We start from the raw sequence: 115,343 nt of genomic DNA, 5'->3' as shown, positions 1-115,343 counted from the left end.
GAACTCGGATCCAAAAGCAATATTTAATCCCTGTAATACTTTAAATTGTTTAGAAGCATTAAACCCTGTCGTATTTTGTAGAAGAGAATGCCCCCCTGCGTTAAAACTTGTTGGTGATTTTATTCCTAACGTAGCATTGATTGTGTTATCGATCTGATAGGTAAATCTATTGCTTCCAAATGCGTTGTAAAAATCTATATCCCAATCTGCAACTTTGAATTTTAATCCATTGTCAAACGTGAAATCTGTAATAGAGGTGTTTTCTATAGGATTAAAGCCGTTTGGATACACATCGGGGATGTTTCCATCAGCCTTTGCAGATCTTGTCCACGCGTATGCGTTGGTCTTTCGGTAAGAAAATCCCTGACGGGAATAGAAGTTTAGTCCGTCAGATAGTGGTAACTCTATATTTCCGAAGAAATAAATATTTTGAGATTTTGCGTCTCCAAATTTTTCTCTTGGAGATGAATATCTCTCCGGATTTGCATTTCGTATGGTGCGATCTTTATTAATAAATTCAGCAGTAAAGTTTCCAAAACCTCCTTTGTTCCCAATTTTTGTTCCCAGATTTCCGCTAAAATCAAGGGTTGTACCATCAATTTTATCATCGGATACTACATCATTACTTCCGGGACTTTTAAAAAGATTCATCCCATAAAAAGCGTTCCCTTCAAAACCTTTATCACGGTCATTAAGGATGACATTGATCACCCCGGCAATGGCATCTGAACCATATTGTGCCGAAGCGCCGTCACGAAGGACTTCAATTCTTTTGATGGCACCAATGGGGATGGTATTCATATCAGATCCTGTATTTCCCCTTCCTTTGGTTCCGAAAAGGTTGATTAACGACGATTGATGGTATCTTTTTCCATTGAGTAATAGCAAGGTTTGATCAGGGCCTAAGCCTCTCAATGTGGCCGGATCTACCGCATCAGCGCCATCTGATCCGGATTGTTTATTGGAATTAAAAGAAGGTGCCGCAAACTGCAGCAGCTGGTTGACTTCTACCTGCCCTGTTGCCTGGCTTACCTGCTTAATGTCAATGACGTCTATAGGAACAGGTGTATTAATGACCGTTCTTTTTTTATTCCGGCTTCCCGTAATGGCAACTTCCTCTATTTTTGACTCCTTGGCAATAGTATCTTGTATTTGCTGAGCATAGGATAATGAAGAAGCACTAAGAAAAATGACGCTGATGTATTTTATTTTCATATTTGAGACTTTGGTTGATGATTGTCTCAAAATTATTAATTTTTATTTTTAAATCAGTATTAAAATTAATTATTTGTTATGGATATTTTAAATTTATTACATTCTGTATTGCTTTTAGAAAAAAAATAACTTTTTATGTATTTTTAATGAATATTTTTAATATTAAAAGCATTTTATTATTCTATTCAAACCTTCTTCCAGGATTTCCTGTGAAGTAGAGAAACAAATTCTAATGTGTCCTTCTGCTCCTTTTCCGAACCATCTTTCTGATCCCGGTACGATGGCTACTTTACCATGATCAAGAACATGTTGGGTAAAATCATCGCTAGACATTCCGTTTTTAATCCTGGGAAATAATACAAAGGTAGCTTCCGGAAGATTAGGATTCAGGACTTCAGACTGGCTTAACAGGTTAAAAGCAAGATCCCTGTTATGCTGTAGATGCGTTAAAAATTCTCTGTACCATGGTTTTGCTCTTTCCAGGGCTACACTTGCTGCAATCTGTGATAATGTGGAAACCCCCTCTATCGTTGAGTTGAAATTCGATTTTTCTACAAAATCTTCAAAAATTTCCTGATCATTGCATAAAACAGCACCAATTCTAAGCCCTGCAATACCAAACGACTTCGAAAATCCATATACCGTAAAACTTTTTTTCTTTGCTTCCTCTGAAACAGATGAATAGGTGTGAAAATCCTTATTATCATAGACGATATCACTCCATATCTCATCACTCATCACCCATAAGTTATGAGAAGAAGCAATCTCAGAAATCTTTTTAAGCGTTTCTTTAGAATATACCTTTCCTAATGGATTGTGCGGATTACATATGCTGATAAGTTTCGTCTTTGGATTAATCAGTGAAACCATTTTTTCAAAATCAATAGCTCCGGTTACGGTATCTACAGGGCATAATACAACCTTTCCTCCAGCTGTTTCCACGGATTTTTTAAATAGAAAATCTACAGGATCCAAAATAATAGCTTCTTCTCCCGGCTTCAGAACATAGGAGGCTATCAAAAACATTCCCTGTGCTGCACTGTTCACAGCAAGTACATTTTCAGGGATGAAATTTCCAAATTTCTCTGTATTGAAATGTTCAGCTACATTCTTTTTAAACTCGGGAAGGCCGGAAAAAGGACCATAGCTCAGATAGCCATCTTTGATATATTCAATGATGCCTTGTTCAATTTCAGGAGCTGTTCTAAAGTCAGGATCCGCTGCTGTCAAAGGGATAATTCCATCTTCCAGGGTTGCCCACCTTCCGTTGTAGGCTTTTCTTTTCAGAGCTTCAAAATTGATATCGTTATTGGTGAACATATTTTTATTTATAAGAGATTGGTAAAATATTTTTTGAATGTTGGTCCAGCGGAAGCAAAAACTGATTAAGTAAAGCCCTGCCGTTGGCAATATGGACTTCAATTTCCGGCTTTCGTTCTGCTTCATATTTTCGGAAAGCTTCACTCATATCCTTTTCTTCGGCTAAGTATTTAGTCAGGGTGAATGCATCCTTTAGTGCTGAGGTAACTCCCTGGCTTGTAAAAGGGATCAGCGGATGTGCTGCATCTCCGATAAAGACTATATTGTCCTTATAAAAAGGGGTAAGTTCCTCCAGTTCGTATACCTGCCACAAATGAACATTTTTATAGCTGGATTCTTTGATAATGGACAAAACTAAAGGGCTCCAGTCTTTAAAAAGTTCAGTCATATATTTTTTAAGACTGCCTGTGGAACACTCTTCACTGATCTTGTACTTTTCACTGTCAAATTGCGAATACCAAAGAACGGAGTCTTTGGAAAGCTTTAGAATTCCGAATGTCAGCCCGCCCTCTTCGAGATGGAATTTCATAAAGTTATTTTCAATACAGGCTGCTATTTTTTCATTTTGAATGATATTGACAATCTCATTTTCCCTTACAGGTCTCAATTTCTCATCCTTAAAAATATTTTTTCTGATTCGGCTTCTGGAGCCATCACTAATAACAGCAATATCAGAATCAATAAAGGTTTCGTCAGGAAGTTTTAGTTTTCCCTTTTCATTATAAGTTAACGTTTTTTCGTATGTTATTTTGTCGGGAGAAATATTTTGAGTTAAAATATTGATTAATGCCTGCCTTGAAATAACAAAAACATCATTAAGATCTCTTTCGGCAAGGATCTTTCCTTTGTGAGAATATTGTATGTATTTTTTTAGAAAATTTCCATGGTTAAAAAGTAGCTGGGGGTCAATAATCTGGGAAAGATGTTCAATTCCCTCTTGTGGGATAAGGAACCCGTGACCTGCTAAATCTTCTTTTTTCCTTCTTTCATAAATATGGTAATCAATATTGTGCTTTTCTAAGTAATTCGCCATGCTTAAGCCGGAAATACCAGCGCCCACGACAGCAATTTTCTTCATTTCGGAATAACGGATTTTTCAGTTGGTGTTTAATTACTTTTTGCAATCTATTTTTTAGATTGGTGCAAATGTAAATCAAAAACATTCATGATTTGAAAAAAATAAAGTAATTTAATTTTGAATTTCAGAAAAATTAAATGAAAAGCATAGCATTTTTTATGTTTTAAGTTGAACATTTTCATCCGTTTATATGAAAAATGAAAAATTATCCATACAACAGAAAAAACCGGAATAAATTCCGGTTTTATTTTTATGCTTTTTCAAGGTGAACTGTAAAATGTCTTAAAATTTCCGGTTCCCAGGTGATCTTATATCCTTTTGCTATTTCTTCGCGCCTCTCATATACATTTTTGACTGCTGCAGCAATATAATCCATATGATTGTTGGTGTACGTCCTTCTGGGGATGGCTAAGCGCACCAACTCCAGTTTAGGATAGCGGTTTTCCCGTGTCTCAGGATCTCTGTCTGCCAATAAAGTACCGATTTCTACAGTTCTGATTCCTGCTTCTTTATAAATTTCAAGTCCTAGCGTCTGAGCCGGATATTCAGCACGGGAAACATTAGGAAGGAAATTTAACGAATCAATGAATACAGCGTGCCCACCAATAGGTTTCTGAACCGGTATTCCATATTCTATCAGCTTATTACCAAGATATTCGACCTGAGAAATTCTGCTTTCAAGATAAGCGAATTCAGTGGCTTCATCCAGCCCTACAGCCAATGCAGCCATGTCTCTTCCTGCCATTCCTCCATAAGTAATAAAGCCTTCAAAGATAATGGTGAAGCTTGAAGCCTTTCTGAAAAGTTCTTCATTATTCAAGGCGATGAATCCTCCGATGTTTACCAGTCCGTCTTTTTTGGAGCTCATGGTCATTCCGTCACCGTAAGAATAAATTTCTTTGCAGATCTCTTTAATACTTCTGTTTTCCTGGCCTTTTTCTCTTTTTTTTATAAAATATGCATTCTCTGCAAACCTCGCTGAATCAAAGAATACAGGGATTCCATATTGGTCAGAAAGTTTTTTTACCGCCTTCATATTCTCTAAAGAAACAGGCTGGCCACCGGAAGAATTACAGGTAATAGTAATCAGACAGAAAGGGATATTTTCTTTAGGGTGGCTTTTATAGACTTCTTCCAGTTTTTCAAGATTGATATTCCCTTTAAAAGGATGAAGGTCATTGATGTCAAAAGCTTCGTCAATGGTACAGTCGACAGCATGTGCTTTTCTGATTTCTATATGCCCTTTCGTAGTGTCAAAATGAGAGTTTCCCGGAACTACATCTCCTTCTTTTACCAACACTGAAAAGAGAACATTTTCAGCAGCTCTTCCCTGATGTGTTGGAAGTAAATATTTAAAACCAGTAATTTTTTCAACTGTATGCTGCAGTTGTTCAAAAGAGCGGGATCCGGCATAGCTTTCATCTCCGGTCATCAGGGCTCCCCATTGTCTGTCTGACATCGCTCCGGTTCCGGAATCTGTCAAAAGATCAATAAAAACCTGCGAAGATTTTAAGTTAAAAAGATTATAATTTGCTTCTTTAAGCCATTGTTCTCTTTCTTCTCTGGTGGATTGGCGGATTTCCTCCACCATTTTAATGCGGAAAGGTTCCGCGTAAGGTAAATTCATGTGTTAAAGTATGTTTTTAAATTGTTTGTAAAGAAAATTGCTTTGAAAATAATTTCAAATCATCAATATATATGTAAAGAGAGAGCGGGGAATTACTCAGGGGCTTTAAATATATTTTCATCGGAGTGGAAACCGGCTACACCGCCACTTACTGCAAACTTCATGGCAGAAGCTGCATTCATTCCTACTACAGGTTTGATGTTTTTTTCTTCAGTAACAATTACCCAGCCCGAAATAGCATACGAGTGGGGAAGATATACTGCAACATAGTTATGCTTATCAACGTCCGACATTTCTTTTTGGGTTAAAAAGCCAATCCTCCATATTTCAGGATTTTCATTGGTTTTCACCCATACAGGATCGTTGAATTTTTTCTTGTCACCTACAAATGAAGACATGACATCTTTTGTAGGGGTATAAATGTGTTTTACTCCCGGAGTTTTCTCCAGTAAACTATCCATGGTATCAAAAAAGAATCTTCCTACCACGAATTTATTTCCTAAATAGCCCAGAATAGCGGTAAATAATATAATTGAAACGAAAACAAGCCCGGGGATCTGTTTTGCAAGAGACGGAATGAGATTGTCAATAGCACTGACAATATACCAGATCACAAAAATAGTAAGCCCGATAGGACCTATAATAACTAACCCCTGAAAAAAGTTCTTCAGAAAAAGGTTAGCAATATTTTCAAAGCTAGGTTTCTTCAATGTATCGTCTTTACTCTGTTATTTTTTAATTTTACCCATGGATGGTTTCTTTATTTCCATAGGATTTAATGATATCAGCTTCATATTCCAGCCATTCTTCCCAGCGTCTGTTTACGGTTTCCGGATCTCCAAGCTGTCTTGCAAAACCAATAAATGAAGTATAATGGTTGGCTTCGGATATCATAAGTTCTCTATAGAAAACTTTAAGTTCTTCATCTTTAATATTTTCTGTGAGTACTTTAAATCTTTCACAACTTCTGGCCTCAATCATTGCTGCAAAAAGCAGTTTATCTATAATGAGTTCGTCTCTGGATCCCTGAACGATAAATTTTGCTAATTGGTTGACATAATCATCCTTTCTGGCTCTCCCAAAAGTATAGCCTCTTTTTTTGATGATTTCATGAACCTGGTTAAAATGATCCAGCTCTTCCTGGGCAATAGCCAGAAGTTCTGTAACCATTTCGGGATATTCCGGAAGCATTGTAATCAGCGTAATGGCGTTGGTAGCTGCTTTTTGCTCACACCACGCATGATCTGTCAAAATTTCTTCAATGTTTCCTTCCGCAATATTTGCCCACCTTGGATCGGTAGGAAGTTTCAACTTAAACATGTTATAAATTTTTGTAAAATTAAAACAAATTGAGGGAAGAATGATTATTTTTATTTCAAATTTACCTCTAAAATGCTAAGATGCGGTCTTTCTCCTTAAGAATTCCAAAATATTCCACCCTGTAGTATCTACTTTTTTTAAACCTGCAGAAATAATGAATGCCAATATGATATTCGTAACGTAAATAAGCAGCATCAGTGACCACCAAGGCATGTTTTCCTGTAAAGGAACCACGAGAAAATAGACCAGGGATGAGCTGATACCCTGTGCAAAATAGAAGAAGATTGCATTTTTACCAATGTAGGTAACGAAATTTTCTTTTGTAATTTTTAATCTGTTATAAAGAACAAATAAGGTGACAAGAGAAAATAATGTCCAGATGATATAGGGTATTTTTGGGGGGAATTTGTTTTTATTTATTTTGTAAAAAATCTCACCTCCATAATACCAGAACATCCATAATAAGCTTCCTGCAACAAGAATATACAATACAGGAATAAGTTTTCCCGGAATTTTTTTTCCACGCATTCTGTTACCTATTAAAAATACAGAGAGATAAAATGCTACATAGCCAACCTGGCCCGTAGGATAATATTCAGGAAAAATATTGAATAATAAGGTTAAGGAAATACAAATTCCTATCAACCAATTGATATGCTTTGGAAAAAATCTCAAAATTAAGACGCCAAAAACAGTCAGGATAAAATAAACCTTCAGATACCAGAAGCTCCCTATTACTACGGGGAAAGTATCAGCATTCGTATATTGGTGGAGGTACCAGTTTCCAAGATTTTGCCACTGCGGTGTTGTGGAAATATTGGTAGTGGCATATTTCGAACCGAATGTGGAATAAAAATTTTGAAGCCATTCCAAGGAAAAGAAAATGAGTCCGAAGACTTTAAAGAAATAATCTATAAAGAAAAGGAATGTTACAAAAATCATATACGTGATCTGCAGTTTCAATAGCCTGTAAAGAGTTTTTTCAATGTTGGCTCCTGAAGTAACACCACTCAGAGCGTAAAAAAGGGCTACATCAAAGACAAGAGAAAATACCCGCACCTCTGCCGGAATGTAAAATTGCCCGGACCAGAAAGCGGTATGGATAAATATAATAGAGAGGGTAGCCAGTCCTTTGGCAAAATCAATATAGAGGTCTCTGTTCATTGTTGTAGGATGTGGAATCAAAAGTAAATAAACTTACGCTATTTTTCAAGTGAATAAAAAAGAAGACGTAGCACAGCTAGAGGATGTGGGTTGAGAATCGTTTAAACGAAAACCCTTCTCATATAGGAGTACAGGAAATTTCATGAAAAAGGCCGTTTTCACGAGTTGTGAGACGGCCTCCTTTCTTAATATACTAAAAGTGAATGTTTGTGTTATTTGAGATTTTTAAACTCTTCAGCAGAAATTTCTCCGGTCTGAATTTTTTTCAGTTCATCAATATATTGACTCATGTATGCGTCAATTTCAGGATTAACTGTGTTTTTAGCCATTTTGTACGTGCCATTTAAAACGCCTTGATAATAATAGAAGAAGTTATAGTCAAAATTAGCGGCATTAAGATCGTATTGTCCTAAAAGGAATCCTAAACGTACAGCAGATCTTCTTTGGGCTGGTGTTCCGTGATGCCCCGGACTATTGGTCTGATAGTCACCTATGCTTTGTGCGAACTCATAGGCTGATGCAATTTCTGTAAAATTGGTTTTGTTGTAGCCATTGGGTCTTCTTAAATAATAGCCGGCAAAACCGTCTGCTTCCAATTCGTTTGGTCTTGCGGTGTTTTCACTGACAGAAGGAAGTCCAAAGATGTACTGAAGCTGGTGGCCGTACTCATGTGCAAGAATCATGGCATTAACAATATCTCCGCCTTTTGATTTTGCATCATAATAGATTGCATAGCCATAATAAATTTTCCCTGTAGAATAAGAAATGGCATTGTACGTTGAATTGTAATTGGATGGATCGTCCACAAACCTTAGAGTAGGATTGCTTCTTCCCCAAAGACTGGCAATTTTAGTCATCTGGGCATTCATGAAGTTGGTGTCGGTAGAGTTTTGTAATGATGTTTTCAATACTGCAGTGGAGTTCCAGTTGTTGTCTACATAATAACAAATCTTTTCAAGATCACCCGGCTGATCAATTTTTGCACTTGAAGCCTGTTCCGGTACTACCGTTTCTTCCATTTTGTCATCGCTGCATGATGTCAATGAAAATGCAGCAATAAATCCTGCTAATAAGCAGAAATTAAGGTTTTTTTTCATAAAAATATTAGTTTGGTAAAACGAAGATATAAAATTATCTTTTACATATGAATACTTTATTGTAAAAAATTATTCAAAACATAGTGAATAGGCTATTTGTAAAAAAAACATTGTTTTGATTGTAAGGGGTTTAGAATTTTATTTGTATATTTGCACCTCGAAATAACTAAAAATTTTATAAACAATGTTTGCAATTGTAGAAATAGCAGGGCTTCAATATAAAGTTGAGCAAGACCAGAAGTTGTTTGTAAACCGTTTAAAAGGAGATAAAGGAGGAAAAGTATCTTTCGATAAAGTTCTTCTTACTGTAAACGGAGCAATCACTGTAGGCGCCCCAGCTGTAAACGGAATCACTGTAGAAGCAGAGATCCTAGACCACGTAAAAGCTGATAAAGTAATCGTTTTCAAAAAGAAAAGAAGAAAAGGTTACAAAGTGAAAAACGGTCACAGACAATCTTTAACTCAAATCGTAATCACTGGTATTACTGGTTTTGAAGCAGGAGCAAAAAAAGCTGCTAAAAAAGAAACTGTGAAAGGAGAAGTTCTTTCTGACAACGCAACTGTTAACTTTGGTGAAGATCACGAGCTGAACTATCACTTGAAGAAAAACAACTTGTCTCAGTCTAAAGAGAACAGAGAAACTTTAATTACTTTAGGAAAAGCAGTTAAAGTTGAATTAGAAAAGAATATTCTTACTCATGAAGAAGTAGATGCTGCTATCATTAAGAATATCGATCAATTTAAAGCACTTAATAAATAATCCAATAATAAAATGGCACACAAGAAAGGAGTCGGTAGTTCCAAGAACGGTAGAGAGTCTCACTCTAAAAGATTAGGTGTGAAGATTTTCGGAGGACAAGCAGCTATTGCCGGAAATATTATTGTTAGACAAAGAGGTACTCAGCACCACCCAGGTGATAACGTGGGAATCGGTAAAGATCACACTTTGTTTGCACTAATAGATGGTAAAGTAGTTTTCAGAAAGAAAGCAAACAACAGATCTTTTGTATCTGTAGAAGCAAACGCATAATAACTTAAGCGTTTTATAAAAAATTAAGCCTCAGCATTCATTTGCTGAGGTTTTTTTGTTTTGTTGCATCCTGGGAAATAGGGCCAGGGCAATATTTTTTCTGGGGGAGTAAAAATATTTTGATTAATATTCTATTGCTTGTGAAATATTTATATATTTGTTAAATGTCATACAATAAGTTAATTGCGGAAGCCGAAAAGCATATAGAGTAGGCAAAAAATAAAACTAATTAACATGAAAAATCTAAGAAAATTAACAAAAAAGAGTCTTAAAGCAATTAATGGTGGAGCCGGGTCATGCCCTCAGGCACCTATCAGATCTTGCGACGTATGGTGTGGGTTATCTCCACTGGAGAAATTTCGTTGTATATTCTATGTAGAACAGTCTTGTTCATGTAATTAATACCATAACCATCAGTATACATTCAAATGAAAAATCTAAGAAAACTGACAAAGAAGAATTTGAAAGTAATTCAGGGAGGTACAGAAAAATGCCCGCCTATCACAAGTTCTTGCAGTGTATGGTGCGGATGGAGTGCATGGCAGAAAATACACTGTCTCACCAATACTTATGAAGAGCCTTGTGTGTGCTAGCTGGCTGACCATATAAATGATTTAACCATTAATGCATTGAAATGAAGAATCTGAAAAAATTAACTAAAAAGAGTTTAAAGGAAATAAGTGGAGAAGTCGCGGCAACGTGCCCTTCTATGTTTCAATCATGTTTTGAGTGGTGCAGATGGAACTCATGGCAGCAGTCAAACTGTATGCTTTCTGAGCCATGCACCTTGTCGGAATGTTTTGACTAGTTAATATGAATAGATGCATTAGATGTTTTATACAAAGTCTTCTATGCACGATGAATGTTAGATAAAATTGAAAAAATAATCCGCAGCTTCGGAGAAGCTGCGGATTATTTGTATCGTATTAAAATCCAAATTGAAATCCTGCTTTAATATCAAATTTTGAGATATCCGGTCTGTCCAGATAATTTCCTCGCCAGTTGAAATCAACTCTAAAAATTCTAAGGTTTCCAATTCCAATATTTTCAATTCCAAATCCATACTCATAATAGATATGTTCATTGGGAGCAGAATATTTGAATCCTTCTACGTTGATCGCTTTAGATTCATCACTTAATGATCCGTACGCTCCTCTGATAAAAGCAACTTCTCTAAATTTTAATTTCTTGATCAATGGGATGTAAGAAAGTATTTTTCCGTTAAAATGATGCTCAAGGTTAAGGGTAACATAAGCGTCGGCTACGAATTCATAGTAATTAAGCTGTGAAAAAGTGTTGGGAACCAATCCATAGGAAAGGTTAGCCGGGATTATATTCTGCAATGCCAGCGGAACGGTATTAAAGTTTTTTCCGGCCTCAAGATTGACAATCGTTTTACCTATAGTTCCGATAAGGAATGGCTTGGAAAGCATAAACTGAAGCTTATCGTAATTAAAATCAGCATTGAAAAGGCCCTCGATTCCCCTTGTGTAGCGTAAAACGATGGTTGGGGCAAGGTTTCTTGCCTGGTATCGGTCTATTCCTGTCTGGGAAAATTTAGCTCCCGGTTTTGCTATTATACTGAAGGTAACATGAGAGTCATTGACTGTTTTTCTTAAGTTTCCGTCTTTGTAATACATTAGATTAAAGAGCTCCAGGTTAGCAGATTTAATACTTTGCATTACCCCATCAACTCTGAATTGTATGTTTTTCCAGGGTTCAATGGCTGCAAATACTCTGGTTTGATTTACAGAGCTTAAAGAATTATTTTCACCTCTTGCAAAGAATGTAGAGGTGGATTGCGGACCGGTTGTCAGGCCGTCTCCACTGGTCAGCTGTCCTCCCAGCTGAGCAATATCCCTGCTGGTTCCTGCTCCTATCATAAACCGGTTAAGTTTATTGAACATATACCTGGCGTCAACACCATATTTTACTTGTTGATCTTTAAATCCATATGCTGTATAAAACTGTACTCTCCACGTATCGTTTAATCCGAAATAAGATCTTGCACCCAGTCTTATTCTGTCTCCTTCTACTTTATTTCTTCCGTATATCGAAAAAATAGGACCGATATCTACCCCTTTAAAGGCATTGTAATGACGGGAGCCCAGGGTTTCAAATAATTTAACCATTCGGTTGAATTTTGGAGTCTGCTGAAGTTGATCAAGCATGTTGTAAACCCCTTGTTCAGATTTGGATAATGTGTCAGGCCTGGCTTTCGTCCAATAGGCATCATCTTTTTTGACAAACTCGTCTTCGTATTCTTCTTCTTTTCTCTTGAATACAGCTGGGTCCAGAGGTTTATTGAATTCGTAATTTGAATAATCTACAGATCTTTTAGCAATAATACTTTTAGATCCTTTCTTTTTTGAAAAAGGACTTATTTCGAATTCTGTAACCAGCTTTTTAGGTAGGAATGTGTTTTCATCAGGATTGTCATATTCCAGCTGGGTGGAAACACTATTGACAAAATTGACGTTTATTTTTTGTGTTGATTTTAAAGTAGCTCCTATAACAGCATAGGTATCTGTGTCTATATAAAGATTCCCCTGGAAAGCCAGGATGTCCTTTCTTTTAGGCTGGTACCTTATATGGAAAGCTTTCTCCCCGCGGATAGCAATAGTATCTACAAGGCTGTAATCATAGGTACTGAAACCGTCTGATCCTACAGGGCTTTGAAATCCTATATCGAAATAATTAAGTGTATTATCGTAGATATTGATTTCACGGTAAAGGTTCTTTGCTGAAACGGTGATGACCTGATTATCCTGAAACCCTGAAGTCTTTTGAGCAACGAGTGTTCTTTTAGAGTCTTTTTCGGGTTTATTCTTACCATAGTTTTCATAAACAGCTTCATTTAGAAAGATGGGAAGTCCTAATCTGCCACTTGCTGTAGAATCAGCATAATCAAAGATAAAATCCAGCTTATTGAAGATTTTTTTCTTCATAAATGTACTGTCCAGATTATTAAGGTCGAATTGGGTCTTCTCATATTCCTTATATGAATACGTATCAAACTTTTCTAGCCCATTATTTCTTTTACGTGCCCAGACTTTCTGCATAATAGCATACGCAGGATTTTCTTTTTTGCTTTTGTATTTGGTTTTCCCGGTATTGATAACAATTTCCTGAATACTGCTCACCTTTGCCTGTGATAGCTGTACAAAAATATTTTCAGCGGTGGCAGGAGTCACCTCCAGGGTTTGGGAAGTATAATTTTTTCTGGAAAATTTTAATGTAATGATGATAATACTATCAGACTGAATAACGAAGCTTCCGGAAGTCGTGGTAAGCGCCGGAGTTTTATTGTCATTGATAAAGATATCAACTTGATTAAGCTCTTTGTTATTTTTTTCATCAACAATTCTTCCGCTTACTCTATTTTGAGCCAACGAAAAGCTGGTAAAAAGCAGGAAAAAAAATAAAAAATTGTGTTTAGGGTTATTGTTTAACATCATTCGTTTCTTCAAGCAATTATCACAAACAAAAAGTATGCAGTTTATTCAAAAAATAGAAAAAAAATAGAAAAAATTATTATTCCCTATAAGTTCGCAAATGTAACGAAAATAATACTACAAATTATTAAAAATCAGATACGAATTTTAAGTGCTTAAAATGTGATGAATCAGGAGATTAAATATAAGATGAAAAGTCACAGTTTTTACGACTTATACTAAGGTGAAAATGGTGTATTGGAGCCCTCTGTAATTGTTAAAATAGCCACCCTAAAGCTAAGTTTTCTTTGCTTAAAATAAAAAAAGACCTACATTTCTGTAAGTCTTTTTGCTCCTCCTGCTGGGCTCGAACCAGCGACCCTCTGATTAACAGTCAGATGCTCTAACCAACTGAGCTAAGGAGGAATTTTCCTTATTTTTAAGTGATGCAAATATAAGAGGAATATTAATATCAGTCAAGTTTTATCCCCAATTATCGATGGTTTTACACTAAATATGTTGAATTTCAGTAAGAAATATTTCACTTATTTTTAATATCATCTTAGATATCTTCGAATAAATGCCTGAAATATCTCTCAGGATGCTCCAAAAAATTCCTTGTCAACTGATAGTGTTCTGTTTCTTTGTACGGGATACGCTGAATTTTGTTATCTATTAAATAGATTTCAGCATTCGGGTAGCTCATCAGAATGGGAGAGTGGCTTGAAATAATAAACTGGGCTTTTCCCGCTTTCTCCAATTTGTGGATGATGGATAACAAAGAAAGCTGCCTTTGGGGCGACAGGGCAGACTCAGGTTCGTCAAGGATATAAATTCCTTTTTGGAAATGATTATGAAATAATGATAGGAAGGCCTCGCCATGTGATTGCTGGTGCAGGGATTTGCCTCCATAAGCGTCCAGAACCCTGCTGTCTTCTTTAGCTACTTCATCAATATAGGTGGCAAAGTTGAAGAAGCTTTCAGCTCTCATGAAGAACCCCTGTGATGTTTTAGTACTCCAGGAGAGAACAAGGTGTTCAGATAATCCCGATTCTGTTTTATGGAAGTTATAATGATGGTTTCGGTTTCCTCCGGCCACATTGAAATCACAGTTTTCCGCAATAGCCTCCAGTAGGGTCGATTTACCGATTCCGTTTTCCCCAACGAAAAAAGTAACATTGCTTTTAAGCCTTAGATCCAAACCTTTACTCAAAAAAGGAAGGTTGAAGGGGAAATCTTTCGGGTGGTTATCTTTTAAATAGATACGGGATAAGTAGGGCATTGTTTATATAGTTACATAATATTAATGTCTGGTAAGCAAAATATATGCAAATAAAAAAAGACTTACATTTTTTGGGATTTTATGTAAATGTAAATAAAAATCTTTACCAAAGTTGATAAAGATTAATTGATGATTGGCTTTAGCTGGCTGCGGTAGAACCAATCATTATAAATAGTTTATATTATTGTTTAGTAAATTTATAACTTTTGTTTTTGTTCGATCGATTATTTACCAGACCAATCATTACTGTTATATCCATTTATTCCCCCAAATTCAATCTTTTCTATTTTCATATTCGCAAAAAACTGTGTAAAAATGCTAGTCCATACTCCATTATATTCCTGTACCATATTTTTTATTTGAGAAGGGATTTCGCTTTCAAAAGTTATCCAAACCACAGGATTTGAAATTTATTATCTAATGCTGGTTTATCCATACTACTATCACAAAAATACAATGCTAGCATGTAATATTTTATACCAGTATCTGTTTTGCTGTCATATGATAAATTTACAACGTCTATTCCTTTTTGTGATAATTCATTATAGAAGTTTGAAAAATTATGTCCGTAGAATTGCGTTTTATTAGAGGCAATTGCATTCAATTTAGGGACAACCCCATTATAAAATGAGATATAATCATTTACGGATTGAGACTTATAGTTATGTATAAAAAATATGCTTATTATAAACAAGCTTTTTAAAAATATAGATTTCATATTAAGAACTTTTAAATTTATTATGGACATTTGTGTGATCAGGTGTAAGGATTAAGCAAAATATATGTAAATAAAAAAAGACCTACATTTCTGTAAGTCTTTTTTGGCTCCTCCTGCTGGGCTCGAACCAGCGACCCTCTGATTAACAGTCAGATGCTCTAACCAACTGAGCTAAGGAGGAATGTCCTTGTTTTTAAGTGGTGCAAATATAGGACGAATATTTATACCCTGCAAATATTTTTAATGATTTTCTCGAAAAAATTATAAACCTCCGGTAAGCATTTTAAAAATATCACTTCCGAATATCAGTACCATTAATCCCAACAGGAAGATAACTCCCACCATTTGAGCATTTTCCAATACTTTTTGTGGTACAGGTTTTCCTACAATGATCTCATATAAGGTAAATAAAACGTGACCTCCGTCAAGTCCTGGAATTGGAATAAGGTTAAGGAACGCCAACCATACAGAGAACATTGCTGTAAAGCCCCAGAACGCTGACCAGTCAATGGAAACATGTCCTGCAGCATCTTTATTTACAGGCATGTTTTTTACAATAGCGATAGGTCCGCCCACTTTTTTATAACCTTTAATCTTTTTATTGAAGATTAATTTGAACTGCTTGATCTGATACGTTAAACTCTCAATAGTAAGTGTGAATCCCCTTTTGATTGATCCAAAGAAGTTATAGTCGTTATGAACGGAATATTTTTGAATTTCTTTAAACGCTAAAATTCCAATTGTTCCTTCTTTAGATACCGGGATTTTTAAATCTTCAACCTGATTATTTCTCAATACTTTAAAGTCTGTCACTTTTCCTGCATTAGGAACTACCAAAGGTTTTACTTCATCGTAATAATTAAGAGGTTTTCCATTTACAGAAAGTATTTTATCTCCAATTCTTAATCCTGCATCCAGAGTAGATTTTGTTACAATGGTATCTACAACAGGAGACATTCTTGGTGTTAAGAATGCTTTAGGTTCAGGATCTTGAAATGCAAAAGCCTTTCCGTCGTCATTTGTTGGGAAAGTAACCTCTTTTCCATCTCTTAAAACAGTGATCTCATCACTTAATAAAACATCAAGTGCTAATTTTTTGAAATCTTTCTGAACATTTCCGTCTACTTTTAAGATCTTATCTCCATCCTGAAAGCCCATTTTTTTTGCAGCTTCCGTATAATGAAGAGGAGTTGTGATTTTATCAGCTTCAAAGATGTTTTCTCCATTTTTTCCAACCAATGCTGAAAATATGATCCATGCAAGGAAAAAGTTGACAGTAACCCCACCAAGCATGATGATCAGTCTCTGCCAAGCCGGTTTAGCTCTGAATTCCCAGGATTCCGGATCCTTTTTTAGCTGTGCGGTATCCATGCTTTCATCTACCATTCCGGCAATTTTCACATACCCTCCGAATGGAAGCCATCCGATTCCGTATTTAGTTTGCTCAGGATGTTTTCTCCAGTCGCTGTCCGGAAGTTTTGATATATCGATAGGAACTTCTTCCTTCTTTCCATTCACCTCTGTTACTTCAGTATCCGGCAGGTTTTTTGAGAAGAATTTATACTTCCATTGACCATTGATTTTCTTCATTGAGAAAATTGAAAAGTAAGGATCAAAAAACAGGAAGAATTTTTCGGCTCTTGTTTTAAACCATATGGCCGGTAAGAAGTGCCCAAGCTCATGAAGAACTACCAGTATAGAGATACTCAGAATGAACTGAAAGAGTTTGATTGCTATTTCCATTAATAAATTTTAGATTTTAATTTGCAAAGGTAACAATTATCAAAACTATGCCAAATAAAAAAGCCTCCCGAAACGAGAAGCTTTGTCATATTTAAAGACGATTGGTTATAAATTGAACGAAACTCCAAGACTTCCATTATTACCGACCTCTGCAAAAACGCCGATTTTTTCTGTGAAAAAGTAACGTGCTCCAATATGAGCTCCTATTCCAAAGTCTTTTCCAAGCACTCCAAGGTCAACTCCCGGGTAGATATCCCATTTGGAAGGAAGGTTCAATGCTTCCTGTAAGTGGAAATTCAGTCTTCCGAAAACAAAAACACGGTTGTCCTTATCGTTATCTTTGTAATTGTCAAAGTAACCATTGATACCGGCTCCCAATGATATCATTTTGTTAAGTCCATAATCATAGGTTCCGGTAATACCTGTTCCGTATCCCCAGGCACTTAAACCCAACTGAATTTTCTGGTCTCCTTTTCCTGTCCATGCCTGTGCATTGGCAGCCACTCCAAAAAAGAGTACCATCACCATAAAAACCAATTTCTTCATAAATTTCTAATTTTTAATGATTTTAATAAAAATTATCACCATCAAAAATGAAACCGAAAACCATTAATCTTGTAAAAACACAAGACTTTATGAATTATTAAGAAATTCAATATTTTGATAGAAAGTTTTAAAAGAGTAACTATTCAGGGTAAAGAATAGAGGATATAACTCTTCTTTATCTGTTTGTAAATATAAAAGCTGTATTTTTATAAATCGGATTGAAAATAATTTAAAAGTAATTAAAGATGAAAGTGACAGGGCTTAATTCAGATATCATCTGGAAAGATAAAAGCGGAAATTTTAAAGCAATAGAAAAAGAACTTCAAAATCAGGAAGCTGATCTCTTTCTTTTGCCCGAAATGTTTTCAACAGGTTTTTGTATGGATGCTTCTGAAGTTTCAGACAGGAATGAAGAATCTCTGGAATTTTTAAAAAAAATCTCAAAAGAAAAGAATACGGCTTTCAGTGGAAGTGCTCCGGTAGAGCAGGATGGGCACTTTTATAACAGGATGTACTTTGTACAGCCGGATGGAGAGACTGTCTTTTATAATAAAAGACATTTATTTTCCTTTTCAGGAGAAGATAAAGTGTATACTCCAGGAAAAGAGCGGGTTATTGTCAGTTATAAAGGAGTCAGGTTTCTGCTTCAGGTGTGTTATGATCTGCGTTTTCCTGTTTTTGCAAGAAACAATAACGATTATGATGCGATCTTATATGTAGCTAATTGGCCGGAAAAAAGGGTAGGAGCCTGGGAGCATCTTTTAAAAGCAAGAGCTATTGAAAACCTGTCTTTTGTTTTTGGGTTAAACAGGATAGGAACGGATGGCAATAATCTCTTTTATCAGGAAAGTTCTCATTGTTTTTTTGCCGATGGAAAAGAAATTTCCCATAAAAACGGGAATAGGGTATCTGCGGAACTGGATATGAATGAATTGGAAGATTTTAGAAAGCATTTCCAGTTTTTAAATGACCGGGATGATTTTTCCATTCAATTATAAGAAATTGCTGAGATTGAAGCTGAGTTTTTAAGCAATAAGGCCCAGCCTCAATCTCAGCCTTAGTTAAATATATTGCTGGAGAAGGGTAGTCAATGTATTGACATCATGTACCCCACTTTCTTTCCATAAAAGCTCTCCATTTTTGAAGATGGCTAATGTAGGTACACCCCGAACTCCGTACTGAGACGCAATAGCCGGATATTGATCTACATCTATTTTTATAATTCTGGCCCCTTCACCAATGTTTTCTTTTACACTGTTCAGCACCGAAGACTGTACCTTACAAGGCTGGCACCAGGTTGCGAAAAAATCAATAAGTACCGGTCTTTCGGAGTTTATAATTTCCTGAAATTTTTGTGACATAGTTTTTAGCTTATTCAAATTATTTGTTGTCAGTTTCGTTCTGGATTGCTTTTACATTTTTCCAGGATGTTCCATCGTAAGCTTCTACGCCATTTTTCTTTAAAATTTCCATGGCCTGGTCTGCCTGAATTCCTTTGTTACAGAATACCACTACTTTTTTGCCTTTTAAGGCTTCAATATTATTCTGAATATCAGCCAGAGGAATATTGATGGCATTTTTAGCGGTTCCTGCAGTATATTGTTCCGGAATCCTTACATCTACCAATGTTACGTCCGAACTGTTTACCACTTCTTTAATATTAGCCTTTGGAGCTTCTGCTATACTGGCTGTTTTGCATGAGCTTAATAGAAAAGCAGAAGCGAAAATAAGCCCCCAGAATTTAATCTTCATGAATTTATAATGTTTTGGATTGACATACAAAATCCGTTGTAGGAAATTTTTCTGTCTTTTTGATTCCGTTAAAGCCTCCTTCAATTTCTGTGAAATTTCTAATCCCGTGAGAATTAAGAATGCTGGCTGCAATCATGCTTCTGTATCCACCTGCACAGTGAAGGAAAAAATGTTTTGAATCATCAATACCGCTAGCCCACTCACTGATGCTGTCTAATGGTTTGTTATAAGCATTGTCAATATGTTCAGCCGAGTATTCACTCAGTTTTCTGACATCAATAACGGTGGCATCTTCTGTAAACTGATCAGCAAATTCAGCAGGGGTAATTCTTTTGATCTCATCTGTTTCCCTGCCTGCATTTTTCCAGGCTTCAAAACCTCCTTTTAAATAGCCTACAACATTGTCAAAACCTACTCTGCTTAATCTGGTAATCACTTCTTCTTCCATTTCTGCATCTGTTACCAATAACAGAGGATGTTTTACATCCACAATAAGAGTTCCTACCCAAGGGGCAAAATCACCTTTTATTCCAATATTGATAGCGTTTGGAATAAATCCTTTATGGAATTCTGCAGCACTTCTGGTATCTAAAATTAAAGCACCGGTTTCTTCTGCAAAAGCTTCGAAATCTTCTGCGGAAACAGGCGTTAAACCTTTGTCCATCACAACGTCCAGACTTTCATATCCGCCTTTATTCATGGCTACATTCATTCCGAAATATTTTGGAGGAGTGGTTAATCCGTCCAGAACTTCTCTGATAAAAGATTCTTTGTCAGGCTGGTTCAGTGCATAATTGGTTTTTTTCTGATTCCCCAGAATATCTACCGTTTCCTTTTGCATGTTTTTTCCACAGGCAGAGCCGGCACCGTGTGCAGGATAAACAGTGATGCTGTCATCCAGTGGCATGATTTTGTTTTGAAGGCTGTCGTATAAAATACCGGCAAGATCTTCCTGAGTTAAGTTGGTTGCCTTTTGGGCAAGATCTGGTCTTCCCACATCACCTAAAAATAAGGTGTCTCCAGTGAAAATTGCAGTTTCAGTACCATTTTCGTCAATCAAAAGATAGGTGCTGCTTTCCATGGTGTGCCCAGGGGTATGCAGTACTTTTATTTTTATTTTTCCGATTTCAAAAATTTGGTTGTCTTCCGCAATGATAGCTTTAAATTCAGGAGCGGCAGTTGGCCCATAAATGATTGGAGCGCCCGTCTTTTCACTTAAGTCTAAATGACCTGAAACAAAATCAGCGTGAAAGTGGGTTTCAAAGATATATTTTAAGGTGACATTGTCTTTTTCCAGTCGATCCAGATAAGGTTTTACCTCTCTTAGCGGATCTATAATGGCAGCTTCATTTTCTGACACAATATAATAGGCACCCTGAGCCAGACAGCCCGTATATATTTGTTCAATTTTCATTGGGTATTTTTTTAATGAGTTAAAGATACAAAGTATTAGATGAATTGTAAACGAAATGTTAAATCTGAGTCATAGTTTCTTTCAATACAACAGCTCAATAAATACGTAGATCCCTTTCTTTTCAACAAAAATAATGCCTTAGAGAATGTTAATTTTTAAATGCTGTTTTTTATCATGTTCTTATAATGAAACTTAAGATATAAGCTGTTTAAACTTTTTTACTAAACTACAAATCGAAGATTCGGCTTAGTCAAAAACCACAAAACTTTTGTGTAATTTTTATACACAAAGTATATAACTTAAATAGCTTAAGTGTTTAAAAATCTTTTATGACTTTTATGGTTAAGTTTAAACGGACTTGTTATCTATTCCAGCTTATAATATATCTTGTATAAAATTCCATTGGTGTCTTCCTGCAAAGGATCTTCTTTACATACATCTGGTATTCTTTTTAAAAAGAGTAAGACGGGTATTAATTTGTAGAAAGTAAAAACAAAAATTAATGGTATAATATTTTCTTAATGATTAAATATTTTATAAAAACTTTTATATTTATAAGTTTAAAAAAAGATCAGATGGCAGACAAAACACAATTTATAGAAGAATTAAATGCTAGATATACTCCAAAAGGGGATCATATTATACTGGGAAAGGGAATGTTGGATGGAGAAGTTGTTCCTGAAGTTAATGTAACAATTCCCTTAAAAACGATCAACCGTCATGGTCTTATTGCCGGAGCTACAGGAACCGGTAAAACAAAAACACTGCAGGTTTTTGCAGAACAGCTTTCTCATGCAGGAATACCCTCACTGGTTTTAGATATTAAAGGAGACTTTTCAGGAATTGCTGAAGCAGGCCAGATGAATGCTATTATTGAAGAGAGATATGCTAAAACCAAACTGCCTTATACTCCACAAGCATTTCCGGTAGAGCTCATGAGTATTTCCGGAGGCAAAGGAGTAAAGCTAAGAGCCACCGTTACAGAATTCGGACCGGTTCTCTTAAGTAAAATACTGCAATTGAACGATACTCAGCAGAGCATCATGTCTATTGTTTTTAAATATTGTGATGATAAAGGTCTTCCATTAATTGACCTGAATGATTTAAAGAAAGTACTGCAATATGTGACGGATAATGCTCAGGGAAAAGCAGAGCTTGCAGCCAATTACGGATCAATAGCATCGGCGTCTTTAGGTACTATTCTCAGATCTATTGTGGCTTTGGAACAACAGGGAGCTTCCGGTTTTTTTGGTGAATTAAGCTTTGATGTTCAGGATTTACTGGCAACAAGAGACGGAAAAGGAGTGGTAAACATTTTAAGAGTAGCTGAGATTCAGAGTAAGCCGCAATTGTTTTCCACATTTATGCTTTCGCTTTTTGCAGAAATATATATGACATTTCCTGAAGAAGGGGACAGTGGAAAACCAAAATTAGTGCTGTTTATTGATGAAGCCCACCTTATATTTGATGAAGCATCAAAAGCTCTTTTATCACAGATTGAAACAATGGTGAAGCTGATCCGTTCAAAAGGGGTTGGTATTTATTTTATTACGCAGATTCCAGGAGATGTCCCTGAAAATATATTGTCACAGCTGGGGCTGAAAATACAGCATGCACTTAGAGGCTTTACCGCAAAAGATAAAAAAGAAATTACTAAGGCTGTTGAAAATTATCCCACTACGGAGTTTTATAATGCTTCAAGTCTGATTCAGAATTTAGGAATTGGGGAAGCATTTGTAACAGCTTTGGACGAAAAAGGGATTCCTACTCCATTAGTGCATACCTACCTTATTTCTCCGGAATCAAGGATGGACGTTCTGAGCGATGCTGAAATTTCTGAGCTCACTGCGAAATCTGCTTTAGTAGCTAAGTATGAAGAGGCTGTAGATAGAGAATCAGCCTACGAAATGCTGACAAACAGAATGGAACAGGCTGCCCAGAATCCTACACCCAATCAAAGAACAAAACCTGTAAAAGAAGAGCCGGGTATGTTTGAGCAGGTATTACAGAGTAAAGCAGGAAGAACTTTTACCTCTACCTTAATGAGAGAAGGGGCAAAAGCTATTCTGGGAATGTTTGGCCTCGGTGGCAGAAGAAGATAGATGAAAAGAAAGAGGACCTGCTACATTTTTGATATATTTTTCGTTACTTTAGCAGGTTATCTTGATGGGTGAAGAAAATATCAGGACCACGGGATTATTAATTTAAATTAAAAATATCAGTTAACGGGAAATTAAATGTATTCGATTATAGATATAGAAAGTAATGGTGCAGGTTATAGAAATGAATGCATTATAGATATTGCCATCTACAGGTATGATGGTCAGAAAATTACGGACCAGTTTATATCTCTTGTAAACCCCGAAAGTGATATTACTCCTTTTGTGCAGAAGCTGACCAGCATTACCCCAAAGATGGTTAAAACGGCACCGAAATTTCATGAAATAGCCAAAAGAGTCATTGAGATAACCCAAAATACCACCTTGGTAGGTCACAATATTGATTTCGATTACCGGATGCTGCGCCAATCTTTCAAAAGACTTGGGTACGATTTTAAAACCAATACATTAGATACTATACCGCTCGCTAAAAAACTCATTCCGGATGAGGTAAGTTACTCGTTAGGGAAACTGGTGAAATCATTAGGAATTCCTTTGACGAATCATCACAGAGCTGAGGGCGATGCCAGAGCAACGCTGGAATTGTTCAAGCTGTTGGTGTCAAAAGATATTGAAAATGAAATTATTCAGAAGCAGCATGAGGAATCTAATGCGCAAACATATATCAATAAGATCAAAGAGCTGACTCAGGATCTGCCGAATGAAAAAGGATTTGTTTATTTTCAGAATGAAGCCGGAAAGATTATTTTTTCAGATTATGTTCAGGATATCAATAAATTTTCAAAAAAAGTTTTCAATTCAAAATCAAAAAAATGGGAACAGGTTCAGAAAAATGTCAGCCAGATTAATTTTGAGCTTACCGGCACAGATGTTATTGCAAAGCTCATTCTGAATTCTAAAAATGTTAAGAAGAAGGAGGTTCTGCCTTTCGGACTTTATTTCAGAAATAATAAATATGTTGTTGAAAAAAACAACCTCAATAAAACAGAAAAGCCAATTTTGAAATTCAGGTCTTTCACCCAGGGAACAAAAGCCGTTCAGTTTCTCGGAGCATTACCGGAATATAAAGACGCTGCCGTATTGAAACAAAAAATAGACTTCCGAAAAAGGAATGAGCTCTGGCTTGGATCAGGAAGGAAACTGGGCGAAAAGTTATTTTTAATTATTGAAAACGGAAAGGTGATATCATACGGTTTTTATGAACTTTTTACACAGATACAAACCCTGAGTAAGCTTGCTAAATTGAAAATTGATCTTCCTTTACCTGCGGGTGATTTGAATAACGAATTACAGCTGGCACTGCTTCGTGGTGATTTTGAAACATTGCCGTTACCGAAATAATAGAAAAATTTGCACTTTACAGATTTTATCAAGAAAAAGAGCTTTTCAAATCAATTTTCATAAAATAAAAAATAAATAGTATTTTTGCAAAAAATAAAAATAAGCAATGCAAAATTTTAAACAAATAAAAACTGGAAAAAAGGGAGCCGTAAAGTTCTCTAAGGTTTGGAATATTTAAAAGACTTGTCTTGCATAAAAATAAGTAATGTGGCAGGCTCTTTTTCGAAGAATCTGCCTTTTTTTATGTTAAAAATGAAATTATGAATTCAAAAGAATTATTAAAGATTGCCAATGAGTTTGGCACACCCGTGTATGTTTACGATGCTGAATCCATCAAAGTTCAATACGAAAAACTTACATCTTCTTTTTTAAAACACACTAAGTTCTTCTATGCAGCGAAGGCGTTGACAAACATCAATATCCTTAAGTATGTCAAGAAGCTGGGTGCTTCTTTGGATTGTGTATCTATTAATGAAGTTAAACTTGGACTAAAGGCAGGATTTACGAAAGATAAAATACTGTTTACTCCAAATTGTGTTGACTTAGCTGAAATAGAGGAAGCAATGACTTTTGGAGTTCATATTAACATTGATAACATCTCTATTCTAGAGCAGTTTGGTAATAAATATGGAAATTCTTACCCTGTTTTTGTGAGAATTAATCCACATATTTTTGCCGGCGGAAACTATAAAATTTCTACAGGACATATCGACAGTAAGTTCGGAATCTCAATTCACCAGCTTCGTCACATCGAAAGAGTAATGAAGAGTACAAACGTTAATGTGGAAGGGCTTCACATGCATACCGGAAGTGAAATTAAAGATCCGGAAGTTTTCCTTCAGGCTTTAGATATTATGCTTGAGCTTTCTGAGCATTTCCCTAACCTGAAATATCTTGATATGGGAAGTGGTTTCAAAATTCCTTACCAGGATAGCGAAGAAGAAACGGACGTTAAAACATTAGGTAAAAAAGTAGAAAGAGTTTTAGCTGAATTTGCTAAAACATCAGGAAGAAAGTTTGAACTTTGGTTCGAACCAGGGAAATTTTTAGTAGGAAAAAGTGGCTATCTTTTAGTGAAAGCCAATGTAATCAAGCAGACAACAGCTACTGTTTTTGTAGGGGTGAACTCTGGGTTTAACCATTTGATCCGCCCGATGTTCTACGACTCTTACCACTTCATTGAAAACCTGTCTAATCCAAAAGGAGCAGAAAGAATTTATACTGTAGTAGGAAATATCTGCGAAACGGATACATTCGCATGGGACAGAAAACTGAATGAGGTGAGAGAAGGCGATATCCTTGCTTTCCATAATGCCGGAGCTTACGGTTTTGAAATGAGTTCTAACTTCAATTCAAGATTAAAACCTGCTGAGGTTTTATTCCTTGATGGAAAAGCGCATTTGATCCGTAAAAGAGATGAATTCGAAGATTTATTGAGAAATCAGATTGAAGTAGTTATTTAAATCAAAAATATAATGTATAAACGGCTGTCCTTTGGATGGCCGTTTTTTATTTTCAATACTGTAGTCATTCAGGTTTAAAAATCTTTTGGTTAATCGCAAAGTTGCATTTTGTAGGGACGGGTTTATTATTAAATTACCATTTTTTAACATTGAAACCACGGGAAGGTTTCATTTTAATTAGTTAAATTTGATAGGGATACAGATTTTTCAAGGCTGTATTTTATCTTAAAATAACACCAAACCTATTAATTATGGCTAAAAATATAGCAGAGCAGATTGTTGAAATGCTCGAAAATGCCAATGTGAAAAGAATTTATGCAGTAACCGGAGATAGTCTCAACCATCTGAATGTGGCCGTAAAAAAAAGCAGTATTCAATGGATTCATGTGAGACATGAAGAAGTGGGAGCCTATGCCGCCGCCGCTGAGGCTGAGCTGGATGGCCTTGCTGTATGTGCAGGAAGTTGTGGTCCGGGACATGTTCACCTGATCAATGGGGTGTATGAGGCACACCGTTCTCATGTTCCGATGTTGGTTATTGCTTCTACTATCCCCAGTGAGGAAATGGGGATGGAATATTTCCAGGAAACGAATACAATAAAGCTGTTTGATGACTGCAGCTACTACAATCAGATGATTACAAGACCCGAACAGGTGCAAAGAACACTGCAGACTGCTATTCAACATGCCATCTCTAAAAAAGGAGTAGCAGTGATCGGTCTTCCTGGAGATGTTTCTGAGCTGGATGCAGAGGAAGCAGCTACTTCCGCCCAGATATTTAAAACAAATCCTGTTATCAGACCATCGGATGACGAGATGAAACACCTGGCGGAACTTGTGAATGATAATAAAAAAGTTGTTCTCTACTGTGGAATAGGAGCAGGTGCAGCCAATGCTGAAGTGGTGGAATTGTCAAAATTGTTAAAAGCTCCGGTGGGATATTCATTCCGGGGGAAAATGGCTATTCAGCCCAATAATCCTAATGAAGTGGGCCTTACAGGACTATTAGGATATCCGTCAGCTTACCATGCAATGCATGAAGCAGATCTCGTTATCCTTTTGGGAACAGATTTTCCTTACCAAAAGTTTATGCCGGTCAAAAATAAAATCATACAGATTGATGAAAGCCCGGAAAGGCTTGGAAGGAGAGCTAAGCTGGAACTTGGACTGACAGGAGATGTGAAAGAAACAATTAAAGCTTTACTTCCAATGTTGAAAGAAAAAACAGATGATCATTTTCTCAATGAACAGCTGGCATTCTACGAAAAAGTAAAAGAAAACCAGCTCACGTATGTCAAAGATTTTGGAAAAAAAGATGCTATCCAGCCGGAGTATGTGGCACATACCCTGGATCAGCTTGCCAAAAAGGATGCTATTTTTACGGTAGATACAGGAATGTGCTGCGTTTGGGGAGCAAGATTTATTACCGGAACGGGAGAGCGGAAGATGCTCGGTTCTTTTAACCATGGATCAATGGCCAATGCAATGCCAATGGCTATTGGAGCTTCTTTAGCTCATCCTGAAAAACAGGTGATTGCAATGTGTGGAGATGGAGGCTTGTCGATGCTTCTAGGAGATATGGCAACCATTTTTCAGTATAAACTTCCCATAAAGTTGATTGTTTTTAATAACAGAACATTAGGAATGGTGAAGCTGGAAATGGAAGTAGGAGGCATGCCGGATAATGAGACTGATATGATTAATCCGGATTTTGCTATGGTAGCTCAGGCGATGGGATATCCCGGGAAAAATGTTCATGATCCCGAAGAGGTTGAAAATGCGATTAAGGAGTGTTTAGACTATAACGGACCTTACCTTCTCAATATATTCACTAATCCTAACGCTCTGGCCCTTCCCCCAAAAATTGAATTTGATCAGGTTATAGGCATGACAAAATCAATGGCTCAGCTGATGCTGGGCGGTAAAATGGAGGAAGCTTTTGAAACGGTAAAGTCCAATTATAAGCATATCAAAGGATTGCTGTAAGCTGAAATTGCATGGTGATTCCTTAAACTCAACGTAAAACTTCACACTGATTGTGTGAAGTTTTTCTTTTTTATAAGGAAGGTAAATATTTACCTTTGTTTATTATTATACATATAAACTATGAAAACGATATTTTTACTTCTGGCTCTTTGTGCTGCAAATTTTTCATTTGCCCAGGACCTTGAAGACAGAGACGATTCTTTTATCACGGAGAACAATAAAAATATTTTAAAAATAGATATTAGAGAGCCTTTTATGCAGGTTGCCGTTAAATGCAATGATTTTAAACCTGCTGCTTATGAAGGAGGAGCGGCTGCATACAAAGAGATCCTGAGAAAATATATGTATACCTATCTGAATTCGGATTTCTATACCCTGACAGGAGACTTTACATTTACATTAACGATTGATGAAAAAGGAAAAGTGACTGACATTGTGGGTTCTCCTAAAGTGCTTCATAGCGAAGTTTTCTTTGATGATATGCAGTATGTGGTGAGAAGGATAAAGAAAAACTGGGTACCTGCCACCTGCAATGGTCAGCCTGTAAAATCTGAAATGAAACTAAGAATGAGCTTGACTTCTTTATCTGTAGACCTATAAATATGAAAAAATATATTATAATCCTGTTCCTTCTTTTCAGCTTTTTGGGGTATTCTCAAGAATCAAGACCACAGAATGAAAGGGTAACCAGTTCGCAGAATGCTAAATTTCCCGGCGGAGATGCTGCTTTTACTCAGGAGTTTTTAAAAATGATTCATGCTTATATCGATTTAAAGAAGTGCCGTAAATGGACAATTCGTTTTTTGTTTTTGATGTGAATACGAATGGGAAGGTTGAAAATCTTGATGTTTTGCCCAAAGTAAAAAATAGCGAAATGTTTATTGACGATATGCAGTTTGCCATCAAAAGAGTAAAAAAGAAATGGAAGCCGGCCATTAAAGATGGAATACCGGTGATTTCTAAAAAAATAATTAAAATCAACTTTACTTCAGATCATTTTGACCATGGAGATTAGAAAATTATTTCTTGGTAGATTTTAAAAAAGGATTAAATGCTTGAAATTTAATAATTTGATGGTGATTTTATTTCTTAAATCTAAGTTTTAAAAAGCTATAATACTTCAGTAGAATCTCCTGACATTCTGTCACAATATTTTGTATCTTTGCAAACTTATCTGTTTGTGATTTAAGTTTTCAGGACGTGTGCCTTGAAATTTAAATTCCGAACCTTAAACTGATTATTGTGCAAGAAAAATATATAGACGAAACAAAGCAAGGGGAAGCTTTTGCAGTGGCTGAAAAACCTGAAAATTCTAAAAAATTATTTTTAGAAAGCTACGGGTGTCAGATGAATTTTTCTGATTCTGAGATTGTTGCTTCTATTCTTAATGAGCAGGGATACAATACAACAATGAAGGTGGAAGAAGCGGATCTTATTCTTCTGAATACATGTTCTATCCGTGAAAAAGCAGAACAGACTGTAAGAATGCGTCTCTCTCAGTTCAAAAATCTTAAGAAGGAAAAACCCAATATGACGGTAGGAGTTCTCGGATGTATGGCTGAAAGGTTAAAAACCAAATTTTTGGAAGAAGAACAACTGGTTGATCTTGTTGTGGGACCTGATGCTTACAGAGATCTTCCCAATCTTTTGAAAGAAACAGATGATGGAAGAGATGCCATCAATGTTATACTTTCCAAGGAAGAAACCTATGCTGATATTAATCCTGTCCGTTTGGGTGGTAATGGTGTAACCGCTTATGTAACAATTACCAGAGGTTGTGATAATATGTGTACATTCTGTGTAGTTCCGTTCACAAGAGGACGAGAAAGAAGCCGTGATCCACACTCTATTATTGAAGAATGTAAAGAACTTAGCAATAGTGGTTATAAAGAAATTACCCTTCTGGGTCAAAATGTAGACTCCTATCTATGGTATGGAGGAGGTCCTAAAAAAGATTTTGCTAAAGCTTCTGAGATGCAGAAAGCAACAGCTATTAATTTTGGACAGTTACTTGATTTGGTGGCGAAAGCGGTGCCTGAAATGAGAATCAGATTCTCTACTTCAAATCCTCAGGATATGAGTTTGGATGTATTCCACATGATGGCTAAACATGATAATATCTGTAGATATGTACACCTTCCGGTACAGAGCGGAAGTAACAATATGCTTAAGGCCATGAACAGACAGCATACCCGTGAGGAGTATTTGGAGCTGATCAGAAAGGCTAAAGAAATTGTTCCTGATGTTTCATTTTCACAGGATATGATCGTTGGATTTTGTGATGAGACTGAAGAAGATCATCAGGATACTTTAAGCCTGATGAAAGAAGTAGAGTATGACTACGGCTATATGTTTGCGTATTCAGAAAGACCGGGAACCCCTGCTCACAAGAAGATGGAAGACAATATTCCGGCTGATGTGAAACAAAGACGTTTGGCTGAGGTTATTGCACTTCAGGGAGAGCTTTCCAGAAAAAGAATGATCTCTTATGTTGGAAAAGTACATCAGATTTTAATTGAAGGAATTTCCAGGAAAAATAAAAACCAATGGAAGGGCAGAAACTCTCAGAATGCCGTTTGTGTCTTCGATAAGCTTGAAGGACAGAAAATAGGAGACATTGTGGACGTTTTTGTGTATGATAATACGCAAGGCACACTTTTAGGGAGAATTGCTGAATAATTTGAAGTTTTGGTAAAAGCAATCTGTTTTCTAGCCTTGTTTTCCTGTATTCTGATATCGTGTCAGGCAGAGAAAAAGGTGAGTAAATACCCCAATACGGTTGGAGATATTGAATATGACAGGAAATTAGATGCCGCAGATCTTAAGAAATGCGGAACAGGAAAAGATAAACCTTTCAGTTTTCAGTATTACCACGGCGCAAAAGGCTTTGATTACAAAGGAGAAAAGATGGCCATTGTAGAAAAACTGAAAAAAGAAAATATTTATTCTGAAAATAAGAGTAACGGTTTTATTACCGTCAGATTTTTAGTAAATTGTGAAGGAAACACAGGGCTGTTCAGGCTGCAGCATATGAGCCCGGATCTGAAAGATACAGTTCTGGATATAAAATTGGAAAATAAGCTGTTACAGTTTACCCAATCATTAGATGGATGGATTCCAAAGGAAATCAATGGTTCTAAAGTAGACTATTATCAGTATTTAACCTATAAAATTGAAAATGGAAAAGTTTCAGAGGTATTACCTTAGCTTTTTATTACTTATAGTGTATACCAATACTATTGCACAGGTTAACTGTAATGCAATAGAGGGAGAGGACTGTAAAAAAGCTTGTGAGTTATACAATCTGGCTTCCGATTTTCAAGGGTACAGAGCATCTCAGGAAGGCTTTGATAAAGCGATTGAGTTGTGTCCGGATTTTGCCAATGCCTATATGGAGAAGGCCGTTCCTTATCTAAAAAATGGAGATTTTGTAACGTGGAAGGTATTAATTGATAAGGCGGTTGCTTTAGATCCTAAAATGCATTTAGGATACAGAGGCTGGTGCAAATTTCAGTTTTTAAGAGACTATAGTGGTGCTATTCTGGATTTAGAAACACTAAAAAATTATTATCCTGAAGATTTGGGAAGATCTCTAAACGGAGATTATAATCTGAGCATAGTAAAGGCTATGTCTTACAGTGCTTTAGGACAGAAAGAGAAGGCTGCCGGAATTATTGAAAGACAGCTGGCCACCAGAGGGTATGTAAAGGGAATGTTTGACCATTACCAGCTGGGTGTAATCTATTTTGAACTGGGGAAGCATGATAAAGCCCTGGAAAATTTTGAAAAACAAAGCAAAGAATACGACTTTGCAGAGAATATATACTTTAAAAGTAAAGTTTCGAAAATAAGAAACAAAGATTATTTGGATTTAAAAACGTTGGCATTGCAAACGTATGATGAAGGAAAGACTATGAAAGATGTCTATACCCATCATTTTAACAAAGTCTACAGAAAGCAGATTGAAGAGCTGTAGATAACATTAAATCAATAATCAAACATTTACTTATGAGCAACGAGTTACAAAACATAAAAAACCGCTTTGGAATTATCGGAAATTTTCCGGCACTTAACCGGGCTTTAGAAAAGTCTATCCAGGTAGCACCTACGGATATTTCCGTTTTGGTGATTGGAGAAAGTGGGGTAGGAAAAGAATTTATTCCAAAAATCATCCATTCAGAATCCAGGCGAAAACATCAGCCTTATATTGTAGTTAACTGTGGAGCTATTCCTGAAGGAACTATAGACTCTGAATTATTCGGACACGAAAAAGGTGCTTTTACAGGGGCTACAGCCACCAGAAAAGGATATTTTGAAGTAGCCGACGGCGGTACAATATTTTTGGATGAGGTGGGAGAGCTTCCGCTGCAAACCCAAGTTCGCCTTTTAAGGGTACTGGAAAGCGGTGAGTTTATGAAAGTAGGTTCTTCACAGGTTCAGAAGACCAACGTAAGGATTGTAGCGGCTACTAACGTTAATATGATGAAGGCTATTCATGACGGAAGATTTCGTGAGGATTTATATTACCGTCTGAATACCGTTCAGATAGATATGCCTCCTTTAAGAGAACGGAAAGGAGATATTCATTTGTTATTCAGGAAGTTTGCAATAGATTTTGCAGAGAAGTACAGAATGCCTGAACTTGAATTGGAACCCAGTGCTGTTCATTATATTGAAAACTATGCTTTCCCGGGAAATATCCGCCAGTTAAGAAATCTGGTTGAGCAGATGACTGTGGTGGAAAGAAATAGAAGTATCACTGCAGAGAAGCTTGCAGAATATATCCCAATGGAAACCCATCTTCCAATGGTGGTCAATAATCAGAATACACCCAAGCAAAATGACTTTGGAAGTGAGAGGGAAATTATGTACAAAATTCTCTTTGATATGCGGAATGATATCAATGATTTAAAATCCCTAACTTCGGAATTGATAAAGAACAGAGGGACGGCTGACTTGAGTAATCAGGAGAAAAATCTGATCAACAGGATTTATACTCCGGAAAGCCAGTCACAGGTAACTCAGGGGTCTTTATTGTATTTTGAAAATAATAACGATACTCAGGCTGTTCAGAACCCAACGATTATATCGTCGCAGGATGACAGCTATGAAGATATTGAAGACATTGAGGTGGAGGAAAATAAGCCGGAATCCCTTTCCCTTCAAAACAATGAAAAGGATTTGATTGTCAAGGCTTTGGAGAAGCATAAGGGACGCAGAAACAGAGCGGCAGATGAATTGGGGATTTCACAGAGAACTTTGTATAGAAAAATAAAACAGTATAATCTGGAAGACTAATCCTGCATAAAGGAATTGGATTCTATGAAATAAAATAAAAAATGAATATTAAGATTAAAAATATTAGTCTGAAGAGACCAATATTAGTTGGGGTACTTTTCGTTTTGCTGGGAGTTCTAAACTCATGTTACAGCTTTACAGGGTCATCCCTGACAGATGAAAAGACAGTTCAGATCAATGAGTTTCCCAATAATGCGGCACTTGTAAATCCTACATTATCCCAACAGTTTTCTACTGATATTCAAAACAGATTTCTGCAGAGAACAACATTGAAAGGGACTAAAGAAAATCCTGATATTCTGATAGAAGGAGAAATTTCAGATTACAGCATTTCTCCTACTACCATCAGTTCCAATACCCAGACAAATCCTTCTGGTGGAGTGATACAGCAGGCTCAAAACAGACTTGTAATAACAGTGAAAGTACATTATGAAAATAAAGTACACCCTGATTCCAGTTTTGACAGAACCTATACGGATGAAGCTGCTTTTAACAGCAATTTATCACAGAGTGAGATCGAAGCTTCTCAGGTGAAAATTGTTACAGAAAGAATAATTAATAAGATATTTAACGACATTGTAGCGAATTGGTAAGATGAATCCAAGAGTTTTAGAATTAATAAAAAATCCGAAAAATATTCAGTCAGAAGATCTTCATCTTTTGAAAGAAGAGATTCACGCTTTTCCCTATATTCAAAATATTAGGGCACTCCACTTATATGGGGTACATCTCTATGATAAAGAAAGTTATCAGAGGGAACTTTCCATAACGGCGGCTTATACTACAGATAAAAAAATTCTTTATCAGCTGATCAATGGAGTGATTCAGCAAAGCCCTAAACCTGGAATTACAGAAGAAAAGCAGACTTCTGAAAACGCTCAGAAACCAGCCCGGTATTCTTTTAATAAGGAAAAAATCTTTCCTATCAAAAGAGAGCCGTCTTCTGAAAAAGAAGTGGAGCAGGAAGAAGGCATTTCGTGTATGTTGCAGACCTCGCAAGGAGTTGAGCCTATTTATGTTAACGGTGAACGTAACAGAATTCTTTTTGAAGGAGAAGAAAACTTTCTTGATGAAGTATATACTGAAAAGATTGATCTTGAATCTACATTAGAGTCAGGTACGCTGGTTACTCAGAAGCCCGTATCTCAAACTGTGGCAGAAGATATAAAAGAGGAAGAAAAAGAAGAAAATGTAGGAGAAAATTTCACGCCGGAAACCATTATTACTGAAGATGAGATTTCTTCAGAACCCGAAGAAGAAGTTCAGAAAGAAGAGGAAGTAAGCTTCCATGAAGTAGAAGCTATATTGCCGGAAATTACCGTTGAAGAAGAGACTGTTCAGGAGCATGAAGAGGGTGAAGAAAATGTAGGAGAAAATTTCACACCGGAAACCATTATTACTGAAGATGAAATTTCTTCAGAACCTGAAGAGGAAGAAGTTCAGAAAGAAGAGGAAGTAAGCTTCCATGAAGTAGAAACTATATTGCCGGGAGTTACCGTTGAAGAAGAGATTATTCAGGAGCATGAAGAGGAACAAGAAAATGTAGAAGAAAATAATAATGCGGTTTCTAATAATGAAGGGATTTCTGATGAACCTGAGGCTGAAATTAGTTTCCATGGAACAGATTCATTTATGCCGGATGTCAAAATTCAGATAAATGAAGAAGAAATAAAAGAAAACACAGCAATTTCCCAACCTAATGTAAACAAGCATGAAGACGAAATGAGACGTCTGATTGAAGAGGTTGAGAAAAGAATGAAAGAAGCTAAATCTGCTTCACAAGAGGAAAAAGAAGAGCCGGAAGTAGTTGCTGATCATGAAATAAGCTTTGCAGAAACTCAAAATTTCCATTTCTGGTCTACGGAGAAAGAAGAAGAACCTGCCAAAGATGAGGAAGTACTGTCAGCTTCAGGAGAAGAAAAACAAGAAACTCCTGAACCGGTAGAAGAACCTCATATAGAAGTTACACAGGAAGAAAAGAAAACTCCTGAAATCCGGTCTGCATGGAAGCCAATGAGTCTTGAAACCAATATGCCGGATTCCTTACTCACTAAACCTGCAAAAGTTTCTGAACCTGAAATAGAAGTGTTCTTACAGGGTGAAACTCCTGAAATTCCTACAGAAATGGAAGTGAAAAAGGAGAATATCACAGCCGCTGAAGAGCCTGAAAATATAATAGAAGAGTCTGCTGCAGAAGAAGTACAGATTGTAGAAGAAGTTCCTGAACTGCCGGAAAATGAATCTGAACATACTCAGGAAAATGCTCAAAAAGGGGCAAAAGAAGAAGCTCCGGTGATGAATGTATCATTCTTTGGAACGGATATTTCGAGCCTGAGAGTTGCAGAAGGAAAGAAAGAAGCTAATGAAGATTCAATGAAAGAAGAAACAATGCAGGAAGTTCCGTTACAAAAAACAGTTCAGCCTGTTGTAGACAGCAATGTTCCTGGTTTTATCAATACATGGCAGAGCTGGCTGAAAATCGACAGACCGGAAGAGGCTGAAAAAGAAAAGCCTGAAAAGAAGATAAAAGTTATTGATAACTTTATTGAAAATAACCCTAAGATCAGTCAGTTAAAAGAAGAAAGTTCTTATGTTGTTAAAGAGAAAAATGACGATATCTCCCATTTGATGACAGAAACATTGGCTAACCTTTATTTTGAACAGAAGCTATATACTAAAGCAATAAAAGCATTCGAAATATTAATCAAGAAAAATCCTGATAAAAAAGAATATTTTGAATCTAAAATCAAGGAAATAAAAGATTTTAGAAGTAAAAACTAAAAAAAATGTGCTGTCTCCCGGACAGCACATTTTTTATAAGGTATCATGAGTCTCTTTACGGCCCCGTAACTTCCTCCAGGCTTTCCGTCCGAAGACAACTACCAGAATAATAAGTAAGACAGCTAAAATAGCTGCTACAACTGGCATAGCCATTGCAAGAATAGACATTACACCTGCTCCTGCAGTCTCAGTAGTTCCCACTATGGGATTTCCCAGACCTCCTGTTGTTGCTGTAGAGGCTGCACGTAGTCCCGCAAAACCGGAACTTATCGTTGCGGCTGTTCCCCCTCCTGCAATAAGAGCCAATGCCCACTGAGGGAAGGTTTCCAGGCCTGCAAACTGGCTGGCAAATAATACTGATCCGGCTACCGCAGCCATTGGAACAGAAACCGTATCCAGTAAATGATCTATAAAAGGAATATAATAGGCCAGGATCTCCGCGATGGTAGCAATACCGGTGGTAATGAGTGCCGGCAGGCCGGAAAGCCATTCAAAATTTTCACTCATAGGGATCCAATGGAAGTAAGAAGCCAGGCTTACAAAAAACATGGGAAGGAAGACCCGGAATCCTGTGGCGGCAGCCAATCCAATGCCGATAAATGCGCTGAGAATGTAAGAAAAATAGGGAACATGGTCTAACATATTAATTTTCAGATTTATTGTTTCCCTTAAAAGTACAAAAAGTATCCCAGTGATGAAAACTTAAATTCAAAGGTATACAGGTCAAGATGCCCGAAGTATGGTGTCAAAAAAGGAAGAATATAAAAAAATAAAAATCTGCTTACCCTATACACCTGAAAGCTAAAAATAGCATGTACAGATTTTATTGAATAAGCAGATATTTGTATTGTATATATTGCCGTTATGGCTTTTTTTGTGCTTCGCAGAGCTTGATAAACTGGGCCTCTACATCCTGGTATTTTTGAGGCATTTCCGAAGAAACCCAAAACAGCATAGCAAGGGTTTTTTCTCCGAATGCCGTCTCGAATAACCCCTTGTTCAGACGGTAGCATTCTCTCAGAAGCCTTTTCAAACGGTTTCTGTGGACCGCTTTTTTAAAATATCTTTTAGAAACAGAAACCCCGAACTTGACGCTTTCTACCGGAAGATTAGGCTTATCTTTTAAAATGATTATTCTTAGATTTCCACAAGTTCTCCATTTACCTTTTTCGAAAAGTAAAGCGATCTCTATATTCTTTTTGAGTTTTTCAGCTCTGGGGTAGGTAAAATTTTGCATTAATCTTGTTTCAATAAATAATTGATGACCTCAGAGGCTGCATACAGGCCGAAAATTGCCGGAATATAGCTTATAGTGCCATAGAAAGATCTTTTGTAATTAGCTCCATCGGTCATCTTAAGGCTTTCCTCATTTTGAAGTTCGTTGGAAAAAACACATCTAAATCCTTTATTAATTTTTTCTTTTTTAAGCCTCTTTCTTATTTGTCTGGCCAGGAAACAGTTTTGTGTTTTACTGATATCTCTTACCATAACCTTGCTGGGATCGGTCTTTCCACCGGCTCCCATAGAGCTTACAAGTTTTATTTTTTTTCTTTTAGCGGCCCGGATCAGGCATAATTTAGGGGTCACACTGTCAATACAGTCCAGGATATAATTAAATTTACCTGAATCAAGCACTTCATCCATTCTTTCAGGATTCAGAAACTCATTGATTTTAATTAATTTTATCTCGGGATTGATGTCCAGAAGTCTTTCTGCAACTACTTCTACCTTATGTTTTCCAATGGTAGAATGCAAAGCCGGAAGCTGCCTGTTGATGTTTGTGATGTCTACGGTGTCGCCGTCTACAATCGTCATGCTTCCTACTCCCGCTCTTGCAAGAAATTCTGCAGCAAAAGAGCCAACTCCTCCCAGCCCTACAACCAGGACATTTGCTTTAGTCAGCTTTTCCAATCCTTCATCTTTAACTAAAAGCTCAGTTCTCTCGAGCCAGTATTTATCCATTTTTTATAGTGTGTAAATTTTCTAAAATTTGTTCATTGACTTGTTCCAAAGAAATCCCCTTTATTTCTGAAACTTTCTGATATAATTCTTCAATATCAAAATCTTCATTGTCAGTTTCTAAAAAGAATTTATCTGATGGTGTGTTCCTTAAAACATGTTGCAAAGATAAATTATACAAAACAGCTTTTCCAAAACTCAGATAAAAATTATGAGCCAGCAGATCTTCCGCAATTTTTTGTTTTTTGTTAAAACCATGAATAATCATAGCTTGTTCAGCCTTTTTTGTAAAAGAAATTACCTCATAAAACTTTCTGACACAGTGAATAATAATAGGCTTTTTTATCTCATTGGCTATTTGGATCTGTTTCAAAAAAACATCCTCCTGAATTTTCTGGTTAATCATCACCAAAGAATCTAAACCACATTCCCCAATAGCAAAACAATTTTGTGATACCGTATTTCTAACCAGCTTAAGCTGTTCTTCAATATGGTTAACATCAATGTCTTTAGGGTGAATTCCTATTGAATAAAGGGAATCTGACGGAATTTCTCCAATATTTACATTGTAAATTCCATATCTGATGTTTTTTTTATGGTGATGAAAATCAAAAAATTCCATCCTCAAAAATACGACTATTTAGAATTAATATAAAATTATTAAACAAACGTTTACAAATGTGTTAAAAATTTCTTAACTTTACTCAAAGTGCACTTCATGAAGAAAAAATTTACAGAAAAACAGATTCACATTTTAGATATTGCTGAAGAATTAATAGCAAAAAAAGGATACGAAGGAACTTCTGTAAGAGATATCTGTTCAAAAGCAAATATCAACGTAGCAATGATCTCCTATTATTTTGGATCTAAAGAAAAGATGATGTCTTATCTCTACCAATATAGAGTGCTGAAGACCAGAGAGAATTTTTCTGAATTTGCTGATACGATCAAAGAAGGAAAACCTGAAATGCAGATGAGAGAAATGATCAAATACATTGTATCACAGCTTTTCAAATACAATTATTTTCATGGTTTTGTTACCCAGGAACTTCGTCATACCGAAAACCTGAAAGATGAGCTGCTTGATTTCTACCAGCTGTTTGTAAGGAAACTGGATGAAGTCATAAAAAAAGGGGTGGCATCAGGCGTTTTTACTTTTACCCCAAAACCCGAAGATATTCTTACCATGATTATAGGATCCACTCTATTTGTGATCCGAAATAAAAACTTCTACGAACTGTATGTCCCAAGTAAAAATGATGAAACCTATGCAAAAGAAGCCGAAAAGAAAGTAAGAATGAATCTTTTATTGAGCGTTTTTGCAATTTTGGGATACGCTGCAGACTAAAATTACGTTAAATATTCATAAAAAAAAATCTATTGACAAAAAAGTTATATTTTTGCAAATTAGTAAATCGGCTGTCTAATCCGAAAACTGTTGAATTTTTATATGAAAAAATATATTTTAGGGCTGTTTGCTGTAGCAGTGGTTGCTTCATGTGCAAGCCGTCAGGAAAAAGCAATGAAGAGTGCTGACAAAGATTTTATCTTAAAAGCAGCGAATGACAACTTTGCTAAGAAAAAGTGGAAAAATGCACTGGCTCTTTATGACAGACTTACCAATCTGGTAGCAGGAACAGATGATTTTCCCAACGTAGGTTTCAATACAGCCTATGCAAACTATTACGATAAAAGTTATAAACTGGCGGGGCATCAATTTAAAAACTTTGCGGTCAACTTTCCAAAAGATCCCAGAGCAGAAGAAGCGGCTTATATGTCAGCATTATGCTATTATGAAGGATCAATGGATTATAACCTTGACCAGTCCAGTACAGAACTGGCAATTAACGAACTTCAGGATTTCCTTACCAACTATCCAAATTCTGAAAGATCTAAAAATATCAGCCAGCTTATTGATGAGCTGACTTATAAATTAGAGTTCAAAGCCTATGAAAATGCAAGACAGTATTTCAAAATGGGGCAGTATAAAGCCGCTACCGTAGCTCTTGAAAACGTGTTGGAAGATTTTCCAAGTACAAAACTCCGTCCGAAGATTTATGATTATATCATGAAATCCCGTTATGAGCTAGCCGCAAAATCTGTTTATGAGCTTAAAGATGAACGTATTGAAAGTGCATTAACCTACACAAAGGTGGTAGAAAAAGAATTGCCTAATACGGAATACTCTAAAACGGCAATAGATCTACGTGCTAAATTGGAAAAAGAAAAGAAAGATTTCGCTGTTGTTAAAAAACAGGTAGAAGCTAGAGTTGCCACTTTGAATGCAAAACAAAAGAAAGAGGAAGCAAAACTGACTGAAAAAAATAAAACTGATCAACAAATCAAGGATCAAATCAGTAATGAAAAGAAAGCAATGCAGATCCAGAGGGATAGTGCGGCACTTAATACCCCTCCTCCAGCGGCGACTTTCAAAATTAAAAGATAATTCGTAAATTTGCCGTCTTATAAATAAAATAATTTTCTCAAAATGAGTGTAAAAGATACAAAAGCCGAAGTAAATACTATTACTTACGACAAAGATAAGATTGAAGATAAAGTAGGTTCAATCTACGAAGCTATTGTTATCATGGGAAAGAGAGCAGAGCAAATCAATGCGGAGATCCGTACGGAACTTCACAATAAATTAGACGAATTTGCCGTTCACAATTCTACATTAGAAGAAGTTTTCGAAAACAGAGAGCAGATTGAAATCTCTAAACATTACGAAAAACTTCCAAAGCCAACTTCAATCGCTATTGAAGAATGGCTAAATGAAGATATTTATTTCAGAAAAACAGAAGAAAGAAAATAATCATCTGTATTTTTATAGACAAAGGTCATAAAGGAACTGAGTTCTTTTATGACCTTTGTTGTTTTAAACCCTGATTGTGGGAAAAAATAAGTATTTTAGTATTTCAAAAAAATTAGAACTAAATGAGTGTTTCCGGTAAAAAGATACTTATCGCAGTTTCCGGAGGGATTGCTGCCTACAAAATTCATTTTCTGATAAGGGATTTTGTAAAGAAAGGTGCCGAAGTACAGGTTATTATGACTCCCGATGCTGAACATTTTGTAACGAAGTTAAGCTTGTCTACATTATCGAAAAAGCCTGTTTATTCAGACTTTTATGGAGATAACGGAAGCTGGAACAGCCACGTGGAGTTAGCACTTTGGGCAGATGTAATGCTGGTGACACCTTGTACAGCCAACACACTGTCTAAAATGGTTCATGGGATGTGTGATAATCTGGTTATTGCTACCTATATGTCTGCAAAATGTCCTGTATTTATTGCTCCTGCGATGGATTTGGATATGTATGTTCACCCATCTACAAAGAAAAACATAGAACTTGCAGAAAGTTTTGGGCATACAATAATTCCTGCAGAAAACGGAGAATTGGCAAGTGGACTTATTGGACAGGGAAGAATGGCAGAGCCTGAAACCATTTTTAATGCAGTTGAAAATTATTTTAACACTGAAGCTAAGGAAAAAAGTCTTGAAGGAAAAACGGTATTGATTACTGCAGGTCCAACATATGAGGCCATTGACCCGGTGAGATTTATAGGAAACCATTCTTCAGGGAAAATGGGATTCGCTTTAGCTGAAGAAGCGTCAAAGAGAGGAGCAAAAGTAATTTTAATTTCAGGACCTAGTGCCCAGGTGATTCATGATAAAAATGTGGAACTTCACAAAGTAACTTCTGCTAAAGAAATGCTGGCTAAAGTATTTGAGTTTTATGATACAATAGACATCGGAATTGCCAGTGCTGCCGTAGCAGACTATGCCCCTAAAGAAGTGGCTAAAGAAAAAATCAAGAAGAATGATGAAAATCTGACAATTGAGCTGGTGAAAAATCCTGATATCTTAAAAACAATGGGCGAAAAGAAAACCCATCAGTTTTTGGTAGGGTTTGCCCTCGAAACACAGAATGAAGAAGAGAATGCCAAAGGAAAACTTGAAAAGAAAAATCTTGATATGATTGTTTTAAATTCTCTGCGCGATGAAGGTGCAGGCTTTAAAAACGATACCAATAAAATTAAAATATTTACCAAAACGGAAAAGACAGAATTTAACCTTAAATCGAAAGATGAAGTAGCCAAAGATATTCTCAACTTTGTGGAAGCTCAGCTTTTAAAATAATTTTAATAAATTTCCGTTCTCAATTTTTAACAGACAATGAAAAAAATTATAAGCTTATTTTTTCTGCTTTTTATATACAGCATCAGCTTTTCCCAAGAATTGCTGGCAACCGTACAGGTAAACTCCCAACAATTGGGGGGAAGTAACCAGCAAGCTTATAAGGCTTTGGAAAAAAGCCTCAAAGACTTTATCAATAATACCAGCTGGACAGGAAAAAAACTGCAGAATTTTGAAAAAATAAAATGTGGTTTCTCTATTGTTATCTCTGAAAGAACAGATAACAGATTTAAAGGAGCTATAGTAGTACAGGCTGTACGTCCTGTTTATAGCTCAAATTATGAATCTCCTTTAATAAACCTTCAGGATCAAAGATTTGCATTCGAATATATTGAAAATGAAAATCTTATATTTAATGAAAGACAGTTTTCCGGGAAGAACCTTACCGATGTAATCAGTTTTTATATTTATCTGATCTTAGGATATGATGCCGACAGCTTCCAGTCTATGGGTGGTTCACAATGGTTTTCAAAAGCCCAGCAGATCGCCCAGAATTCGCAGAACAGGAATTATGAAGGATGGAATACCGTCAATGAGCCAAGAAGCCGCACGATACTGGTTAATGAAATTTTGAATCCTAACTGGAGTCAATTACGCTCGGTAATTTATACCTATCACAGGGCGGGATTAGATAATCTCTTCAATCAGGATCAGGGAGGAGCCAAAAAAGTGATTTTTGATGCCCTGATGCAGCTGAAAATGTACGAAAACTCATTTCAGCAATCATACTTCTTCAATACTTTCATGGATAATAAAAGTGACGAGATCTTCAATATTTTTAATTCAGGAAATAATGGTCCCGTCAATATTAATGATCTGAAGCAGACCATGATTATTATTTCTCCAAAAAATATTGATAATAAGTGGAATAAGTGGAAATAAAAGAATTCAAACATTCAGCTATTGAATACTGAACACTAAAATTCTATATTTGCATTACTTAAAGTAACCAGCCCTCATCCATGCTTTCGAGAATTTACATTAAAAACTTTGCCCTGATTGATACCCTTGAAGTGTCATTGAAAAACGGTTTGCAGGTAATAACCGGTGAAACGGGAGCTGGTAAATCTATTATTCTGGGTGCACTCAGACTTATTCTGGGTGAAAGGGCAGATGTAAAGTCAGTTTCGAATACAGAGGAAAAAAGTGTCGTAGAAACCGAATTTGCACTGAATAATCAGTTTAAAAAATTCTTTATAGAAAATGACCTTGATTATGAACTTCAGACGATCATAAGAAGGGAAATTCTACCTTCGGGAAAATCACGGGCATTCATTAATGATGTTCCGGTCACCCTGGATGTGCTTAAAGAGTTTTCATCACAGCTGATTGATATTCATTCTCAATTTGAAACTTCCAATCTTTTTACTTCAGAATATCAGTTTAAAATAATTGACGGACTTTCTGAAAACAAGCAGATCATTGAAGAATATCAACAGGTATTTTCAGATTTCCAAAGTTTGAAACTGCAGCTTAAAAAGCTTCATACACAGCTTTCCGAAACCAATAAAGAAAGTGATTATAAAGACTTTCTGCTTAATGAACTGGAAGAGCTGAAGCTGGATGAAGTAGATTACGAAGAGATGCAGAATCAGCTTGCCATTCAGGAAAATGCAGGAATGATTTCTGAAAACCTAGGTCAGATCTTATCGAGATTCCACCAGGAAGAAATCGGGATTTTATCTTTCTTTAATGAAGCAAAGAATAAACTGTCTAGGATTTCTGAGATTTCAACCAGCTTTGCTGAACTGGACCAACGGTTGGAAACTTCTTTTGTAGAAATAAAAGATATCATTTCCGAGCTTGAAAACGAAGCCGAAAATGTAGAAATTAATCCGGAGAACTTATTACTTCTTACAGAGCTTAATAATAAAATCAATGCCTTACTCTTAAAGCATAATGTATCAGACGTAAATGAGCTGATAGCAGTGAGGAATGAACTGGCGGGCGATCAGAAAGGCGCTTCAGAATTGGAAGCACAAATTATTGAAACAGAAGGAAATATTTCTGATAAAGAAAAAATACTCCAGGCTCTTTCTGAGAAACTTTCAAAAAACAGAAAAAAGAATGTGCCTGTTTTTGTAAAAAAAGCAGAAACCCTTCTTAAAAAATTAGGTCTTGAAAAAGCAAAAGTAGATATAGAGCTTCTGGATATTCCTGAATTTAATGCATTCGGAAAAGAAAATATCCAGCTTTTATTTCAGGCGAACTCAGGATTTCCGTTACGACCTATTCAAACTGCTATTTCTGGTGGCGAAAGGTCAAGGGTTATGCTTGCTGTAAAGAAAATTATTGCAGAAAGTGATGACCTTCCGACTCTTATTCTGGACGAAATAGATACGGGTGTTTCAGGGAAAGTAGCTGAAGAAATCGGAAACCTTATGAGAGAAATGTCTAAAGACATGCAGCTTATCGTTATTTCTCACCTGGCACAGGTAGCGGCAAAAGGAAATGATAACTATAAGGTGGTAAAACAGGATGTTTCCGGAAGAACCCAATCTACAATTATTCCTTTAACAGAGGATCAAAAGCTAACCGAAATTGCCCAGCTGCTTTCCGGAAGTAAGATTACAGAAGCAGCTTTGGCACAGGCTAAAGAATTGATCGGTTAAAACTTTAACAGACTTGTAGATCAGCATTCTGTTACGTACCTTAATTCAAAAAAATAACATGAGTTTAGAATCGCAAAATGTTACGGATTACCCTAACACAAATACCATATTCATAGTTTGGAAGCTTAATGATGTTCCACAGCTGAAAGAGGTTTTCCAGGAGCTATGCGCGTTGGTTTTAAATCTTAATAATTCTGTTTTCAACAGATTTCCGGACAGCAGGGCCAGTTGTGTGATGGGAATTGGTTGTGAAGCGTGGAAAAAGCTGAGCCTTCCGACACCTATGCCGAAAGAACTTGTGGACTTTGAAGAGATTAAAGGACTGAAACATACTGCCGTTTCTACTCCCGGAGATTTACATTTTCACTTAAGAGCAGACAATCAAAGTGTTATTTTTGACATGGGTATTGAGATATCCAAATTATTAAGTTCTGTGGCGGAAAGTATTCTGGAAGTTCATGGATTTAAATATTGGGATGCAAGGTCTATTCTTGGTTTTGTAGACGGAACAGAAAATCCACACGGAGAAGATCGTGATTATTTTGCGAAAATTGGAAATGAAGATTCCCAATATCAGGGAGGAAGCTATCTCTTTGTTCAGAAATATCTTCATAATATGGATGCCTGGAAAAGCCTTTCTACAGAAGACCAGGAAAAGGTAATCGGGAGGTCAAAAGATAAGGATATTGAAATGTCTGATGAAGTGAAACCGTCAAATTCCCATATTGCGTTAGCAAATATAGAAGGGGAAAATGGCGAGGAACTTAAAATTGTAAGAGACAATATGCCTTTCGGAAATCCTTCTAAAAATGAATTCGGAACCTATTTCATTTCCTATGCAAGTACTTTTAGCACCACGAAAAAGATGCTTACAAATATGTTTATTGGCGATCCTCCGGGAAATTATGACCGGATTTTAGATTTCAGTACCGCGGTAACAGGAACTCTTTTCTTCATTCCAACCAGAAATATGCTTGACGAATTCTCAGGATAATATAAATAAAAAAGGCTGTTTCAATAATGAAGCAGCCTTTTTATCAATTACTTACAGAGATGATATCAGAGGATAATCTCAATCACACATTCCAATAGGAAGTTGGCACATGACAGTCTGGGAGCAGGGATAATCTGTTTGTGCTACGCAGCATGCAGAATATCCGTTATAATAGGCAGGATATTTAAATTTCCCCTGGCAGTTTAAAGCTGAATTTCCACCTAATACTTCCCTTAAGCTTTGTCTCTTTAATTTCGTTAAGTTTTTCATGGATTTTGTTTGAAATTATATCACTAATTTATGAAAAAATAATATACGAATCTGAATTTAATAAAAAATTGTTAGTCAGTATTTTGCATTACCAAAAAAGCCCGGAAATTCCCAGGGCTTTACTGATGTATATTCTGTTTTTAACATTATTTCAGGCTTCCCACCATGTCTTCAGGTTTTACCCATTCGTCAAATTGTTCGGCAGTTAACAAGCCCAGATTCACCGCTTCTTCTTTTAAAGTGGTCCCATTTTTATGGGCTGTTTTTGCAATTTTTGCGGCATTTTCATAACCAATATGAGTATTAAGAGCGGTTACAAGCATTAAAGATTTGTCAACAAGCTCTTTAATTCTCTCGTGATTAGGCTCAATGCCAACCGCACAGTGATCATTAAATGAAATACATGCATCGGCAATCAATTGGGCAGATTGTAAGAAATTGTAAGCCATAACAGGTTTAAAAACATTAAGCTCATAATTTCCCTGAGTTCCTGCAAAAGAAATCGTAGTATCATTTCCTAAAACCTGAGCACAAACCATAGTTAAGGCCTCATTTTGAGTAGGATTTACTTTTCCCGGCATGATAGATGATCCCGGTTCGTTTTCAGGGATATGGATTTCACCAATTCCAGATCTTGGTCCGGAAGCCAGTAACCTGATGTCCTGTGCAATTTTGAATAATGAGACAGCAAGCTGTTTTAAAGCACCATGACTTTCAACAATAGCATCATGAGCAGCAAGGGCTTCAAATTTATTTTCAGCAGTAATAAAAGGCAGGTTGGTAAACTTTGCAATATGCTCGGCTACTTTTACATCATAGCCGTTTGGCGTATTCAATCCGGTTCCTACTGCTGTTCCGCCAAGTGCAAGTTCAGAAAGGTGAGGCAGGGTATTTTTTAAAGCTCTTAATCCAAATTCCAACTGAGCAACATATCCTGAAAATTCCTGCCCAAGAGTAAGGGGAGTAGCATCCATCAGGTGAGTTCTTCCGATTTTTACAACATCCTTGAATGCTTTGGATTTTTCAGATAATGTATTTTTTAATTTTTCTACAGCAGGAATCGTTATTTCCACTACTTTTTTATACGCAGCAATATGCATCGCTGTAGGATAGGTATCATTGGATGATTGAGATTTGTTGACATCGTCATTTGGGTGAATTTCAGATTTTTCTCCTAAAGTACCCCCATTATTGACATGTGCCCTGTTGGAAACAACTTCATTGACATTCATGTTTGACTGGGTTCCTGAGCCGGTCTGCCAAATAACCAGTGGAAACTGATCATTGAGCTTGCCCTCCAGAATTTCATCACAGACTTTAGCAATCATATCTCTTTTTTCAGCGGGAAGAACTCCCAAATCGCTATTGGCGTACGCTGCTGCTTTTTTCAAATAGGCAAATGCCTCAATGATTTCATGTGGCATTGAGCCCTCAGGACCTATTTTAAAATTATTTCTGGAACGCTCTGTCTGTGCTCCCCAAAGTTTATCTGAAGGTACCTGCACTTCGCCCATGGTGTCTTTTTCTATTCTGTAATTCATTGTGATTGAAATTTTTATAAAGTTACTGATAACACCAGAATTTTGCAATTTATAATCATTATAAATATCAATTTTAATGACTGATTTTACTCATATTTTTTACGGTAGCCGTATTTTTGCGCAAACAAAAAATTGAATGGAATTTAGATATCAGGATCCGTATCCAATTCAGAAAGATGATACGGTGTATAAAAAGCTTACATCAGATTATGTAAAAGTTGAAAAATTAGGAGACAGAGAAATCTTAACTGTAGATCCTAAAGGGTTGGAATTACTTGCTGAGGAAGCTATGGCGGATGTTTCTTTTATGTTGCGTTCTTCTCACTTAGAGAGTCTTAGAAGAATTATTGATGATCCTGAAGCTACGGACAATGACCGATTTGTTGCTTATAACTTGCTACAGAACGCTGCAGTAGCTGCTGAGGGAGCTCTTCCTTCTTGTCAGGATACAGGAACAGCAATTGTAATGGGTAAAAAAGGAGAAAATGTATACACAGGAGTAGACGACGGTGAGTTTTTAAGCCGTGGAATTTTCAATACCTACCAAAAAAGAAACTTAAGATATTCTCAGGTAGTCCCTTTAACCATGTTTGACGAGAAAAATTCAGGATCAAACCTTCCGGCACAGATTGATATCTATGCTAAAAAAGGAGATTATTATGAGTTCTTGTTTTTAACAAAAGGAGGAGGTTCTGCCAATAAAACATTCCTGTACCAAAAAACAAAATCTTTACTGAACGAAAAATCTCTTGAAGAATTTATCAAAGAGAAAATTTCAGATCTTGGAACGGCAGCCTGCCCTCCGTATCACCTTGCTTTAGTCATTGGAGGAACTTCTGCAGAAGCAAACCTTGCCGCTGTAAAGAAAGCTTCCGCTAAATATTATGATCACCTTCCGACAGAAGGAAATGAAGCAGGACAGGCTTTCAGAGATCTTGAATGGGAGGCTAAAGTTCAGAAAATATGTCAGGAAAGTGCTATTGGAGCACAGTTTGGAGGGAAATATCTTACCCATGACGTACGAGTGATCAGACTTCCAAGACACGCTGCTTCATGTCCGGTAGGAATGGGAGTTTCCTGTTCTGCAGATAGAAACATCAAAGGAAAAATTACAAAAGAAGGAATTTTCCTTGAGCAACTGGAACAGGATCCAAAAAGATTCTTACCAGCTACACCTCCTCATTTGGAAGAAGCCGTGGAAGTTGATTTGAATAAGCCTATGCAGGATATTTTAGCTGATCTTTCAAAATATCCAATCAAAACAAGACTAAAATTAAATGGTACTCTTATCGTAGCAAGAGATATTGCTCATGCTAAGATCAAGGAACTGATAGATAGTGGAAAACCAATGCCAGAGTATTTCAAAAACCACCCGATTTATTATGCCGGGCCTGCAAAGACTCCGGAAGGAATGGCATCAGGAAGTTTCGGACCTACTACCGCAGGAAGAATGGATGTGTATGTTGACGAGTTTCAGAGCCATGGCGGAAGTATGATTATGCTGGCTAAAGGAAACAGAAGTAAAGATGTTGCAGATGCATGTAATAAATATGGAGGGTTCTATCTTGGATCTATCGGAGGGCCTGCAGCTATCCTTGCAAAGGATAATATTGTATCTGTAGATGTCGTGGATTTCCCTGAATTGGGGATGGAAGCCGTAAGAAAAATTGAAGTAAAAGACTTCCCTGCATTCATTATTACAGATGATAAAGGAAATGATTTCTTCGCAAATCTTGCCACTAGTTAGTTTAAAATTAAAATAAATTATAAAATAGAGCCTATATCTTTTGTGTAAAAAAGAAAAAAGCTCTATTTTTGCCTAAAATCTAAAGAGAATGATAACTATTTTATCAGCATTTTGGCCGTTCTACCAGTTCCTATGGACTGTATTCTTTATTACTATGTTCTTAGTAGGGTTCTGGTGTATTTTTATGTTCTTCGGATTGGTCATTCCAATGTGGCTTACTGAAGGTTTGAAAGAATACTTTGGAAAAGTAAAGGCTTTCGATCCTGAAGATATCAGAAGAAAGAATATTTATGAGCAGGAAGGTGTAGAGGTTCTTTACAACCAGCCTAAGGGTAACGGACCTTTCATTCACGATCACGGACATCATCATTAATTGATTGTCATTGCTTTTTCACCTTAATTCTGAAAAAGTAATATCAAAGCAAAACAACATATATAAACCGCTTAATTTTTTAGGCGGTTTTTCTATTTGTTATTTCTCAGATTTTCAGGAGCAACACCAAATTTCTTTTTAAAGGCGCGTGTAAAATTCTGTACATATTCATACCCGCATTCAATAGCGATTTCTTTGATCATCACATCACTGTTGGTAATCAGTTTTTTTGCCTTTAGCATTCTTAGTTCAGAAATATAATGGGAAATGGTCATATGATACTGGGTTTTGAATTCCTGCCGGATTATATTCTGATTAATCCCGAGTAGTTTTCCTATTTCTTCAGCCTTTATATTGCTGTGGTAATTTTCATCCAGGTATTTTTTGATCATTTCCGGAGTCCCCGGTTTTGATGGTCCCCTGTTTTTTTCATGGAACTGCTCAAATACAAGAATAAGAAGCTTAATAATCTTTGCCTCGATAAACAACTTCTGAATAACACCTTTCTTTGAAGAATCTATGATTTCTTTAAGAATCATATGCATTTCAACGGTCATGCTGGGAAGTGTTTCTTTACGCAGATAGATAAAGTTATTCGCGATCATATTTTCCAGTATATCCGTGCTTTCCTGGCTGGATTGAGGATTAATAAGGTTGACAATATACTGATAGTCAATCCGGATCAGTAAATATTTGAGTGCTTCCTGACTGTCACAGCGTAATTCAGCTTTATTTTCTTCAGAAGAATAATAAAGGATGTATTGATTTTTTCTAAAAACCATTGGAAGGAGGCAGACAGATTTTTCAAGATAAATGTCTGACCCCAACAGGAAGAGCAGGGTAAAGCTCGATCCAGCTTCCAGTATTGAAGTTCTTGAATATCGTTCGGAACAAAATTCTATGCTAATATTATCTGAGGCAAATAATATCTTTTCTCCATTTAAATAACTCATAATCAGCATTGTTTTTAATAATATCCATATATAACTCCTATACCGGATAACTAAAAGTTGGGAAATGATAACTCTGAATTAAACGGGAAAGCTACTTTTGTGCAAAATTAATTAAATTTAGAATAATTAAAAATAATATTGATTATGTTTGAAAATCTATATTTTGCGATGAGAAAAATAAATGTGGGAATGATGCTGATATTCATTGCTTTGAATAGTTTATATGCACAGGGAAATCCACAAAACTGTACCAATACAGATCCTGGAAATAATCCTGGAGATGTAGGATGTGTGAAATTTACATACCGTGGCCAAACAGTTTCTTATACTACGGTAAGAGGAAATGATGGAAAAATATGGCTGCAGCAGAATCTGGGAAGCTCTAAGGTAGCCTCTTCTCTGGATGATGAAGCTTCATATGGTGATCTTTTTCAATGGGGAAGATGGGATGACGGACATCAGGAAAGAAATTCTGCCACCATTTCTGCTCCAACCCCTAACAGACCGGATGGTTTAGCAGGAGTGAGCTCGTATATCATAGGAACACCCGCGTGGTGGTCCACTCTTGAGCCTACTGATGAATGGACCGCAAAGAACATAGATGGGCTAGGAAAGACAGTGGGCGTAGACCCCTGCAAGGCAATAGGCGCCGATTGGAGAATGCCAACACAGGCAGATTGGGCGAGTATTGTTAGCCTTGAAAGTGTTACGGCTCCAGCAAGTGCTTACGACAGTCATCTGAAATTGCCTGCAGGAGGATATCGCAGTTCTTCAGACGCTAGTTTTACTTTTGTAGGAAAGAGAGGGTATTTCTGGAGTTCGGATATATCCGGACTTGGAGGGAAATATCTGTACGTAGGGACCATAAGTGCGAATGCTTCAGCAGGGGCACCCAGAGGGCAGGGAGCATCAGTAAGATGTATTAAACCTACCTCGGCACTTGCTACTTCGGAGGTAAGACTCAATCATAACAACATAGGGGTTTATCCCAATCCAACAAAAGGAATTCTGACCATTAAAGCAACTTCCACGATTGAAAGTATAAACATAACAAATACGGTAGGGCAAAAAATAGATGCCCGGTTTTCAGATGATCAGATGAATATGACAGGACTTCCGGACGGTTTATATATCGTAGAAATAAAATTAAAAAACGGCCAGACCGTTTCTAAAAAGATTATTAAAGGATAAGCAGTCTGCTTGTAGAATCATTGTATTTCTTTTGCTTAAAATAGTTCACTTTAATTACAATTACTTTTATTAGGGAGGCTTATGAAATTTTTCATAAGCCTTTTTTATTTATCATGTATGAATAGTAAAAACGGCTTTTGCATATTGAAAAAAATAGTCTACTTTTGCAGTAGATTTATCAAGAAAGGTGGAGGGATTTGGCCCAAAGAAACCTTAGCAACCTACACAATTCCAACAGTGTAAAGGTGCTAATTCCAACCCGATGGGGGAGATAATTGAAGTCAATATTCTTATATGAATTCCATTTCTTGAAGTCTTGTGTGTCTGAGGATTGATTCTCGGAATGTATAATAATTTTTGCAGGAACAAAAGATGAAAAAAGTAAGCATAGCTGTATTATTGCTTGGTGCCATTGGGATCGCTGCCCAGGAACAGGAAGAAAAAGGAAAACAAATTGAAGATATTATCATCGTAGGCAACCGAAATGTTAAAAGGACAAAACTAGAGACGCCGGTTCCTGTAGATGTTATTAATATCGATAAAATACAGAAAGCATCCCCACAAATAACGGTTCAGGATTTATTGAACTATGTCATTCCCTCATTTAATTCCGTAAGACAGTCTGCTTCTGACGGAACCGAACATATTGATCCAGTGGCATTGAGAGGAATGGGCCCGGATCAGGTCTTAGTATTGGTTAATGGGAAAAGAAGACATACCACTTCTTTGGTCAACTATCAGAATACAGTTGGAAATGGTTCTGTGGGAACAGATTTGAGTACAATTCCTGTTATTGCTATTGAAAAAATTGAAGTATTAAGAGATGGAGCAGCGGCACAGTATGGTTCTGATGCCATTGCGGGAGTAATCAATATTATTCTCAAAAAGAATGCAGGCGCATCAGCAAGTATTACCTACGGATTAAGCGGAAGGAATGATGGGGACACCTACCAGGCAGGAGTTAATTACGGGGCATCATTAGGAAAAAAAGAAGGTTACGTCAATCTTTCGTTACAGCTAAGCCACAGAGGAAAAACAACAAGGACTCAAAATCATGATTTAGATATTTTCGGAAATAATTTTGCGTATCCTTTCGCTGATGATCCTGAGGCCGCAAGAGCTGCAGATGATGAGGAAATTAAAAAAAGAGGTTTAACCCGTGACGATTTCAACTTTCAGATCGGAGATGCACAGATCAAGCAGGCGCAGCTGTTTTTTAATTCAGAATATCCTTTTAATGACAATTTTAAACTTTATTCCTTTGGAGGCTTCAGTATTAAAGAGGGAAAAGGATATGGTTTCAGAAGGCTTCCCAGTGAAAAGTTTAATGTTGTTTCATCCATTTATCCCAATGGATTTCAGGCGGAGCTTGGATCTCAGGTATATGATATCTCTTATGCCGTCGGAGCAAAATATAATGTAAACAACTGGCTTTTTGATGTAAGCAATACATTTGGAAACAATACGTTCAATTATAATGTAAGCAATACGAATAATGCTTCTTTAGGAGCAAAATCGCCGACCCGATTTTATGCCGGAGCACACAGTTTTCTGCAAAATACCCTTAATCTTGACGTTTCTAAAAATATAAACCGGATTAATATAGCATTTGGAGGTGAATTCAGATTTGAACAATATCAGATCAAATCCGGAGATCCTGCATCTTATACTCAGTATGATGTTAACGGAAATGTAGCTGGTACGGGATCAACAGTGATCGGAGCAGGAGGATCGCAATCATTCATTGGCTTTTCACCGGATAATACTTTAAAAAAAGACAGGCATTCTACAGCGGTATATGCTGATATATCTTATGATTTGGATAAAAAGCTGAATATTAATGCAGCAGCAAGGTTTGAAAACTATTCTGATTTTGGAAATACCCTGAATGGAAAACTAGCCGTACGGTATGAGTTTATAAAAAATTATGCTGTAAGAGCAGCAGTAGGAACAGGTTTCAGAGCTCCTTCCCTACAGCAGCAGTATTTCAATAATTCTTATGCAGATATTTCAACTTCAGGATCTACGATTGTAACCAAAGGGATTTTTAATAATGACAGTAAAGCTGCACAGGTGCTTGGATTTGATAAGCTAAAACAGGAAACCTCTGTCAATGGAAGCGTTGGATTTACTTTAAAGCCGGTGAAAGGCCTATTCATTACTTTAGACGGATACTTCATTAAAGTGAAAGACAGGATTGTCATTACAAGTAATATTACAGATTCCAGGTTATCAGACCCTGATGTAGTAGGCGTGGGAAAAGAGGTCGAAAGCGGAAGATTTTTTGCTAATGCTATTGATACCGAAACCAAAGGAGTGGATCTGGTTATTTCCTATGACTGGAAGTTGGAAGGCGGAAACCTTAATATAAACCTTGCCGGAAATTATACAGAAACAAAAATTACAGATTTTCATTTTCCTCAAAACTTAGAAACTCCTCAGAATGAATTTTTTGGACCCGATCAGATCAATATTATTGAAACTTTATCACCCAAAACAAAGGCCTCATTAGGATTGAATTATGGAATTGGAAAGTTTAATTTTCTCGTAAGAAATACCTATTTTGGTAAAGTAATAAGGGACGGATATCCTTTTGGAAGCGTTCAGGAATTTTCGCCGAAGGTGATTACAGATGTCAGTGTAGGATATGATATTACAAAAAATATCAACTTTACCGTAGGTGCTAATAATGTCTTTGATGTATTCCCTGATCGTCAGATTTATGAAAATTCATATTATGGAGTATTTAAGTATGCTCCTGTACAAATGGGAACTTTGGGTAGCTATTTCTTCGGAAGGCTTAATTTTAATTTTTAATCATCAATGAATACTCCTTCACATCAGATCGGCTGGAAAACAGCTGCAGCTATTGTGGTTTCCAATATGATAGGAACCGGAATTTTTACAACACTGGGATTTCAATTGTCTGATATTACAAATACCTACAGCATTTTTCTGCTATGGAGTATTGGTGGAATTCTGGCATTATTCGGGGCTTTTTGCTATGCCGAATTAGGATCTCATTTTAAAGGAAATGGGGGTGATTTCATCTATCTCAAAGAAACCTATCATCCGTTATTCGGATACCTTATCAGCTGGATATCTTTGATTATTGGTTTCTCTTCCCCGGTGGCTTTAGCGGCGTTAGCCATGTCAAAATATCTCTCAGTATTTCAATACACGTTTGGAAATGGTTTTGCCATCGCAGTGATTTTTATCGTAGCGGCTGCCTTATCCTTTAGTTTAAAAGCTTCAAGTAGATTTCATAATTTTTTCACGTTAATCAAAATCACTTTTATTATCGTTTTGGTTATTTTGGGTGTAGGACTTTCAGAATCTGCCCAAATGGGAAATAGTCTTAACTTCAGTGACAGCTGGCAGAATGAAATCATGCTTCCTGCTTTTGCTACTTCTCTGGTTTTTGTTACCTATTCATATACCGGTTGGAATTCAGCATCTTATATTGCCGGAGAAATCAAGGATGTACAGAAAAACCTTCCCAAATCTCTGATTATAGGAACTGTTTTTGTGACAGTAAGCTATATTTTAGTCAACTACATTATGCTGAAGCACGCTTCAGTGGATCAGTTGGCAGGAAAAGAGGATGTAATGGGTGAAGCTGCGGTTAATATGCTGGGCTCTGCTTTTGGAAAAATAGTGAATATCTTTATTGCCTTACAACTGATTGCAACCATTAGTGGCTATTTATGGGTAGGTTCGAGGCTTACTCAGGCTTTTGCGAAGGATACTTATCTGTGGAAGCCTCTTTCAGCAGGCAATAAAAAAGGAATCCCGGTAAGAGCTGTTTTTGCTCATGCTGTTATTGCTTCGGTAATTATTTTAACAGGAAGTTTTAAAGAGATTTTCGTTTATACAGCATTCATTCTTCAGTTATTTGCCAGTCTGGCTATTTCTACAGTATATTTTCTTAAAAAAGAAGACCAGAAAATATTTAAATCCAATGCTTTTTATATTTTCCCCACTGTTTTTTTACTGTTCAGTATTTATATCCTTTATTTTACTTTGATTCACAATCCTAAGGAAAGTTGTATTGGGTTGGGAATTGTAGCAGTAGGAATTACATTGTACTTAATCGATAGAAAACTTTCTAAAAGGAGTAAGCCGGAAACTGATGATTCCAAAAGTGAATAAGTGAATTTGTAAATTGACCTTCTGATATTGTACTCTATTGTTCAAAAATTTATGCTGATTTGTAATTTTAATTTTGAATTAATAATCCTTATCTTTGCACCCACAAAAATTCTATAATGTCTAAATCATTAATTCCAAAATTAGAAGCTATAAAACAGAGATATAATGAGGTTGCAGACCTTATTATACAGCCTGATGTCATTTCAGACCAAAAAAGATATTCTTCTTTGAACAAAGAATATAGTGATTTGGGTAAAATTGTAAAGGTTTATGATCAGTACAAAGGAGCCTTGGATGCTATTGAAGAATCTGATGAGATCATTGCTGATGGTTCGGATAGAGATTTGGTAGATCTTGCAAAAGAAGAAAAATTAGAAGCCCAGGCTAAGATTCCCGGTTTGGAGGAAGAGCTGAAAGTATTGCTTATTCCTAAAGATCCTGCAGATGATAAAAACATTATTGTAGAATTACGTGCCGGAACCGGAGGTGATGAAGCAGCTATTTTTGTGGAAGATATCTACAGAATGTACTCCATGTACTTTAAAACAAAAGGATGGAGACATGAAGTGACAGATTCTAATGAAGCTGCAAAAGGCTACAAAGAACTGATCATGAAGGTGGAAGGTGAAGGTGTTTACGGAATTATGAAATTCGAATCAGGAGTTCACCGTGTACAGCGTGTACCGGAAACAGAATCTCAGGGAAGAGTTCATACCTCTGCCATTACCATTGCTGTTTTACCTGAAGCTGAAGAAGTGGATGTAGAGATTAACCCGGCTGATATTGAAATGCAGACTTCACGTTCAGGAGGTGCCGGAGGTCAGAACGTTAACAAGGTTGAAACTAAAGTTCAGCTTACACACAAGCCTTCAGGTCTTGTAGTGGTTTGTCAGCAGGCCCGTTCTCAGCTCGCTAACCGTGAATTGGCAATGGAAATGCTTCGTGCCAAATTATATGATATCAAATTGCAGGAAGTTCAGGGAGATATTGCCGCTCAGAGAAAAACAATGGTTTCTACAGGAGACCGTTCTGCAAAAATCAAAACATACAATTACCCCCAGGGAAGAGTAACGGATCATAGAATCAATAAATCTATGTATAATCTTGATGCCTATATGAATGGAGATATTGCAGAAATGATAGATGCTGTAATCATGGCGGAAAATGCAGAAAAGATGAAAGGAGAAGAAGAAAATTATTAAAATATTTAAAAATAAAAGTAAAGCCTCCGATTTTTTGGAGGCTTTGTTTTTTCCAAATCAACAACATATCATAAAATCGAACTATGAAAAACTACAAAATTATTTTATTTGTATTACTTACCATGCTGGGTAACTACGCTACAGCTCAGACAGAAGTAAAAAAGCCGGCAGAAGCTTTTGAATTATTTTTTGGCGCTTTTGTAAATAACGACGATGCTTCAATTGGTAAGCTTAATGATTATTTAAGACCTACGGTAGAAGGGCAGGATGCTTATCAGGTTAACTTTAAAGAAACCTCTGAAGAAATGATTAAGACGACTGCAGAAAACTTCCTGACAGCTTTCCCTAAAACAGTAGCCTCAACCTGTAAAAAAGAAGCTGAAGATTACTTTAGAGTGATGTTTGACAACTTCAGAAAAGGAAAACTTACCGTTAAAAATGTGAAAGTGGTTGCTAATGAATATATTAAAGACCAAAAGATTGCTCAGGTAAGCTATAATGTAAGCTTTAAAGTTCCTTCAAAATTAGCACCGGAGCCTGCAGAAAATCCACAGAAAGTAAAAGCGGAAGATTTGAAAAAATATCTGGTTCAGGCTGTTCAGGATTTTAAAAATGCAGATAAAACAGTAAGCATTGATCAGGAGTTTAGTTTATATGAGCTTAAAGAAAACAATAAAATATATTACTGGAACGGTAGTCCGGATGAGATTGTTACCAATCTGACTGATTTCTATTTTGACAGTTTCGGATCAAAAGAATAATGATCAAGAATGTATTGAAGAGTAAAAGGCCCTGTTTTTTCGGGGCTTTTTTTATTTCGCCTACTTTACGTATTTTTGAGAAAACCGTTCACTATGAATTTTAAACCTTTATTATTAACTGCTGGAGTTCTGTTTTCAGCATCTTTTTATTCTCAAAAAATGAATTATCCTAAAGCATCAAAGGGAAGCCAGACTGATACCTATTTTGGGAGTGCTGTAGCTGATCCTTTCAGAGATTTGGAAAATGATTCGGCACCTACCAAAAAATGGGTGGATGAAGAAGTAGCTTACAGTCAGAATTATCTTTCAAAAATTCCATTCAGAGATAAAATTAAAGATCAACTGAGAGAGATCTGGAATTATGAAAAAATTTCAGCCCCTTTCAAAGAAGGAGATTATACATATTATTCTAAGAATGATGGTTTACAGGCACAGTCTGTTTTGTACAGAACAAATAATAAAACCAAAGCAACAGAAGTATTTTTAGATCCTAATAAATTTTCAGAAAAAGGAACAACTTCACTTTCTAACTTGTCATTCAACAAAAAAGGAAACCTTGCAGCCTATTCTATCTCTGAAGGAGGAAGTGACTGGAACAAGATTATTATCATTGATGCGGTCACTAAAAAGCAGATTGATGACACCCTTCTGGATGTGAAATTCAGTGGTATTTCGTGGCAGGGAGACGAAGGTTTCTATTATTCAAGCTATGATAAACCAAAAGAAGGAACGGTGCTTTCTGGGATGACGGATAAACATAAGGTATATTTTCATAAATTGGGAACCAGGCAGTCTGAAGATAAGCTGATTTTCGGTGGCGAGAAAACCCCAAGAAGATACCTGGGAGCAAGTGTTTCTGAAGATCAGAGATTTCTGATTATTTCTGCAGCCAACGCAACCAATGGAAATGAGTTGTACATCAAAGATGTAAAGAATGGAGGAGACTTTGTACAGATTACAAAAGGATTTGATATTAATGCCAGTATTGTAGATACGCAAGGTGACGATCTTTTTATATTCACGGATAAAGATGCTCCGAATATGCGTCTTGTGAAAACCTCAATTAAAAACCCGGCTCCTGAAACATGGAAAGATGTGATTCCACAGACAGAAAATGTATTGGGGATTACCCAGGGAGGAGGATACTTCTTTGCTACGTATATGATTGATGCCATTGATCAGGTAAAACAATTTGATAAGACAGGAAAATTAATCAGGGAAATAGCACTTCCCGGAAAAGGTAATATTTCCGGTTTTGGAGGAAAAGAAAAGGAAAAAGAGGTATATTATTCATTCAGTAATTATATCACACCGGGAACCACTTATAAATTTAATGTAGATTCCGGTAAATCTGACGTATACCAGAAGCCGAAAGTGAAGTTTAATCCTGAGGATTATGTCTCGGAACAGGTATTCTATACTTCTAAAGATGGTACAAAGGTTCCTATGATGATTAATTATAAAAAAGGAACTAAGCTTGATGGTAAAAACCCTACTATTCTATATTCTTATGGAGGTTTCAACATCAGTTTACAACCTTCTTTCTCTGTAGTGAATGCCATCTGGATGGAAAATGGCGGTATTTATGCCGTTCCGAATATCCGCGGTGGGGGTGAATATGGAAAAAAATGGCATGATGCAGGAACCAAAATGCAGAAAAAAAACGTTTTCGAAGACTTTATTGCCGCTGGAGAATACCTGCAAAGTAAAGGCTATACTTCAAAAGAATATATGGCTCTTTCAGGAAGATCAAACGGAGGACTATTGGTAGGTGCTACCATGACTATCCGTCCGGACCTAGCAAAAGTAGCATTCCCGGGAGTAGGGGTTTTGGATATGTTGAGGTATAATAAATTTACTGCCGGTGCCGGTTGGGCATACGATTATGGTACAGCAGAAGACAATAAAGAGATGTTTGAATATCTTAAATCATATTCTCCGGTTCACAACGTAAAAGTGGGTACTTGCTATCCATCTACCATGATTATTACAAGTGATCATGATGACAGGGTAGTTCCGGCTCACTCATTCAAATTCGGAGCAGAGCTTCAGGAGAAGCAGGCGTGTAAAAATCCTATTTTATTAAGAATAGAAAAAAATGCAGGACATGGGGCAGGAAGATCTACAGAACAAGTGATTGCTGAAAATGCGGATCTTATATCTTTTGCTTTGTATGAGATGGGAATTAAGAAATAATAGATAAATAATAAAAAATAACAAAAACGGCTGATTTTATTAAAATTAGTCGTTTTTTTTCGATGTTACCTTAGTTGTAATTAGTATTTTTACGATGGATATTTAAAGTTTACTAATTTTTATTCAATTAAGTAATTATGAAAAAAAGAATTTTACTAGTTTGTGCACTAGCAGCTGGGCTGTCCAGTTTTAATGCACAGAGGTGGACGCCTGCATCACAAAGAACGTCCGAAATCAGAAAAGAAGTAGAGGTTCAACATTCTTATAGACTAGATTTACAGTCTCTTAGGAATGTTTTAAAAGATGCTGTAGAAACAGGAAAAGGAGCTCAGGCAGTGATTGTTTCTCTTCCTACAGCAGAAGGGAAAATCGAAAAATTTGCTGTATACAGTGATCCTGTAATGGAGAAGTCTCTGGCAGACAGATACCAGTTAGGGTCTTATATGGGAGTAGGGGTAGACGATCCGTCTAAATATTTAAGATTCAGTACCTCTCCAACGGAAATGCAGTCCATGATTATTAAAGATGGAAAATTCCAGTTTATTGAGCCTATTACTACAGATAAACAGGTATATGGAGTTTTCTACAAAACAAAGAGAACGGAAGGAGAGCACGGATTTGAATGTACAACAGAAGAGAAAAGCATTAAAGATATAAAGTCATTAGAAGCCTACGGTAGAAATACTCTGTCTAATATTAATGCAGGAAATACTAACAGACCAGCCAGTACAAAGTTCAGAACTTACAGATTGGCTTTAGCAGTTACAGGTGAATACACCCAAAAATTTGATCCAAATGGGGGAACTGCTAATACAGTAGCGCAAATGAATGCTACAATGAATCGCGTAAATGGTATTTTTCAGAAAGATTTTGGAATAAAGTTAATTATTCAGGATCTTCCTAATATCATATATACAAATCCTGCTACAGATTTTTATACACCTCCAGTAACACAAAATGATCCTTCATTGAATTTACAATTACAAAGAATGCTGACTCTAGAGGTAGGAAATGCCAACTATGATATGGGGCATGTATTCAATGCAGCAGGAGGTAACGGTAATGCAGGAGGTATAGGAACAACATGTAATAACCCTGCAAATACAAACTCTTTAGCAAAAGGTTCTGCTTTTACTCAAATGGCAAACCCAACTGGAGATGCTTTTGATATTGATTATGTAGCTCATGAAATGGGACACCAGCTAGGGGCAAACCATACATTCTCACACAACTCAGAAGGATCGGGAGTAAACATAGAACCAGGTGGTGGTACTACCATCATGGGATATGCCGGAATTACAGGAGATAATGTACAGAACTTTACGGATGCCTATTTCCATTATTCCTCTGTGAACCAGGTGTTAAACAAGCTGGATAGCAAGACAACATGCGGGGTATGGCAGGATATAACAACCAATACAGCTCCGGTAATTTCACCTCTTACTGCTTATAATATTCCTAAAGGTACTGCTTATTATCTGGATGCTGCAGCTACAGATGCTGATCCTATTAAATATACATGGGAACAGTATGACAGTGCTGATTCTTACCATTCAATATCCGGTGACAGTGGCTGGGGATATAATTCTCAGGGAGCATTGACAAGATCTTATTTTGGAACAGCTAGTGGAAGAAGATATTTTCCAAGCCTTCCTATAGTAATGTCAGGAAAGCTAACAGATAAAACAAAATGGGAAACCGTTTCTTATATTCCAAGAACTCTTAAGTATGCAGTAACTGTTAGGGATGAAAATGCTACTCCAATGTTAGTGTCGGCGGAAACTACGGTTAATGTTAAAGATGATGGTCCTTTCAAGTTTAAAGGTCTTACTGAAGCTACAGTCTTATACAATAATGCTGCTAATACAATTTCATGGGATGTAGTGAATACTAACGCTGCACCATACAACGTAGCTAACGTAAAAATAGAATACACAACGGATCTTGTAAACGGATCATCATGGACAGAGCTTGTAGCTTCTACTCCTAATACAGGAAGTTATACTGGCCAAATCCCTTCTGGTGTTACAGGTCCTATTAAATTAAAAATTTCTGCAATTGGAAATATATTCTATGCAGTATCTCCAAAAGTTACTATTGGTACTGCACCAACATCAACTACAGATGCGCCAACAGGAGTATCTGCCATTGCTGCGGATATATTGAAAAACACGGCTGTTGTAGGCTGGAATAGTGTTCCTGGTGCTACCTATTCTATTAATTATAGAAAAGCAGGAGTTACCAACTGGACAAATACTACGAGCCCTACTAATTCTGTATTGCTAAGCGCTCTTGAAGATGAAACTAATTATGAAGTACAGGTTGCTGCTGTAGTAAATTCTGTTCCAGGAACATTTTCTTCTAACTATACCTTTAAAACTAAAGGATTAAGAACAGGAGCAGATTATTGCTTAATGAGCACTGGTGGAAATAGTTTTGCCAACTATGCACTTAACAGTGGTTTAGCTAAATTAAACGTAGCTAATTTGGCTTACCTAGATGCAACTTATAAGAGTATTTTCAGAACTTATTTAGATTTCAGTGAAGATGCAACCAAAGTGATTAACCTTACCCAGGGAACGCAATACACATTGTCTTACATTGGTATAGGTAACGAAATCGCAGATGATAACTATCCTGACAACGTAGAAGTTTGGATCGATTACAACAGGAATGGTGTTTTCGAAAATACAGAGAAGATTGGATCTAATAGTGCTACTCCTGACGCTAACTCACTGCACGCAGGAACAATGACGTTTACTGTTCCGGGTGATACCTATTCAGGGGATAAAACTTTAAGAATGAGAGTAGCAAATACCTCTTTTGTTACTGCTAGTGGACCATGTAGTAGCCCGTCTTACCTGGAAGGAGGAGGAATCTATTCAGTTGGTTCATTCAAAGATTTCCCGGTTAAAATTGCAGGTAACCTGGCAGTAGGTGAAGTAAACAATACAAAAACATCTGAAGTATCTATCTATCCTAACCCTGCTGATACCTTTGTAGAAGTGAAAAACCTTAAAGGTAAAGCGGATTACAAAATCTATTCTGCGGACGGTAGATTGGTTCAGGAAGGTAAGATTGAAGGAAGAATCAACGTTGCTTCATTAATTAAAGGAATGTATGTAGTGACAATCAAAGACGAGAAAAATACGTACAATACGAAGCTTATCAAAAAATAAACAAAACGTATATCAACATAGACCGGGCATTTGTCCGGTCTTTTTTTGTGGCTAAGTTTTAGATCAATAGAATGTTAACAGAAGTTTTGTGTTTCATTCAAAAAAATTAACTTTACGCAGACAAAAATTATTGGAATGCGAAAGACAATTTCTGTGAAAAAGCCGGATTTTAATGTATTGCCTCAGGAAAGAGAAATATACAATTTTGAAAAAGACGGATTGGAGCTTAAGTCATCTTATGAAAAAAAAGATGTAAAAGATGAATCTTTAACACAGACTTCTCCGGGAATTGAACCTTTTCTGAGAGGCCCGTATTCCACGATGTACGTTCAGAAACCATGGACAGTCCGACAATATGCAGGATTTTCCACAGCAGAAGAATCCAATGCATTTTACAGAAGAAACCTGGCTGCAGGGCAAAAAGGACTGTCGGTTGCTTTTGACCTTGCCACCCACAGAGGATATGATTCCGATCATGCAAGAGTAGTAGGTGATGTAGGAAAAGCAGGAGTTGCCATAGACTCTGTGGAAGATATGAAAATCCTCTTCAACGAAATTCCTTTGGATCAGATCTCTGTTTCCATGACGATGAATGGGGCGGTGCTTCCTATTCTGTCTTTTTATATCGTTGCAGCAGAAGAGCAGGGTGTAAAACAGGAACTCCTTTCAGGAACTATTCAGAATGATATCCTGAAAGAATTTATGGTGAGAAATACCTATATCTACCCGCCGGCACCTTCCATGAAGATTATTGCTGATATCTTTGAATATACTTCACAAAATATACCCAAATTTAACTCGATATCCATTTCGGGATACCACATGCAGGAAGCCGGGGCTACTCCGGTACTGGAAATGGCATATACCCTTGCAGACGGTCTAGAATATGTACGAACGGGGATTAAAGCCGGCATGAATGTAGATGATTTTGCACCACGATTGTCATTTTTCTGGGCAATCGGGATGAATCATTTTATGGAAATTGCTAAAATGAGAGCGGCAAGATATATCTGGGCTACGCTTTTAAAGCAGTTTAATCCTCAGAATCCAAAATCTTTAGCCTTAAGAACCCATTCACAAACTTCCGGATGGTCTCTGACAGAGCAGGAACCTTTTAACAATATTACAAGAACAGCTATTGAAGCATTGTCTTCAGCGTTAGGGGGAACACAGTCCCTGCATACCAATGCATTGGATGAGGCTATTGCTTTGCCTACAGACTATTCAGCGAAAATTGCCAGAAATACACAGATCATCCTTCAGCAGGAAAGTGGAATTTGTGATGTGGTAGATCCTATGGGAGGAAGTAATCTTGTAGAAAGCCTTACTCAGCAGATGATAGAAGAAGCGATGAGGTATATTGATGAGGTAGAGCAGGAAGGAGGAATGACTAAGGCCATTGAAGCCGGAATTCCCAAAATGAGAATTGAAGAGGCTGCTGCAAAAAAGCAGGCTAAGATTGATAGTGGGGAAGAATTCATTATTGGTGTCAATTCATTCAAATCCTCATTGAAACAGGATGGAATAGAGATCCTGGATATTAATAACACAGAAGTTCGCAGAAAGCAGATCGAAAGATTGAATACCATCAAAGCAGAAAGAAACGCTGAAAATGTTGAACAGATTTTAAATGATATCCGTGAAAGCGCTAAAACAGGCAAAGGAAACCTATTGGCTTTGTGCATCGAAGCGGCAAAAAGAAGAGTTACTCTTGGCGAAATGAGTGATGCCATGGAGGAAACCTTCGGAAGATATAAAGCAAATATTAAAACAATCTCTGGTGTATATGCTATGAATGCCGGTAAAAACGAATATTTTGAAAAAGCCCTTGCCCTTACTCAGAAATTTGAAGAAGAAGAAGGCCGCCGTCCGAGAATTATGGTAGCCAAAATGGGCCAGGATGGGCACGATAGAGGAGCAAAAGTAGTGGCTACAGCATTTGCAGACATGGGGTTTGACGTTGATGTTGCTCCATTGTTTCAGACTCCGGAAGAAGTGGCAAAACAAGCCATTGAAAACGATATTCATATTCTGGGTGTATCTTCACTGGCTGCGGGACACAAAACATTGGTGCCACAGGTTGTAGAAGAGCTTTCGAAATTGGGAGCAGATGATATTACCATTGTGGTAGGAGGGGTTATTCCACAGCAGGATTATGAGTTCCTTTATGCCAATGGAGCCGATTTTATTTTCGGGCCGGGAACCAACCTTCCTAAATGTGCCGTGGAAATCTTAGAAAAATTTTTAAATTAACATTTTTTATAGAATAAGTGCACAGCTTTTGTATAGTTTAAGTGAAAATTTCATTATGGCTTATACAGTAGTTTCAGTATTTCCGGTGACTGTAGATACAGAGGAAATTAAAAAGAATTTAAAAGAAAAAGGTTTTGATGAAGCAAATATTATTGTTTCAAAATCTAAGGTAGAAAGTGGATTGTCTGCTGATCATTATCAGGAGGACGAACAAACAAAAGGATTTTTTGAATACGTTTTTGCCCACGATGCAGAAATGCTCGAGGCCTACCGCAAACACAGTATTGGCAGAAGCAATGTTATTGTGTATGCGGATGACCTTCAGCAGGCTAAGGTGGCTAAAACTGTTTTAAATGAAAATGGCGCGTTGGAAGTTTACCGTAAACCGTCAGAAGCCCGGGACACCATTCCTGAAGGCATGTCGGAAGAGGAATATAACGGGATCATTGCCAAAGCAAGACACAATATTTATTTCCTGGGGTCAGAAAGAGTCTACCATTCCAATGAAGTTAAAGGAATGGAGGATGAGATGGACAGCTTAGGATCAAAAGATTAATCTCCCTATAAAGGAAAACCTGGATATAAAATATTCAGGCTTTTTTATTAAAAAAAATTGAATATTCAGAAAAATTAATATATTTGCACCTGAAAATCAAGTTTAACCATTAAAAAAACAACGAAGCAATGTTCAGAACAAAACAGAATTCTACACTTGGATTGCCACTTATCGTGGTAAGGCTTCGCGGTTTGGTATACTCATAGAATAACAGTACAATGAAATATCAGAACCCGAAGTCGTAAAGATTTCGGGTTTTTTATTGCGCAATATTTCAAACTCACGTTTCCCCGAAATCTTTTCAGTGTCATTAAGGACAGAATGAAAGAATCTCTATGATTCAGATTCATGATGTTTATTATCATAAAATCATTCAACTAAAATTTAAGTTGAAAAAACAGATACAGTACAAGTCATCATCTTTGATTTTGTATCAGATATCTGATGTCTTAAAATGGAAAATGATAACCTTCTGTTTTCTCGCCTTAGAAGCGCCAGAAGCAGGAAAAGAACAGTTAGAAAAGATGTAATAAAGCAGATAAGAAAAAAGTATAAACGTAGTGAAGAGCTTTGGAGTATAAAAATAAATATTCCATGGATTCCTCTAGAGAATCCTTATCAAAGAGGATTTATAAGATTCTTTGTCGTTAGGGAGGATGTAATGAGATCCAAAGACGGAGAGCTTTTTGAAGGGATTTTGAAGAAAATCAATACCTCTATGTTTTCCGAAAGCCGGCAGTTTCTTAAGAAGAAGAGAAAATTCGGTAAAAGAATATATGTAGAAAAAGAGCAGAAGCTTAAACGTGTTTCTTCCTGGTCCTGGAATGATCCAAAATTTGGACTCACTGTACAAGAGCGGCAATATTTTCTGAAATACGAAGAATATTGTCCTTATCGGAAATGCAACGAAGTGTACTACGAATTTATCGAGCCATGGAGGTTTATCTTAAGAGTAAGACCCCATATGATTACCCACTATAAGCCTATAGACTTTGAACTGGAAAAAGAATATGCGGAGTTGGAATCTTATGTAAAGCATCATAAAATTGCCGGAATTGTCCAGAAAACAATCTATGGCAAATCAAATTCATGGAGAACGAAAAAAGAAGACTTACATCTTATCAAAAGCAGGAAATATATTGCCTGCAGAATGTCTGCAACAGAGATTGCAGAAAGCTTTATGGACGATATAGGTCCTGCTATTATTTAAAACAAAAACAATGGGAAATTTAAAACTAAAAGGAAAAGATATATTAAAACTGGGCTATCCAAATAATCAAAGTGTCAATGTGGCTTTGGAAGTCATGAAAAGAAATTTTGCCACCAAAAATATCCACCATGTGAAATCTCTTTTAAAGGAAATACTGGTACATCCGGAAAATTTTGAAAAAGATCTGACCTTTGGACAGATTGCAGAGAGCCTGCTTTCATCCAAAAAAACAGAAAAAAGAATGCTGAATGCCCAGCGCGCTTCTTTTCAGATCTTCGGGAGCAATATTTCGGAAGAAGCAAAAAACCAGCTGTATACTGCTTTAAAACTGCCGGTATCAGTTCAGGGAGCTTTAATGCCCGATGCACACAGTGGCTATGGTCTTCCGATCGGGGGAGTTCTTGCGGTAGAAAACGCAGTAATTCCTTATGGAGTTGGGATGGATATCGGCTGTAGGATGAGCCTTAGTATTTTGGATACACCGGTGTCATATCTTAATGGAGCACGAGATAAATATGAAAAGGCTCTTGCAGAACACACAAAATTTGGAATGTATGAAACCCATAAATCCCATATAGACCACGAAATCTTTGATAGAGATACCTTTGATCATATTCCAATTCTTAGAAGGTTAAAGGGTAAAGCCATTAAACAAATGGGATCCTCAGGGGGAGGAAATCATTTCGTGGAATTTGGAGAAGTGGAAATTACAGCGGAGGATGAACAGATCGGATTACCAAAAGGAAAATATCTGGGAATCCTCTCTCATAGTGGTTCCAGAGGGTTAGGGGCAGAGATTGCCCAGTATTATTCAAGAGTGGCTGTGGAACAGTGTCCGCTGCCAAAAGAAGCCCAACAATTTGCCTGGCTGGACCTTAGTACCCATCTTGGATTAGAATACTGGACCGCCATGAATCTCGCAGGAGACTACGCCTCGGCCTGTCATGATGATATTCACCGGAGATTGGTGAAAGCTGTAGGCGGAAGAGTAAAAGCCAGAATTGAAAACCATCACAACTTTGCCTGGAAGGAAATTCATCATGGTAAAGAAATGATTGTTCACAGAAAAGGGGCAACTCCAGCCAATGAAAATGAACTGGGAATGATTCCCGGGTCTATGACGGCAAAAGGATTTATTGTTCGTGGAAAAGGAAACCCGGATGCCCTGAATTCTGCATCACACGGGGCAGGAAGAGCCCACTCCAGAGGAGCATGCAGAAGTCTTTTCACCCAGAATGACATTAAAAAGGAACTGAAACTGAAGAATGTTACTTTAATGGGTGGTAATGCTGAAGAAGCACCAATGGCTTATAAAGACATCAATGAGGTGATGAACGCACAAAGTGAACTGGTGGATATTTTAGGAACATTCCAACCAAGAATCGTGAGAATGGACCGATAATTAAGCTTATGGTTTATAGCTGACAGTTGAGAAAACTTGACTGTTAGCTGTAAACCAACAGCTTTCAATAAATAAACAATGGAAAAATTAATACAAATAACTTCAGGAAGAGGACCTTTAGAATGCCAGTGGGTAGTTGCTAAAGTATTGAAAATCTTTCTTGAAGAAATAAAGCAACATACAATAGACTATGAAATTATTCATCGTGAAAACGGTGATGAAAACCTGACCCTAAAATCGGTAACCCTGCTCTTAAAAGGAAAAGAAATTAATAATTTTTTGAAAGGCTGGTTAGGAAGTATCTGCTGGATGGGGAAAAGTACATTCAGAAAACTGCATAAAAGAAGCAATTGGTTTATTGGAATTTTTGAACTGGAAAACCTTGGAAAAATTGACTTCAATGAAAAAGATATCCAGTTTCAGACAACAAGAAGCCAGGGAAGTGGCGGTCAGAATGTAAACAAAGTGAATACAGCTGTTCGTGCTACCCATATGCCGACAGGACAAGCCGTATTTGTACAGGATTCACGTTCACAGCTGGAAAATAAAAAACGGTCAGTCCTTAGGTTAAAAGAAAAGGTAATGGGAGTGTATATTCAGGAGCTGGAAAGAAGAGTACAGGAGACATGGACTCAGCATCTTCAGGTACAGCGCGGAAATCCTGTCCGCATATTTTCCGGGATAGACTTTAAGAAAAATTATAAGGATACCTCTTTCAAAAAAGAAAGAAATACTCTAAAAAATGAACTGAAAAATTATAAAAATGACCTTAACTAAAAGTAAATATTATTTTGAAGCGTTAGACTATTTTCCATACAATCTTTCTGAATGTATGGAAGCTCTGAACTATGCGCTTAGAAGTATGGTTGAAATGATAGAAGACAAAGAGAAATTGATTAAAAGTAAAATGCCTAAAACCAGATTGCCGGGAAAGAATGATTAACTTATAAACTCTTTACAATTAGAAGGATAAGCTTTCAGTAATAGAAATTGTTTTTAATATTGAAAGTTAATTTTATAATGCAAAATCTTTTGAATGGTTAAATAAAAAAACTAAAAGATTGGAAAACACACAATAAGTTTGCATTTTTGATTTTTTAATAATGTTTTTTAGTTTTTTGTGCTTATGTTATTTAGATTTGATGTTTTAAAAACAAAAACATGAATAAAAAACTATTTTTGATGCCAATTTCAATGGCGGTGTTTTTTGCTTTTGGCAGTATACATGCTCAAAATTCTACAAAACAAATTCAGGACTATTATCAAAAAAGTGGGCAATTGGCTCAAAAAAACTCCAGTCAGGAGAAGATTGGAGTCATTATACTCAATGAAGATGTTTCCGAAAGTTTAAGGGCCAATATTGTAAATGTACAACAAACCTATAATGGGCTGAGGATTTATAATGCTTTGGGGAAAGTTATCATTAAAGAAGGTAAAATTATCTCTGAAAAAAATGATTTCAGCAGAAATCTGGTTGTAGCTAAACAGGGTAAAGTACAGGAGAGGTTCAGAGAAGAAGCTCTACAGCAGAAGCTTGGATTAGAGAAGATTTCCAAAGTAGATTATCTGGCCGATGTATACTTTGAAAAAAACAATGTATACATCCTTTCAAAAGAATTATTTGTTTCGGATAAGAATTCTCCGAATGTCTGGCATGTGATCGCTGATGCCAGTACCGGTGAAATACTGAGTAAAAATAATATGACACTCAGTTGCGATTTTGAAGATAATTCTAATATACATCAAAAATCTGATGAGAGATTAAATCTTTTGGAGCACTTACCAGCAGATGTTGAAGAAAATACGCCAACTGCAACAGCCAATTTGCTGTTGCCCACTGATGCTTCCTATAATGTTTTTCCGCTTCCGGTAGAAGCTCCCACATTTGGTGCCCGTGCGGTTGTTAACAATCCCTGGAACTTGACGGCATCTCCTGAAGGATGGCACTCCGATGGAGTAAACAGTTATACCAACACCAGAGGTAATAATGTGTATGCTTATTCCGACCAGGATAATGCTAATGTTCCGGGATATTCTCCCGATGGAGGAAGTGGACTGAATTTCAATTTTCCTTTTGCAGATGGCAGATATGATAATCCTTTCGCTTACAGAGATGCAGCCATCACCAATTTATTCTATATGAATAATATGATGCATGATATATTCTATAAATTTGGATTTACAGAAGCAGCAAGAAATTATCAGACCAATAATTTTGGAAAAGGAGGAATGCAGGGAGATGTGGTAAGAGCTGAGGCTTTTGATGGTAGTGGGCTTAATAACGCGAATTTTAACCCAGGATACGAAACTGTCATTTCAGGACAGGCCTATCTTGCTGCCCCTAGAATGCAAATGTATCTCTATGATAGGGCACAGACTGATACCGATTTTATCATAAGATATCAATATAATTCTCCTGCATCTGTTGTGAGTAGACCTAAAGTAATAACAGGGCCGGCTTCGTTTGGTACACTTTTGTTCGGTGGACAAACCGTAACTGGTGATTTGGTTATTTCTACACCGGAGGATGCTTGTACAGCATTGGTTGCAGGGAGTATGACTGGTAAAATTGGAGTGGCAAAAAGAGGTACTTGTACCTTTAAAACTAAAGTGAAAAAAATGCAGGAAGCAGGAGCAATCGGTGCTGTTATTTACGATCCTGTCAATGCTAATCCAATAGCGATGGGAGATGATGAAGCTGTTACAGGAGTTACCATTCCTTCTATTATGCTGGGTAAAACTGAAGGGGAGTATCTTGCCGGTCAGGTGAATGGAGGAACAACAATTAATATGAGTTTAAATTTTGATTATAATGGATTTAAGCATTCAAGTTTTGATAATGGAATTGTTGCTCATGAATATGGACATGGTATTTCAAATAGATTAACAGGGCAAGGATATAGTTGTCTAAATTCTGCTGAACAGATGGGTGAAGGATGGTCTGATTATTTTGCTTTAATGTTGACCACCAGACCGGGAGATACCTCCACTCTGGCAAGAGGTATGGGAACATACGTTAGAGGACAGGATACTTCAGGAGTAGGAATCAGACCAGCGAAATATTCTCCGGATTTTTCTGTAAACGATTATACCTACGCAAAAACAAACACTGCAATTATTCCTCATGGAATAGGATTTATTTGGGCAACCATGTTATGGGATCTTACATGGAAGTATATTGAAAAGTATGGGTATAACAGTGATGTGATGGCCAGCCCAGCCTCAGGAAATGCCAAGGCGTTACAGATCGTAATGGATGGTCTTAAGTTGCAGGCATGTAATCCTTCATTTATAGATGGAAGAAATGCAATTCTTCAGGCTGATGCAGTAGGAAATGCAGGAGCCGATAAATGTATGATCTGGAATGCGTTTGCCAAAAGAGGACTCGGGGTAAATGCTTCTGCCGGAAGTAATACTCTGGCCAATGACCAAGTAGAAGACTTTACGGTTCCTGCGGAATGCAACACTGCTTTGGCGACTCAGGAAACTAAAGCAGCAGATAACAAACTGATTATATTCCCTAATCCGACTTATGATGAGTTCTTTGTAGGAAATATAGATAAGTCATCTAAAGAAGTTAAGATTAAAATGTTTGACATGTCCGGAAAACTGGTATTTTCCGATTCCAGAGAATCTGCATCGAAAAAAGCTGTTTCTACAAAAGGCCTCCAGAAAGGGATATATATGGTTTATATTCAGCAGGGAGATAAATCTCAGACTGAAAAACTTATTGTAAGATAAAAGTTATCTTTCCAGAATAATAAAAAAGGCCGTTTCATCACAAGTGGAATTGGCCTTTTTATCTTTTCTTAACCTTCAATCTGAGAATAGTTGTTTTCAACTCCTTTATTGAATTAAGTGACAATTCATTTTTTATTTACGGAAATCAGATAATCATACACCATTTGATGCTGGTCATCATTCAGTTTAGCTTTCGGAGCCATCCTGCTTAAGGTTTTTATCCATCCCTCATTGTCGTGCTTTGTCGGTTCAGGTAACTGATGACACTTTGCACAGGAGTTTTCAAAAATTGTTTTTCCCTGGGCCAGCTGTTCAGCTGAGGTATATTTAGGTCCCGTTACAGCCGTACTTTTAGGTCCACAGGACATCAAAAGTGCCGAAGCTGCAATACCACTTAAAATCATTTTTTTCATAGCCATATTTTTGTTTGGTGATTATTTTTTCACAGAAATGATATAATCGTAAACCCATTGGTGTTGATCATCATTTAACTTTGCTTTTGGGGCCATAGAATTCATAATGCCTACCCATTGTACAGGATTGTGAGACGTGGGATCAGGTAATTTATGACATTTTGCACATGAATTTTCAAAAATCGTTTTCCCCTCGGCAATTTGTTCTGCTGTTGAGGTTGAAGATCCGGCAGTAGCCGTAGCCGCTTTTGGTGTACAAGAAGCCCATAAAATGGAAGTAAATGACGCCACAGCGATGAGTTTTTTCATATTTCTTTTTTTGATACATAACAAATGTAATAAATTCTATAAGCCCATGATAAGGCGTGTTGCTGTTTTAATTTAGAAGAAATAAAAATTAAAACAGACAGGAAATAGGTATTGATAAAATGATACCTCGTTTCTGCTTGATCATTGCCCATTAATTATTGGCTATTCCCATTTAATTAATTATTTTTGAACCAATGAAATTTTCTACAGAAGACTTAATAGAAGGAATACAATCAGGAAACAAACGCCTGATTGCAAAAGCTATTACCCTGGTTGAAAGTAAAAAGGCAGAACATAGAGTGCAGGCAGAAGAACTTCTGAAAAAGATAATGCCTCTTACAGGAAAGTCTGTTAGAGTAGGGGTTACAGGAGTGCCTGGTGCCGGGAAGTCTACTTTTATTGAAAATTTCGGGAGATTGGTTATCGCTGAGGGTAAAAAAGTTGCTGTCTTAGCCATTGATCCTAGTTCCTCTATTAACAAAGGAAGTATTTTGGGAGATAAAACCCGGATGGAAGAGCTTGCAAAAGAAGAAAATGCTTTCATCCGTCCTTCCCCAAGCTCTGGATTCTTAGGAGGAGTTGCCAATACAACTTTTGAAACGATGATGATCTGCGAAGCTGCAGGTTACGATTACATATTGATTGAAACTGTTGGAGTAGGACAATCTGAAGTATTGGTTGCAGATATTACAGATGTTTTTCTGTTTCTTAAAATTATCGGCGGAGGAGATGAGCTTCAGGGAATAAAACGGGGGATCATGGAAATGGTAGATCTTATCTTTATTAATAAAGTAGATCAGGATAATTTTCAGAAAGCCAAAAATACCAGATTAGAATTAAAAAGAGCTTTGGATTTTATTCCTCCTAAAGAAAAGGATTGGAAAATCCCTGTTTTGCTGGGGTCTGCTCTGCATAACGAAGGATTAAAAGAAATATACGATACCATTACTGAATTTATTGATCTGAAGAAAAAAAGTGGACGGTTTGAAGAAATCCGCATCCTTCAGGCTGAAAAACGATTCGAATATTGGGTTCAGGAATATATTTTAGCTCTGATGAAAAAGAATGAGGCTATGGAAGAAGCTTATACTATGCACAAAAAAAATGCTTCAGAGATGGTTTCAAGTCCAAGCACTGAAGCAAAGTTATTTGTAGAAATGTTTTTATCTAAAGAAAAATAAAGACTAGTTTTCCTTATCTTTTTTTATCTCAGTTTTTCCAATATATCCATCGTAGGTTATCGGCTGTCTGTCATTGCTTCCTATAGAAACAAATGCTTTGCCATTTTTAAAGATCTCAATATTGATTTCGTTAACATTACTTACGTCATTAGGCTTGATCTTTAGCACCCATTTTCCTTTTTTAGTTTGTGATTTCTTTACGGTAAAATCTTTTGAAGTAAACCGGTAACTATTTTGATCGGGATTTCCGTAATTAGGGCTAAATGCTCTTCCAAAATAAGGAAGAACGACTACCATATTATTTTTACTGAGATCAATCGTGTAATCCCCATTCAGATTCAGCATTCTTGTAGCTGTGGAATTCGGCATTGAATTCATAATGTTGATCACATCATAGTTTGTAGCATTTGCCCTTTGTGCATAGAATGTAAACTCCTGTGAATCTACTAAAGTTTCTACTGTTTTTGGATCTGCTGAACCTTGAGAAGCACAGTTCTGAAAAAAGAACAACAGTCCAAAAGCAAATAAGAAAGAAATAAACTTTTTCATGATCGAATTAAATTATTAATTTTAAATAGCAAAATGTATGCAAATATATTTTTTTCATACTGTTTTGGAATAAAAATTGTTAAGGTTGAATTATTAACACTCAAACTATGAAAGTTACACATCTATTTGGAATAGGAGCTATTGCTCTGTCGGCTGTTGCCTGTACCACGAACCCGATTACCGGGAGATCATCGTTACAGTTGGCCAACAACTCGGAAATTTTAACAATGTCTGCACAGGAATACAGAACGACATTGTCTAAAGGTAAAGTGATTACCGGTACGGCAGATGCAAAGAAAGTAGCCAATGTTGGAAGTAGAATTAAAAACGCAGCGGAGAGATATTACCAGAGCATTGGAAGATCAGCAGATCTTGCCAATTATAACTGGGAATTTAATCTTTTGCAGAGTAGTGAGTTGAATGCATGGTGTATGCCAGGAGGTAAAGTAGCTGTTTATACAGGGATCTTGCCGGTAACGAAAGATGATAACGGACTTGCTGTAGTAATGGGGCACGAAGTTTCCCACGCATTGGCAGGACACGGAAATGAAAGAATTTCTCAGGCTATGGTAGCTCAATACGGAGGCGCTATTTTAGGAGGAACAATTTCCAATGCACAATGGGCAGGTGTTTTCGAAAAGGTATATCCTATCGGATCCCAGGTTGCTTTATTGAAATATGGAAGAGGTCAGGAGTCTGAGGCCGATGAAATGGGACTTTACCTGATGTCTATGGCAGGATATGATCCTAGAGCTGCTATCCCATTCTGGAATAGAATGGAAGCCTCAGCTTCAGGAAACAGACAGCCGGAATTCCTATCTACCCACCCGAATCCGGAAACCAGAATTTCAGATATTAATAAGGATCTTCCTAAAGCTTTAGAGTATTATAAGGCTGCAGGAGGGAAAATATAATCATATAGAATTTTAATCTTGAGTAAGCCTTATTAAATTTTTAGTAAATTTGGTAAGGCTTTTTTAATTAACCACCTAAACACAATATTATGAAGAGTTTATCAATTACCGGACTTATACTTTTAGCTGTTTCCGCATTACTTTTTTATTTAACTACTGATTTTGCCGTAGAGCAGATTAAAATTTCCCATATTATGGGGGTAATGGCAGGGGTTGGAATAGGATTGATCATTGGAGGGATGGTAGGCTATCTAAGTAAAGGAAGTGCTATAAAGGCAGAGCAAAAGAAAAAAGAATTCAAGCAGCTGCAAAAGGATAAAGAAGACCTTGAAAAACAGGCTGCTGAGATTGCTAAAAGACAGGCTGAGCTTGAAGAAAATCAAAATAAAAATCCTCAAATATAAAATTTGAGGATTTACAAGTTGTTATTTTCGATAGTTGATTAAAATTTATACCCTAAACCTACCATAAATAAGTTAGGTCTGTTGCCATATCTGATTTCAGATCCTGAAACCTTATTGATGAAATTTCTTTCATCCTTACTGAATGCTCCTTCATATCTTGCATTGACAATCAGTTTTTTGATTTCAAGCTGTGCTCCAAACTGGTATCCTACTGTAAAATCATTTTTGGAATTTTCTTTGAAGTCATTATAAGTATTATCCTTGCTCAAATTGAAACTTCCTACCGGACCTACAAATACCCCCAGCATATTTCCTAAAAGATTATAACCTAAAAGAACAGGAACGTCTACACGGTTGCTTTTTACATCAAAAGTTGTGTTCTCTGTCGTGAACTCATTTTTGAAGTGTGTATAATAGATTTCGGGCATTACAAATAATGACGTAGGCAGACCTACTTTTAGGGAAAGTCCCACATTGAAACCTACATTATTTTTTCCTGTTCCTTCAATAGCATCATTCACCGTTCCTTTGATGTTTGACCATGAAGGAGAGCCTGTAGGAAATATTAAATTGGCTTTACCAGCCAGTGAAATCTGTGCTGAAGCCCACATTGAAAACCCTATTAATGCTATACTAAGTACCTTTTTCATTATCGTCTATTTTTGTATTTGTATTTTCAATTGTTTTATTATTTTCAAGCAAATATTCTCGCAGCTCTTTAAACAGTTCTGAAGAATAAACGAAATCGATCAGATTTTTATTGCCTGCAGTGATCAGGATATCTTTATTTCCTTCCCACTCTTTGATCCCTAATCTCAGGTATACAATTTTCTCGCCAATCGTCATTACAGAGTTCATATCGTGTGTATTGATGATGGTTGTTGTATTATATTCCTTGGTGATTTCATAGAGAAGATCATCAATGATCTTGGAAGTATATGGATCTAACCCCGAATTGGGTTCGTCACAGAATAAATATTTGGGATTGTTGACAATAGCTCTTGCAATGGCTACCCTTTTCTGCATTCCCCCTGAAATTTCAGATGGATATTTTTTATCAGCTTTATCAAGATGAACCCTGCCTATTACCTCAAAAACCCTTTTCTTTTTCTCTCTATACGTAAGATTGGTAAACATATCCAATGGAAACATAATATTCTCTTCTACAGTTAAAGAATCAAATAAGGCACTTCCCTGGAATACCGTTCCAATTTCAGAACGGAGATGTTGCTTTTCGTCTCTTGTCATGGTATTGACATTCCTTCCGTCAAATAAGATTTCCCCGGATGACGGCATATAAACATTCAACAGACTTTTAAGAAAAACTGTTTTCCCGGAGCCACTTTGCCCAATGATTAAGTTTACCTTTCCTTTATCAAATGACGTTGAAATTCCCTTAAGTACTTCAACATCTCCAAAACTTTTCTTAAGATCTTTTACCTCAATCATTAGCTTAATATTAATTGGGTTAAAATTAATTCCGAAATGATAATGAATACCATTGTCCATACCACAGCCTGTGTGCTGGCTCTACCTACTTCCAGAGATCCACCTTTCACATTATATCCGAAGTAAGAAGGAACGGTAGCAATGATGAAAGCAAAAACTATGGTTTTGCTAAATGCATAGTATATAAAGAGATTAGGCATATACATTTGAATTCCGATAATATAGTCGTTTTCTGTCCAGTTTCCTGTTAAGATCCCTGCAATATATCCTCCGCCAATACCAAATACGATACTGATGGCGATAAGAAGGGGATTAAAAAGCATACAGGCAATAATTTTAGGAAGAATTAAAAAATTAGGTGAATTAACTCCCATAATGTCCAACGCATCAATTTGCTCGGAAACCCTCATTGTCCCAATACTGGAGGCGATATAAGAACCTACCTTGCCTGCCAGAATTAAACTGATAATAGTAGGTGCAAACTCTAAAACAAGTACTGCCTTTGTGGCATACCCTACAAAGGATGGAGGAATAGGGAACGAAGATGCATCGAAGTTGTTGAACATCTGAATGGCAACTACTGCCCCTACGAATATAGAAGTGAAGATCACAAGGCCAAAAGAATTGACCCCTAAATCATTAATTTCTCTCATGAACAGCTTCCAGAAAACCTTCATTTTCTGAGGTTTCTGCAAGGATTTACCCAGTAGAATCATGTATTCGCCTACTGCTGTGAAAAACTTTTTTAACATAGCGCTAAATTAGACTTTTTTATTGAATTGGGCTAAGGTTGATACCAAGACTGGAGCCCGGATAAGTGTTAAAATTAAAACTTTTTTATTATGCTGTAAGCCTTATTTTGCATTTTTGTCACCACCTATAACCAATAATACAGTTTTTAAAATAATAACCATATCCAATACGAAACTCCAGTTTCTGACATAGAATGCATCTGCCAGAACCCGCTTTTTCATTTCTACTTCCACATCTCCGAAATCACCCCGCAGACCGCTTACCTGCGCAAGACCTGTAATTCCCGGATTCACCATACTTCTTAAGCTGTATCTTCCGATTTTTGGTTTATAATAATTATCTACAGCCAGCATATGAGGACGTGGACCCACCACAGACATTTCTCCCTTCAATACATTAATGAACTGTGGAAGCTCATCCAGACTGGTTTTTCTCAGAAACTTACCGATTTTAGTGATTCTCGAATCATTTTCCCGGGTCGTGCGGGTAGCAGATTCGTCATTAGGAACCATAGTCCTGAACTTTAAACAATTAAAGACTTCTTCATGGAAGCCATATCTTTTCTGTATAAAGAAAACCGGCCCCTTAGAAGTGGCTTTTATTAAAATAGCAATAATAGGAAATGCCCAGGAGCAGAATAAACCTAGTATAATTATGGAAAAAGCAATATCAAAGGTTCTTTTCACCAGGAAATTAGAGTAATAATCTAATGGATATCTTGCCTGGTTAAGAACGGGCTGGGTCTGGATATATCCGAGATCATAAAGAAAAAAGTCACTTTGTGTTATACTCGGAATCAATGAGATATGTACCTTATGGTCTTCTGCCAGTTTGAAAATTTTTGTCTCCGTATTTTCGTTAAATGAATTTTCTGTAGATAAAAATAAGGTATGTATTCCATTTTTTTTCCAGAAACTAACGAGTTCATCTGTATTTATATCTGCATATTCATATTCAAATATCCGGTATCCATAATCTTTTCTGGCCTCAAATATATTTTTTAGAATGCCTGTAGAATCGTTGTTTCCAAGAAACATTACATTTCTATAGTTGATCCCCAGTGAACGGAAATATTTAATGGTAAAATAAATGATCGATTTTGCCAGAAAAATAAAAGCCAAAAGGTAAAACGAAAGCCAGTAGATGTCTGAATTGAAAAAAACATTTTTACTTACTTTCCCAATAAGCAGAACCCCCAGTATAAAAAAAAGGAAATGGATGAAAAGCCGTTCAAGGAAAAGGGTATAGGTCAGATTCCTTGGAATATTGTAAATTTTTGTCCTACCGCTTAAAAGCACCCAGAACAAAAATAACAAAATCAGAGAAAAAATATTCTGATACCAGGTTTCCTTATGGTATTTTAAACTTTCGTTTCTGCTTATAAAAAAAAATATAAAAATAGATGCAATAACCATAAGGTCAAGCAAAATAATAATCGATTTCAGGTATCTAGAGTATCGAATTCTCTGCATCTAATGATTTTAACAGAATGGCTAGCTAATTTACGTATTTTTACGGAATATTCAGGTATTTATGGGTCTGAACAGAGGCCTGCCATTCCGGGTGCTCCAGAATGAAATCTGTAATTTTAGGATACATATCATTTCTTTTGCTCCATTCGCTTTGAAGGTATAGCCTGCACTGGTCAGAAACTTTTGCAGCCTGTTCTTCAGCAAATTTAAAGTCGTTGTTATTGAAAATGATGACTTTAAGCTCATGAGCCTTTTGATAAATTTCTTCTTTTGGGAGCCCTGTTTTCTTTGGAGAAAGAGTAATCCAATCCAAATGCCCGCTCATAGGATATGCTCCTGAAGTTTCAATATGAATGGTACATCCTAATTCCTTTAGTTTGGAGGTAAGGATCTCCAAGTTCCACATTAGGGGTTCTCCTCCTGTAAGAACAACTGTTTTGCAGTGTTTAGCCGCTGTTTCTGCAATCTCTGTGGCATTCATCAGAGGATGAAGCTCAGGATCCCAGCTTTCTTTTACATCACACCAGTGGCATCCTACGTCACAGCCTCCCAACCTGATAAAATAGGCGGCTTTCCCAGTATGGGCACCTTCGCCCTGTAAAGTGTAAAAATGCTCCATTACAGGGAGCATTTTACCTTCTTTTAATAAAATATCTTCTTCTTTATTCATTTTTAAAATTAGTCGTTATAGACCGAAGTTTTGTAAGCAATAATGGTGTTTTTCATTAACATTGCTCTTGTCATAGGGCCTACTCCTCCAGGTACCGGAGTGATCCAGCTTGCCTTAGCAGCACAGCTGTCAAAATCTACATCACCTGCCAGATAATATCCTTTTGGAGAATCATCATCTACTCTTGTAATTCCTACATCAACAATAACAGCACCATCTTTGATCATTTCTCCTTTTAAGAAATGTGGATCTCCCAAAGCGGTGATCACAATGTCTGCTTTTTTAGTATACTCTTCAATATCTTTCGTGTAAGAGTGGGTAAGGGTAACCGTAGAGTTTCCAGGGAAATCTTTTCTTCCCATTAGAATACTCATTGGTCTTCCCACAATTTTACTTCTTCCGATAATTACACAGTCTTTTCCTTTAGTTTCAATATTGTATCTCTCCAGTAATGTTAAGATTCCGAAAGGGGTAGCCGGTAAGAAAGTATCCATTTCCAAAGCCATCTTTCCAAAGTTTTCAGGATGGAATCCGTCTACATCTTTTCTTGGGTCAATTGCATTGATAATTTTTTCCTGATCAACCTGGTCTGGTAAAGGTAGCTGAACGATAAATCCGTCTACTGCCTTAGATTTATTCAGTTCATCGATTTTTTCCAGCAATTCAGATTCAGAAACTGTACTTGGAAATTTAATTAAGCTGGATTGAAATCCCACTTCTTCGCAGTCTTTTACTTTAGCATTCACATAAGCCTTGCTTGCCCCGTTGTTTCCAACAAGAATTGCTACCAAGTGTGGTGCTCTTCTTTTGCTTTCAAGGATCTTGTCTACTTCAACCTTGATCTCTGCTTTTATTTCTTTGGATACTTTAAGTCCGTCAAGAATTTCTGCCATTTTTACTTTTTTTACTTTATTTAGATTTTATTGAATACAACGATATCCTGAAATTCATCAGCTCCCTCTTTTTCTACATCATTTCTCCAGAACCTTCCTTTTATGGACTATTTATTTTCTTTATAATAATTAATTAATCCGTTGGTAGAGCTGTCATGCGAGCTTATTGGCTCATTGCTCTCCAGTTCCGGAAGAATCTTATTGGCTAACACTTTACCTAATTCCACTCCAAATTGATCAAAGCTGAAAATATTCCAGATCACTCCCTGAACAAAAATCTTATGCTCATACATCGCAATAAGCTGTCCTAGTGAAAAAGGAGTTAATTCTTTAAATATCATAGAGTTAGTAGGTGTATTTCCATGGAAGACCTTAAAGTTCAACAGTCGGTCTATCTCCTCATCGGATTTCCCGGCATTGACAAGCTCTTGTTCTACTTCTTCTTCAGTTTTACCAAAAGCAAGGGCTTCTGTTTGTGCAAAGAAGTTGGCCAGCAATTTTTCCTGGTGATCAGAAACCTCATTGGCACTTTTTGCATATGCAATAAAGTCTGCAGGAATCAATTCAGTACCCTGGTGGATCAGCTGGTAAAAAGCGTGTTGCCCGTTTGTTCCCGGCTCTCCCCAGATAATTGGGCCTGTTTCATATTCTACAAATTCTCCGTTTCTGTCTACGCATTTTCCGTTGCTTTCCATATCTCCTTGCTGAAGATAAGCCGCAAACCTGTCTAAATACTGGGAGTATGGCAGAATAGCATAGCTTGTTGCTGCATAGAAATTACGGTACCAGATTCCTAAAAGCCCCATTAAAACCGGAACGTTTTCAGAGAAATCTGCAGTTTGGAAGTGTTGGTCAGTATCAAAAGCACCTCTTAGAAGCTGTTCAAAATTTTCGTATCCTACAGCAAGTACAATACTTAATCCGATGGCACTCCAAAGGGAATATCTTCCGCCTACCCAATCCCAGAATTCAAAAATATTTTCTTCTGCAATTCCGAATTTTTTTACTTCCTCAATGTTGGTAGATAAGGCCACAAAGTGTTTTGCTACATCTTCCTGTTTTCCAGCTTTCAGGAACCAGTCTTTCGCTGAGTTAGCATTCGTCATCGTTTCCTGAGTCGTAAAGGTTTTGGAAGCAATGATGAACAAAGTGGTTTCAGGATTTAATTTTTTAACGACTTCTGCAATATGATTGCCATCTACATTGGACACGAAGTGCACATCCAGTCTGGTTTTAAAGTGCTTTAAAGCCGAACATACCATAACAGGTCCTAAGTCTGAACCCCCAATTCCGATATTCACCACATCCGTAATCTCTTTTCCGCTGAAACCTTTGTGTTCTCCGGATATGATTTTTTCGGAGAAAGCTTTCATATGGTCAAGAACTCTTTTGATCTGTGGTTTGATATTTTCACCATCCACAAGAATTTCGCGCTCAGAAAAATCTCTCAACGCTGTATGCAATACCGCTCTTCCTTCTGTTTCATTGATTTTATCACCAGAGAACATTTTTGAAACCGCTTCTTTCAACTGGCATTCTTCGGCCAACTGTAACAGAAGTTCTTTTGTTCTTGAATCAATTAAATTTTTAGAATAATCAAAAAGATAATTATCCTTTTGTAAAGAAAATTCTGAAAAGCGATTCGGGTTATACTGGAAAAGGCTTCTCAGGTCAAAATCGTTTCCTGCGAAATGTTCGTCAAGAGCTTTCCAGCTGTTAGTTTGTATAGGATTTATTTTTGATAGCATATTTTTCGGGAATTAGAGTTCAGAGAATAAGTATTTATAAAAATTCATAAGACTTTATTTCTGATCTGCAAATTTAAGGAAAAATAAAACCTCAAATAAATTTGAAGGTGATAAATAACATTTTTTTAAAGAACAAAGCCTCAGATATCATCCGGGGCTTTGTTTTTTTATGCTTATAAAAGGTTGGTTTTATATTATTCATCCATTTCATTCAGGATATTTTCAAGCTGTTTGGCACTGCGCCCATAGATATATTTTGTCCATAAAACAATACTTACAACCATGGAAAGGGTTCCCAGTAATACGGCTATTATTAAGGCTTGCTGATATGAATTGCTAAGTTCAGACAGCGCTTTTCCCTTTTTTTCCAAAAGGTTGTAGATTTCCAAACCAAGGGTAATAAGAAAATGTGGCAATAATAAGAATCCGAAAGACTGGTATCTTTCCATATTCAACCGCAGTTCATGGTATATTTTCCAGAGGCTGTTTTTAGTATTACCTGTATATAATTCAGTTTGTTTATAAAACTTATAAAATCCATAGAGGTAATAAGAAGATATAACAACCATCATTGTATAAGATATATAGTAGATGATGTATTGCGAAGATGGGAATCCCAATTGGAGAGGGAAAAAACCAATAAGGATAATAGCGACCACCTGGATTGGGAATTCCTTTTTCATGTTTTTCTGGATTTTTGAAACAGGATGTTTGCTTTCTTTTAGCTTTTCTATAGTATCTGGAATTTCGACGTTGTCGCCTTCATTATTCCATTGTTCTTTTAATTGATCAAAATTCATAACCTGATTTTTTTATGATTTGCTGTATTTTTTCTTTTGTTCTGTTGAGTTTTACACGCGCATTGCCTTCGCTGAGTCCCAGATTGCTTCCGATTTCCTTATGAGACATCCCTTCCATGAAATAAAATATAACGGCTTTTTCCAACGGGTTGAGTTCCTGCACGGCGTTGTAAAAAATTTCCAGCTGCTTATCCTTTGCCGGGTTGTAGTCCTCCTGTGCTACTTCAAAATGATGAGATGGGTCTGTATGGGTAGTGGCTCTCTGTTTTTCTTTTTTTAAGTAAGTAATGGAGGTGTTGATGGCGACGCGGTACATCCATGTTGAGAATTCACTGTTCCCTTTAAAGTTTTGGTAAGATTTCCATAGCTGGATAAGAATCTCCTGCTGCAGATCTTCCCGGTCCTCCATAGAATCAGCATAGATGCGGGATGCTTTATATAAAATACCCTTGTGCTGGTTGACAAGCTTTAAAAAAGCTGTTTCAGTTGGATTGCTCACAATAGTTTCATGGTTTGGTTGTCATTATAAGCTGGATACAGGTTTTACGGTATATCCTTTTGATTGCAGGAGAGGGATGATGCCATTTTCACCCATAAGATGAGATCCGCCCACAGCAAATAAAGAACTTTGGTTTTTCATTATTTCAGGCATTGCTTTTACCCAGTTTTGATTTCTGTTGGTAAGCATTGCTTTTTCCTGCTGGATATTCATAAATCTTTCATCCTTAAAAAGACTATAAAGTAATTGTACATTTTCATTTTTAAAAGCTTCTATCATCTTTTTAAAAAGAATTTCATATTCCTTACCCATTTTTAGTTGGATAATTGTACTTCTCAGATTATAAGCTTCATTAATGCTCTTCATCTGATCCTCTACCTTTTCAAGACCTCTGATCGTTTTTTTATCTTTTATTGCCTTCTGAAGAAGTTCTATTTCATAGAGCTTTATTTCAGTCTGGGGACATGGTATTGCTTTAGTAGAAAGTAGCGCATAAAGTGCTTGTGGACTTGATGAGTCTATGCTTTTTAGATCTGTCCCATAATCAGCCAGAATTGTATTCAGTTCTTTAGCTTCATGCGGAGAAAGCTGATCTGATATTTTTTTATCTGTCTGATACATTTTTTGTAGTGATTTTATTTCAGCAGGGTCTGTATAATTGATCTCCATGACAAAATTGTCAGATTTCTCAAGAGCTTTCAATACCTTGGGTTTTATTTCAAAATCCTTGTTGCATAAGATATGAAAAGTTCCGGTAATATAAGAAGGCTTAGAGAGACCATTCCCGGATACTTCCCATAGCAGGCTGTTATTGCCGGCATCTTTATTTTGTGCTGTTGCAGCAATAGGACTCATTGATAATAAAGCTGCAAATCCAAGTTTTACTAAATTTTTCATATTATTAATTTTTTTCTTATTCTTTAAACAGTAGGTAAATGGGATATTAGAATCGTTACAGTTTTTTTTTGAAAAAAATAAAAACCTCCCTAAAAAAGGAGGTTGTAAAATCTAAAATTATGTTGGTAACCAATTGGTTAGGTGTTTTTTTTATTATGAGATTTTTGATTGCTCATGCTTTGCTGTTTTTCTTTTTCTGAAAAAATAAATGACTGCACTTGCAATTAATAGGAGTGGCCAAACGTTGATAAGAGCTATTATAATATTCTGAATCAGATAAAATCCATACACAAAACCGTCTTTCACCTGATCTATAAAATTGATTTTATATTTATTGTCAATGCTATTGGTATTGGTAACAGCTATTTCTGCGATGCGTAATTTGGGTTCTTTGATGTAAATATCAACAGTACTGTACTTCAGATTATCGGCTGTATCCATACTGGTCAGCTTCTGGATATTTCCTTCTGTCATATTTTCGTCGTCAAGCTTTACTTTATCCTTATTTGTTTTCAGCTGGCTGATGTTTTCGGATGTTTTTTGGTTTCTTTTACTTTCCATTTCCGCATATTTAATGCTGGCTGTAATATCTTCTGCATTAACAGATCTGGAATTAAGGAATAGCTTGCTGTTATTAATCAATGTCAGAAGTTCTCCTAATTTTTCGGTAGGAACACGTACCTGCATCCTGTTTTCTGTCTGATATTTTTTAATCAGCATAGCTTCTTCATCAGATGTATTATAAGTATTTTCCGAAATGACATTACTTTGAAGATTGCTCTTAGTTACAAATCCACCAAGATCCTGAACTGATTTTTCGATAGAGATCGTTGTACTATAAACATCTTTTACCTCCATATTAATATCCGCAGTTTTGATAAACTGGTTATCTTTTACTTTCATCGTAGCGACTGTTGAGATGCTGTCCGATACAATGGTTGCTGCGGAATCTGTAGTGCCATAGGCTTCAAGGTCTGTAGAAGCTACCTCTCCTTTTTTACATGAATAGGATCCTAGTAAAAGAGCTGCAGATAGCGATAATGTAATGTAAGTAGTTTTCATAGTGTGGGTTTTAATGTTTTGCTTAGGTCAAAGTTGGGGCAGGATCTTTTGTAATGCTTGAAAAACTGAAGTAAAAAGCTTGTAAAGAAAATATTCTGATATAATATATTGATTTTAAGTGTTTTGTAAAAACTGTTCAATATCTGTTATTTTTTTTCGGAGTAATTTTTGCTTATCTTTTACAAACCAAATTCACAAAAAACCATTATGTCAAATACTTTTTCCAAAATAAGAAACGCGATAGGGCTATTCACTTCCATAGATTTTGATCAATTGAGTACAATCTCCAAAAAAGTGGATTTACCAAAACTGATGCAAAATTTTTCAAAGCTGGATGATAAACAGCTTGCCGGGCTTATGAAAATGCTGGATTCGGATAAGAAAAAGAAAGAACTGCCACCTATTGATGGTGATTTTTATGATATCTACCATACCTTAACTCCTGAACAGCGGGAGATACAGCTTAAAGTAAGGGCTTTTATGGAAAAAGAAGTGAAACCTCTGGTGAACCATTATTGGCTGAGGGATGAATTTCCTTTCGAACTGATTCCTAAATTTCAGAAACTTGATATCTGTGGCGTTACCTACGAAGGGTATGGCTGCCCGGGAATGCCTTTTTTGATGGAAGGTGTTATTGCTATGGAAATGGCTAGAGTAGATGCGTCAATTGCTACTTTTTTTGGAGTACAGTCCGGGTTGGCAATGGGATCTATTTACATCTGCGGTTCGGAAGAGCAAAAACAGAAATGGCTCCCCCAAATGCAGAAATTTGAAAAGATAGGAGCTTTTGGGCTTACAGAACCCGAAGTAGGATCCGGAGCTGCAGGAGGTCTTACCGTAACCTGCAGGAAAACAGCTGATGGCTGGATTCTTAACGGACAGAAAAAATGGATTGGAAATGCAACATTTGCAGATATTATCATTATCTGGGCAAGAGATTTGGATAGCGGAGAAGTAAAAGGGTTCATCGTGGAAAAAGATAATTCCGGATTCACTGTAGAAAAGATTAAAGGAAAAATGGCCTTAAGAATTGTTCAGAATGGCCTTATTACTTTAAAAGACTGTTTGGTAACTGAAGAAAACAGGCTTCAGAATGCCAACTCATTTAAAGATACCGGAAAAGTACTTCGGATGACCAGGGCAGGAGTGGCCTGGATGGCTACAGGCTGCGCAAGAGGTGCCTATGAGAGTGCTTTGGATTATACCCGAAAAAGAGAGCAGTTTGGAAAGCCTATTGCTTCATTTCAGATGATTCAGGGACATCTGGTGGAAATGTTATCCAACCTTACTGCGATGCAGACTATGGTTTTCAGGTTATCTGAAATGCAGGATGAAGGGATTTTAAAAGATGAACATGCATCCTTAGCTAAAGTTTTCTGTACCCTTAGAACAAGAGATATTGTGTCCAGAGCAAGAGAAGTAATGGGTGGAAACGGAATCTTGCTGGAATATGATGTAGCACGATTTGTTGCAGATGCAGAAGCTATTTATTCTTATGAAGGAACAAAAGAAATAAACTCGCTCATCGTAGGACGTTCGATTACAGGATTCAGTGCATTTGTATAGGATATAAGTGGCAGATGATAGAACAGGTTGCAGCTGACAGCTTCTAAAATAACATGGATTTCATGATTTGGTGTTTTTAATCACCGTAAATTTTGAAGCACATGTGCTATAGTGATCTCCTATTATCTGTCACCTACAACCTAATTATTAACTGATTAAATTCCTGTATTTCTCTTTATTGTCAAGAATTACCCATAAGTTGATTAAAAGTAAGACAACAGACATTCCTATCCCCATTTGGGATGGGTCTCTGTATACATTCTGAAGAAATATCCCTATCATAACAGGCAATATGATAATAGCGCCCAATGCTCTGGTTTTTGGAAAAATAAATAATATACCTCCAACAATTTCTACAACCCCCACCAAAGGCATCAGCCAACCGATTTCAGTGAAGGCAGCATATATTTTCATTTGCTCATCCGTCATTTTAGGCATGGGAGCATACTGGAAAAACTTGTTTAAACCAGCATTAATAAATGTAAGTGCAAACAAAAGACAGAAAATGAATTTTACGATTTTCATAATTGATAATTTTATATCAAATGTAAAACAAATATGATACTTGTTTATTTATTTTTCATAAAAAATACAATTTCTATGTTTAATTTTCATTATTGATATGTGTTGATGTAAGCCATATCCGCGTTTTAATACTGCGCATTGTTCATGGCCTTGCACGAATATTTAATCCATTTCCTCGAGGGTAATATTCTTTGAAATTTTATAGCTCTTCTTCTTTTTATTAGGTTTCTGTTCTTCTCCAAGCAACTTTCCCCAAGGTTTTAAATCATCTACTTTTTCACAGATGATTTTAATGATGGCAATGGCAGGAATACACAAAAACATCCCCGCTATTCCCCAAAGGTGTTCTCCTAAAAGAATTCCAATAAAAGAAAATAGCGCATTGATTTTTACTTTTGAACCCACTACGAATGGCAAAACGATGTTTCCGTCCACAGCATGTACACCAATATAGCCGATAATAACATAAATACAGGTAGATGGAGTAGAGGTAGCAAAAGCAATAAAACAGGATATGACAAGAGAAATGAAGATTCCAAGATAGGGAATAACATTAAGCAGACCTGTCAGGACAGCCAACAGGATGGCATATTTCACCCCTAAAATAGTAAGAACAATGGACGTAAGCGTCGATACGATAATAACCTGAAGGAAGAGCCCGAAAATATATTTTTTGGTCATTACACGAATTTCTGTGACGGCTTCCTGCACGCTGCTCTTATGTCTCTCATTGAAAACAGTAACTATAAAATTATTTAAAAGTCTTCGGTAATTTAAAATGAAGATAAAGAATAGCGTGAAAAATAGAATAAACCCAAATCCTGTTGAAAATATTCCAAATGTAAAACCTAAAATGGCTCCGGAAGAAGATAAAAGCTTGTTCAGTCCCTGATTGATATAATCTACCTGCTCATCTACTTTCACATTAAATGTTTTAGAAACCCAATGCTGTAGATTATTGAACAACGTTGTAAACTGTTCTCTGAGGTGGGGAAGATCTTTGCTGAAATCAGACAGTTGGGTGCTGAAAAAATAGATGATACCGCTTAAAATGAATAACATAATAAAAACAGAGGTCATGGTAGAGACTGACCTTGGAAATCTTAGCTTTCTTTCCATGAAAGTAGCCAACGGTAAAAAAAGCATCGCCATCAGGAATGCAAAGAAAAAAGGGGCTAAAATACTCTGTCCTAGTGCCAGCAGATAGCCAATACCTATAATGGAAACTACTACAAGAGTGAGCTTGATAAGGAAAGGGAGTCTAAGAAAATTCATAATTTAAAATATGCGTATGGATTAAAAATAAGAAAACCCACCGAATTGAGAAATTATTTGATCATCAACTTGAGTTTTATTTTTAGCGGAGCAAATTTTATTCCATCAAAATGAAGGTTAGGCGTATTTTATACTGATTTTAATGTAAAACAGAAACACGCCCCGGATATCCCGGAACGTGTTTCTTTATTGAGAGTTGATATGTTACTAATTATTTTTCAATAGCGATGTCTATGACCTCCTCCATTCTGCTGACATAATGAACTTTCAGATTTTTTAAATAGTCCTTTTTGATCTCTTCCACATCTTTTCTGTTGGCATCACAAAGGATGACATCTTTAATTCCGGCTCTGGTAGCAGCAAGAAGCTTTTCTTTAATTCCTCCCACAGGAAGAACCTTTCCTCTTAGTGTAATTTCTCCCGTCATCGCAAGGTGAGGTTTTACCTTTTTGTTTTTGAAAGAAGAAACCATGGAAGTTAACATTGCAATACCTGCTGATGGCCCGTCTTTAGGAGTTGCCCCTTCCGGAACGTGGACGTGGATATTTTTCTTATCCAGATCTTCCTGCGGAATTCCCAGCTCGTCATGTCTGGCTTTAATATATTCTAAAGCAATGGTTGCAGACTCTTTCATTACCGTTCCCAGATTTCCGGTCATGGTTAATGTTCCCTTTCCGTTGCTTAGGATGCTTTCAATGTAAAGAATATCTCCACCTACGCTTGTCCACGCTAAACCTGTTACAACGCCGGGTACTCCTGTGATTTCAGATAGACTTTTAGGTCTTGGAACACCAAGAATTTCATCTACTTTTTCCAATGAGATTTTAGAGTCATACTCTTTTACCAGAGCAGTCTGTAATGCCACCCATCTTGCAATGGAGGCAATTCTTTTCTCCAGACTTCTTACACCACTTTCTGATGTGTGAGCCTCTATGATATGTTTAAGCTCAGGATTTCCAAGTTTAAATGACTGGGTATTCAACCCATTTTCTTCCTGCTGTTTCTTAATTAAATGTCTTTTCGCAATTTCAATCTTCTCTTCCAGTGTATAGCCTGCAATCTGTATAATCTCTGTTCTGTCCAAAAGAGGACTCTGTATGGTTGATAATGAATTGGCTGTTGCAATGAACATTACTTTGGATAGATCATAGCCCATCTCAAGGAAATTATCATAGAAAGATTTATTTTGTTCAGGATCAAGGACTTCCAGTAATGCTGAACTGGGGTCACCATGGATGCCCTGTGCAATTTTATCCATCTCATCCAGAACGATCACAGGGTTAGAGGTGCCAGCTTTTTTAATAGACTGGATGATTCTTCCTGCCATTGCTCCGATATAGGTTTTTCTGTGTCCCCGGATTTCACTTTCATCATGAAGGCCACCCAGAGATAATCTTACATATTTTCTTCCTAAGGCATCAGCAATAGACTTTCCTAAAGAGGTTTTACCTACCCCTGGAGGCCCTACCAATAGGAGAATTGGAGATTTCATGTTGTTTTTTAATTTTAAAACAGCCATATGCTCCAGGATTCTTTTCTTGATATCTTCCAGTCCAAAATGAGCCTTATCCAATACTTTTTCCGCCTTTGCAATATCAAAAACATCTTTGGTATAAGTTTCCCAGGGCAGATCCGTGAAGAAATCCAGATAGTTTCTCTGAACATTATAGTCCGGAGAATTAGGATTCTGACGTTGAAGCCTGCCGATCTCTTTCTGGAAATGGTCTTCCACTTCCTGGCTCCATTTTTTGGTTCTAGCCTTGGCAATGAGGTCTTCAACATCGCTTTCAGGGCCACCGCCCAGCTCTTCCTGAATTGTTCTGATCTGTTGGTTCAGGAAATACTCTCTCTGTTGTTTATCAAGATCTTTGGATGTTTTCTGATGGATCTGGCTTCTTAATTCCAGCTTTCTGAAATCCTCATGCATCAGTTCATAGCATTTATTAGCTCTTTGCATCATGCTTTTTTCCTCCAGCAGTTTTTGTTTTTCCACAGAAGGAAAACTGGAGTTGGTGCAGATGAAATTCAAAAGATCATCATTGTTATTAATGTTTTTGATTGCAAAATTAGCTGCGTTAGGAATGTTAGGATCCAATTCGATGATTTTTAAAGCAAGCTCCTTGATGTTTTCAAGCAGCGCTTCATATTCTTCAGGATTTTTAGGCTTAGAATCCTTTAATTTTGAAATTTCAGCTTTAAAATAAGGCTGAAGACCCACAATTTTTTTAATCTTAAATCTGTGAAAACCTTTAGTAATAGCAGTGATATTGCCTTCAGGTAATTTTATAATCTTAATGATCTTGGCCAGTGTTCCGGTAAGATAAATATCTCTTTCAGTAGGCTGCTCCAGATCCGAATTTTTCTGGCTTACGATTCCAATAAAATCTCCGTTCTTCTGAGCTTCCTCAAGAAGTTGTATTGAGGTTTTTCTCCCTGCAGTAATAGGAATTACCACATTGGGGAACATTACCATATTTCTTACAGGAAGTATAGGGAATATTTTTTGTTCGGAATTTTTATCAGTTTCCGAAAAGTCGGAAAGATTGATTTCCTCAGTTACGATATCAAATCCGTCGCTGATCATTTCTTCTAAACTAATATCTTCAAATTCTGTCATACTCAATCAAATGACAAATTGTCATTTTCGTTTTTAATCGTTAAAGTGATTTTTTATAATAAGCCCAGAAAACGGGTGATATATTATAATACCTTATCTTGCACAATACTTATGCCATTTGTTTTTTACGAAAAAATATGGTCAAAATTTCCTTTTTTAAATAAACTTGATGATTAAAAATTAAAATAAAGCACTTCTATTTCTGTAATTTCTTAAAAATGTGTATTTTCGCAAACTGATAAAAAACTATAATTTATAAAATGGCAATTTTAGGACAAATTAGGAGTAAGCCTTGGCTTTTAATGGGAGTAATAGCCTTAGCGCTTTTAGCGTTTTTGGTTAACCCAGACAGTATTGACAAGGTTTTTGGTAAAAATCCTGACATTTTAGGAAAAGTAAATGGTGAAAAAATTACCCGCGAAGAGTTTAACGATCAACTTTTCGTACTGCAGCAACAGGCTGAACAACAAGGTGGTCCAAAGACCGGTCTTGAAGAGCAGGCTTGGCAATTATTGGTGCAATCTAAACTTATCAAACAGCAGTTCGAGAAATTGGGCTTTGAAATGACTGATGATTATTTCTGGAACCAAATTCAGTATGATCAGATGTTTGCTCAGAATAAACAGTTTTTTGATGAGAAGGGTAACTTTAAAACTCAAGAGCTTAAAAAAGAAATCGAAACATTACAGAGTGCTAACCCTCAGGGGTATGCTCAATGGTTAAAGACAAGAAAAACAATTGAATACAGACTGATGGCCAGACAGGTGTTCAGCAATATTTCAGCAGGGATTACTACAGGTAAGAAAGAAGCTGAAGAATTGATGAAGCAGAGAGACCAGCTTGCAGATATCGACTTTGTGAAAGTAGACTATGCGGCTTACCTTCAGAAAACTAAAATTAATGTTACAACGGAAGATCTTGCTAATTACATTAAGCAGCATCCTGTAATGTTCAAAGCTGAGCCTAGCAGAAATATCGGGATTGTATTTTTCCCGTCTAAGCCTAGCGCAGCAGATGATGCCGCAGCATTGAAAGAAATTACAAAATTATACTCAGTAGGTAGTGATGCCAGTGGAGGTACAGAAAACTTCCAGAATACGAAGAATGACTCTATGTTTGTAATGGCAAACTCTGATATGCCTTTCAATCCTCAGTATATGAAACCTACTCAGTTGCCGGCTACTATACAGAGCCAGATTGCTACTGCAGCCATAGGGCAGACTTTTGGTCCGTATAAAGAACAGGATTTCTATGTAGTGTCTAAACTTGTTGGTAAAAAGACTTCAGATTCTACATTATCAAGACATATTCTTATTGCTTTCAAAGGAAGCCCTGCCGGAGAAGGCGTAACAAGATCTAAGGAGCAGGCTAAGAAATTGGCAGACTCTATCGGAGCTATTGTAAAAGCAACTCCTGCTAAATTTACAGAATTCCTTAAGCTTTCTAATGATCCAAACTCTGCAGCACAAGGAGGAAGTTTAGGGTGGACAACTCCAGAAACTCCTTTCGTTCCGGAATTCCTTACTTACCTTGCCAATAATCCTAAAGGAGCTACAGGGGTAGTAGAAACACAGTTCGGTTACCATATCATCAATATTGAAGATAAAAAATCCGGATCAATGGGGTATCAGGTTGCTAACTTAGTAAAAGCAATTAAAGCTTCAGATGCTACAGAAGCAGAAACAGATAAGAAATCAAGAAAATTCATTCAGCAGGTTCAAGGGAAATCTTTCAACGATTTTGTGAATATTGCTAAGAAAGGTAATTATCAGTTCTCCAATCCAAAAGCAGCAAAAAGATTTGAAGGCCAGCTTCAGGGCTTAGGTACTGAAAAAGACGCTGAGATCCTTACTTGGGCTTTTGATAAGAAAAGAACTAAAGGAGATACAGAATTATTTACTGTAGACGGAACAGGGGACAAAATTGTAGTATACCTGAACGGAAAACAGGAAGCCGGACTTGCTGATCCGGAATCTGTAAGAGATCAGATTGAAGTGATTGTTAAAAATAAATTGGCAGCAAAACAGATTTCTGATAAAATTGCAGGAGCTAAAGCTTCTAGCTTAGATCAGATTGCTACATTGTTTGCTTCTTCAAAACAATCAGCTCAGGTGAATCTATTGAACCCTTCAGTAGCAGGTGCTATGGAACCTAAGGTGGCTGGTGCTGCATTTGGAGTGAAGAAAGGTCAGCTTTCCAAGCCGGTTGAAGGAGGAACAGGAGTGTATGTTCTGATCAAAAAATCAGAAACAATAAACAAGCAGCCTGGAGATCTTAAACAGTTCACAGAATCTATTACACAGAGAAATGCAGGAATGTTCGGACAGGCTTGGTTAAAGAGTCTTCAGGATAATTCTGAAATCGAAGATTATAGAATTGAGATCTGGAATAAGGTAGGAAATCAGCAACAATAAGAAATTAAATTTCAACAATATAAAAGCGACAAATTTTTTTGTCGCTTTTTTTGTATTTAACGCAGAATAATAACCGAAAAGATTTATTTAAAATGTACTATATTTGCTTATTAGAAAAAAATTAGCAAGTGAAGTTCAGTAAAGAATTAAAAGCTGGTGTGATCACACTTCTAGCTATCGTAGGCTTTGTAGTGTTGTTTCAATTCATGAAAGGGAAAAGCCTTTTTACTACCGATAATATATTTTATGCAAAATATGACAATGTGGAAGGCCTTGCGCAATCTTCAGCGGTGTCTATCAATGGACTGAAAGTAGGACAGGTGGATAAGATCATTCCTCAGACAACAAAAGAGGGTAAAATTAGCTTTGTTGTCAAAATTACAGTGGACAACAAGTTTGAGTTTTCAAAAAATTCAATGCTGGAAATTTTTGAACCGGGATTAATGTCCGGTAAAGAAATGAGAGTGAACCTTGTGTATGGCGGTCCTACTGCAAAAGATGGGGATACCCTGAAAGGAGCTTTTAAATTGGGGATGATGGGAAGTCTTTCTTCTCAGGTAGGTCCGGTTAAAGATCAGCTACAGGTGGTATTACACAGGGTAGATTCTCTGATGACTAATGCCAATCAGATCTTTGATGCCCAGAATAGAGCTGAAATCAGGGCTCTATTGACCAATCTGAATAAAACGGTAGGGGCATTGCAGACTACAGCAGGAAGTGTAAATACTCTGGTAGGACATAACGATCCTAAGCTTCAGAAAGTATTGGACGATGCAAGCCTTACCATGCAGAGTGGAAAAGTAACCTTAGATAAATATGGAAACTTAGCACAAAGCATTGATACCAAACAATTAAATGCAACAATTGCCAATTTGGATACCACGGTAGGTAAGCTGAATCAGGTAATTGGTGGAATAGATAAAGGAGAAGGGAGTTTAGGAAAACTAATGAAGGATGAACAACTTTATAATAATCTGAATTCAGCATCTTTGAATCTGAATTCATTGATTGAAGATATGAAAGCGAATCCTAAGAGATATATTAATTTCTCAGTTTTTGGTAAAAATAATAAAGACTAATACGTCCTATGCAGTACATCGATAACATTATTTTCCTGATTTTATTAGTGGCTGGGTTTGGCTTGTTTGCTAAAAGCCTGCAGAAGATTTACAGAAATATCAGGCTCGGACAAGAAATCAACAGAAATGACAGGAAATCCGAGCGCTGGACTACCATGGCAAGAGTGGCTATGGGGCAGAGCAAAATGGTAAAACGCCCTGTTGCAGGGATATTGCACCTTTTTGTATATGTAGGTTTTGTTATTATTAATATCGAGCTTATAGAAATTGTAGTGGATGGAGTATTCGGAACCCACCGTTTTCTGGCTTCGGTTTTCGGACATGGATTTTATAATTTCTTTACTGCAACATTGGAAATTCTGGCACTTCTTGTAGTGATTGGAGTGGTTGTATTCTTTATCAGAAGAAACTTTTATGGGGTTAAAAGATTAACCATGAAAGAACTTTTCGGATGGCCAAAACAAGATGCTAACTGGATTCTTATTATAGAATTTGCCCTAATGGTGGCTTTCTTTAAGATGAACGGTGCAGATTGGGTTTTGCAACAGAGAGGCCTTCTTCCTGAGCATGGAAGTTTCCCCATCAGTTCTACCTTTTTAGCACCTGTTTTAGGAGGCTTTAGTGATGGTTTTCTTTTCTTTACAGAGAAAGCGGCATGGTGGTTCCATTTTGTAGGGATCCTTTTCTTCATGAACTATCTTTACTATTCAAAACATTTACATATTATCCTGGCCTTCCCAAGTACGTGGTTTGCCAATCTTGATAAAAAAGGAAAATTCAACAATCTTGAATCTGTAACTAAGGAAATCAAATTAATGATGGATCCTAATGCAGACCCTTATGCTGCTCCGGCGGAAGGAGAGGCGGATGCTGCTCCCTCTAAATTTGGAGCAGAAGATATATTTGATCTGAATCAGGTACAATTGCTTAATGCCTATTCTTGTACAGAATGTGGACGCTGTACCTCTGTTTGCCCGGCTAATATTACGGGTAAAAAACTTTCTCCAAGATTAATCCTGATGAAAACAAGAGACCGATTGGAAGAAGTAGGAAAAAATATAGATAAAAACGGAAAATTTGTTGACGACGGCAAAAAGTTGCTGAATGATTATATCACAAAAGAAGAGCTTTGGGCCTGTACTACCTGTAATGCCTGTACAGAAGCTTGCCCCGTATTATTAGATCCACTTTCCATTATTTTTGACATGAGAAGATTCCTGGTAATGGAACAGTCAGCTGCGCCGCAGGAACTGAATCTGATGATGACCAATGTGGAAAATAATGCAGCGCCTTGGCAATATAACCAGGCAGACCGTTTGAACTGGGCAAATGATTAAATCATGAAAAAGCTAATCTACATATTTCTGTTCTTATGTTCGGGTTTTCTATTGGCTCAATCAGCTGATCAGAAGAAAATTCTTGAAGATTCACGGTCTTTCATCTCTTTATTTCAAAAGAAAGATTATGATGGAATGCTGAATATGACCCATCCGGCAATATTTGAAAAAATTGATAAACAAACAATGATCGATGGCTTCAAAAAAATGTTTGAGAAGAATGATGAATTTGAAATAGAAATGGTAGATACAGATCAGACTACATTTAATGTTTCTGATATTTTTACCACCACAGATAACACAAAATATGCGTTCAGCAGCTATCCGATGAAAATGAAAATGACATTTTTAAAGGAAAAGTTCGATGAAGATAAAAAGAAGATGGTGCTGGGAATGATGGAGGCCCAGGGAATGAAGGCACAGTTTATCAATGATACGACCCTGGAAATGAGTAAGCAAAGTATGATCCTTGCCCTCAATGATAAAACAACATCAAATACCTGGAAGTATCTGAATTATGACGAAGCCAATCCTTTATATGTTTCTATAGTCCCTGTGGAGGTCATGAAAAAGGCAAAGGAATACTATGCTAACTTATTAATTAAACAAAAAGAAAATGCAAATTAAAACAATGGCAGAATATGCTGCCGAAGGAAGATCCCCGGAAGTTTTATTTTGGGTTGGATGTGCTGGAAGTTTCGATGACCGCGCCAAAAAAATTACAAAAGCATTTTGCAAAATATTAAATAAAATAGGAGTTGAATTTGCAGTGCTGGGACAGGAAGAAAGCTGTACCGGAGACCCTGCAAAAAGAGCTGGAAACGAATTTGTTTTCCAGATGATGGCCCTTACCAATATTGAAGTATTGAATGCATATGAGGTGAAAAAAATAGTAACGGCCTGCCCGCACTGTTTCAACACCCTTAAAAATGAATATCCAAGCCTTGGCGGGCACTTTGATGTGGTTCACCATACCCAATTCCTTAAAACATTAATGGAAGAAGGAAGACTAAAGATTGAAGGCGGCGCATTTAAAGGAAAGAAAATTACCTTTCATGATCCGTGCTACCTGGGAAGAGCCAACGACGAGTATGAAGCGCCAAGACTATTACTTGAAAAACTGGATGCAGAGCTTGTGGAAATGAAGCGTTGTAAAACAAACGGTCTTTGTTGTGGTGCCGGAGGGGCACAGATGTTTAAAGAACCTGAAAAAGGAAATAAAGACATCAATATTGAACGTACAGAAGAAGCCTTATCTTTTGAACCTAAAGTGATTGCTACAGGATGTCCTTTCTGTAATACAATGATGACAGATGGAGTAAAACATTTTAATAAAAATACAGAAGTTGCCGTAAAGGATATTGTAGAACTTCTTGCTGAGGCAGAGGATTTATAGGTCCTTTATATACAATACAAATATAAACTCAGGCTTTGGCTTGAGTTTTTATTTGTGATCAACTCAAGAATATTTCTTAATTTTGATACTTAAATTAATAGCATATGAAGTCGTCATTTAACCCAACTTTCCGGTCAACAGAAAGAAGCGGTAATGATAACAGCATATGGGATTAAAAATACGTACATATGAAAATAGAAGAATCCAATATTGTAGAAACTAACGACTACAGAGTTATTATATACCCGGCTTCAAGGCCTCTTGAAACCAAAGAAGCAAAAGCAATTACTGAAAAATTGTTTGACTTCCTTGCAACATGGGCAGCCCACGGAAAAGCACTTTCTTCTTCTTTTAAGATTGAAAAAAATCAGTTTATCATCATCTGTGTAGACGAAGAAAAAGAAATGGCTTCAGGATGCAGTATTGACGCATTGGGTAAGATTATGAGAGAAATTGATGAAGAATATCAACTGGGACTTTTCGACAGAATGAAAGCCAGCTTTGTAGACAACGGAGAGGTGAAGACATTAAAACTTCAGGATTTTAAATCTCAATTGAGAAGCGGAGAGCTTTCAGGGGATATCCAGGTTTTTGATTTCTCTAAAAATACCTATCTGGACTTCTTAAGCCACTTCCTTTTACCTTTGGAAAAAAGCTGGGCGGCTTCTATAAAATAAGTGTTTAAAGAAACACGCTAATCAATCAGAAAGTGGAATGTATTTCCACTTTTTTGTTTTAATGTATCTTTGTAAAGACTCAGTAATCGCTAATGCCAAAAGTACTTTTTTTAACGACTTCACACCGCTACGATGATGACAGGGTTTTTTATCATCAGGCTAAAGCCCTCAGAGATGAAGGGTATACCGTTAAAATCTGCAGTCTGTACACAGATTATAAAGGATTTCTTGACGGGATTGATATTGAGGCGTATTCTGCTTTAGAAGAAAGCATAGAGACGAAAATAAAAATATTCCGGGATGTCTGTCAGACCTTTCAGCCGGATGGTATTATCTGCTCAGAACCTTTGGCAGTAATTGCCTCCGGAAAGTTTGTAAAAGACCATAAAATCAGCTGTATTTATGATATTACGGAATGGTATCCTGCCATGTCTATGCTTGAAGTCTATCAATTTCCTGTTAAGATCATTCAGGCAGCAAAATTTTTTCTGATTCAGCTGTATGCCGGTTTCCTCAGTACCCATTTTATTTTTGGAGAAACTACAAAGAAATTTCCTTTAGGTTATTTATTTGGGTTTAAAAAACAAATGGTCCTTCCTTATTATCCGGATGAAATGTATATCAGGGAAAGTATAAAAAAACTTGAGCCTGGTAACATTACCCTTTGTTATACAGGGATGATCTCAAAAGATAAAGGGATTGATAATTTCTTTAAAGCAGCTGATCAGGTAAGAAATAAGGAGCCCCGGCTTAGACTTAAAATCCTTATTGTAGGGTCAACGAGACAGGAAAGTGATGAAGTGCATTTTTCAGCTTTGCTTAAAAAATATGCGTTTGATAAGATTGAAATTAAAGAACCTGTTTCTTTTGAGAAATTTACAGAAGCATTTTCCGATGCTGACATTTGCTTTGACCTCAGGGAAATCAATTTTGAGAATAATCACTCTCTTCCCATCAAGTTGTTTTATTTTATGGGAGCCGGAAAGCCTGTAATTTATTCTCGTCTGAAGGGAATCAGGAAACATATGGGAAGTCTTTCATTTGGAAGCCTTGTAGACCCTCAGAATACGGAACAGATTGCAGAAATCATCATACAGTATGTGACAAACCCTGAGCTGTATGATGCCCACGCATTCAATGCCAGAAAAGAATTTAAGGAAAAATACAATTGGGGAGCTATTCGTGATTCATTTGCTAATTTTGTAAAAAAAGCTATCGAAAAATAATAACCATGAAGCTTACTGTTATTAAAACCTTTGTTTCGCGCTTCCTGATTCTGATCCTGAGTTTCGGTTTGGTTATTTTTTCCACGAATATGTGGGGAAGCGAGGGAAAGGGAACTATTTCTATTGTCATTGCCAATGCTGCAGCAGTAAGCTTTTTCAGCAGTATCTTTTCAGGCAGCAGTACTTCTTATTTTGCTTCAAAGTTTAAGATTGAAAAAGTTTTGCTGTATGCCTATCTATGGTCACTTGTGACAGGTATAGTAATTCCTCTTGCCTTTAGTTTTGCCTCAATTCAGAGTGGCTATCTTCCCTATCTTATCGGCATCTCAGTTTTTTCTTCACTGTTATCAACGAATATTAATTTGTTTGTTGGGACACAGAATATCAGAAAGTTTAATATATATACAGTCTTACAACAGCTGGTACATATTGTCTTTATTGGAATTTTCATCTATCTTTTCAATACTAAAGATGTTTCTGTGTATTTCCTTGCCCAGATTGGATGTCTGGGACTTTTATTTTTTATCAGCTTTTTTCAAATTATCAGAAAATGTAGTATTTCAGAAATATCATTTTCAAAAGAGGTTTCAAGGAATATGTTTGAATATGGCTGGAAAACACAATTGAGTGCATTTGTCCAGTTTCTGAACTACAGGCTTTCATTTTATTTCCTCGAACATTTTGAGGGAATAGCAAGTGTAGGGATCTTTTCGATCGGGATTACCTTTTCAGAAGCAATATGGACGATTACCAGAAGTATTGCTGTTGTTTTATATTCTGATGTTGTCAACAGTAAAAGCAGGGAAGAATCTATAGAAAAAACGAAATCTTCACTCAAGCTGACCTTTATCCTCATGGTGGGCTTTGTCCTGGGAATCGTTATTATTCCCGCCCAGGTCTATGAAATGATCTTTGGAAGGGAATTCAGGAATACCAAAGAAATAATGCTTCTTTTATCTCCCGGTATTTTTGCCATAGCGATAAGTGATATGATTGGATATTATTTTTCAGGGATCAGAGAACTTAAAATACTGAACATGAAGTCAATTGTAGGGTTGATCATTACGGTTCTTTTTTCTTTTATAGCTATACCGAGATGGGGAATTTGGGGGGCGTGTTTTGTGACCACATTTTCTTATTTGTCTTCTTCATTCCTGTTATTCCGGAAGTTTTACCGTTCTACAGAATTTAAGCTGAGTGATTTTATGATCTCAAGAGAAGAGATCTATCTTTTAAAATCAAAATTTATAAAGAAATAGGTCCTTGTGGCCAGCAAATAAAGTCATTTTCCTATTTTTACAACTATTAAGATCTAATATGTGCGGAATCAGCGGTTATTATTCATTTCATAAAAGTATTTCCTCTAAAAATATTTTAGAGATGAATCAGGCCATTAAGCATCGGGGACCGGATGATGAGGGCTTTTGGCTTTCTGATATAAAAAAAGGAACATCTTTTTCCGGCAATGATTCCACTCCAAAAATAAAAGAGCAGTTTCCTATTTTGGAAGATGATAGCTCAGACATTGCTTTAGGATTTCGAAGACTTTCTATCATTGATCTTTCTGAAAAAGGGCATCAGCCTATGCTTACTGAAAATGAGCAGGTGGTGATTACTTTCAATGGGGAGATTTACAACTTCAGAAAACTCAGGGAAGAACTCCGTATAGTAGGATATCACTTTGAAGGCTCCTCTGACACTGAAGTACTGCTGAAGTCTTATCAGGAATGGGGAACAGGCATGTTTGAAAAGCTGGATGGAATGTTTGCACTCTGCATTGTTGATCTCAGCGCAAAGAAGCTTATTTTGGGCAGAGATAGAGTAGGAATGAAACCCCTTTTTTATCATCAAAGTGAACAGGGCATAGTTTGGGCCTCAGAAATAAAGGCCATTTTGAAAAATGAGCTGGTAGCGGCTGAAATCAATTGGGATGGAGTATATACTAACTTTCTTTTTCAGACAACATTAGCTCCGAAAACCTGTTTTAAGGGGATTTTTTCTGTAGAACCGGCTTCTGTGATGACCATTAGTTTAAGAGATCAGAAAATAACGACTGAAAAATTTTGGGAACTGCCTTTAAAGACCGAACAGAATATTTCTGAAGAAGAAGCTGTAAAAACTATAGATCATTTGCTGTCTGAAAGCATATCGGAGCAGCTATATGCAGATGTTCCCGTAGCAGTCATGATGAGTGGGGGCATTGATTCTACGTTAATTGCCTCGAAATCAAAACCTTTTAATGCCAATATCAGTACATACACTATTTCCTATCCTTTTTCTGAAGAGGAGATACAGAACGCTTCTCTGGCAGCTGAGCACTTTGGAGTCTCACATAAGGTTGAAAAAGTAAATGATGAAGATATCTTAGACCAGTTAAAAGAAAATATACAGCATTTTGAAGAACCTTACTGTAGTCTTGAAGTACTGATCAATGCTGCAAAATATGCAAAAGATAATGGTATAAAAGTAGTGTTGAGCGGAAATGGGGCAGATGAACTTTTTGGAGGCTATTCCCATACATTGAAACTTAAAAAATGGCTTTTGATGAAGAATTTTAACTTCACCAGACATTTTATTGTTACGAAAGATCCTTTTTCCAGAAAGGTGAAAAATTACTTTTCTCAGGATTTTATGTTTGATTTTTTCCGCCAGAGCCAGATAAGTATGGCTCCCTTTGAAGCAAAAAATATAATAAGACCAGACATTTTCAGAAATATTGATTCAGATCTTACAAGGTATCATTTATCAGAATCTAAAAATTATTCAGGCTATTTTGAATATGATATGAAATATTCTCTGTCGTCTCATCATGTTTTCAGAGATGATCTGAGTGCCATGAAATACGGGGTGGAATTTCGTTATCCCTATCTCAGCAACCGATTGATAGATTATGTTGCCGTTTTACCGGAGCGTTTCAGGTTTAATGGGATTCAGAATAAGCCCTTATTACGGAAAACAGCCGAAAGATATCTTCCTTCCGAAGTTTTGAATATGTCAAAAAGAGGTTTTTCTTTTCCTCTGAACCATTTTATTAAGAATGAAGAAAAAATCAGAAATTTTATTATTGAAAATCTTGAGAGCCTTAAAAAAAGAAATTTTTTCAAAACAGAAGTCATCGATGAATGGTGGAATCATTTGGAAAATGAATATGACTGGGTAAAAATCTGGCAGTTGGTGACTTTTGAGCTGTGGTACCAGAAATATTTTAAGAAATAAAGAAGGAGCCTAAAGATTAATATTTTATCTTTGTTGTGAATGAGAAATATTGTTTTTGGAATATGGGTTATGGCTTTCGCACTTTTAAGTTGTAAAAGTGATGATGAATCTTTACAAAGGATTGATCAGATCATGAATATTTATATGGTTAACGGTGCAGGGCAGGATTTGTTGAATAGCAAAAAACCAGGATCATTCAGTGGATATTCGGTGAACGACAGTTTAGGAGACAGAGATATTTCTCCCGTCAGTATTCCACTGAGAATGACAGCTGATTCTACATTTTATATGGAATATATTGCCGGTGCCAAAAGAAAAAGACTGGATTCTGTAAGTCCGGACAATCCGGGTACAGGTAATTCTTATTATTCTGTAATGACTCTGGGTTTAATAAAAACAGTGAATAATGTAGCGGATACTATTACAGACAGATTAAGAATAGAGTACCGTAAAACACCCACTCTATTCCAGGTATCTAAAGTATATTACAATGATGTGCTGCAATTTTCAAAAGAAGCGGATCAACCAAATTCGATAAATACCTTTACTATCACAAAATAATTTTAAATTTGTACAATTGTTAGTTTATTTGAAGCTAACTTTCTAATATTTAACATCTCAATAAAATGTTACAAGTCAATTTTTTACGCGACAATAAAGAGCGCGTTTTAGAAGGTCTTAAAAAAAGACAATTCAAAAATCTTGAGTTGGTAGACGAGGCTATCGCTGCTGACGAAGAAAGAAAAAGAATCCAGTTTGAATTAGATTCCCAGCTTTCCGAGATCAACAAAATCTCCAAAGAAATAGGACTTTTGATGAAGGAAGGAAAGAGAGAAGATGCGGAATCGGCAAAATCTAAAACAGCACAGTACAAAGAGTCGAGTTCAGAATTGAAAATTCAGTTAGAAGCAAAAGAAACAGCTTTATTGGATATTTTATACCAGCTTCCCAATATTCCAAATGAATTGGTAAAGAGTGGAGCTTCTGCAGATGATAACGAAATTATTTTCCAGTCTCACACAGTGGAAGGCCTTGGCGAAGGGGCTATCCCTCACTGGGAGCTGGCAAAAAAATATAACCTTATTGATTTTGAATTGGGAGTAAAAATTGCGGGTGCCGGTTTCCCTGTCTATCTGGGGAAAGGAGCCAGATTACAGAGAGCTTTGGTGCAGTATTTCCTGGATAAAAATGTGGATAAGGGATATACGGAAGTAAATCCTCCTCACGTTGTAAATGAAGCATCAGGATTTGGAACAGGTCAGTTGCCTGATAAAGAGGGACAAATGTATTATATCAATGAAGATAAATTATATTTGATTCCAACGGCGGAGGTTCCTGTAACGAATCTTTACCGTGATGTATTGCTTGAAGAAAAAGATCTTCCCATTAAAAATACGGCTTTCTCTCAATGTTACAGAAGAGAAGCGGGGAGCTACGGAGCTCATGTAAGAGGACTGAACCGTCTTCACCAATTCGAGAAAGTGGAAATTGTAAGAATTGAGAAGCCTGAAAATTCTTATGCTGTTTTAGAAGAAATGGTAGAGCACATCAAAGAAATTCTTACCGATCTTGAACTGCCTTTCAGAGTATTAAGACTTTGTGGTGGTGATACAGGTTTTGCTTCTGCCATGACCTACGATTTTGAAGTATGGAGTGCTGCTCAGGAAATGTGGTTGGAGGTAAGCTCTGTTTCTAATTTTGAAACGTTCCAGGCTAACAGACTTAAATGCCGTTATAAAGCAGGCGGAAAGTCTCAGCTGGTTCACACCTTAAACGGATCCGCGATGGCGTTGCCAAGAATTATGGCTGCATTGCTTGAAAACAATCAGACGGCAGAAGGAATTAAACTTCCTAAGAAGATCGCTGAATACGCGAGATTTGATACTATTAACTAGAATATTTTTATTCATAAAAAGAAGAGGCCGTCTCACACTCGTGAGAACGGCCTTTTTTATGGAATTTTCCTGTACTCCTTTATGAGAAGGGTTTTCGTTTAAACGATTACCCATCGTCTAGTTGTGATGCACCTTCTTTTGTTTGTTACGGATTTTCTGTTTTTTTAATTTTTATTAGTTTTCTAAAAAAGGGTATCAACATAATAAATAATTATTATTCCTTTTATAGGGAGTTATATTTTTCTATATTCGTGAGAAACAAGTAGAAGTGAATGGTTTAGTTAAAATAATAGCAGTAATAGTCCTGCTTTCATTTATAAGCTGTAAAAATTATTATTATTTTAATGGACAGCAAAAGGTAGAAACCGACCACCCGGATAAGTATGATAAATTTGTTTTAACCTTTGATAACGGAAAACAAAATATACCATTCTATACCTATGGAGATTATCGGTTTAAAAAAATAGATAAACAGTATATTTTTTTTAAAAATTCTGAAATGCACAAACTACTGCATTACAAGGTTCCTAAAAAGAATGGTGAACAATTTCTGTTTATGTATAACAACCAGCCTACGTTTTCAAATATTTTAGGTTTTTTTTATAAAGACATGAACATTGAAGACGTAAAAAAATTGTATACTACGGTTAAACATAAAGAAGATGAAAATCAATTTTTTTCCCGATACAATTTTGATAAATTTCAGGTCTATGACTTATACAAAACTGTAAAAGGAGGAGTTATTCGGTTTGTAGCAGTCAATAATCCTGGCTATTCTAAAGATCCGGACTATAAATGGTTTAACAGAGAAATTAACACTATGTTCTTTGATATTAATCATTCTCTATGGGATGGTTATATTGAACCTCTTAATTAATGCACATGAAAAAAAAAATTAACCTTTTATGTATGCTGAATTTTTGGTTCTTTGAAAACTTTATTGGATTATCAATGTCTTGAATTAACATCGAGTTATTTTATTCTTTTTCTTCTTAATGGCAGTTTACGGCTCCATTGGGATCTTTGGATATGGTCATGGCTTCTGCTTTAGGGGAAACGTAAGGTATTCCCAGTTCCAGGCCTCTCAGAATGAATAATCCTCCCAGGATAATCATGATCACGGGAACAGCTTTTAAAACTTTTATTCTAAAGGCTTGATTCATGAGATTTCCGGCTAAAACAATAGCAAACATGAACGGTAGGGTTCCTAAACCAAATAAAGCCATGTACGCGGCTCCCTGCCATATTCCTCCGCCTGCCAGGCTGGCCGTTAAAGCCATATAAACCATTCCGCATGGTAGAAAACCATTAAGAATACCTGTTGTAAATCTGGAACGGTAATCTGCCTTTTGAAGCAGCCTTCCTAAATTTGACTTTACAGAATATAAAAACCTGGAGAAGAAAGGGATTTTTGAAGCAAAATCTTTTCCCCCAAAAGAGAATACAGCCATAATAATCAACAGAACCCCTGCGGTAATCGTCAGGTATTTCTGAAATCCTGCCATCTCAAAACCCTGTCCAATAATCCCCAGAAGAGCTCCTAATAAAGAATAGGTAAATATCCTTCCGAATTGGTAGGTGAGATTTTGAAGATAGAAATTAGCCGCCTGCTTTTTTGTGAGTCCCATGGATAAAGCAATAGGGCCACACATTCCGATACAGTGAAAACCGGAAGCAAAGCCTAAAGCAATAGCTGATATGATAAGTCCTATTTCCATATTACATCATAATCCATTCTGTAGTCTGTTTTATCTTTTGTCCAGCTCAGTCTTAAGGTATAATTACCCATTTTCAATACCTGTGCAGGTATTACGAAACTGTGGTCAGCATCAAGCTGCACAGATTTTTTGATATCTAAATTCTGATCGTCGGTTCTGTTTAAAACAAATTTTGCCGTTGTATTAGAATTGTTATAATCTTTTGGAAAAGTGATTTTTATTCCATTGGCATCCTGGCTGTATACAGGTTTTTCCTGCAGATTGTCAGCCTTTTTCTTAGCATCAATTACATCCTGGTATTGTAGCTCCTCTTCATAATAATTATCAGTAACCATTTCAGAATTCTTCTGCCCGTTCGGGAAAAGAAACAACATGGATAATATAAAAACGATGAATGCAAATAATGCGATTACAACACCATGTCCCCAACTAAAGTTCTTCATTTTTTCCGTATTTTTTTTATTTGTCTTTTATGATACTTAAATCCCCCTTGATTAATATTCTTTTGAATCCCTGAGGTTTCCTGAAAATTAAAATTGTAGTTTGAAAGGTCCTTCAAAATAGGTCTGATAGGAATCAATAAGCTTGCCCTTCATATCATAAACACCAATGGTAATATTCTGCTTAGATAGCTTCATTTCATCTTCAGGGAAGCTGATATTAACTGTTCCCTTAGAAATTTTATCCCGGTCTACCTGTATTTTGCTTGATCCACTATAAATAATCTCCCCATGGGCAGGATTGATGACTTTTATGGTTACAATTTTCTTATCGTTTGTTTTATTAAGGAAAGTATAATTATAAGTATTGGTAATTTTTCCATCCCTTACAAAGAATGTACTGCCTGCAGGTTTAATGAATTTTGCTTCCATTTCACCGCGGCTGTAAAGAAGATAGCCCAGGAATCCTACCAAAAGGAATAAGAATATGGAAAACCCTTTCATTCTTCCGGTAAACTTGAACTTTGTTTCCTGCTCAATTTCATTTTCAGAAGCATATCTTATCAGGCCTTTCGGAAGGCCTACTTTTTCCATTACTTCATCACAGGCATCAATACATGCTGTACAGTTGATACATTCCAGCTGCTGTCCGTCCCGGATATCAATTCCGGTAGGACATACCACTACACACTGGTGACAGTCTATACAATCTCCTTTGCCTGCCGCTTTTCTGTCTTCCCCTTTTCTCCATTTTGACCTGTTTTCTCCTCTTTTAAAATCGTAGAAAACGTTGATCGTGTCTTTATCAATCAATACACCCTGAAGTCTGCCATAAGGACAAACCAGCGTACATACCTGTTCTCTGAACCATGCAAATACAAAATAAAAGGCTGCAGTAAGGAGAATCATTACAATAAAATTGGTAGGATGGGCAAATGGCCCTTCAGAGACAATTTTAAATACTTCCTCATAACCCACAATATACATAAACATAAAGTGAGTGATAATAAGTGATATAATAATATAAACAGACCATTTTAAGCTTCTTTTCCAGATTTTCTCACTATTCCACTCCTGTCTGTCCAGCTTCATCTGCCTGTTTCGGTCACCTTCAATCAGATATTCTATTTTACGGAAGATCGATTCCATAAAAATTGTCTGAGGGCATATCCACCCGCAGAAAATTCTTCCGAATGCAATCGTAAAAACAATAATAAAGATTAAAGATGCGATGGCACCTAAAGTAAGAATAAAAAAGTCCTGTGGATAGAAGGGCTGGCCAAAGATGAAAAATTCTCTGTCTATAACATTAAATAACAACAATGGGTTGCCATTGATCTTGATAAATGGCAGTGAAAAATAAATAATGAGTAAAGCGTAGCTTACAAGGTTTCTGTAGTTGGTGTATTTCCCTTTTGGTTTTCTTGGGAACACCCATCTTCTTTTTCCGGATTGCTCCATTGTCCCAATAGAATCTCTGTAAGTTTCAGGGTCCAGAACTTGCCCCTGTCCGCCTCTTGCTTCTATTTCTTCTATGTCTGACATATTGTACTAGGTTTATTTAAAAAAGAAAAAACATAATTCGTTACTATTTTTTAGTTAATAACAAATTATGTTTTTTTCATATGTTTCTAATTTCTTAAATTATTCTTTTTCCCAATGTGCTTCAGTTCCTTGAGGAGCTGCTCCTCCCTGAGCCTGAGTCACCGGTGGTTGCTCTTGGTTGATGTGATATACATACGCTGCAATCTTCTCAATTTCGGCACCTGAAACTTCTCCGTTTTTACCAAAGGCTCTCATCGCCGGGTTAGTAGGAGAACCATTCCAGTCCATATGGAAAACATTCTTGAATAAAGTCTTCTCCGGTTGGTTGATCCAATAGTTATCAGTAAGGTTTGGCCCGATACCTCCACTACCGTCTTCTTTATGACAAGATGCACAGTTTGTTTTGAATAATTCTTTACCTTCTGCGATATTATCAGCTGAATATTTAGCTGTTTCAATTGTTACAGGAGGCTGAGTTTTTTGATATTCTTCAATACTTGCCAATTGCTCTTTGTATTCTTTTTCATATTCGCTTAACGGGTGAGCGAAATCTGTAAATGAATAAGCGGCAATATATACAATACAAAAAGCAGTCCCAAAATAGAATAAACCTACCCACCATTTCGGTAATTGGTTATCCAATTCCATAATTCCGTCGAAACCGTGGTCGATAAGGATATCCTTTTCTTCAGTTTCAGATTGCTTTTTGAATGCTGCATCATACATTCTTCTTAAGAAAGGAACTTTCTTTTCAGCTAAATAAGCTGCTTTTTCTTCAGGAGATAGTTTTTTGAATTTGTTGTTCTCAATCAAATCTCCAATCGAACTATGGATGTATGCCAAGATACCAGCGATCACTACTGTTCCCCAGAAATAAGGTGAAGCCAGGAATGCGTAGCTCTGTACAAATAAATAATAAAAAACTATTAAAAGTCCAATTATTATCAAGATGTTTACGACAACAGGTGTTCTTTGTTTCATAAAAAATAGTTTAATTTTTTAAATTAAAATCGTCATCTTCATCATCCCCAAGTGGTGCCTCTTCTTCTTCTTTGTAATACTTTTTAGGCTTGCTAAAAACATAGATTATCAAAGCAACGAAGAACAGCATAAAGAAAATTAGAGCCAGGGTCTGGTAGAAACCAGCATTTTCTGTATTGGATAATATATCTTTAAAGTTCTGAGGAATCATATGAACATTTTAATGTTAGTTATTACTTGCTGTTTTGATTTCTGTTGTTTTGATATCAGTTCCTAATCTCTGTAGGTAAGAAATAAGAGCTACAATTTCTTTTTTCTCTAATTCTCCCTGAGGTCTCTTAGCGTATGCCTCCTTCAAGTCATTTGCTTCCGAGAAGATATCTTTTACAATTTTTGCCGATTGGTTATTCGCCCACTGGTCTGCAGAATCAATTTGAGCCTTTGTATAAGGTACATCGAATGTATTCTTCATCAGCTTCATTTTGTCTACCATTTTAGATCTGTCTAGGTTAGTAGCGATCAACCAAGGGTAACGTGGCATAATAGAACCTGCGGATGTAGATCTTGGGTTATACATGTGTTTGTAGTGCCAAGAACTTGGGTTTTTACCTCCTTCTCTATGTAAATCCGGTCCGGTTCTCTTAGACCCCCATAAGAATGGTCTGTCATAGATGAATTCCCCTGCTTTAGAGTACTGTCCGTTTTTACCGTTGAATCTTGTAATCTCATCTCTGAACGGTCTGATCATCTGAGAGTGACATGCATTACATCCTTCACGGATATAAATGTCTCTACCTTCCAATTCAAGTGGAGAATAAGGTTTTACTGCTGATATAGTAGGAACACTTTTCTTAAGAGATAGGGTAGGGATAATCTCCACCATACTTCCTATTGAAATGGTACACAGTGATAATACGGTTAACAACAATGGCATTCTTTCCAACCAAAGGTGGAATCCTTCTCCTTCTTTACGTTTGTTACCAATATTTGCTAAAGCTGGTGCTTCTGCTGGTACTTCTTTCTGGAATGATCCTTTTCTTACCGTAGCAATTACGTTTACGATCATCAGGATAGCTCCTGAAATATAGAATAGACCTCCTAAGAATCTCATTTTAAAGTAAGGAATGATAGCCGTTACAGTATCCAACCAGTTTTTCCATAATAAGGTTCCGTCCGGGTTGAACTGTTTCCACATTAATCCTTGTGTGAAACCAGAAATATACATTGGTACTGCATAGAAAATGATTCCTAATGTCCCTAACCAGAAATGCCAGTTAGCTAATTTTACAGACCAAATTTTTGTTCTCCACATAATAGGGACCAGGTAATAGATAACCCCGAATGCCATGAAACCATTCCATCCAAGAGCTCCTAAGTGTACGTGACCGATAACCCAGTCTGTAAAGTGACCAATTTTGTTGATATTTTTAGTTGCTAAAAGCGGTCCTTCAAACGTGGCCATACCATAACAGGTAACAGCTACTACGAAGAACTTAAGGATAGGATTTTCTCTTACTTTATCCCAGGCTCCCCTTAAGGTAAGAAGACCATTTAACATCCCTCCCCAAGACGGTGCAATAAGCATAATAGAGAAACCTGTTCCTACTGCCTGCGCCCATGCCGGAAGAGCTGTATACTGAAGGTGGTGAGGACCAGCCCAGATATATACGAAAATTAATGACCAGAAGTGAATAATAGACAGTTTATATGAGAAAACCGGTCTGTCTGCTGCTTTTGGTAAGAAATAATACATTAAACCTAATACTGGAGTAGTCAATACGAATGCTACTGCATTGTGACCATACCACCATTGTACGATGGCATCCTTTGCTCCTGCATAAGCAGAATAAGACTTCCAGCCAGTGAATGATAACGGAACTTCAAGGTTGTTGAAAATATGAAGCATCGCTACTGCAACCCAGGTACCCAAATAGAACCAAATTGCTACATACAAGTGTCTTACTCTTCTTTTCGAAATAGTAAGAATCATATTAACCCCGAAAATGATCCATGAGAAAGCAATCAATATGTCGATCGGCCACTCATGTTCAGCATATTCTTTAGAAGTATTGATCCCCATAAAGAAGGTGATGAACGTAGCAACGATCATAAACTGCCAAGTCCAGAAATGTAACCATGATAATGTATCACTGTACATTCTTGTTTTTAATAATCTTTGCGTAGAGTAATATACTCCAACATAAACAATATTACACACGAACGCGAAGATTACGGTATTGGTGTGCAACATCCTGATTCTACCAAAACCAAACGCCCCATGAGTGTTTATTAGCCCTTGGATATTACCGGATGATAAACTATTAATGGTTGTATCATCTGTACCGAATAAGAATTCAGGTAATTCCGGGTAGAAAAGCATTAATGCCGCCGTAAGCCCAAACGTAAACCCTATAAAACCAAAGATGATGGTCGCATAGAGGAACGCACGGACAATACTATTGTCATAACTAAACTTTTGTGTTTCCATATCAACTATTCACTATTTTTCTCAATTTTTATTATTTTCTCCTATTTCTTTTTCGTCTTTATTCTTGTCGCCGGTTTCATCTTTTTCTTCGATTCTTTCATCATCAAAAAGGATTCTGACAGCTGGAGATTCATCATCTTCAAACTGTCCTTTTCGGGCATACACTATAAATACGACCAAGAAAATCGCAGCTAAGGAAACACTGCAAACGATCATTAAATATAGAATATCCATTGGACAACAAAATTAACCTATTTTCGGGGTTCAAATTTAGTGAAAAATAATGACATTCATCACGAAATGCCGATTTCAGCTAATTTAAAATCAGTCTAAATAAGGGCTTTTAAACACGTTTTTTAAAATATTTACGACTTAAAATCCAGGTTGAAAGTGTAGTGAAGGCAACCACAGTTATGGAGCTCGCCGGCATGATGATTGCAGCAAATAGAGGATGCATATGTCCTGTAACTGCGTAACTTAAACCAACTATATTGTATAGAAAACTGATTATGAATGTCATTTTCACAATGGTGATGGAGCCTTTACAGACGTTCAGGTAGTTGTCAAGACTGACTACTTTCTCACCATTCATAATGACATCAGAAGATGGTGTAAAACTGTTGGTGTCATCAGCAATGGCAATGCCCACATTGCTTTGTTTTAAGGCTCCCGCGTCATTCAGTCCGTCTCCCAGCATGGCTACTTTCATATGCTGATCCTGAAGATTCTTAATGTAGTTCAGTTTATCCTCCGGGCTTTGATTGAAGGCCATTCCTTTGTAATTGGGAATAAGTTCCTGCAGTTGGGTTTCTTCTGAAGAATTATCTCCACTAAGGATAAATATTTTGTAGTGGGTTAGTTTATTAAATAAATCTTTAAGCTTAGGACGGTATTCATTTTTGAAGATGAACTTTCCTAAAAACTGATCATTTTTACTAATGAAAACAGCGGTTTCCAGATTCTTTGGTTCCTGGTTGTTATAACGGGCTGAACCTATTTTGTAAAGATTTCCTCTTATGCTTGCTTCATATCCTTTTCCTGAAATCTCCCTGAAGTTTTCTACAGGGAAATAATCATCATTGACTTCTATGAATTCATACAGTGATTTTGAGAGAGGGTGGTTGGAGTTCTTTAATAATGTTTTAATATTAAGCAAGTCAAATTCAGCAATTTCAGAGCCGTCATATTTGATATTTGACTTTTTTCTATGGGTAATGGTTCCCGTTTTGTCAAAGACAATCGTATCCAGTTTGGCAATTTTCTCAATTGTTAATGTATCTTTTACATAGAACTTATTTCTACCTAAAATCCTCATAATGTGACCGAAAGTGAACGGCGCGGACAATGCAAGAGCGCAAGGGCAGGCAATGATCAGAATAGCTGAAATAACCTGAAACATCTTCGATAAATCAATAAATGACCAATAAATTCCGGAAATAACCGCAATGCCTAAGATAATGAATGTGAAATATTTACTGATGTTATTGGTAAGGGTGTCAAGCCCTGTTTCATGCTTTTTAAATGCTTCTTTATTCCAAAGCTGGGTAAGGTAACTCTGGTCTACATCTTTGATAACTTCCAGCTCCAAAGATGATCCTACTTGTTTTCCTCCGGCAAAAATCTTATCTCCCGGCTGTTTGCTGATGCTTTCACTTTCTCCGGTAATAAAGCTGTTGTCAATATTTCCTTCCCCATTGATCAGGATGGCATCTACCGGAATGATTTCCTGGTTTCTAACCAATATTCTGTCACCTACTTTTACTTCAGAAAGCAGAATGTTTTCCTGTTTTCCTTCAAAATCAACTTTGGTTACGGCAATAGGGTAGAAAGATTTGTAATCTCGGTCGTAGGAAAGGGCACTGTAGGTCCTTTTTTGGAAAAGCTTTCCCATCAGCATAAAGAATAAAAGGCCACAGAGGGTATCGAAATATCCGGGGCCGTAATTGGTGGCTACCTCATAAATACTTCTTCCGAAAAGAACAAATATTCCCAATACAATAGGAACATCAATATTGACGATTTTGTTTTTTAAACCATACCATGCTGATTTATAATAATCCGAAGCGGAATAAAACACAACAGGGCAGGCCAGCAGAAACATTAATACTCTGAAAAGACCTTTATAATGCTCCATCCAGTAATCTTCCCCTCCTACGTATTCAGGAAAGGCCAGGAACATTCCGTTCCCAAATGCAAAACCTGCGATGGCAAATTTTACAAGAAGAGATTTGTCGAGATGGTCAACATTTTTTTCGGCTGTTTCAAGGCTGATTACCGGCTTATATCCCAGATTAGTTAAAAAATTAGCGAGCTCGCTGAGAGGTAAGTCTTTATGGTTAAAAGAGATTTGTAAGGTCTTTCTTGTGAAATTAACCTGTGAATATTTAATGTACTTATTTAAGGTATGCAGACTTTCCAATAGCCAGATACATGAAGAACAGTGGATGACAGGGATTTTGAATGTTACAAGGCTGGTATTGCCTTCAGAGAAGTCGGTGACCTTATCGAAAATTTCAGGGGTGTCCAGATAATCGAACTGAGTAGAGTTTTCATCACCCGGGCGAATTCCAGCACCCTTATTAAGCTCGTAAAAGTTACTTAAATTGTTCGAATTCAGAATTTCGTAAACAGATTTACATCCGTTGCAACAGAAAATCCTTTCATCAAACAAAATTCTCTCTTTTTCTATACCTTGACCACAATGAAAACAGTTCTCGC

105 protein-coding genes, 2 tRNA genes and 1 riboswitch (2 of these 108 running past the window's edge) are annotated in these 115,343 nt (G+C 36.7%); of the genes, 57 read left to right on the top strand and 50 right to left on the bottom strand.

Features of this window, described 5'->3' with window-relative positions; translation table 11 throughout:
* From LQV47_RS01055 to LQV47_RS01020, 8 genes are all read right to left on the bottom strand, one after another.
* Nucleotides 1–1,215 carry the beginning of a TonB-dependent receptor gene (locus tag LQV47_RS01055; RefSeq protein WP_230032830.1) on the bottom strand. The gene continues 1,218 nt to the left of window position 1, outside the view, so only the first 1,215 of its 2,433 coding nucleotides appear in the window; it begins with the start codon at nucleotides 1,213–1,215; its stop codon lies beyond the left edge, outside the window.
* Between the two features lie 162 nt (nucleotides 1,216–1,377).
* A complete protein-coding gene (locus LQV47_RS01050) occupies nucleotides 1,378–2,535 on the bottom strand; it encodes a pyridoxal phosphate-dependent aminotransferase (protein ID WP_230032829.1) in 1,158 nt (385 codons plus the stop codon).
* A 4-nt stretch (nucleotides 2,536–2,539) separates the two neighbouring features.
* The gene (locus LQV47_RS01045) at nucleotides 2,540–3,613 is read right to left on the bottom strand and encodes an NAD(P)/FAD-dependent oxidoreductase (RefSeq protein WP_230032828.1); all 1,074 of its coding nucleotides are present in this window, start codon (nucleotides 3,611–3,613) and stop codon (nucleotides 2,540–2,542) included.
* 250 nt (nucleotides 3,614–3,863) lie between these two features.
* Nucleotides 3,864–5,240: a tryptophanase gene (locus LQV47_RS01040; protein WP_230032823.1), complete on the bottom strand. Its 1,377-nt coding sequence runs from the start codon at nucleotides 5,238–5,240 to the stop codon at nucleotides 3,864–3,866.
* A 92-nt stretch (nucleotides 5,241–5,332) separates the two neighbouring features.
* Nucleotides 5,333–5,950, bottom strand: a complete 618-nt coding sequence (locus LQV47_RS01035; protein ID WP_230032820.1) for a DUF502 domain-containing protein — start codon at nucleotides 5,948–5,950, stop codon at nucleotides 5,333–5,335.
* 31 nt (nucleotides 5,951–5,981) lie between these two features.
* Nucleotides 5,982–6,560, bottom strand: a complete 579-nt coding sequence (locus LQV47_RS01030) for a tRNA-(ms[2]io[6]A)-hydroxylase (RefSeq protein ID WP_047489616.1) — start codon at nucleotides 6,558–6,560, stop codon at nucleotides 5,982–5,984.
* A 75-nt stretch (nucleotides 6,561–6,635) separates the two neighbouring features.
* Nucleotides 6,636–7,724 carry an acyltransferase family protein gene (locus LQV47_RS01025; protein ID WP_230032818.1) on the bottom strand — a complete coding sequence of 363 codons (1,089 nt, stop codon included), beginning with the start codon at nucleotides 7,722–7,724 and terminating at the stop codon, nucleotides 6,636–6,638.
* A 212-nt stretch (nucleotides 7,725–7,936) separates the two neighbouring features.
* Complete coding sequence (locus LQV47_RS01020; RefSeq protein ID WP_230032816.1) at nucleotides 7,937–8,821, bottom strand: metalloprotease; 885 nt, start codon at nucleotides 8,819–8,821, stop codon at nucleotides 7,937–7,939.
* 184 nt (nucleotides 8,822–9,005) lie between these two features.
* On the opposite strand from LQV47_RS01020, the gene rplU reads away from it, so the two are divergent.
* The 4 genes from rplU to LQV47_RS01000 all read left to right on the top strand — a co-directional run bounded on the left by rplU (nucleotide 9,006) and on the right by LQV47_RS01000 (nucleotide 10,444).
* Nucleotides 9,006–9,581 (top strand): 50S ribosomal protein L21, encoded by a 576-nt coding sequence (gene rplU, locus LQV47_RS01015; protein ID WP_230032815.1) that lies wholly within the window; start codon nucleotides 9,006–9,008, stop codon nucleotides 9,579–9,581.
* 12 nt (nucleotides 9,582–9,593) lie between these two features.
* Complete coding sequence (gene rpmA, locus LQV47_RS01010; RefSeq protein ID WP_047489604.1) at nucleotides 9,594–9,851, top strand: 50S ribosomal protein L27; 258 nt, start codon at nucleotides 9,594–9,596, stop codon at nucleotides 9,849–9,851.
* 234 nt (nucleotides 9,852–10,085) lie between these two features.
* The gene (locus tag LQV47_RS01005; protein ID WP_230032813.1) at nucleotides 10,086–10,253 is read left to right on the top strand and encodes a hypothetical protein; all 168 of its coding nucleotides are present in this window, start codon (nucleotides 10,086–10,088) and stop codon (nucleotides 10,251–10,253) included.
* A 26-nt stretch (nucleotides 10,254–10,279) separates the two neighbouring features.
* Nucleotides 10,280–10,444, top strand: a complete 165-nt coding sequence (locus tag LQV47_RS01000; protein WP_230032807.1) for a hypothetical protein — start codon at nucleotides 10,280–10,282, stop codon at nucleotides 10,442–10,444.
* Nucleotides 10,445–10,777: 333 nt separating this feature from the next.
* On the opposite strand, the gene LQV47_RS00995 is transcribed toward LQV47_RS01000, so the two are convergent.
* The 7 genes from LQV47_RS00995 to LQV47_RS00965 all read right to left on the bottom strand — a co-directional run bounded on the left by LQV47_RS00995 (nucleotide 10,778) and on the right by LQV47_RS00965 (nucleotide 17,574).
* A complete protein-coding gene (locus tag LQV47_RS00995; protein ID WP_230032805.1) occupies nucleotides 10,778–13,309 on the bottom strand; it encodes a DUF5686 family protein in 2,532 nt (843 codons plus the stop codon).
* Between the two features lie 328 nt (nucleotides 13,310–13,637).
* Nucleotides 13,638–13,711, bottom strand: a tRNA-Asn gene (locus LQV47_RS00990).
* Between the two features lie 136 nt (nucleotides 13,712–13,847).
* Complete coding sequence (locus LQV47_RS00985) at nucleotides 13,848–14,567, bottom strand: AAA family ATPase (protein WP_230032803.1); 720 nt, start codon at nucleotides 14,565–14,567, stop codon at nucleotides 13,848–13,850.
* A 385-nt stretch (nucleotides 14,568–14,952) separates the two neighbouring features.
* Complete coding sequence (locus tag LQV47_RS00980; protein ID WP_230032801.1) at nucleotides 14,953–15,285, bottom strand: hypothetical protein; 333 nt, start codon at nucleotides 15,283–15,285, stop codon at nucleotides 14,953–14,955.
* Between the two features lie 104 nt (nucleotides 15,286–15,389).
* Nucleotides 15,390–15,466: transfer RNA gene (locus LQV47_RS00975), tRNA-Asn, on the bottom strand.
* 80 nt (nucleotides 15,467–15,546) lie between these two features.
* On the bottom strand, nucleotides 15,547–17,028 hold the full coding sequence (gene rseP, locus LQV47_RS00970; protein ID WP_230032799.1) for an RIP metalloprotease RseP: 1,482 nt from the start codon (nucleotides 17,026–17,028) through the stop codon (nucleotides 15,547–15,549).
* Between the two features lie 105 nt (nucleotides 17,029–17,133).
* Nucleotides 17,134–17,574, bottom strand: coding sequence for a DUF6646 family protein (locus LQV47_RS00965; RefSeq protein ID WP_230032796.1), 441 nt, complete (start codon nucleotides 17,572–17,574; stop codon nucleotides 17,134–17,136).
* Between the two features lie 245 nt (nucleotides 17,575–17,819).
* On the opposite strand from LQV47_RS00965, the gene LQV47_RS00960 reads away from it, so the two are divergent.
* Nucleotides 17,820–18,572, top strand: a complete 753-nt coding sequence (locus tag LQV47_RS00960; protein ID WP_230032794.1) for a nitrilase-related carbon-nitrogen hydrolase — start codon at nucleotides 17,820–17,822, stop codon at nucleotides 18,570–18,572.
* Between the two features lie 63 nt (nucleotides 18,573–18,635).
* Here LQV47_RS00960 and LQV47_RS00955 read toward each other — a convergent pair whose 3' ends face one another.
* Genes LQV47_RS00955 through LQV47_RS00945 form a run of 3 tightly spaced genes read right to left on the bottom strand, consistent with a single transcriptional unit; the run spans nucleotide 18,636 to nucleotide 20,740 of the window.
* The gene (locus LQV47_RS00955; RefSeq protein WP_230032793.1) at nucleotides 18,636–18,935 is read right to left on the bottom strand and encodes a thioredoxin family protein; all 300 of its coding nucleotides are present in this window, start codon (nucleotides 18,933–18,935) and stop codon (nucleotides 18,636–18,638) included.
* Between the two features lie 19 nt (nucleotides 18,936–18,954).
* Nucleotides 18,955–19,326 (bottom strand): rhodanese-like domain-containing protein, encoded by a 372-nt coding sequence (locus LQV47_RS00950; protein WP_230032792.1) that lies wholly within the window; start codon nucleotides 19,324–19,326, stop codon nucleotides 18,955–18,957.
* A gap of 4 nt (nucleotides 19,327–19,330) precedes the next feature.
* The gene (locus tag LQV47_RS00945) at nucleotides 19,331–20,740 is read right to left on the bottom strand and encodes an MBL fold metallo-hydrolase (protein ID WP_230032785.1); all 1,410 of its coding nucleotides are present in this window, start codon (nucleotides 20,738–20,740) and stop codon (nucleotides 19,331–19,333) included.
* Between the two features lie 575 nt (nucleotides 20,741–21,315).
* Here LQV47_RS00945 and LQV47_RS00940 point away from each other — a divergent pair.
* From LQV47_RS00940 to LQV47_RS00880, 13 genes are all read left to right on the top strand, one after another.
* On the top strand, nucleotides 21,316–22,842 hold the full coding sequence (locus LQV47_RS00940; protein WP_230032784.1) for a helicase HerA-like domain-containing protein: 1,527 nt from the start codon (nucleotides 21,316–21,318) through the stop codon (nucleotides 22,840–22,842).
* Between the two features lie 135 nt (nucleotides 22,843–22,977).
* Nucleotides 22,978–24,201, top strand: a complete 1,224-nt coding sequence (locus tag LQV47_RS00935) for a 3'-5' exonuclease (protein WP_230032783.1) — start codon at nucleotides 22,978–22,980, stop codon at nucleotides 24,199–24,201.
* 260 nt (nucleotides 24,202–24,461) lie between these two features.
* A complete protein-coding gene (gene lysA / locus LQV47_RS00930; protein WP_230032782.1) occupies nucleotides 24,462–25,664 on the top strand; it encodes a diaminopimelate decarboxylase in 1,203 nt (400 codons plus the stop codon).
* Nucleotides 25,665–25,915: 251 nt separating this feature from the next.
* Complete coding sequence (locus LQV47_RS00925) at nucleotides 25,916–27,649, top strand: thiamine pyrophosphate-dependent enzyme (protein WP_230032781.1); 1,734 nt, start codon at nucleotides 25,916–25,918, stop codon at nucleotides 27,647–27,649.
* A 120-nt stretch (nucleotides 27,650–27,769) separates the two neighbouring features.
* Entirely contained in the window at nucleotides 27,770–28,249 is a 480-nt protein-coding gene (locus LQV47_RS00920; protein WP_230032779.1) for a hypothetical protein, read from the top strand.
* Nucleotides 28,250–28,251: 2 nt separating this feature from the next.
* Nucleotides 28,252–28,467, top strand: coding sequence for a hypothetical protein (locus LQV47_RS00915; RefSeq protein WP_230032777.1), 216 nt, complete (start codon nucleotides 28,252–28,254; stop codon nucleotides 28,465–28,467).
* On the top strand, nucleotides 28,437–28,664 hold the full coding sequence (locus LQV47_RS00910; RefSeq protein WP_230032775.1) for an energy transducer TonB: 228 nt from the start codon (nucleotides 28,437–28,439) through the stop codon (nucleotides 28,662–28,664). The genes LQV47_RS00915 and LQV47_RS00910 overlap by 31 nt, the downstream gene beginning before the upstream one ends.
* Nucleotides 28,665–28,891: 227 nt before the next feature.
* Entirely contained in the window at nucleotides 28,892–30,328 is a 1,437-nt protein-coding gene (gene miaB / locus LQV47_RS00905; RefSeq protein WP_230032773.1) for a tRNA (N6-isopentenyl adenosine(37)-C2)-methylthiotransferase MiaB, read from the top strand.
* Nucleotides 30,329–30,406: 78 nt separating this feature from the next.
* The gene (locus LQV47_RS00900; protein ID WP_230032770.1) at nucleotides 30,407–30,856 is read left to right on the top strand and encodes a hypothetical protein; all 450 of its coding nucleotides are present in this window, start codon (nucleotides 30,407–30,409) and stop codon (nucleotides 30,854–30,856) included.
* Nucleotides 30,828–31,625: a tetratricopeptide repeat protein gene (locus LQV47_RS00895; RefSeq protein WP_230032768.1), complete on the top strand. Its 798-nt coding sequence runs from the start codon at nucleotides 30,828–30,830 to the stop codon at nucleotides 31,623–31,625. The genes LQV47_RS00900 and LQV47_RS00895 overlap by 29 nt, the downstream gene beginning before the upstream one ends.
* Nucleotides 31,626–31,657: 32 nt before the next feature.
* On the top strand, nucleotides 31,658–32,947 hold the full coding sequence (locus tag LQV47_RS00890) for a sigma-54 dependent transcriptional regulator (RefSeq protein ID WP_230032767.1): 1,290 nt from the start codon (nucleotides 31,658–31,660) through the stop codon (nucleotides 32,945–32,947).
* Between the two features lie 41 nt (nucleotides 32,948–32,988).
* Nucleotides 32,989–33,540: an LPS assembly lipoprotein LptE gene (gene lptE, locus LQV47_RS00885; RefSeq protein ID WP_047491908.1), complete on the top strand. Its 552-nt coding sequence runs from the start codon at nucleotides 32,989–32,991 to the stop codon at nucleotides 33,538–33,540.
* 1 nt (nucleotide 33,541) lies between these two features.
* Nucleotides 33,542–35,728, top strand: coding sequence for a tetratricopeptide repeat protein (locus LQV47_RS00880; protein WP_230032766.1), 2,187 nt, complete (start codon nucleotides 33,542–33,544; stop codon nucleotides 35,726–35,728).
* A 33-nt stretch (nucleotides 35,729–35,761) separates the two neighbouring features.
* Here LQV47_RS00880 and LQV47_RS00875 read toward each other — a convergent pair whose 3' ends face one another.
* From LQV47_RS00875 to LQV47_RS00860, 4 genes are all read right to left on the bottom strand, one after another.
* Nucleotides 35,762–36,370: a DUF4126 domain-containing protein gene (locus LQV47_RS00875; protein WP_230032764.1), complete on the bottom strand. Its 609-nt coding sequence runs from the start codon at nucleotides 36,368–36,370 to the stop codon at nucleotides 35,762–35,764.
* A gap of 220 nt (nucleotides 36,371–36,590) precedes the next feature.
* Nucleotides 36,591–36,965 (bottom strand): ribonuclease P protein component, encoded by a 375-nt coding sequence (rnpA, locus tag LQV47_RS00870; protein ID WP_230032762.1) that lies wholly within the window; start codon nucleotides 36,963–36,965, stop codon nucleotides 36,591–36,593.
* The gene (locus tag LQV47_RS00865; RefSeq protein ID WP_047491896.1) at nucleotides 36,965–37,690 is read right to left on the bottom strand and encodes a tRNA threonylcarbamoyladenosine dehydratase; all 726 of its coding nucleotides are present in this window, start codon (nucleotides 37,688–37,690) and stop codon (nucleotides 36,965–36,967) included. Before LQV47_RS00865 ends, rnpA begins: the two co-directional genes overlap by 1 nt.
* Nucleotides 37,683–38,309, bottom strand: a complete 627-nt coding sequence (locus LQV47_RS00860) for a TatD family hydrolase (protein WP_230032759.1) — start codon at nucleotides 38,307–38,309, stop codon at nucleotides 37,683–37,685. Before LQV47_RS00860 ends, LQV47_RS00865 begins: the two co-directional genes overlap by 8 nt.
* Before the next feature lie 96 nt (nucleotides 38,310–38,405).
* On the opposite strand from LQV47_RS00860, the gene LQV47_RS00855 reads away from it, so the two are divergent.
* The 7 genes from LQV47_RS00855 to LQV47_RS00825 all read left to right on the top strand — a co-directional run bounded on the left by LQV47_RS00855 (nucleotide 38,406) and on the right by LQV47_RS00825 (nucleotide 45,490).
* Nucleotides 38,406–39,035 carry a TetR/AcrR family transcriptional regulator gene (locus LQV47_RS00855; protein ID WP_230032758.1) on the top strand — a complete coding sequence of 210 codons (630 nt, stop codon included), beginning with the start codon at nucleotides 38,406–38,408 and terminating at the stop codon, nucleotides 39,033–39,035.
* A gap of 102 nt (nucleotides 39,036–39,137) precedes the next feature.
* Nucleotides 39,138–40,133, top strand: a complete 996-nt coding sequence (gene bamD / locus LQV47_RS00850; protein WP_230032754.1) for an outer membrane protein assembly factor BamD — start codon at nucleotides 39,138–39,140, stop codon at nucleotides 40,131–40,133.
* Nucleotides 40,134–40,175: 42 nt separating this feature from the next.
* Nucleotides 40,176–40,499: a DNA-directed RNA polymerase subunit omega gene (locus LQV47_RS00845; protein WP_027378789.1), complete on the top strand. Its 324-nt coding sequence runs from the start codon at nucleotides 40,176–40,178 to the stop codon at nucleotides 40,497–40,499.
* Nucleotides 40,500–40,621: 122 nt separating this feature from the next.
* Nucleotides 40,622–41,827 carry a bifunctional phosphopantothenoylcysteine decarboxylase/phosphopantothenate--cysteine ligase CoaBC gene (coaBC, locus tag LQV47_RS00840; RefSeq protein WP_230032752.1) on the top strand — a complete coding sequence of 402 codons (1,206 nt, stop codon included), beginning with the start codon at nucleotides 40,622–40,624 and terminating at the stop codon, nucleotides 41,825–41,827.
* 36 nt (nucleotides 41,828–41,863) lie between these two features.
* Nucleotides 41,864–42,766: a DUF4835 family protein gene (locus LQV47_RS00835; RefSeq protein ID WP_230032749.1), complete on the top strand. Its 903-nt coding sequence runs from the start codon at nucleotides 41,864–41,866 to the stop codon at nucleotides 42,764–42,766.
* Between the two features lie 80 nt (nucleotides 42,767–42,846).
* Nucleotides 42,847–44,496 (top strand): AAA family ATPase, encoded by a 1,650-nt coding sequence (locus LQV47_RS00830; RefSeq protein WP_230032748.1) that lies wholly within the window; start codon nucleotides 42,847–42,849, stop codon nucleotides 44,494–44,496.
* 58 nt (nucleotides 44,497–44,554) lie between these two features.
* Nucleotides 44,555–45,490, top strand: a complete 936-nt coding sequence (locus tag LQV47_RS00825; protein ID WP_230032747.1) for a Dyp-type peroxidase — start codon at nucleotides 44,555–44,557, stop codon at nucleotides 45,488–45,490.
* A 78-nt stretch (nucleotides 45,491–45,568) separates the two neighbouring features.
* Here the strand turns inward: LQV47_RS00825 and LQV47_RS00820 are convergent, their stop codons facing one another.
* Together LQV47_RS00820 and fumC are read right to left on the bottom strand one after the other, a co-directional pair.
* Entirely contained in the window at nucleotides 45,569–45,760 is a 192-nt protein-coding gene (locus tag LQV47_RS00820; protein WP_230032746.1) for a hypothetical protein, read from the bottom strand.
* Between the two features lie 146 nt (nucleotides 45,761–45,906).
* Nucleotides 45,907–47,301, bottom strand: coding sequence for a class II fumarate hydratase (gene fumC / locus LQV47_RS00815; protein WP_230032744.1), 1,395 nt, complete (start codon nucleotides 47,299–47,301; stop codon nucleotides 45,907–45,909).
* 136 nt (nucleotides 47,302–47,437) lie between these two features.
* On the opposite strand from fumC, the gene LQV47_RS00810 reads away from it, so the two are divergent.
* Together LQV47_RS00810 and LQV47_RS00805 are read left to right on the top strand one after the other, a co-directional pair.
* On the top strand, nucleotides 47,438–49,048 hold the full coding sequence (locus LQV47_RS00810; protein WP_230032743.1) for a fumarate hydratase: 1,611 nt from the start codon (nucleotides 47,438–47,440) through the stop codon (nucleotides 49,046–49,048).
* An 88-nt stretch (nucleotides 49,049–49,136) separates the two neighbouring features.
* Nucleotides 49,137–49,421, top strand: coding sequence for a hypothetical protein (locus LQV47_RS00805; RefSeq protein ID WP_174772367.1), 285 nt, complete (start codon nucleotides 49,137–49,139; stop codon nucleotides 49,419–49,421).
* A 92-nt stretch (nucleotides 49,422–49,513) separates the two neighbouring features.
* Here LQV47_RS00805 and LQV47_RS00800 read toward each other — a convergent pair whose 3' ends face one another.
* On the bottom strand, nucleotides 49,514–50,374 hold the full coding sequence (locus LQV47_RS00800) for an AraC family transcriptional regulator (RefSeq protein ID WP_230032742.1): 861 nt from the start codon (nucleotides 50,372–50,374) through the stop codon (nucleotides 49,514–49,516).
* Nucleotides 50,375–50,518: 144 nt separating this feature from the next.
* Between LQV47_RS00800 and LQV47_RS00795 the strand changes: the two genes are divergently transcribed.
* The 14 genes from LQV47_RS00795 (at nucleotide 50,519) to LQV47_RS00730 (ending at nucleotide 72,217) form a co-directional block, all read left to right on the top strand.
* Nucleotides 50,519–51,565: a T9SS type A sorting domain-containing protein gene (locus tag LQV47_RS00795; RefSeq protein WP_230032740.1), complete on the top strand. Its 1,047-nt coding sequence runs from the start codon at nucleotides 50,519–50,521 to the stop codon at nucleotides 51,563–51,565.
* 172 nt (nucleotides 51,566–51,737) lie between these two features.
* A riboswitch (SAM riboswitch) is annotated at nucleotides 51,738–51,843 on the top strand.
* A gap of 94 nt (nucleotides 51,844–51,937) precedes the next feature.
* Nucleotides 51,938–54,382, top strand: a complete 2,445-nt coding sequence (locus tag LQV47_RS00790; RefSeq protein ID WP_230032738.1) for a TonB-dependent receptor — start codon at nucleotides 51,938–51,940, stop codon at nucleotides 54,380–54,382.
* Nucleotides 54,383–54,388: 6 nt separating this feature from the next.
* Entirely contained in the window at nucleotides 54,389–55,717 is a 1,329-nt protein-coding gene (locus LQV47_RS00785; protein ID WP_230032736.1) for an amino acid permease, read from the top strand.
* Nucleotides 55,718–55,833: 116 nt separating this feature from the next.
* A complete protein-coding gene (gene prfA, locus LQV47_RS00780) occupies nucleotides 55,834–56,919 on the top strand; it encodes a peptide chain release factor 1 (protein ID WP_047491851.1) in 1,086 nt (361 codons plus the stop codon).
* A gap of 83 nt (nucleotides 56,920–57,002) precedes the next feature.
* On the top strand, nucleotides 57,003–57,680 hold the full coding sequence (locus LQV47_RS00775) for a hypothetical protein (RefSeq protein WP_230032734.1): 678 nt from the start codon (nucleotides 57,003–57,005) through the stop codon (nucleotides 57,678–57,680).
* 159 nt (nucleotides 57,681–57,839) lie between these two features.
* Complete coding sequence (locus LQV47_RS00770; RefSeq protein WP_230032732.1) at nucleotides 57,840–59,876, top strand: prolyl oligopeptidase family serine peptidase; 2,037 nt, start codon at nucleotides 57,840–57,842, stop codon at nucleotides 59,874–59,876.
* Between the two features lie 137 nt (nucleotides 59,877–60,013).
* Nucleotides 60,014–63,055 (top strand): reprolysin-like metallopeptidase, encoded by a 3,042-nt coding sequence (locus LQV47_RS00765; RefSeq protein WP_230032730.1) that lies wholly within the window; start codon nucleotides 60,014–60,016, stop codon nucleotides 63,053–63,055.
* Between the two features lie 135 nt (nucleotides 63,056–63,190).
* Entirely contained in the window at nucleotides 63,191–65,308 is a 2,118-nt protein-coding gene (scpA, locus tag LQV47_RS00760; protein ID WP_230032728.1) for a methylmalonyl-CoA mutase, read from the top strand.
* A gap of 55 nt (nucleotides 65,309–65,363) precedes the next feature.
* A complete protein-coding gene (locus LQV47_RS00755; RefSeq protein WP_230032727.1) occupies nucleotides 65,364–65,864 on the top strand; it encodes a hypothetical protein in 501 nt (166 codons plus the stop codon).
* A 454-nt stretch (nucleotides 65,865–66,318) separates the two neighbouring features.
* Nucleotides 66,319–67,074: a hypothetical protein gene (locus tag LQV47_RS00750; protein ID WP_230032726.1), complete on the top strand. Its 756-nt coding sequence runs from the start codon at nucleotides 66,319–66,321 to the stop codon at nucleotides 67,072–67,074.
* Nucleotides 67,075–67,084: 10 nt separating this feature from the next.
* Nucleotides 67,085–68,476, top strand: a complete 1,392-nt coding sequence (locus LQV47_RS00745; RefSeq protein WP_230032724.1) for an RtcB family protein — start codon at nucleotides 67,085–67,087, stop codon at nucleotides 68,474–68,476.
* Between the two features lie 78 nt (nucleotides 68,477–68,554).
* Complete coding sequence (gene prfH, locus LQV47_RS00740; protein WP_230032723.1) at nucleotides 68,555–69,253, top strand: peptide chain release factor H; 699 nt, start codon at nucleotides 68,555–68,557, stop codon at nucleotides 69,251–69,253.
* Nucleotides 69,240–69,419 carry a hypothetical protein gene (locus LQV47_RS00735; RefSeq protein ID WP_230032721.1) on the top strand — a complete coding sequence of 60 codons (180 nt, stop codon included), beginning with the start codon at nucleotides 69,240–69,242 and terminating at the stop codon, nucleotides 69,417–69,419. The genes prfH and LQV47_RS00735 overlap by 14 nt, the downstream gene beginning before the upstream one ends.
* A gap of 218 nt (nucleotides 69,420–69,637) precedes the next feature.
* Nucleotides 69,638–72,217 (top strand): T9SS-dependent M36 family metallopeptidase, encoded by a 2,580-nt coding sequence (locus tag LQV47_RS00730; protein WP_230032719.1) that lies wholly within the window; start codon nucleotides 69,638–69,640, stop codon nucleotides 72,215–72,217.
* Nucleotides 72,218–72,342: 125 nt separating this feature from the next.
* On the opposite strand, the gene LQV47_RS00725 is transcribed toward LQV47_RS00730, so the two are convergent.
* On the bottom strand, nucleotides 72,343–72,630 hold the full coding sequence (locus tag LQV47_RS00725; RefSeq protein ID WP_230032717.1) for a c-type cytochrome: 288 nt from the start codon (nucleotides 72,628–72,630) through the stop codon (nucleotides 72,343–72,345).
* Nucleotides 72,631–72,651: 21 nt separating this feature from the next.
* Nucleotides 72,652–72,939, bottom strand: coding sequence for a cytochrome c (locus tag LQV47_RS00720; protein ID WP_230032715.1), 288 nt, complete (start codon nucleotides 72,937–72,939; stop codon nucleotides 72,652–72,654).
* A 194-nt stretch (nucleotides 72,940–73,133) separates the two neighbouring features.
* Here LQV47_RS00720 and meaB point away from each other — a divergent pair, with 194 nt between their 5' ends.
* Nucleotides 73,134–74,120, top strand: coding sequence for a methylmalonyl Co-A mutase-associated GTPase MeaB (gene meaB, locus LQV47_RS00715; RefSeq protein ID WP_230032714.1), 987 nt, complete (start codon nucleotides 73,134–73,136; stop codon nucleotides 74,118–74,120).
* A 3-nt stretch (nucleotides 74,121–74,123) separates the two neighbouring features.
* Here meaB and LQV47_RS00710 read toward each other — a convergent pair whose 3' ends face one another.
* Nucleotides 74,124–74,669 carry a DUF4251 domain-containing protein gene (locus LQV47_RS00710; RefSeq protein ID WP_230032713.1) on the bottom strand — a complete coding sequence of 182 codons (546 nt, stop codon included), beginning with the start codon at nucleotides 74,667–74,669 and terminating at the stop codon, nucleotides 74,124–74,126.
* Nucleotides 74,670–74,776: 107 nt separating this feature from the next.
* Between LQV47_RS00710 and LQV47_RS00705 the strand changes: the two genes are divergently transcribed.
* Both LQV47_RS00705 and LQV47_RS00700 read left to right on the top strand, forming a co-directional pair.
* The gene (locus tag LQV47_RS00705; RefSeq protein WP_230032711.1) at nucleotides 74,777–75,583 is read left to right on the top strand and encodes a M48 family metallopeptidase; all 807 of its coding nucleotides are present in this window, start codon (nucleotides 74,777–74,779) and stop codon (nucleotides 75,581–75,583) included.
* Between the two features lie 89 nt (nucleotides 75,584–75,672).
* Nucleotides 75,673–75,987 (top strand): hypothetical protein, encoded by a 315-nt coding sequence (locus tag LQV47_RS00700; RefSeq protein WP_230032709.1) that lies wholly within the window; start codon nucleotides 75,673–75,675, stop codon nucleotides 75,985–75,987.
* Between the two features lie 38 nt (nucleotides 75,988–76,025).
* Here the strand turns inward: LQV47_RS00700 and LQV47_RS00695 are convergent, their stop codons facing one another.
* From LQV47_RS00695 to LQV47_RS00645, 11 genes are all read right to left on the bottom strand, one after another.
* Complete coding sequence (locus LQV47_RS00695; protein WP_230032707.1) at nucleotides 76,026–76,637, bottom strand: outer membrane beta-barrel protein; 612 nt, start codon at nucleotides 76,635–76,637, stop codon at nucleotides 76,026–76,028.
* Nucleotides 76,621–77,436: an ATP-binding cassette domain-containing protein gene (locus LQV47_RS00690; protein WP_084087006.1), complete on the bottom strand. Its 816-nt coding sequence runs from the start codon at nucleotides 77,434–77,436 to the stop codon at nucleotides 76,621–76,623. The genes LQV47_RS00695 and LQV47_RS00690 overlap by 17 nt, the downstream gene beginning before the upstream one ends.
* Nucleotides 77,436–78,188 (bottom strand): ABC transporter permease, encoded by a 753-nt coding sequence (locus tag LQV47_RS00685; RefSeq protein WP_230032705.1) that lies wholly within the window; start codon nucleotides 78,186–78,188, stop codon nucleotides 77,436–77,438. The genes LQV47_RS00690 and LQV47_RS00685 overlap by 1 nt, the downstream gene beginning before the upstream one ends.
* Nucleotides 78,189–78,290: 102 nt before the next feature.
* Nucleotides 78,291–79,661: an exopolysaccharide biosynthesis polyprenyl glycosylphosphotransferase gene (locus LQV47_RS00680; protein WP_230032703.1), complete on the bottom strand. Its 1,371-nt coding sequence runs from the start codon at nucleotides 79,659–79,661 to the stop codon at nucleotides 78,291–78,293.
* 40 nt (nucleotides 79,662–79,701) lie between these two features.
* Complete coding sequence (locus LQV47_RS00675; RefSeq protein WP_230032681.1) at nucleotides 79,702–80,331, bottom strand: 7-carboxy-7-deazaguanine synthase QueE; 630 nt, start codon at nucleotides 80,329–80,331, stop codon at nucleotides 79,702–79,704.
* Nucleotides 80,332–80,339: 8 nt separating this feature from the next.
* Nucleotides 80,340–81,224: a bifunctional 5,10-methylenetetrahydrofolate dehydrogenase/5,10-methenyltetrahydrofolate cyclohydrolase gene (locus tag LQV47_RS00670; RefSeq protein WP_209803902.1), complete on the bottom strand. Its 885-nt coding sequence runs from the start codon at nucleotides 81,222–81,224 to the stop codon at nucleotides 80,340–80,342.
* Between the two features lie 107 nt (nucleotides 81,225–81,331).
* Nucleotides 81,332–82,972 carry a glucose-6-phosphate isomerase gene (gene pgi / locus LQV47_RS00665; protein WP_230032680.1) on the bottom strand — a complete coding sequence of 547 codons (1,641 nt, stop codon included), beginning with the start codon at nucleotides 82,970–82,972 and terminating at the stop codon, nucleotides 81,332–81,334.
* Between the two features lie 194 nt (nucleotides 82,973–83,166).
* On the bottom strand, nucleotides 83,167–83,772 hold the full coding sequence (locus LQV47_RS00660) for a hypothetical protein (protein WP_230032676.1): 606 nt from the start codon (nucleotides 83,770–83,772) through the stop codon (nucleotides 83,167–83,169).
* The gene (locus LQV47_RS00655; protein ID WP_230032675.1) at nucleotides 83,762–84,271 is read right to left on the bottom strand and encodes an RNA polymerase sigma factor; all 510 of its coding nucleotides are present in this window, start codon (nucleotides 84,269–84,271) and stop codon (nucleotides 83,762–83,764) included. Before LQV47_RS00655 ends, LQV47_RS00660 begins: the two co-directional genes overlap by 11 nt.
* 24 nt (nucleotides 84,272–84,295) lie before the next feature.
* A complete protein-coding gene (locus LQV47_RS00650) occupies nucleotides 84,296–85,168 on the bottom strand; it encodes a TraB/GumN family protein (RefSeq protein WP_230032672.1) in 873 nt (290 codons plus the stop codon).
* 153 nt (nucleotides 85,169–85,321) lie between these two features.
* The gene (locus tag LQV47_RS00645) at nucleotides 85,322–86,230 is read right to left on the bottom strand and encodes a DUF4349 domain-containing protein (protein WP_230032669.1); all 909 of its coding nucleotides are present in this window, start codon (nucleotides 86,228–86,230) and stop codon (nucleotides 85,322–85,324) included.
* A gap of 207 nt (nucleotides 86,231–86,437) precedes the next feature.
* Here LQV47_RS00645 and LQV47_RS00640 point away from each other — a divergent pair, with 207 nt between their 5' ends.
* Nucleotides 86,438–87,796: an acyl-CoA dehydrogenase family protein gene (locus tag LQV47_RS00640; RefSeq protein WP_230032667.1), complete on the top strand. Its 1,359-nt coding sequence runs from the start codon at nucleotides 86,438–86,440 to the stop codon at nucleotides 87,794–87,796.
* Nucleotides 87,797–87,943: 147 nt separating this feature from the next.
* Here LQV47_RS00640 and LQV47_RS00635 read toward each other — a convergent pair whose 3' ends face one another.
* The 3 genes from LQV47_RS00635 to lon form a co-directional block, all read right to left on the bottom strand.
* Nucleotides 87,944–88,321: a DoxX family protein gene (locus tag LQV47_RS00635; RefSeq protein ID WP_230032662.1), complete on the bottom strand. Its 378-nt coding sequence runs from the start codon at nucleotides 88,319–88,321 to the stop codon at nucleotides 87,944–87,946.
* A gap of 162 nt (nucleotides 88,322–88,483) precedes the next feature.
* Nucleotides 88,484–89,596 carry an AI-2E family transporter gene (locus tag LQV47_RS00630; protein WP_230032660.1) on the bottom strand — a complete coding sequence of 371 codons (1,113 nt, stop codon included), beginning with the start codon at nucleotides 89,594–89,596 and terminating at the stop codon, nucleotides 88,484–88,486.
* 211 nt (nucleotides 89,597–89,807) lie between these two features.
* Nucleotides 89,808–92,213 carry an endopeptidase La gene (gene lon / locus LQV47_RS00625; RefSeq protein ID WP_230032658.1) on the bottom strand — a complete coding sequence of 802 codons (2,406 nt, stop codon included), beginning with the start codon at nucleotides 92,211–92,213 and terminating at the stop codon, nucleotides 89,808–89,810.
* 260 nt (nucleotides 92,214–92,473) lie between these two features.
* Here lon and LQV47_RS00620 point away from each other — a divergent pair, with 260 nt between their 5' ends.
* The 12 genes from LQV47_RS00620 to LQV47_RS00565 all read left to right on the top strand — a co-directional run bounded on the left by LQV47_RS00620 (nucleotide 92,474) and on the right by LQV47_RS00565 (nucleotide 106,330).
* On the top strand, nucleotides 92,474–94,627 hold the full coding sequence (locus LQV47_RS00620; protein WP_230032656.1) for a peptidylprolyl isomerase: 2,154 nt from the start codon (nucleotides 92,474–92,476) through the stop codon (nucleotides 94,625–94,627).
* Between the two features lie 128 nt (nucleotides 94,628–94,755).
* Nucleotides 94,756–95,706: an MlaD family protein gene (locus tag LQV47_RS00615; RefSeq protein ID WP_230032653.1), complete on the top strand. Its 951-nt coding sequence runs from the start codon at nucleotides 94,756–94,758 to the stop codon at nucleotides 95,704–95,706.
* Nucleotides 95,707–95,714: 8 nt separating this feature from the next.
* The gene (locus LQV47_RS00610; RefSeq protein ID WP_230032648.1) at nucleotides 95,715–97,043 is read left to right on the top strand and encodes a (Fe-S)-binding protein; all 1,329 of its coding nucleotides are present in this window, start codon (nucleotides 95,715–95,717) and stop codon (nucleotides 97,041–97,043) included.
* Nucleotides 97,044–97,046: 3 nt separating this feature from the next.
* Nucleotides 97,047–97,670 (top strand): hypothetical protein, encoded by a 624-nt coding sequence (locus LQV47_RS00605; protein ID WP_230032644.1) that lies wholly within the window; start codon nucleotides 97,047–97,049, stop codon nucleotides 97,668–97,670.
* Complete coding sequence (locus LQV47_RS00600; RefSeq protein ID WP_106918014.1) at nucleotides 97,660–98,439, top strand: (Fe-S)-binding protein; 780 nt, start codon at nucleotides 97,660–97,662, stop codon at nucleotides 98,437–98,439. The genes LQV47_RS00605 and LQV47_RS00600 overlap by 11 nt, the downstream gene beginning before the upstream one ends.
* A gap of 188 nt (nucleotides 98,440–98,627) precedes the next feature.
* Nucleotides 98,628–99,116 (top strand): hypothetical protein, encoded by a 489-nt coding sequence (locus tag LQV47_RS00595; RefSeq protein WP_230032642.1) that lies wholly within the window; start codon nucleotides 98,628–98,630, stop codon nucleotides 99,114–99,116.
* 92 nt (nucleotides 99,117–99,208) lie between these two features.
* Nucleotides 99,209–100,342 (top strand): glycosyltransferase, encoded by a 1,134-nt coding sequence (locus LQV47_RS00590; protein ID WP_230032640.1) that lies wholly within the window; start codon nucleotides 99,209–99,211, stop codon nucleotides 100,340–100,342.
* A 5-nt stretch (nucleotides 100,343–100,347) separates the two neighbouring features.
* Complete coding sequence (locus LQV47_RS00585) at nucleotides 100,348–101,601, top strand: polysaccharide biosynthesis C-terminal domain-containing protein (protein WP_230032638.1); 1,254 nt, start codon at nucleotides 100,348–100,350, stop codon at nucleotides 101,599–101,601.
* A gap of 58 nt (nucleotides 101,602–101,659) precedes the next feature.
* Entirely contained in the window at nucleotides 101,660–103,558 is a 1,899-nt protein-coding gene (gene asnB / locus LQV47_RS00580; RefSeq protein WP_290368635.1) for an asparagine synthase (glutamine-hydrolyzing), read from the top strand.
* Nucleotides 103,559–103,597: 39 nt separating this feature from the next.
* Nucleotides 103,598–104,119, top strand: coding sequence for a hypothetical protein (locus LQV47_RS00575; protein WP_230032632.1), 522 nt, complete (start codon nucleotides 103,598–103,600; stop codon nucleotides 104,117–104,119).
* 65 nt (nucleotides 104,120–104,184) lie between these two features.
* Nucleotides 104,185–105,453: a serine--tRNA ligase gene (gene serS / locus LQV47_RS00570; RefSeq protein WP_230032629.1), complete on the top strand. Its 1,269-nt coding sequence runs from the start codon at nucleotides 104,185–104,187 to the stop codon at nucleotides 105,451–105,453.
* A gap of 268 nt (nucleotides 105,454–105,721) precedes the next feature.
* Nucleotides 105,722–106,330: a hypothetical protein gene (locus LQV47_RS00565; RefSeq protein ID WP_230032624.1), complete on the top strand. Its 609-nt coding sequence runs from the start codon at nucleotides 105,722–105,724 to the stop codon at nucleotides 106,328–106,330.
* Between the two features lie 115 nt (nucleotides 106,331–106,445).
* Here the strand turns inward: LQV47_RS00565 and LQV47_RS00560 are convergent, their stop codons facing one another.
* The 8 genes from LQV47_RS00560 to LQV47_RS00525 form a co-directional block, all read right to left on the bottom strand.
* A complete protein-coding gene (locus LQV47_RS00560; RefSeq protein WP_230032621.1) occupies nucleotides 106,446–107,171 on the bottom strand; it encodes a sulfite exporter TauE/SafE family protein in 726 nt (241 codons plus the stop codon).
* A complete protein-coding gene (locus tag LQV47_RS00555; protein ID WP_230032609.1) occupies nucleotides 107,162–107,614 on the bottom strand; it encodes a FixH family protein in 453 nt (150 codons plus the stop codon). The genes LQV47_RS00560 and LQV47_RS00555 overlap by 10 nt, the downstream gene beginning before the upstream one ends.
* An 87-nt stretch (nucleotides 107,615–107,701) precedes the next feature.
* Nucleotides 107,702–109,156 carry a cytochrome c oxidase accessory protein CcoG gene (gene ccoG / locus LQV47_RS00550; protein WP_230032608.1) on the bottom strand — a complete coding sequence of 485 codons (1,455 nt, stop codon included), beginning with the start codon at nucleotides 109,154–109,156 and terminating at the stop codon, nucleotides 107,702–107,704.
* A 99-nt stretch (nucleotides 109,157–109,255) separates the two neighbouring features.
* Complete coding sequence (locus LQV47_RS00545) at nucleotides 109,256–110,137, bottom strand: cbb3-type cytochrome c oxidase N-terminal domain-containing protein (protein ID WP_047491724.1); 882 nt, start codon at nucleotides 110,135–110,137, stop codon at nucleotides 109,256–109,258.
* Nucleotides 110,138–110,147: 10 nt separating this feature from the next.
* On the bottom strand, nucleotides 110,148–110,348 hold the full coding sequence (locus LQV47_RS00540; protein ID WP_027373015.1) for a cbb3-type cytochrome c oxidase subunit 3: 201 nt from the start codon (nucleotides 110,346–110,348) through the stop codon (nucleotides 110,148–110,150).
* A gap of 15 nt (nucleotides 110,349–110,363) precedes the next feature.
* On the bottom strand, nucleotides 110,364–112,625 hold the full coding sequence (ccoN, locus tag LQV47_RS00535) for a cytochrome-c oxidase, cbb3-type subunit I (RefSeq protein WP_047491722.1): 2,262 nt from the start codon (nucleotides 112,623–112,625) through the stop codon (nucleotides 110,364–110,366).
* A 21-nt stretch (nucleotides 112,626–112,646) separates the two neighbouring features.
* Entirely contained in the window at nucleotides 112,647–112,859 is a 213-nt protein-coding gene (ccoS, locus tag LQV47_RS00530) for a cbb3-type cytochrome oxidase assembly protein CcoS (RefSeq protein ID WP_047491719.1), read from the bottom strand.
* Between the two features lie 109 nt (nucleotides 112,860–112,968).
* On the bottom strand, nucleotides 112,969–115,343 hold the 3' portion of the coding sequence (locus tag LQV47_RS00525; RefSeq protein ID WP_230032605.1) for a heavy metal translocating P-type ATPase metal-binding domain-containing protein. 4 nt of this gene lie beyond the right edge of the window; only the last 2,375 of its 2,379 coding nucleotides appear in the window; the start codon falls outside the window, past its right edge; its stop codon occupies nucleotides 112,969–112,971.

Source organism: Chryseobacterium sp. Bi04 (assembly GCF_918698085.1).
Classification (GTDB): domain Bacteria; phylum Bacteroidota; class Bacteroidia; order Flavobacteriales; family Weeksellaceae; genus Chryseobacterium.
This window is presented reverse-complemented; position numbering and strand designations above follow the sequence as displayed.

Excerpts from the sequence above, each read along its gene's own strand:
- LQV47_RS01050 (WP_230032829.1), bottom strand. The coding sequence starts at position 2,535 with ATGTTCACCAATAACGATATCAATTTTGAAGCTCTGAAAAGAAAAGCC.
- LQV47_RS01045 (WP_230032828.1), bottom strand. The coding sequence starts at position 3,613 with ATGAAGAAAATTGCTGTCGTGGGCGCTGGTATTTCCGGCTTAAGCATG.
- LQV47_RS01040 (WP_230032823.1), bottom strand. The coding sequence starts at position 5,240 with ATGAATTTACCTTACGCGGAACCTTTCCGCATTAAAATGGTGGAGGAA.
- LQV47_RS01030 (WP_047489616.1), bottom strand. The coding sequence starts at position 6,560 with ATGTTTAAGTTGAAACTTCCTACCGATCCAAGGTGGGCAAATATTGCG.
- LQV47_RS01025 (WP_230032818.1), bottom strand. The coding sequence starts at position 7,724 with ATGAACAGAGACCTCTATATTGATTTTGCCAAAGGACTGGCTACCCTC.
- LQV47_RS01020 (WP_230032816.1), bottom strand. The coding sequence starts at position 8,821 with ATGAAAAAAAACCTTAATTTCTGCTTATTAGCAGGATTTATTGCTGCA.
- rplU (WP_230032815.1), top strand. The coding sequence starts at position 9,006 with ATGTTTGCAATTGTAGAAATAGCAGGGCTTCAATATAAAGTTGAGCAA.
- rpmA (WP_047489604.1), top strand. The coding sequence starts at position 9,594 with ATGGCACACAAGAAAGGAGTCGGTAGTTCCAAGAACGGTAGAGAGTCT.
- LQV47_RS01005 (WP_230032813.1), top strand. The coding sequence starts at position 10,086 with ATGAAAAATCTAAGAAAATTAACAAAAAAGAGTCTTAAAGCAATTAAT.
- LQV47_RS01000 (WP_230032807.1), top strand. The coding sequence starts at position 10,280 with ATGAAAAATCTAAGAAAACTGACAAAGAAGAATTTGAAAGTAATTCAG.
- LQV47_RS00995 (WP_230032805.1), bottom strand. The coding sequence starts at position 13,309 with ATGATGTTAAACAATAACCCTAAACACAATTTTTTATTTTTTTTCCTG.
- LQV47_RS00985 (WP_230032803.1), bottom strand. The coding sequence starts at position 14,567 with ATGCCCTACTTATCCCGTATCTATTTAAAAGATAACCACCCGAAAGAT.
- LQV47_RS00980 (WP_230032801.1), bottom strand. The coding sequence starts at position 15,285 with ATGAAATCTATATTTTTAAAAAGCTTGTTTATAATAAGCATATTTTTT.
- rseP (WP_230032799.1), bottom strand. The coding sequence starts at position 17,028 with ATGGAAATAGCAATCAAACTCTTTCAGTTCATTCTGAGTATCTCTATA.
- LQV47_RS00965 (WP_230032796.1), bottom strand. The coding sequence starts at position 17,574 with ATGAAGAAATTGGTTTTTATGGTGATGGTACTCTTTTTTGGAGTGGCT.
- LQV47_RS00960 (WP_230032794.1), top strand. The coding sequence starts at position 17,820 with ATGAAAGTGACAGGGCTTAATTCAGATATCATCTGGAAAGATAAAAGC.
- LQV47_RS00955 (WP_230032793.1), bottom strand. The coding sequence starts at position 18,935 with ATGTCACAAAAATTTCAGGAAATTATAAACTCCGAAAGACCGGTACTT.
- LQV47_RS00950 (WP_230032792.1), bottom strand. The coding sequence starts at position 19,326 with ATGAAGATTAAATTCTGGGGGCTTATTTTCGCTTCTGCTTTTCTATTA.
- LQV47_RS00945 (WP_230032785.1), bottom strand. The coding sequence starts at position 20,740 with ATGAAAATTGAACAAATATATACGGGCTGTCTGGCTCAGGGTGCCTAT.
- LQV47_RS00940 (WP_230032784.1), top strand. The coding sequence starts at position 21,316 with ATGGCAGACAAAACACAATTTATAGAAGAATTAAATGCTAGATATACT.
- LQV47_RS00935 (WP_230032783.1), top strand. The coding sequence starts at position 22,978 with ATGTATTCGATTATAGATATAGAAAGTAATGGTGCAGGTTATAGAAAT.
- lysA (WP_230032782.1), top strand. The coding sequence starts at position 24,462 with ATGAATTCAAAAGAATTATTAAAGATTGCCAATGAGTTTGGCACACCC.
- LQV47_RS00925 (WP_230032781.1), top strand. The coding sequence starts at position 25,916 with ATGGCTAAAAATATAGCAGAGCAGATTGTTGAAATGCTCGAAAATGCC.
- LQV47_RS00920 (WP_230032779.1), top strand. The coding sequence starts at position 27,770 with ATGAAAACGATATTTTTACTTCTGGCTCTTTGTGCTGCAAATTTTTCA.
- LQV47_RS00915 (WP_230032777.1), top strand. The coding sequence starts at position 28,252 with ATGAAAAAATATATTATAATCCTGTTCCTTCTTTTCAGCTTTTTGGGG.
- LQV47_RS00910 (WP_230032775.1), top strand. The coding sequence starts at position 28,437 with ATGGACAATTCGTTTTTTGTTTTTGATGTGAATACGAATGGGAAGGTT.
- LQV47_RS00895 (WP_230032768.1), top strand. The coding sequence starts at position 30,828 with ATGGAAAAGTTTCAGAGGTATTACCTTAGCTTTTTATTACTTATAGTG.
- LQV47_RS00890 (WP_230032767.1), top strand. The coding sequence starts at position 31,658 with ATGAGCAACGAGTTACAAAACATAAAAAACCGCTTTGGAATTATCGGA.
- lptE (WP_047491908.1), top strand. The coding sequence starts at position 32,989 with ATGAATATTAAGATTAAAAATATTAGTCTGAAGAGACCAATATTAGTT.
- LQV47_RS00880 (WP_230032766.1), top strand. The coding sequence starts at position 33,542 with ATGAATCCAAGAGTTTTAGAATTAATAAAAAATCCGAAAAATATTCAG.
- LQV47_RS00875 (WP_230032764.1), bottom strand. The coding sequence starts at position 36,370 with ATGTTAGACCATGTTCCCTATTTTTCTTACATTCTCAGCGCATTTATC.
- rnpA (WP_230032762.1), bottom strand. The coding sequence starts at position 36,965 with ATGCAAAATTTTACCTACCCCAGAGCTGAAAAACTCAAAAAGAATATA.
- LQV47_RS00865 (WP_047491896.1), bottom strand. The coding sequence starts at position 37,690 with ATGGATAAATACTGGCTCGAGAGAACTGAGCTTTTAGTTAAAGATGAA.
- LQV47_RS00860 (WP_230032759.1), bottom strand. The coding sequence starts at position 38,309 with ATGGAATTTTTTGATTTTCATCACCATAAAAAAAACATCAGATATGGA.
- LQV47_RS00855 (WP_230032758.1), top strand. The coding sequence starts at position 38,406 with ATGAAGAAAAAATTTACAGAAAAACAGATTCACATTTTAGATATTGCT.
- bamD (WP_230032754.1), top strand. The coding sequence starts at position 39,138 with ATGAAAAAATATATTTTAGGGCTGTTTGCTGTAGCAGTGGTTGCTTCA.
- LQV47_RS00845 (WP_027378789.1), top strand. The coding sequence starts at position 40,176 with ATGAGTGTAAAAGATACAAAAGCCGAAGTAAATACTATTACTTACGAC.
- coaBC (WP_230032752.1), top strand. The coding sequence starts at position 40,622 with ATGAGTGTTTCCGGTAAAAAGATACTTATCGCAGTTTCCGGAGGGATT.
- LQV47_RS00835 (WP_230032749.1), top strand. The coding sequence starts at position 41,864 with ATGAAAAAAATTATAAGCTTATTTTTTCTGCTTTTTATATACAGCATC.
- LQV47_RS00830 (WP_230032748.1), top strand. The coding sequence starts at position 42,847 with ATGCTTTCGAGAATTTACATTAAAAACTTTGCCCTGATTGATACCCTT.
- LQV47_RS00825 (WP_230032747.1), top strand. The coding sequence starts at position 44,555 with ATGAGTTTAGAATCGCAAAATGTTACGGATTACCCTAACACAAATACC.
- LQV47_RS00820 (WP_230032746.1), bottom strand. The coding sequence starts at position 45,760 with ATGAAAAACTTAACGAAATTAAAGAGACAAAGCTTAAGGGAAGTATTA.
- fumC (WP_230032744.1), bottom strand. The coding sequence starts at position 47,301 with ATGAATTACAGAATAGAAAAAGACACCATGGGCGAAGTGCAGGTACCT.
- LQV47_RS00810 (WP_230032743.1), top strand. The coding sequence starts at position 47,438 with ATGGAATTTAGATATCAGGATCCGTATCCAATTCAGAAAGATGATACG.
- LQV47_RS00805 (WP_174772367.1), top strand. The coding sequence starts at position 49,137 with ATGATAACTATTTTATCAGCATTTTGGCCGTTCTACCAGTTCCTATGG.
- LQV47_RS00800 (WP_230032742.1), bottom strand. The coding sequence starts at position 50,374 with ATGAGTTATTTAAATGGAGAAAAGATATTATTTGCCTCAGATAATATT.
- LQV47_RS00795 (WP_230032740.1), top strand. The coding sequence starts at position 50,519 with ATGTTTGAAAATCTATATTTTGCGATGAGAAAAATAAATGTGGGAATG.
- LQV47_RS00790 (WP_230032738.1), top strand. The coding sequence starts at position 51,938 with ATGAAAAAAGTAAGCATAGCTGTATTATTGCTTGGTGCCATTGGGATC.
- LQV47_RS00785 (WP_230032736.1), top strand. The coding sequence starts at position 54,389 with ATGAATACTCCTTCACATCAGATCGGCTGGAAAACAGCTGCAGCTATT.
- prfA (WP_047491851.1), top strand. The coding sequence starts at position 55,834 with ATGTCTAAATCATTAATTCCAAAATTAGAAGCTATAAAACAGAGATAT.
- LQV47_RS00775 (WP_230032734.1), top strand. The coding sequence starts at position 57,003 with ATGAAAAACTACAAAATTATTTTATTTGTATTACTTACCATGCTGGGT.
- LQV47_RS00770 (WP_230032732.1), top strand. The coding sequence starts at position 57,840 with ATGAATTATCCTAAAGCATCAAAGGGAAGCCAGACTGATACCTATTTT.
- LQV47_RS00765 (WP_230032730.1), top strand. The coding sequence starts at position 60,014 with ATGAAAAAAAGAATTTTACTAGTTTGTGCACTAGCAGCTGGGCTGTCC.
- scpA (WP_230032728.1), top strand. The coding sequence starts at position 63,191 with ATGCGAAAGACAATTTCTGTGAAAAAGCCGGATTTTAATGTATTGCCT.
- LQV47_RS00755 (WP_230032727.1), top strand. The coding sequence starts at position 65,364 with ATGGCTTATACAGTAGTTTCAGTATTTCCGGTGACTGTAGATACAGAG.
- LQV47_RS00750 (WP_230032726.1), top strand. The coding sequence starts at position 66,319 with ATGGAAAATGATAACCTTCTGTTTTCTCGCCTTAGAAGCGCCAGAAGC.
- LQV47_RS00745 (WP_230032724.1), top strand. The coding sequence starts at position 67,085 with ATGGGAAATTTAAAACTAAAAGGAAAAGATATATTAAAACTGGGCTAT.
- prfH (WP_230032723.1), top strand. The coding sequence starts at position 68,555 with ATGGAAAAATTAATACAAATAACTTCAGGAAGAGGACCTTTAGAATGC.
- LQV47_RS00735 (WP_230032721.1), top strand. The coding sequence starts at position 69,240 with ATGACCTTAACTAAAAGTAAATATTATTTTGAAGCGTTAGACTATTTT.
- LQV47_RS00730 (WP_230032719.1), top strand. The coding sequence starts at position 69,638 with ATGAATAAAAAACTATTTTTGATGCCAATTTCAATGGCGGTGTTTTTT.
- LQV47_RS00725 (WP_230032717.1), bottom strand. The coding sequence starts at position 72,630 with ATGAAAAAAATGATTTTAAGTGGTATTGCAGCTTCGGCACTTTTGATG.
- LQV47_RS00720 (WP_230032715.1), bottom strand. The coding sequence starts at position 72,939 with ATGAAAAAACTCATCGCTGTGGCGTCATTTACTTCCATTTTATGGGCT.
- meaB (WP_230032714.1), top strand. The coding sequence starts at position 73,134 with ATGAAATTTTCTACAGAAGACTTAATAGAAGGAATACAATCAGGAAAC.
- LQV47_RS00710 (WP_230032713.1), bottom strand. The coding sequence starts at position 74,669 with ATGAAAAAGTTTATTTCTTTCTTATTTGCTTTTGGACTGTTGTTCTTT.
- LQV47_RS00705 (WP_230032711.1), top strand. The coding sequence starts at position 74,777 with ATGAAAGTTACACATCTATTTGGAATAGGAGCTATTGCTCTGTCGGCT.
- LQV47_RS00700 (WP_230032709.1), top strand. The coding sequence starts at position 75,673 with ATGAAGAGTTTATCAATTACCGGACTTATACTTTTAGCTGTTTCCGCA.
- LQV47_RS00695 (WP_230032707.1), bottom strand. The coding sequence starts at position 76,637 with ATGAAAAAGGTACTTAGTATAGCATTAATAGGGTTTTCAATGTGGGCT.
- LQV47_RS00690 (WP_084087006.1), bottom strand. The coding sequence starts at position 77,436 with ATGATTGAGGTAAAAGATCTTAAGAAAAGTTTTGGAGATGTTGAAGTA.
- LQV47_RS00685 (WP_230032705.1), bottom strand. The coding sequence starts at position 78,188 with ATGTTAAAAAAGTTTTTCACAGCAGTAGGCGAATACATGATTCTACTG.
- LQV47_RS00680 (WP_230032703.1), bottom strand. The coding sequence starts at position 79,661 with ATGCAGAGAATTCGATACTCTAGATACCTGAAATCGATTATTATTTTG.
- LQV47_RS00675 (WP_230032681.1), bottom strand. The coding sequence starts at position 80,331 with ATGAATAAAGAAGAAGATATTTTATTAAAAGAAGGTAAAATGCTCCCT.
- LQV47_RS00670 (WP_209803902.1), bottom strand. The coding sequence starts at position 81,224 with ATGGCAGAAATTCTTGACGGACTTAAAGTATCCAAAGAAATAAAAGCA.
- pgi (WP_230032680.1), bottom strand. The coding sequence starts at position 82,972 with ATGCTATCAAAAATAAATCCTATACAAACTAACAGCTGGAAAGCTCTT.
- LQV47_RS00660 (WP_230032676.1), bottom strand. The coding sequence starts at position 83,772 with ATGAATTTTGATCAATTAAAAGAACAATGGAATAATGAAGGCGACAAC.
- LQV47_RS00650 (WP_230032672.1), bottom strand. The coding sequence starts at position 85,168 with ATGAAAAATTTAGTAAAACTTGGATTTGCAGCTTTATTATCAATGAGT.
- LQV47_RS00645 (WP_230032669.1), bottom strand. The coding sequence starts at position 86,230 with ATGAAAACTACTTACATTACATTATCGCTATCTGCAGCTCTTTTACTA.
- LQV47_RS00640 (WP_230032667.1), top strand. The coding sequence starts at position 86,438 with ATGTCAAATACTTTTTCCAAAATAAGAAACGCGATAGGGCTATTCACT.
- LQV47_RS00635 (WP_230032662.1), bottom strand. The coding sequence starts at position 88,321 with ATGAAAATCGTAAAATTCATTTTCTGTCTTTTGTTTGCACTTACATTT.
- LQV47_RS00630 (WP_230032660.1), bottom strand. The coding sequence starts at position 89,596 with ATGAATTTTCTTAGACTCCCTTTCCTTATCAAGCTCACTCTTGTAGTA.
- lon (WP_230032658.1), bottom strand. The coding sequence starts at position 92,213 with ATGACAGAATTTGAAGATATTAGTTTAGAAGAAATGATCAGCGACGGA.
- LQV47_RS00620 (WP_230032656.1), top strand. The coding sequence starts at position 92,474 with ATGGCAATTTTAGGACAAATTAGGAGTAAGCCTTGGCTTTTAATGGGA.
- LQV47_RS00610 (WP_230032648.1), top strand. The coding sequence starts at position 95,715 with ATGCAGTACATCGATAACATTATTTTCCTGATTTTATTAGTGGCTGGG.
- LQV47_RS00605 (WP_230032644.1), top strand. The coding sequence starts at position 97,047 with ATGAAAAAGCTAATCTACATATTTCTGTTCTTATGTTCGGGTTTTCTA.
- LQV47_RS00600 (WP_106918014.1), top strand. The coding sequence starts at position 97,660 with ATGCAAATTAAAACAATGGCAGAATATGCTGCCGAAGGAAGATCCCCG.
- LQV47_RS00595 (WP_230032642.1), top strand. The coding sequence starts at position 98,628 with ATGAAAATAGAAGAATCCAATATTGTAGAAACTAACGACTACAGAGTT.
- LQV47_RS00590 (WP_230032640.1), top strand. The coding sequence starts at position 99,209 with ATGCCAAAAGTACTTTTTTTAACGACTTCACACCGCTACGATGATGAC.
- LQV47_RS00585 (WP_230032638.1), top strand. The coding sequence starts at position 100,348 with ATGAAGCTTACTGTTATTAAAACCTTTGTTTCGCGCTTCCTGATTCTG.
- asnB (WP_290368635.1), top strand. The coding sequence starts at position 101,660 with ATGTGCGGAATCAGCGGTTATTATTCATTTCATAAAAGTATTTCCTCT.
- LQV47_RS00575 (WP_230032632.1), top strand. The coding sequence starts at position 103,598 with ATGAGAAATATTGTTTTTGGAATATGGGTTATGGCTTTCGCACTTTTA.
- serS (WP_230032629.1), top strand. The coding sequence starts at position 104,185 with ATGTTACAAGTCAATTTTTTACGCGACAATAAAGAGCGCGTTTTAGAA.
- LQV47_RS00560 (WP_230032621.1), bottom strand. The coding sequence starts at position 107,171 with ATGGAAATAGGACTTATCATATCAGCTATTGCTTTAGGCTTTGCTTCC.
- LQV47_RS00555 (WP_230032609.1), bottom strand. The coding sequence starts at position 107,614 with ATGAAGAACTTTAGTTGGGGACATGGTGTTGTAATCGCATTATTTGCA.
- ccoG (WP_230032608.1), bottom strand. The coding sequence starts at position 109,156 with ATGTCAGACATAGAAGAAATAGAAGCAAGAGGCGGACAGGGGCAAGTT.
- LQV47_RS00545 (WP_047491724.1), bottom strand. The coding sequence starts at position 110,137 with ATGAAACAAAGAACACCTGTTGTCGTAAACATCTTGATAATAATTGGA.
- LQV47_RS00540 (WP_027373015.1), bottom strand. The coding sequence starts at position 110,348 with ATGATTCCTCAGAACTTTAAAGATATATTATCCAATACAGAAAATGCT.
- ccoN (WP_047491722.1), bottom strand. The coding sequence starts at position 112,625 with ATGGAAACACAAAAGTTTAGTTATGACAATAGTATTGTCCGTGCGTTC.
- ccoS (WP_047491719.1), bottom strand. The coding sequence starts at position 112,859 with ATGGATATTCTATATTTAATGATCGTTTGCAGTGTTTCCTTAGCTGCG.